101 protein-coding genes, 3 tRNA genes and 9 pseudogenes (1 of these 113 running past the window's edge) are annotated in these 115,343 nt (G+C 65.0%); 45 read left to right on the top strand and 68 right to left on the bottom strand.

Annotation, left to right across the window (positions count from 1 at the left end; translation table 11 throughout):
- A protein-coding gene (locus tag ASE95_RS15300) for a TspO/MBR family protein (RefSeq protein WP_056638725.1) crosses the window boundary here: on the bottom strand, positions 1–208 show its 5' portion. It extends 347 nt beyond the left edge of the window; 208 of the gene's 555 nt are visible here — the first part of the coding sequence; the start codon lies at positions 206–208; its stop codon lies off the left edge, out of view.
- Positions 209–272: 64 nt separating this feature from the next.
- Complete coding sequence (locus ASE95_RS15295) at positions 273–1,016, bottom strand: TlyA family RNA methyltransferase (RefSeq protein ID WP_056638722.1); 744 nt, start codon at positions 1,014–1,016, stop codon at positions 273–275.
- Positions 1,017–1,217: 201 nt separating this feature from the next.
- On the opposite strand from ASE95_RS15295, the gene ASE95_RS15290 reads away from it, so the two are divergent.
- Positions 1,218–1,880 carry an RBBP9/YdeN family alpha/beta hydrolase gene (locus tag ASE95_RS15290; protein WP_056638167.1) on the top strand — a complete coding sequence of 221 codons (663 nt, stop codon included), beginning with the start codon at positions 1,218–1,220 and terminating at the stop codon, positions 1,878–1,880.
- A gap of 5 nt (positions 1,881–1,885) precedes the next feature.
- Here the strand turns inward: ASE95_RS15290 and ASE95_RS15285 are convergent, their stop codons facing one another.
- The 3 genes from ASE95_RS15285 to gap all read right to left on the bottom strand — a co-directional run bounded on the left by ASE95_RS15285 (position 1,886) and on the right by gap (position 4,549).
- Entirely contained in the window at positions 1,886–3,076 is a 1,191-nt protein-coding gene (locus ASE95_RS15285; RefSeq protein ID WP_056638164.1) for a phosphoglycerate kinase, read from the bottom strand.
- Positions 3,073–3,480 (bottom strand): MOSC domain-containing protein, encoded by a 408-nt coding sequence (locus ASE95_RS15280; RefSeq protein ID WP_082450182.1) that lies wholly within the window; start codon positions 3,478–3,480, stop codon positions 3,073–3,075. The genes ASE95_RS15285 and ASE95_RS15280 overlap by 4 nt, the downstream gene beginning before the upstream one ends.
- 67 nt (positions 3,481–3,547) lie before the next feature.
- Complete coding sequence (gene gap / locus ASE95_RS15275) at positions 3,548–4,549, bottom strand: type I glyceraldehyde-3-phosphate dehydrogenase (RefSeq protein ID WP_056638158.1); 1,002 nt, start codon at positions 4,547–4,549, stop codon at positions 3,548–3,550.
- A gap of 138 nt (positions 4,550–4,687) precedes the next feature.
- On the opposite strand from gap, the gene ASE95_RS15270 reads away from it, so the two are divergent.
- The 4 genes from ASE95_RS15270 to ASE95_RS15255 all read left to right on the top strand — a co-directional run bounded on the left by ASE95_RS15270 (position 4,688) and on the right by ASE95_RS15255 (position 6,116).
- Entirely contained in the window at positions 4,688–4,876 is a 189-nt protein-coding gene (locus ASE95_RS15270; protein ID WP_056638155.1) for a hypothetical protein, read from the top strand.
- Positions 4,876–5,181 carry a cell division protein ZapA gene (locus tag ASE95_RS15265; RefSeq protein ID WP_056638152.1) on the top strand — a complete coding sequence of 102 codons (306 nt, stop codon included), beginning with the start codon at positions 4,876–4,878 and terminating at the stop codon, positions 5,179–5,181. The genes ASE95_RS15270 and ASE95_RS15265 overlap by 1 nt, the downstream gene beginning before the upstream one ends.
- 189 nt (positions 5,182–5,370) lie before the next feature.
- On the top strand, positions 5,371–5,913 hold the full coding sequence (locus ASE95_RS15260) for a 5-formyltetrahydrofolate cyclo-ligase (protein WP_056638150.1): 543 nt from the start codon (positions 5,371–5,373) through the stop codon (positions 5,911–5,913).
- The gene (locus ASE95_RS15255) at positions 5,910–6,116 is read left to right on the top strand and encodes a DUF2842 domain-containing protein (protein WP_056638147.1); all 207 of its coding nucleotides are present in this window, start codon (positions 5,910–5,912) and stop codon (positions 6,114–6,116) included. The genes ASE95_RS15260 and ASE95_RS15255 overlap by 4 nt, the downstream gene beginning before the upstream one ends.
- A gap of 18 nt (positions 6,117–6,134) precedes the next feature.
- On the opposite strand, the gene ASE95_RS15250 is transcribed toward ASE95_RS15255, so the two are convergent.
- The 4 genes from ASE95_RS15250 to ASE95_RS15235 form a co-directional block, all read right to left on the bottom strand.
- Positions 6,135–6,211 (bottom strand) — tRNA-Asp (locus ASE95_RS15250).
- A 96-nt stretch (positions 6,212–6,307) separates the two neighbouring features.
- Positions 6,308–6,384: transfer RNA gene (locus ASE95_RS15245), tRNA-Asp, on the bottom strand.
- Positions 6,385–6,430: 46 nt separating this feature from the next.
- Positions 6,431–7,621: an AI-2E family transporter gene (locus ASE95_RS15240; protein ID WP_082450181.1), complete on the bottom strand. Its 1,191-nt coding sequence runs from the start codon at positions 7,619–7,621 to the stop codon at positions 6,431–6,433.
- Positions 7,622–7,682: 61 nt separating this feature from the next.
- Positions 7,683–8,372 (bottom strand): Crp/Fnr family transcriptional regulator, encoded by a 690-nt coding sequence (locus ASE95_RS15235; protein WP_235528347.1) that lies wholly within the window; start codon positions 8,370–8,372, stop codon positions 7,683–7,685.
- Positions 8,373–8,728: 356 nt separating this feature from the next.
- Here ASE95_RS15235 and ASE95_RS15230 point away from each other — a divergent pair, with 356 nt between their 5' ends.
- The 4 genes from ASE95_RS15230 (at position 8,729) to ASE95_RS15215 (ending at position 14,058) form a co-directional block, all read left to right on the top strand.
- On the top strand, positions 8,729–10,765 hold the full coding sequence (locus tag ASE95_RS15230) for a 3-hydroxyacyl-CoA dehydrogenase NAD-binding domain-containing protein (protein WP_056638716.1): 2,037 nt from the start codon (positions 8,729–8,731) through the stop codon (positions 10,763–10,765).
- Complete coding sequence (locus tag ASE95_RS15225) at positions 10,762–11,952, top strand: acyl-CoA dehydrogenase family protein (RefSeq protein WP_082450180.1); 1,191 nt, start codon at positions 10,762–10,764, stop codon at positions 11,950–11,952. The genes ASE95_RS15230 and ASE95_RS15225 overlap by 4 nt, the downstream gene beginning before the upstream one ends.
- A gap of 100 nt (positions 11,953–12,052) precedes the next feature.
- Positions 12,053–13,180: an acyl-CoA dehydrogenase family protein gene (locus tag ASE95_RS15220; RefSeq protein WP_056638141.1), complete on the top strand. Its 1,128-nt coding sequence runs from the start codon at positions 12,053–12,055 to the stop codon at positions 13,178–13,180.
- Positions 13,177–14,058 carry an acyl-CoA thioesterase gene (locus ASE95_RS15215; protein WP_056638138.1) on the top strand — a complete coding sequence of 294 codons (882 nt, stop codon included), beginning with the start codon at positions 13,177–13,179 and terminating at the stop codon, positions 14,056–14,058. The genes ASE95_RS15220 and ASE95_RS15215 overlap by 4 nt, the downstream gene beginning before the upstream one ends.
- An 87-nt stretch (positions 14,059–14,145) precedes the next feature.
- On the opposite strand, the gene ASE95_RS15210 is transcribed toward ASE95_RS15215, so the two are convergent.
- From ASE95_RS15210 to ASE95_RS15190, 5 genes are all read right to left on the bottom strand, one after another.
- Complete coding sequence (locus ASE95_RS15210) at positions 14,146–14,796, bottom strand: PAS domain-containing protein (protein ID WP_056638135.1); 651 nt, start codon at positions 14,794–14,796, stop codon at positions 14,146–14,148.
- 67 nt (positions 14,797–14,863) lie between these two features.
- Entirely contained in the window at positions 14,864–15,931 is a 1,068-nt protein-coding gene (locus tag ASE95_RS15205) for a catalase family protein (RefSeq protein ID WP_056638132.1), read from the bottom strand.
- 72 nt (positions 15,932–16,003) lie between these two features.
- On the bottom strand, positions 16,004–16,801 hold the full coding sequence (locus ASE95_RS15200) for an SDR family NAD(P)-dependent oxidoreductase (RefSeq protein WP_056638129.1): 798 nt from the start codon (positions 16,799–16,801) through the stop codon (positions 16,004–16,006).
- Positions 16,798–17,817 carry a phosphotransferase family protein gene (locus tag ASE95_RS15195; RefSeq protein ID WP_056638126.1) on the bottom strand — a complete coding sequence of 340 codons (1,020 nt, stop codon included), beginning with the start codon at positions 17,815–17,817 and terminating at the stop codon, positions 16,798–16,800. The genes ASE95_RS15200 and ASE95_RS15195 overlap by 4 nt, the downstream gene beginning before the upstream one ends.
- Positions 17,814–19,049, bottom strand: a complete 1,236-nt coding sequence (locus tag ASE95_RS15190) for an acyl-CoA dehydrogenase family protein (protein WP_056638123.1) — start codon at positions 19,047–19,049, stop codon at positions 17,814–17,816. The genes ASE95_RS15195 and ASE95_RS15190 overlap by 4 nt, the downstream gene beginning before the upstream one ends.
- 135 nt (positions 19,050–19,184) lie before the next feature.
- On the opposite strand from ASE95_RS15190, the gene ASE95_RS15185 reads away from it, so the two are divergent.
- Positions 19,185–20,420, top strand: a complete 1,236-nt coding sequence (locus ASE95_RS15185) for a TetR/AcrR family transcriptional regulator (RefSeq protein ID WP_056638120.1) — start codon at positions 19,185–19,187, stop codon at positions 20,418–20,420.
- Positions 20,421–20,432: 12 nt separating this feature from the next.
- Here the strand turns inward: ASE95_RS15185 and ASE95_RS15180 are convergent, their stop codons facing one another.
- Positions 20,433–21,281 (bottom strand): helix-turn-helix domain-containing protein, encoded by an 849-nt coding sequence (locus tag ASE95_RS15180; protein ID WP_056638117.1) that lies wholly within the window; start codon positions 21,279–21,281, stop codon positions 20,433–20,435.
- A 164-nt stretch (positions 21,282–21,445) separates the two neighbouring features.
- On the opposite strand from ASE95_RS15180, the gene ASE95_RS15175 reads away from it, so the two are divergent.
- From ASE95_RS15175 to ASE95_RS15155, 5 genes are all read left to right on the top strand, one after another.
- Positions 21,446–22,084 carry a glutathione binding-like protein gene (locus tag ASE95_RS15175; protein WP_056638114.1) on the top strand — a complete coding sequence of 213 codons (639 nt, stop codon included), beginning with the start codon at positions 21,446–21,448 and terminating at the stop codon, positions 22,082–22,084.
- Positions 22,081–22,854: a thioesterase family protein gene (locus tag ASE95_RS15170; protein ID WP_056638111.1), complete on the top strand. Its 774-nt coding sequence runs from the start codon at positions 22,081–22,083 to the stop codon at positions 22,852–22,854. The genes ASE95_RS15175 and ASE95_RS15170 overlap by 4 nt, the downstream gene beginning before the upstream one ends.
- Before the next feature lie 110 nt (positions 22,855–22,964).
- The gene (locus ASE95_RS15165; protein ID WP_056638108.1) at positions 22,965–23,429 is read left to right on the top strand and encodes a hypothetical protein; all 465 of its coding nucleotides are present in this window, start codon (positions 22,965–22,967) and stop codon (positions 23,427–23,429) included.
- A 41-nt stretch (positions 23,430–23,470) separates the two neighbouring features.
- Positions 23,471–24,190, top strand: coding sequence for a response regulator (locus ASE95_RS15160; protein ID WP_056638105.1), 720 nt, complete (start codon positions 23,471–23,473; stop codon positions 24,188–24,190).
- Positions 24,191–24,198: 8 nt separating this feature from the next.
- Entirely contained in the window at positions 24,199–25,545 is a 1,347-nt protein-coding gene (locus tag ASE95_RS15155; RefSeq protein ID WP_443025465.1) for a sensor histidine kinase, read from the top strand.
- Between the two features lie 79 nt (positions 25,546–25,624).
- Here ASE95_RS15155 and ASE95_RS15150 read toward each other — a convergent pair whose 3' ends face one another.
- From ASE95_RS15150 to ASE95_RS15095, 12 genes are all read right to left on the bottom strand, one after another.
- The gene (locus ASE95_RS15150; protein WP_056638098.1) at positions 25,625–26,437 is read right to left on the bottom strand and encodes an inositol monophosphatase family protein; all 813 of its coding nucleotides are present in this window, start codon (positions 26,435–26,437) and stop codon (positions 25,625–25,627) included.
- Positions 26,438–26,594: 157 nt separating this feature from the next.
- On the bottom strand, positions 26,595–27,158 hold the full coding sequence (gene efp / locus ASE95_RS15145) for an elongation factor P (protein WP_056638095.1): 564 nt from the start codon (positions 27,156–27,158) through the stop codon (positions 26,595–26,597).
- A 66-nt stretch (positions 27,159–27,224) separates the two neighbouring features.
- Positions 27,225–27,815, bottom strand: coding sequence for a M23 family metallopeptidase (locus tag ASE95_RS15140; RefSeq protein ID WP_056638092.1), 591 nt, complete (start codon positions 27,813–27,815; stop codon positions 27,225–27,227).
- A gap of 1 nt (position 27,816) precedes the next feature.
- Entirely contained in the window at positions 27,817–28,815 is a 999-nt protein-coding gene (locus tag ASE95_RS15135) for a L,D-transpeptidase family protein (protein WP_056638089.1), read from the bottom strand.
- Between the two features lie 58 nt (positions 28,816–28,873).
- The gene (gene thiE / locus ASE95_RS15130; RefSeq protein WP_056638085.1) at positions 28,874–29,554 is read right to left on the bottom strand and encodes a thiamine phosphate synthase; all 681 of its coding nucleotides are present in this window, start codon (positions 29,552–29,554) and stop codon (positions 28,874–28,876) included.
- 100 nt (positions 29,555–29,654) lie between these two features.
- The gene (locus tag ASE95_RS15125) at positions 29,655–30,563 is read right to left on the bottom strand and encodes a class I fructose-bisphosphate aldolase (RefSeq protein WP_056638082.1); all 909 of its coding nucleotides are present in this window, start codon (positions 30,561–30,563) and stop codon (positions 29,655–29,657) included.
- A gap of 41 nt (positions 30,564–30,604) precedes the next feature.
- Positions 30,605–30,955 carry a type II toxin-antitoxin system PemK/MazF family toxin gene (locus ASE95_RS15120; RefSeq protein ID WP_056638079.1) on the bottom strand — a complete coding sequence of 117 codons (351 nt, stop codon included), beginning with the start codon at positions 30,953–30,955 and terminating at the stop codon, positions 30,605–30,607.
- Positions 30,946–31,182 (bottom strand): ribbon-helix-helix protein, CopG family, encoded by a 237-nt coding sequence (locus ASE95_RS15115; RefSeq protein ID WP_056638076.1) that lies wholly within the window; start codon positions 31,180–31,182, stop codon positions 30,946–30,948. The genes ASE95_RS15120 and ASE95_RS15115 overlap by 10 nt, the downstream gene beginning before the upstream one ends.
- A 346-nt stretch (positions 31,183–31,528) precedes the next feature.
- Positions 31,529–31,930: a hypothetical protein gene (locus ASE95_RS15110; protein WP_056638073.1), complete on the bottom strand. Its 402-nt coding sequence runs from the start codon at positions 31,928–31,930 to the stop codon at positions 31,529–31,531.
- Positions 31,927–33,858 carry a 1-deoxy-D-xylulose-5-phosphate synthase gene (gene dxs, locus ASE95_RS15105; protein WP_056638070.1) on the bottom strand — a complete coding sequence of 644 codons (1,932 nt, stop codon included), beginning with the start codon at positions 33,856–33,858 and terminating at the stop codon, positions 31,927–31,929. The genes ASE95_RS15110 and dxs overlap by 4 nt, the downstream gene beginning before the upstream one ends.
- A 23-nt stretch (positions 33,859–33,881) precedes the next feature.
- On the bottom strand, positions 33,882–34,388 hold the full coding sequence (locus tag ASE95_RS15100) for a Fur family transcriptional regulator (RefSeq protein ID WP_056638067.1): 507 nt from the start codon (positions 34,386–34,388) through the stop codon (positions 33,882–33,884).
- 38 nt (positions 34,389–34,426) lie between these two features.
- Positions 34,427–34,816, bottom strand: a complete 390-nt coding sequence (locus ASE95_RS15095; RefSeq protein ID WP_082450178.1) for a MerC domain-containing protein — start codon at positions 34,814–34,816, stop codon at positions 34,427–34,429.
- A gap of 96 nt (positions 34,817–34,912) precedes the next feature.
- Between ASE95_RS15095 and recJ the strand changes: the two genes are divergently transcribed.
- Positions 34,913–36,658: a single-stranded-DNA-specific exonuclease RecJ gene (gene recJ / locus ASE95_RS15090; RefSeq protein ID WP_056638064.1), complete on the top strand. Its 1,746-nt coding sequence runs from the start codon at positions 34,913–34,915 to the stop codon at positions 36,656–36,658.
- 58 nt (positions 36,659–36,716) lie between these two features.
- Positions 36,717–36,791: transfer RNA gene (locus tag ASE95_RS15085), tRNA-Glu, on the top strand.
- Positions 36,792–37,378: 587 nt separating this feature from the next.
- Here ASE95_RS15085 and flaF read toward each other — a convergent pair.
- Complete coding sequence (gene flaF, locus ASE95_RS15080; RefSeq protein ID WP_056638062.1) at positions 37,379–37,750, bottom strand: flagellar biosynthesis regulator FlaF; 372 nt, start codon at positions 37,748–37,750, stop codon at positions 37,379–37,381.
- 157 nt (positions 37,751–37,907) lie between these two features.
- Between flaF and motA the strand changes: the two genes are divergently transcribed.
- The 4 genes from motA to ASE95_RS15060 all read left to right on the top strand — a co-directional run bounded on the left by motA (position 37,908) and on the right by ASE95_RS15060 (position 40,579).
- On the top strand, positions 37,908–38,777 hold the full coding sequence (motA, locus tag ASE95_RS15075) for a flagellar motor stator protein MotA (RefSeq protein ID WP_056638059.1): 870 nt from the start codon (positions 37,908–37,910) through the stop codon (positions 38,775–38,777).
- Positions 38,778–38,855: 78 nt separating this feature from the next.
- On the top strand, positions 38,856–39,218 hold the full coding sequence (locus ASE95_RS15070) for a response regulator (protein WP_056638056.1): 363 nt from the start codon (positions 38,856–38,858) through the stop codon (positions 39,216–39,218).
- A 45-nt stretch (positions 39,219–39,263) separates the two neighbouring features.
- Positions 39,264–40,127: a flagellar motor protein MotB gene (locus ASE95_RS15065; RefSeq protein ID WP_056638053.1), complete on the top strand. Its 864-nt coding sequence runs from the start codon at positions 39,264–39,266 to the stop codon at positions 40,125–40,127.
- 20 nt (positions 40,128–40,147) lie between these two features.
- Positions 40,148–40,579 carry a hypothetical protein gene (locus ASE95_RS15060; protein ID WP_056638050.1) on the top strand — a complete coding sequence of 144 codons (432 nt, stop codon included), beginning with the start codon at positions 40,148–40,150 and terminating at the stop codon, positions 40,577–40,579.
- Positions 40,580–40,667: 88 nt separating this feature from the next.
- Here the strand turns inward: ASE95_RS15060 and ASE95_RS15055 are convergent, their stop codons facing one another.
- Positions 40,668–42,311, bottom strand: a complete 1,644-nt coding sequence (locus ASE95_RS15055) for a hypothetical protein (protein WP_056638047.1) — start codon at positions 42,309–42,311, stop codon at positions 40,668–40,670.
- 155 nt (positions 42,312–42,466) lie between these two features.
- Complete coding sequence (locus ASE95_RS15050) at positions 42,467–42,661, bottom strand: hypothetical protein (RefSeq protein ID WP_056638044.1); 195 nt, start codon at positions 42,659–42,661, stop codon at positions 42,467–42,469.
- Positions 42,662–42,781: 120 nt separating this feature from the next.
- On the opposite strand from ASE95_RS15050, the gene ASE95_RS15045 reads away from it, so the two are divergent.
- On the top strand, positions 42,782–43,183 hold the full coding sequence (locus ASE95_RS15045) for a hypothetical protein (RefSeq protein ID WP_156348077.1): 402 nt from the start codon (positions 42,782–42,784) through the stop codon (positions 43,181–43,183).
- Here the strand turns inward: ASE95_RS15045 and ASE95_RS15040 are convergent, their stop codons facing one another.
- From ASE95_RS15040 to ASE95_RS15025, 4 genes are read right to left on the bottom strand one after another with little or no spacing between them, the layout of a single operon-like run.
- Positions 43,184–43,738 carry a MotE family protein gene (locus ASE95_RS15040; protein WP_156348076.1) on the bottom strand — a complete coding sequence of 185 codons (555 nt, stop codon included), beginning with the start codon at positions 43,736–43,738 and terminating at the stop codon, positions 43,184–43,186.
- Between the two features lie 44 nt (positions 43,739–43,782).
- Positions 43,783–44,217, bottom strand: coding sequence for a hypothetical protein (locus ASE95_RS15035; RefSeq protein WP_056638035.1), 435 nt, complete (start codon positions 44,215–44,217; stop codon positions 43,783–43,785).
- Positions 44,214–45,212 (bottom strand): flagellar motor switch protein FliM, encoded by a 999-nt coding sequence (gene fliM / locus ASE95_RS15030; RefSeq protein WP_056638032.1) that lies wholly within the window; start codon positions 45,210–45,212, stop codon positions 44,214–44,216. The genes ASE95_RS15035 and fliM overlap by 4 nt, the downstream gene beginning before the upstream one ends.
- A complete protein-coding gene (locus ASE95_RS15025) occupies positions 45,209–45,622 on the bottom strand; it encodes a flagellar basal body-associated FliL family protein (RefSeq protein WP_056638029.1) in 414 nt (137 codons plus the stop codon). Before ASE95_RS15025 ends, fliM begins: the two co-directional genes overlap by 4 nt.
- Positions 45,623–45,878: 256 nt before the next feature.
- On the opposite strand from ASE95_RS15025, the gene ASE95_RS15020 reads away from it, so the two are divergent.
- Genes ASE95_RS15020 through flgH form a run of 4 tightly spaced genes read left to right on the top strand, consistent with a single transcriptional unit; the run spans position 45,879 to position 48,714 of the window.
- Positions 45,879–46,625: a flagellar hook basal-body protein gene (locus tag ASE95_RS15020; protein WP_056638704.1), complete on the top strand. Its 747-nt coding sequence runs from the start codon at positions 45,879–45,881 to the stop codon at positions 46,623–46,625.
- A gap of 43 nt (positions 46,626–46,668) precedes the next feature.
- Positions 46,669–47,454 (top strand): flagellar basal-body rod protein FlgG, encoded by a 786-nt coding sequence (flgG, locus tag ASE95_RS15015; RefSeq protein WP_056638026.1) that lies wholly within the window; start codon positions 46,669–46,671, stop codon positions 47,452–47,454.
- Positions 47,455–47,459: 5 nt separating this feature from the next.
- Complete coding sequence (gene flgA / locus ASE95_RS15010) at positions 47,460–47,930, top strand: flagellar basal body P-ring formation chaperone FlgA (RefSeq protein WP_056638022.1); 471 nt, start codon at positions 47,460–47,462, stop codon at positions 47,928–47,930.
- Positions 47,931–47,934: 4 nt separating this feature from the next.
- A complete protein-coding gene (gene flgH, locus ASE95_RS15005) occupies positions 47,935–48,714 on the top strand; it encodes a flagellar basal body L-ring protein FlgH (RefSeq protein ID WP_056638019.1) in 780 nt (259 codons plus the stop codon).
- Between the two features lie 83 nt (positions 48,715–48,797).
- On the opposite strand, the gene ASE95_RS15000 is transcribed toward flgH, so the two are convergent.
- Positions 48,798–50,357 (bottom strand): sulfatase family protein, encoded by a 1,560-nt coding sequence (locus ASE95_RS15000; protein WP_056638016.1) that lies wholly within the window; start codon positions 50,355–50,357, stop codon positions 48,798–48,800.
- Between the two features lie 58 nt (positions 50,358–50,415).
- Entirely contained in the window at positions 50,416–53,202 is a 2,787-nt protein-coding gene (locus ASE95_RS14995) for a TonB-dependent receptor (protein WP_162234701.1), read from the bottom strand.
- Positions 53,203–53,397: 195 nt separating this feature from the next.
- Here ASE95_RS14995 and ASE95_RS14990 point away from each other — a divergent pair, with 195 nt between their 5' ends.
- From ASE95_RS14990 to ASE95_RS14980, 3 genes are all read left to right on the top strand, one after another.
- Positions 53,398–54,273, top strand: a complete 876-nt coding sequence (locus ASE95_RS14990) for an SDR family oxidoreductase (RefSeq protein WP_056638010.1) — start codon at positions 53,398–53,400, stop codon at positions 54,271–54,273.
- A 321-nt stretch (positions 54,274–54,594) separates the two neighbouring features.
- Complete coding sequence (locus ASE95_RS14985; RefSeq protein WP_056638702.1) at positions 54,595–55,566, top strand: SDR family oxidoreductase; 972 nt, start codon at positions 54,595–54,597, stop codon at positions 55,564–55,566.
- A complete protein-coding gene (locus ASE95_RS14980; RefSeq protein WP_056638007.1) occupies positions 55,551–55,919 on the top strand; it encodes a hypothetical protein in 369 nt (122 codons plus the stop codon). Before ASE95_RS14985 ends, ASE95_RS14980 begins: the two co-directional genes overlap by 16 nt.
- Before the next feature lie 191 nt (positions 55,920–56,110).
- Here the strand turns inward: ASE95_RS14980 and phoA are convergent, their stop codons facing one another.
- On the bottom strand, positions 56,111–57,523 hold the full coding sequence (gene phoA, locus ASE95_RS14975; protein ID WP_056638004.1) for an alkaline phosphatase: 1,413 nt from the start codon (positions 57,521–57,523) through the stop codon (positions 56,111–56,113).
- Between the two features lie 577 nt (positions 57,524–58,100).
- On the opposite strand from phoA, the gene ASE95_RS14970 reads away from it, so the two are divergent.
- The gene (locus tag ASE95_RS14970) at positions 58,101–60,587 is read left to right on the top strand and encodes a TonB-dependent receptor domain-containing protein (RefSeq protein WP_235528345.1); all 2,487 of its coding nucleotides are present in this window, start codon (positions 58,101–58,103) and stop codon (positions 60,585–60,587) included.
- 635 nt (positions 60,588–61,222) lie between these two features.
- Here ASE95_RS14970 and ASE95_RS14965 read toward each other — a convergent pair.
- The 18 genes and pseudogenes from ASE95_RS14965 to ASE95_RS14890 form a co-directional block, all read right to left on the bottom strand.
- Positions 61,223–63,982: a glycoside hydrolase family 127 protein gene (locus ASE95_RS14965; RefSeq protein WP_200918854.1), complete on the bottom strand. Its 2,760-nt coding sequence runs from the start codon at positions 63,980–63,982 to the stop codon at positions 61,223–61,225.
- 170 nt (positions 63,983–64,152) lie between these two features.
- Positions 64,153–64,938 carry a FadR/GntR family transcriptional regulator gene (locus ASE95_RS14960; RefSeq protein ID WP_056637998.1) on the bottom strand — a complete coding sequence of 262 codons (786 nt, stop codon included), beginning with the start codon at positions 64,936–64,938 and terminating at the stop codon, positions 64,153–64,155.
- Positions 64,935–66,707: a hypothetical protein gene (locus ASE95_RS14955; RefSeq protein ID WP_056637995.1), complete on the bottom strand. Its 1,773-nt coding sequence runs from the start codon at positions 66,705–66,707 to the stop codon at positions 64,935–64,937. Before ASE95_RS14955 ends, ASE95_RS14960 begins: the two co-directional genes overlap by 4 nt.
- Before the next feature lie 63 nt (positions 66,708–66,770).
- The gene (locus tag ASE95_RS14950; protein ID WP_082450174.1) at positions 66,771–69,440 is read right to left on the bottom strand and encodes a TonB-dependent receptor; all 2,670 of its coding nucleotides are present in this window, start codon (positions 69,438–69,440) and stop codon (positions 66,771–66,773) included.
- Positions 69,441–69,547: 107 nt separating this feature from the next.
- On the bottom strand, positions 69,548–72,301 hold the full coding sequence (locus ASE95_RS14945) for a TonB-dependent receptor (protein WP_056637989.1): 2,754 nt from the start codon (positions 72,299–72,301) through the stop codon (positions 69,548–69,550).
- Between the two features lie 124 nt (positions 72,302–72,425).
- Positions 72,426–73,391, bottom strand: coding sequence for a FecR family protein (locus tag ASE95_RS14940; RefSeq protein WP_056637986.1), 966 nt, complete (start codon positions 73,389–73,391; stop codon positions 72,426–72,428).
- Positions 73,388–73,900, bottom strand: a complete 513-nt coding sequence (locus ASE95_RS14935; RefSeq protein WP_056637984.1) for an RNA polymerase sigma factor — start codon at positions 73,898–73,900, stop codon at positions 73,388–73,390. The genes ASE95_RS14940 and ASE95_RS14935 overlap by 4 nt, the downstream gene beginning before the upstream one ends.
- 187 nt (positions 73,901–74,087) lie before the next feature.
- Positions 74,088–74,879, bottom strand: coding sequence for a CPBP family intramembrane glutamic endopeptidase (locus tag ASE95_RS14930; RefSeq protein ID WP_235528344.1), 792 nt, complete (start codon positions 74,877–74,879; stop codon positions 74,088–74,090).
- A 143-nt stretch (positions 74,880–75,022) separates the two neighbouring features.
- Complete coding sequence (locus ASE95_RS14925; protein ID WP_235528343.1) at positions 75,023–75,730, bottom strand: FecR family protein; 708 nt, start codon at positions 75,728–75,730, stop codon at positions 75,023–75,025.
- 150 nt (positions 75,731–75,880) lie between these two features.
- Positions 75,881–75,997 (bottom strand): annotated as a pseudogene (locus tag ASE95_RS18595) (FecR/PupR family sigma factor regulator); the annotation flags it as partial.
- On the bottom strand, positions 75,994–76,506 hold the full coding sequence (locus ASE95_RS14920) for an RNA polymerase sigma factor (protein ID WP_162234700.1): 513 nt from the start codon (positions 76,504–76,506) through the stop codon (positions 75,994–75,996). The gene ASE95_RS14920 and the pseudogene ASE95_RS18595, both read right to left, overlap by 4 nt.
- A 214-nt stretch (positions 76,507–76,720) precedes the next feature.
- On the bottom strand, positions 76,721–79,792 hold the full coding sequence (locus tag ASE95_RS14915; protein ID WP_056637975.1) for a TonB-dependent receptor: 3,072 nt from the start codon (positions 79,790–79,792) through the stop codon (positions 76,721–76,723).
- Positions 79,793–79,998: 206 nt separating this feature from the next.
- The gene (locus ASE95_RS14910; RefSeq protein ID WP_056637972.1) at positions 79,999–82,860 is read right to left on the bottom strand and encodes a M16 family metallopeptidase; all 2,862 of its coding nucleotides are present in this window, start codon (positions 82,858–82,860) and stop codon (positions 79,999–80,001) included.
- A 146-nt stretch (positions 82,861–83,006) separates the two neighbouring features.
- Positions 83,007–85,829, bottom strand: coding sequence for a M16 family metallopeptidase (locus ASE95_RS14905; RefSeq protein WP_056637969.1), 2,823 nt, complete (start codon positions 85,827–85,829; stop codon positions 83,007–83,009).
- Complete coding sequence (locus tag ASE95_RS14900) at positions 85,826–86,245, bottom strand: STN domain-containing protein (RefSeq protein ID WP_156348074.1); 420 nt, start codon at positions 86,243–86,245, stop codon at positions 85,826–85,828. Before ASE95_RS14900 ends, ASE95_RS14905 begins: the two co-directional genes overlap by 4 nt.
- A gap of 123 nt (positions 86,246–86,368) precedes the next feature.
- Complete coding sequence (locus ASE95_RS14895) at positions 86,369–87,292, bottom strand: surface lipoprotein assembly modifier (protein WP_235528379.1); 924 nt, start codon at positions 87,290–87,292, stop codon at positions 86,369–86,371.
- On the bottom strand, positions 87,265–87,663 hold the full coding sequence (locus ASE95_RS18355; RefSeq protein ID WP_235528384.1) for a hypothetical protein: 399 nt from the start codon (positions 87,661–87,663) through the stop codon (positions 87,265–87,267). The genes ASE95_RS14895 and ASE95_RS18355 overlap by 28 nt, the downstream gene beginning before the upstream one ends.
- 58 nt (positions 87,664–87,721) lie before the next feature.
- Positions 87,722–88,573, bottom strand: a complete 852-nt coding sequence (locus ASE95_RS14890) for a TonB-dependent receptor domain-containing protein (RefSeq protein ID WP_082450170.1) — start codon at positions 88,571–88,573, stop codon at positions 87,722–87,724.
- On the opposite strand from ASE95_RS14890, the gene ASE95_RS18590 reads away from it, so the two are divergent.
- Together ASE95_RS18590 and ASE95_RS17780 are read left to right on the top strand one after the other, a co-directional pair.
- A complete protein-coding gene (locus ASE95_RS18590; protein WP_443025468.1) occupies positions 88,486–88,809 on the top strand; it encodes a transposase in 324 nt (107 codons plus the stop codon). The two genes, ASE95_RS14890 and ASE95_RS18590, sit on opposite strands and share 88 nt — an antisense overlap.
- Before the next feature lie 223 nt (positions 88,810–89,032).
- Positions 89,033–89,515, top strand: coding sequence for a hypothetical protein (locus ASE95_RS17780; RefSeq protein ID WP_156348073.1), 483 nt, complete (start codon positions 89,033–89,035; stop codon positions 89,513–89,515).
- A gap of 875 nt (positions 89,516–90,390) precedes the next feature.
- Here the strand turns inward: ASE95_RS17780 and ASE95_RS18350 are convergent.
- A pseudogene (locus tag ASE95_RS18350) lies at positions 90,391–90,802 on the bottom strand (helix-turn-helix domain-containing protein); the annotation flags it as partial.
- Between the two features lie 247 nt (positions 90,803–91,049).
- On the bottom strand, positions 91,050–91,457 hold the full coding sequence (locus tag ASE95_RS14880; RefSeq protein ID WP_056637958.1) for a hypothetical protein: 408 nt from the start codon (positions 91,455–91,457) through the stop codon (positions 91,050–91,052).
- A gap of 70 nt (positions 91,458–91,527) precedes the next feature.
- Here ASE95_RS14880 and ASE95_RS18070 point away from each other — a divergent pair, with 70 nt between their 5' ends.
- Together ASE95_RS18070 and ASE95_RS14875 are read left to right on the top strand one after the other, a co-directional pair.
- Complete coding sequence (locus ASE95_RS18070) at positions 91,528–92,064, top strand: B12-binding domain-containing radical SAM protein (protein ID WP_200918853.1); 537 nt, start codon at positions 91,528–91,530, stop codon at positions 92,062–92,064.
- A gap of 3 nt (positions 92,065–92,067) precedes the next feature.
- A complete protein-coding gene (locus ASE95_RS14875; protein WP_200918851.1) occupies positions 92,068–93,123 on the top strand; it encodes a radical SAM protein in 1,056 nt (351 codons plus the stop codon).
- A gap of 175 nt (positions 93,124–93,298) precedes the next feature.
- On the opposite strand, the gene ASE95_RS14870 is transcribed toward ASE95_RS14875, so the two are convergent.
- Entirely contained in the window at positions 93,299–95,092 is a 1,794-nt protein-coding gene (locus tag ASE95_RS14870) for an ABC transporter ATP-binding protein (protein WP_056638693.1), read from the bottom strand.
- Between the two features lie 238 nt (positions 95,093–95,330).
- On the opposite strand from ASE95_RS14870, the gene ASE95_RS14865 reads away from it, so the two are divergent.
- On the top strand, positions 95,331–96,041 hold the full coding sequence (locus ASE95_RS14865; RefSeq protein WP_056637955.1) for a GNAT family N-acetyltransferase: 711 nt from the start codon (positions 95,331–95,333) through the stop codon (positions 96,039–96,041).
- 348 nt (positions 96,042–96,389) lie between these two features.
- A complete protein-coding gene (locus tag ASE95_RS14860) occupies positions 96,390–97,571 on the top strand; it encodes a transposase (RefSeq protein ID WP_235528341.1) in 1,182 nt (393 codons plus the stop codon).
- A gap of 32 nt (positions 97,572–97,603) precedes the next feature.
- Here ASE95_RS14860 and ASE95_RS17950 read toward each other — a convergent pair whose 3' ends face one another.
- Positions 97,604–97,867 (bottom strand): hypothetical protein, encoded by a 264-nt coding sequence (locus tag ASE95_RS17950; RefSeq protein ID WP_056637952.1) that lies wholly within the window; start codon positions 97,865–97,867, stop codon positions 97,604–97,606.
- On the opposite strand from ASE95_RS17950, the gene ASE95_RS18585 reads away from it, so the two are divergent.
- Positions 97,764–98,339 carry a metallophosphoesterase gene (locus ASE95_RS18585; protein WP_156348071.1) on the top strand — a complete coding sequence of 192 codons (576 nt, stop codon included), beginning with the start codon at positions 97,764–97,766 and terminating at the stop codon, positions 98,337–98,339. The genes ASE95_RS17950 and ASE95_RS18585 overlap by 104 nt on opposite strands.
- 561 nt (positions 98,340–98,900) lie before the next feature.
- Here ASE95_RS18585 and ASE95_RS14850 read toward each other — a convergent pair.
- A complete protein-coding gene (locus ASE95_RS14850) occupies positions 98,901–99,254 on the bottom strand; it encodes a calcium-binding protein (protein WP_056637948.1) in 354 nt (117 codons plus the stop codon).
- A gap of 24 nt (positions 99,255–99,278) precedes the next feature.
- Positions 99,279–99,572 (bottom strand): calcium-binding protein, encoded by a 294-nt coding sequence (locus ASE95_RS14845; RefSeq protein WP_082450168.1) that lies wholly within the window; start codon positions 99,570–99,572, stop codon positions 99,279–99,281.
- Here ASE95_RS14845 and ASE95_RS17360 point away from each other — a divergent pair.
- Positions 99,564–99,740: pseudogene (locus ASE95_RS17360) on the top strand (Tn3 family transposase); the annotation flags it as partial. The gene ASE95_RS14845 and the pseudogene ASE95_RS17360 overlap by 9 nt on opposite strands.
- A 192-nt stretch (positions 99,741–99,932) precedes the next feature.
- Here ASE95_RS17360 and ASE95_RS17765 read toward each other — a convergent pair.
- The 3 genes and pseudogenes from ASE95_RS17765 to ASE95_RS14835 form a co-directional block, all read right to left on the bottom strand.
- Complete coding sequence (locus tag ASE95_RS17765; protein ID WP_156348070.1) at positions 99,933–100,691, bottom strand: hypothetical protein; 759 nt, start codon at positions 100,689–100,691, stop codon at positions 99,933–99,935.
- Complete coding sequence (locus ASE95_RS14840; RefSeq protein ID WP_056637943.1) at positions 100,688–104,944, bottom strand: hemagglutinin repeat-containing protein; 4,257 nt, start codon at positions 104,942–104,944, stop codon at positions 100,688–100,690. Before ASE95_RS14840 ends, ASE95_RS17765 begins: the two co-directional genes overlap by 4 nt.
- Positions 104,945–105,052: 108 nt before the next feature.
- Positions 105,053–105,322, bottom strand: a pseudogene (locus ASE95_RS14835) (transposase); the annotation flags it as partial.
- A 15-nt stretch (positions 105,323–105,337) separates the two neighbouring features.
- On the opposite strand from ASE95_RS14835, the gene ASE95_RS18460 reads away from it, so the two are divergent.
- From ASE95_RS18460 to ASE95_RS18450, 3 genes and pseudogenes are all read left to right on the top strand, one after another.
- A complete protein-coding gene (locus ASE95_RS18460; protein ID WP_327196726.1) occupies positions 105,338–105,658 on the top strand; it encodes a transposase in 321 nt (106 codons plus the stop codon).
- A gap of 172 nt (positions 105,659–105,830) precedes the next feature.
- Positions 105,831–105,938 (top strand): annotated as a pseudogene (locus ASE95_RS18455) (hypothetical protein); the annotation flags it as partial.
- 83 nt (positions 105,939–106,021) lie between these two features.
- A pseudogene (locus ASE95_RS18450) lies at positions 106,022–106,558 on the top strand (IS3 family transposase); the annotation flags it as partial.
- Here ASE95_RS18450 and ASE95_RS14820 read toward each other — a convergent pair.
- Positions 106,550–107,131, bottom strand: coding sequence for a hypothetical protein (locus tag ASE95_RS14820; RefSeq protein WP_235528340.1), 582 nt, complete (start codon positions 107,129–107,131; stop codon positions 106,550–106,552). The pseudogene ASE95_RS18450 and the gene ASE95_RS14820 sit on opposite strands and share 9 nt — an antisense overlap.
- Before the next feature lie 69 nt (positions 107,132–107,200).
- Between ASE95_RS14820 and ASE95_RS14815 the strand changes: the two are divergent.
- Positions 107,201–109,673 (top strand): annotated as a pseudogene (locus tag ASE95_RS14815) (conjugal transfer protein TraG N-terminal domain-containing protein); the annotation flags it as partial.
- A 167-nt stretch (positions 109,674–109,840) separates the two neighbouring features.
- Here ASE95_RS14815 and ASE95_RS17355 read toward each other — a convergent pair.
- Positions 109,841–110,154, bottom strand: a pseudogene (locus tag ASE95_RS17355) (integrase core domain-containing protein); the annotation flags it as partial.
- A gap of 140 nt (positions 110,155–110,294) precedes the next feature.
- On the opposite strand from ASE95_RS17355, the gene ASE95_RS14810 reads away from it, so the two are divergent.
- Entirely contained in the window at positions 110,295–110,882 is a 588-nt protein-coding gene (locus tag ASE95_RS14810; protein WP_056637938.1) for a hypothetical protein, read from the top strand.
- Between the two features lie 86 nt (positions 110,883–110,968).
- Here ASE95_RS14810 and ASE95_RS14805 read toward each other — a convergent pair.
- Positions 110,969–111,928 (bottom strand): annotated as a pseudogene (locus ASE95_RS14805) (IS481 family transposase).
- 230 nt (positions 111,929–112,158) lie between these two features.
- A complete protein-coding gene (locus tag ASE95_RS14800; RefSeq protein WP_055756306.1) occupies positions 112,159–113,715 on the bottom strand; it encodes an MFS transporter in 1,557 nt (518 codons plus the stop codon).
- Between the two features lie 427 nt (positions 113,716–114,142).
- Between ASE95_RS14800 and ASE95_RS17760 the strand changes: the two genes are divergently transcribed.
- Both ASE95_RS17760 and ASE95_RS14795 read left to right on the top strand, forming a co-directional pair.
- Positions 114,143–114,316: a hypothetical protein gene (locus ASE95_RS17760; protein ID WP_156348069.1), complete on the top strand. Its 174-nt coding sequence runs from the start codon at positions 114,143–114,145 to the stop codon at positions 114,314–114,316.
- 36 nt (positions 114,317–114,352) lie between these two features.
- A complete protein-coding gene (locus ASE95_RS14795; RefSeq protein WP_056638687.1) occupies positions 114,353–115,330 on the top strand; it encodes a TerC family protein in 978 nt (325 codons plus the stop codon).
- Positions 115,331–115,343 lie beyond the last annotated feature (13 nt).

The raw sequence follows: 115,343 nt of genomic DNA, 5'->3' as shown, positions 1-115,343 counted from the left end.
TGACGTACAGCAACGACCACACGACCGGGAACGCCCATCCCGGCGGCGTGAAAGCGGGCTTTGCAAGCGCCGCATACCAGCCGTTCTGCTCGCCGGAAGGTACGGTTCGCCCGGAAAGAAACCCGAGCAGCAGCACCGCCGGCACCGCCACCGCCGCGCAGCGGACGAACGACATCCGCAATTGCTCCTTCGATGCCAGTTCGCCCATGCTCATCCCTGTCTACTTCGCTCGTCAGCGCTCTTGCCGGAAAGCGCGACGCGCACCGACGGTTTCATGGTCGTCGGGCCGCCAGCAGAAACTCGATATTGCCTTCCGGCCCGGTGATCGGACTCTCGACGATGCCGTCGACCTGCCACCCGGCGGCGGTAAACCACGCCGCCACCTCGCCACAGACACGTCCATGCACGGCCGGATCACGTATCACCCCGCCCCTGCCCACTTCGGCGCGGCCCGCCTCGAACTGTGGCTTGACCAGCGCCATCGCACGTCCGCCGGGCCGCACGAAGCCGAGCGGAACTTCCAGCACTTTGGCCAGACCGATGAAGCTCGCATCGCACACCACCAGATCGACCGGCTCAGGAACATGCGCTGCGGTGAGGATGCGTGCGCTGGTCTGCTCGTGAACGACGACGCGCTCGTCCTGGCGCAGTTTCCACGCCAATTGATTGGTGCCGCTGTCGACCGCATAAACGCGGGTAGCGCCACGAGTCAGCAGCACGTCGGTAAAGCCTCCGGTGGACGAGCCGACATCCATCGCCACAGCGCCGGCAACGTCCCAGCTGAAATGTTCGAGGCCGTGCGCCAGCTTGATTCCGCCACGCGACACCCATGGGTGATCGCGCCCGCGAACATCCAGCACCATGTCGACGGGCAGCGACTGTCCCGGCTTCTCCACCTTGCGATCGCCCGCGAACACTAGCCCGGCCATTATCAGCGCCTGCGCGCGCGTTCGGGACTCGGCAAGGCCGCGATCGACCAGCAACTGGTCGACGCGCTGTTTGGGAGTGGCGGACATGCCTCCGCTATCGCGTGCGCGGCGAAGCTTCGCAAGGCACACCAACGCCTCGTCGTGCATCCGCCACTTTCCACGCTATTTGCTGCAGTGCACGATTGCCCATCAACAAAGTAGGGATTAGGTATCATGTGGAGTCCGCGGTGTACCACACCCCAAAGCGAGCCGCGGTCTCCTCCGTCACGGGGAAACAGGAGGTACGTCATGGGACATGCCAACTACGATCTGTCGGTTCAGCCAACCATATTGACCGTCCCCGGCCTTGGCGGTTCGGGACCAGCGCATTGGCAGACATTGTGGGAGCGTAGCCGCCCCGACACGTCGCGCATCGACCTGGGTATGTGGGATCGCCCGCACCGCAACAGCTGGGTGACCAAGATCGATCAGGCGGTTGCGTCCGCGCGTGCGCCGGTGATCCTGGTCGGGCATAGTCTGGGCTGTGTTGCGATCGCCTGGTGGGCATCAATGAGCCCGCAACCCTATGGGTGGCCGGTCGCAGGCGCCTTGCTGGTCGCGCCGGCCGACGTCGATCGCACGGGCGTAGCTGCCGAACTTGCGCCCTTCGCCCCCGCGCCGAAGCAGACCCTGCCGTTCCCGTCGATCGTGGTCGCGTCGACCGACGACCCATGGGTTTCTATCGACCGCGCGCACAGCATGGCGGTGGACTGGGGCAGCCACTTCGTCGATCACGGGGCACACGGGCATATCAACGCTGCCAGTGGTCTGGGTCGCTGGCCCGAAGGACTCGAGTTTCTCGATCGCGTGATGGCCGCAGCGGGCGGCCCACACGGTGAGGTGCGCTCACCCGGTGACGCACGTGCGATCTTGTCACGGCGTGCACACGACGATCGTCGCCCACACGCCTGATACGATCAGCGGTGTAGGGCGGCCACCCCCGGCAACTCGCGGCCCTCCATCCATTCGAGGAACGCTCCGCCAGCCGTGGACACGAAGGTGAACGCCTCCGCGGCACCGGCCTGGTTCAGCGCCGCGACGGTGTCCCCACCACCCGCCACCGAGACCAGTCCGCCTTCCTTGGTCAGGGCCGCGGCGGTTCGCGCCAGCGCGACCGTCGCGGTGTCGAACGGCGGCGTCTCGAACGCGCCGAGCGGGCCGTTCCACACCAGCGTCCGGCAGTTCTTGAGCACGTCACCCAGCGACTCGGTTGCAGCGGGCCCGACATCGAGGATCATCTCATCCGCTGCGACCTCGTGCACGTTGACGGTACGGGTGGCGGGGTTCGGCCTGAACTCCGTCGCGACGACCACATCGTAAGGTAGATGGATGATACAGCCGGCCTGCTCGGCGGCGTCGAAGATCTCGTCGGCAGTGCCGGTCAGATCATGCTCGCACAGGCTCTTGCCTACATCGACTCCCCGCGCCGCGAGGAAGGTGTTCGCCATGCCTCCGCCGATGATGAGGTGGTCGACTCGGGTGACGAGATGCTTGAGCACCGCCAGCTTGGTCGATACCTTCGCACCGCCCACTACCGCCGCGACGGGATGTTCGGGATTGCCGAGCGCTTTCTCCAGCGCGTCCAGTTCGGCCTCCATCGCGCGGCCGGCAAAGGATGGCAGACGGTGCGCCAGCCCTTCCGTGGAGGCATGCGCACGATGCGCTGCCGAGAACGCGTCGTTGACGTATAGGTCGCCCAGCGACGCAAACCGCTCCACGACCGCGGGATCGTTCTTTTCCTCGCCGCCGAAAAAGCGGGTGTTCTCAAGCACCGCAATGTCGCCGGGCTGGAGTGTCGCGACGGCGTCGGCAGCTCCTTCCCAGTCGACGTAGCGGACCGGGCGGCCAAGCACCGCCTCGTATGGCTTCACGATGTGCGCGAGCGACAGTTCGGCCGAGGGCACGCCCTTGGGGCGTCCGAAATGCGCCAGCACCAGCACGATTGCACCCTTGTCCGCCAGTTCGGCGACCGTAGCGACCGTCGCGCGCAGCCGCGTGTCGTCGCTAACCTGTCCGTCGTGGAGCGGGACGTTCAGATCTTCGCGCACCAACACGCGTTTGCCGGTGACGACACCAAGATCATCGAGCGTTCGGAAGGGCTTGGTCATGGTTTCTCAATCCTGATCTCATCACCGGCGGCGATCCAGCCGCCTTCCACTACCATCGCGCAGGCACCGCCGCGCCAATCCGCGGTCAGCGCAGCACGCAGCCCCGCGGCGATAGCCTCCATCCGCTCGCACGGATCGCACTCGCGGGTAATCGCCACCACTACATTCGTACCGATGCGCAGCCGGATTCCAGCAACTTGCGGCAGGTCGATCCCGTCGACAAGCAGATTGGCGCGGCGTTCCTGCCAAGCGATCGTCTGACCGACCTCGGTCATCGCCGCCGCCCAATCTCCACGCTCGATCAGAGTCACTTGCCGCCTATATGGCTTGCCGCGCATGGCACCGCGAAAATCGCCGCGGATGCCGCCATCCACGGTGACCTCCACACGGTCCACGAGCTCCATCGGCGCGCGCGACCGTGCGTGACGGGCGATCCCGAGCAGGGTGCCGGTCACGCGCGCGCTCCCGACCTCAGCCGAGCCGGGCCATCGCCGAAGCGGTATCGACCATGCGGTTCGAAAAGCCCCATTCGTTGTCGTACCAGCTGACGACGCGCACCAGCTTGCCGTCGATGACTGCGGTTTCCAGACTGTCGACCGTCGACGAATATGGGGTGTGGACGATGTCGATCGACACCAGCGGCTCGTCGGAGAAGTGCAGCACGCCCTTCATCGGCCCCTCCGCAGCGGCCTTCAAAAGCGCGTTGACCTCTTCCTTGGTCGTGTCGCGGGCCGGCGTGAAGGTCAGGTCGACCAGGCTGCCGTCCGGCACCGGCACGCGCACCGCAGAGCCGTCCAGCTTACCCTTCAACTCGGGCAACACCTCGCCCACGGCACGCGCAGCGCCCGTAGTGGTCGGGATGATGTTCATCGCGGCCGCGCGCGCACGGCGCAGGTCCGGGTGGATCTGATCGAGGATCTTCTGGTCGTTGGTATAGGCGTGGATGGTGGTCATCAGCCCGCGCTCGATACCGATCGCGTCGTTCAACACCTTGGCGACCGGGGCGAGGCAGTTGGTGGTGCACGACGCGTTCGACACGATCGTGTGGCCGGCCTCCAGCTTGTCGTCGTTCACGCCGTAGACGACGGTGATGTCGACGCCCTTGGCCGGCGCGGAGATCAGCACCTTCTTCGCGCCGGCATCGAGGTGCTTCTGCGCGCTGGCGCGATCGGTGAAGAAACCGGTGCATTCCAGCACGATATCGACGCCGAGTTCCTTGTGCGGCAGGTTGGCGGGATCGCGCTCGGCCGTTACGCGGATACGCTTGCCATCGATCACCATGTCCTGCCCGTCCGCTTCGACGGTGCCGGCATAGCGGCCGTGGACGCTGTCGCGGCTGAACAGCCAGGCGTTCGACTTGGTATCGGCCAGATCATTGATCGCCACCAGCTCCAGCTCGCTGCCCCGTTCGAGCAGCGCGCGTGCCACCAGCCGGCCGATACGCCCGAAGCCGTTGATCGCCACCTTCGTCATCGTCAGTCCTCCGCCAATTCCGCTTTGATGCGGCGGCTTTTGCGCAGGTGCATGCGCAACCGTCAACCGCCCCGCTGCTTCGCCCCACCGCGCTTGCTACTTGTCGCCGGACGCGCACGATCCTATCGCCTGCCATCTATGGACAATCCCGCGATCGCCCGGCTGGACGCCGCCATTGGACGCGTCGAACGGGCGATCGCCGCCCGGCGCGCCGCCGACGCCCTGCTAGAGCGCCGCCACGCCACGCTGAAGGCGACGATGGCGCAGGCGGTGGCCGCGCTGGACGCGATCATCGCCAACGATGCGGCGACGGAAGGAAACGATTGATGGCGCTGGTCAATCTGCGCATCGGCGACGCGACATACGAACTGGCATGCCGCGACGGCGGCGAAGCGCGGCTCGAACAGGCCGCAGCGTTGATCGACGAGCGCTGGGACGTGGCCCGTCGCGCGGCAGGTGCCGGAGGCGCCCACCGCGCGATGCTGCTGGCCGCGCTGATGGTCGCCGATGCGCTTATCGACGCCCGGAACGCTCCGCCGCCGGAGACGCCGGAAGGCGTGGCGCTCGATCGATTGTCGGAACGACTCGAATCGATCGCGGCAGCCCTTGAGCAAACGCTGCCGAGCGCCTAAGTTGGTGTCGGCGGGTTCTGCCCGGTACGAGCCTGAAAATATCCCTGAGGCTATCTATCATCCAAGGGGGTTGTCCCTGCCCGGACCCTGGTCCGACGCACATGATCCCCACCTGACGTTCTGGGCGTCGGTGGATACTTGGGCACACGGCCACGGCGGTCCCGCCACCCGCTTACCGACGGCAATATTATGACTGACAAGCGGAAACTTCGCGCTGCGGCGCGTGCCGCGCGCGACATGTTCGTGGCACGCCCACATCCGCCGATCCGCGTCGACGCACGCTTCGTGGCGCTCCTGTCACCCGGGCTGACGGTCGCGAGCTACCAGCCGATCGGCAGCGAGGCGGATCCTGCACCGCTCGAGCAGGCAGCGGTCGCCGCAGGATGCGCGCTGGCGTTGCCGCATGTCGTCGATCGCGCCACCCCGCTGCGGTTTCTCCGCTGGACGCCTGGCAAACCGTTGACGACAGGCCCGTTTGGCCTGCGCCAGCCGGGCAGCGAAGAAACGGCGATCGTCCCGGACATCGTCCTGACGCCACTGGTCGCCTTCGATCGCTTCCTCAATCGCATCGGCCAGGGTGCGGGACATTACGATCGGGCGTTCAATGCCTTGCCCGTCGCGAGACGGATCGGGGTGGCGTGGAGCGTGCAGATGCTGGACGCGATTCCCGCCGACCCGTGGGACATGCCGCTAGAGGCGATCGCCACCGAAAAGGAATGGATCACCGTATGACACCTTCGTGGCGCAAGCCTGCAGGAATGCTCGCAATTCTATTGCTAATCCTGGTGTGGTGCGTGGCGATCGCCTCGCTGTCGGGGACGATCGGGCGCTGGCACGGGGCGGCGCAGCTGCTGTTCTATCTCGTCACCGGGATCGTATGGATCGCACCGCTCAAGCCGCTGCTCCGCTGGATGGAGACCGGACGCTGGCGATAACGATAAGCCATTGAAAAATGGCGCGAGTGACGGGGCTCGAACCCGCGACCTCCGGCGTGACAGGCCGGCGCTCTAACCAACTGAGCTACACCCGCATTCCATCGACGGACATGCGCATTACTCGGACATTACATCCGCGTACAAGCGCATTTTCCTGCCGGAAGCGCTGCTACAAAAACCATCCCGAAGGGTGGCGCGAGTGACGGGGCTCGAACCCGCGACCTCCGGCGTGACAGGCCGGCGCTCTAACCAACTGAGCTACACCCGCTTGGAGAAGCGTGAGGCGCGCCAACTAGGCGGCGTGCCCAAAGCTGTCAACGGCTGTCAGCGACTTTTTCGATAACAGGCCCATGCTCCTCCTGCCCCCGCATCAATGTTCCGTCCTCGAACAGGAAGCCTGCAATGTCGGGACGACCAGCCGCGGACAGGATGGTCTGGACGATGATGAGGATCGGCACCGCCAGCAAAGCGCCCACCGTGCCCCACACCCAGCCCCAGAAGCTGATCGAAATGAGGATCATCACCGGGTTGATCGTCAGCCGGTGACCGACGATCAACGGTGTCACCACGTTCGCCTCGATCAGATGCGCACCGTACATGATCGCCGGCGCGGACAGCGCTGTCCACACGTCGGAGAAGGTCATCAACCCGCCGATCGACAGCAGCAGCGCGGCGACCACCGGGCCGAAGTACGGGATGTAGTTGAGCAACGTGACGATGCCGCCCCACATCAGCGGGAACGGCATGCCCAGCAGGTGCAGCGCGCCCGCCACGATCGCCCCCAGCGCGATGTTGATCGCGGTGATGGTGCCGAGATAGGAGGAGACCGCGTCCACCATCTCCTGCAGCACGCGAGCCGTCGTCATCGCGCCGCCGAAACTAGCGCGGCCGGTGATCATCTTCTCTCGCATCCGCGTCCAGCCGGACAGGAAGAAGAAGCCGACGAGGATCGCGTAGAAGGTCTGGATGATAACCGCCGGTGCCGACGTAGCGGCCAGTTCGACGATCGAGCTGGGCGGCGCGACCGCGGCGGTCGGCGACGGGCGCACCGGCGTGGTGGCGATCTGCCGCAGCGTGCGGTTGGCATAGCGCTCCAGACTGGAATACAGGTCGAGGATCGGGGCGAGATTGGCCTGGATGCGGTGGATGCGTCGCGGCAGCAGGCGGAAGAACTCGGTCGCGGGCACGATGATCGCGGCAAGCGCGACGTTGGCGATGACCAGGAACAGGATCACGCAGAACAACGCGGCGATCGCCGATGGCAGCCGCCGGCGTTCCAGCCATTCCAGCAACGGGATCAGCGCCAGCGACACGACGAGCGCGATCGCGGTCGGCATGAAGAACTCCGCCCCGGCCTGAAGCGCGAACGGCAGGCCGAGCATCAACCCGACCCCGGCGGTCAGCGTCAGGCTGGCAAGCAAGCGGTCGCGGCGCAGGGGCGGATCAAGCCCCACCACAGTTGGCGCCGGGAGGAGCGGTTCGGCGGGCGGGGGCAGATCGGACATGCTCGCCACCTAAGGCTATTTACGATCCCCGGCCAAGCGACTTCATGCCGGTCGGGGTGCGTCACCCCGCGCCATGCCACTGACCTTCTTCGAGATAGAGGTAGTCGGGATCGAATTCGCCCAGCCGGGCCAGCCGGTCGTGATCGAGGATGCGGACCGTGCCGCGCGTGAAATCGAGCAGCCCGCCCTCCCGAAGCCGGCGGAGCATGCGGTTGACGTGGACGCTGGTCAGGCCCAGCGCCTCGCCGAGGTCCTGCTGGGTCAATTCGAACTCGAACGTCTCGCCCTGCGCCGCGCCGACCGCGCGCAGGCGGTGATAGGTTTCCAGCAGGAAGTGTGCGAGCCGTCCGGCGGCGTCGAGGCGGCCGATGCGGAAAATCCATTCACGATGGAGTGCGGCGTCGAGCAACGTCGACCGCCACATCAATCGTGCGAGATGCGGATGTTCGTTCAGGATCGTGTCGACCCGGGCATGCGGGATCAGCGCGATCGTCGCCTCGGTCAGCGTTCCGACGTCATGGTCGAGCCGCCGCAGCGGATAGCCATGAAGGTCGACGAAATCGCCGGTCACCTGCAACGCGACAAGTTGGCGAAAGCCGTCGCGCGCGTCCATGTAGCGACACATCACGCCACTCAGCAGCAGCGTACTGTAGGACACCGGATCGCCGCGGCGGGTTAGAATGGTACGGGCGGGCAATTTTTCGATCCGCTCGACCGACTGCTCCAGTACGTCCTTTTCCGCGTCCGTCATGCCGATGCGCCCGCGACCGCGCATGAAGTCCCTTGTCACCCGCATCGAATGTTATGCCCCCGACTTTCCGAACAGTGCAGACGCTTACGGTCTGTACGGGATCGCAACAAGGTGGCGATACGCGGCGGCGTTCCAGACACGAGACGGACCCCTGCGGCATGGCAGGCGCGCCTGCTCCCCCACATGGGCTCCACCCGCCGGCGCCAGGCGGCGAAAAACCCGGTGACGACAGGATGATCGTTGCTTCGGTTCGCACGACGGTGGTTGCGCTCCGCTCCCTGATCGCGATAAACATCTGCGTGTTCGAAACAACGGTATGCCGCAGCCCGATCCGGCATCAAGGAGAGTCGCCGCCCATGACGTCGCACAGCATCGAACCCAGCCCGCCAGTCCGCACCGAACGGCATGGCGCCGTCCTGGTCATCGTCACCGACTCGCCGCCGGTGAACGCCTTGAGCGCGGCCGTGCGCGACGGGCTGGAGGCAGCGATCAAGGAAGGCGCGGTGGATGAAAGCATCGCTGCGATGGTGCTGCGCTGCGACGGGCGCACGTTCTTCGCGGGTGCCGACATCAGCGAGTTCGGCAAACCGCTGCGCGGCATACCATTGCCAACGCTGGTCGACGCGATCGAGGCGAGTCCGAAGCCGGTCGTCGCGGCGATCCACGGCACCGCGCTGGGCGGCGGGTGCGAAGTCGCACTCGGCTGCCATTACCGGGTCGCGGTGCCTTCCGCCAAGCTGGGAATGCCGGAGGTCAAGCTGGGGCTGCTGCCCGGCGCAGGGGGCACGCAGAGGTTGCCGCGCGTCGTGGGGGTCGCCAAGGCGCTGGAGATGATCGTGCTGGGCAATCCGGTGTCGGCGCGTGCCGCCGCCGATGCGGGGCTGGTCGACAGGCTGGTCGGCGAAGACACGCTGGAGGCCGATGCGATCGCCTTTGCGCGCGACGTGGCGGGCACGCGTCCGATCCCGCGCGTCCGCGACCGCGCCATAGCGCCGGACCCGACAGCACCGGAGGCGTTCCGCAAGACGCATGGCCGCAAACTGCGCGGCTTCGATGCGCCGGAGGCTTGTATCGCCTGCGTCGTGGCGGCGGGAGAGAAACCGTTCGAGGATGGGCTGGCGTTCGAGCGCGAGCAGTTCACGGCGTTGATGAACGGTGCGCAATCCGCCGCGCAGCGCCACATCTTCTTCGCCGAGCGGCAGGCCGCCAAGATCGACGGCATCGATCCGGCGACGCCGTTGCGCGCGATCCGGTCGGTCGGCGTGATCGGTGCGGGCACGATGGGCGGGGGGATCGCGATGAACTTCCTGTCGGCGGGCATCCCGGTCACGATCGTGGAGATGCAACAGGACGCGCTGGACCGCGGTATCGGGGTAGTGCGACGCAATTACGAGGCGAGCGCGGCGAAAGGCCGTATTGCCGCCGATGCGCCGGACAAGGCGATGGCGCTGCTCACCCCCTCCCTGTCGCTCGATGCGCTGGGTGATTGCGACCTCATCATCGAGGCGGTGTATGAGGATATGGCGATCAAGAAGGAGCTGTTCGGCAAGCTGGACGCGGTCGCCCGGCCGGGCGCGATCCTGGCCAGCAACACCAGTTACCTGAACATCGACGAGATCGCGGCGGTGACGCAGCGGCCCGGTGACGTGCTGGGCATGCACTTCTTCTCCCCGGCCAACGTCATGAAATTGCTGGAAGTGGTCCGCGGCGCCCGCACCGCCCCGGACGTGCTGGCGACCGTGATGGCCCTGGCCAAGAAGATCCGCAAGGTAGCGGTGGTGGCAGGCGTGTGCGATGGCTTCATCGGCAATCGCATGCTGATGCCGCGGCAGGTGGAGGCGAACAAGCTGCTGCTGGAAGGCGCGACGCCGGAACAGATCGATCGCGTGCATGTCGCGTTCGGGATGCCGATGGGGCCGTTCCAGATGGCCGACCTGGCCGGCGTGGATATTGGCTGGCATCGCGATCCCGGCCGGATCGAGAACATCCGCGATGCACTGGCCGCCGAGGGGCGCTGGGGGCAGAAGAAGGGTGCCGGCTTCTATGATTACGACGACAAGCGTAACCCTGCCCCCTCCCCGCGCGTCGCCGAGATCATCGATGCGTTCCGGGCCAAGGCCGGCACGACGCCGCGCGTGATCGACGATGAGGAGATCGTCGCACGGACGCTTTATACGATGGTCAACGAGGGCGCGCTGATCCTTGAGGAAGGCATGGCGCAGCGCGCGTCGGACATCGATGTTGTCTGGATCTACGGTTACGGCTGGCCGGTGTATCGCGGCGGACCGATGTTCTGGGCGAAGACCGAGGGAGTCGAAAAGGTGGTCGCCGGGCTGGAACGCTACGGCTTCCCGGTCGCGAAAAGCCTGCGCAACGGGGAGGCCGTGAAGTGAGCGGTGAGGCGATCGATCTGGACACGTTCCGCACGCAGACCCGCGCATGGCTAGAGGAGAATTGCCCGGTCGAGATGCGCGCGCCGGTCACGTCCGATCGGGACGTGGTGTGGGGCGGGCGCGACCAGAGCAAGTTGACCGCGGCGCAGAAGACGTGGCTGGACCGGATGGCGGCGCGCGGCTGGACCGTGCCGGACTGGCCGGCCGCATATGGCGGCGGCGGACTAAGCGCGGCGGATACCAAGGTGCTGCGCGAGGAGATGGCACGGATCGGCGCGCGCAACCCGCTCAACAGCTTCGGCATATCGATGCTCGGGCCGGCGCTGCTCAAATACGGCAGCGAGGCGCAGAAGCAGGAGCATCTGCCGAAGATCGCGCGCGGCGAGATCCGGTGGTGTCAGGGCTATTCGGAGCCGAACGCCGGGTCCGATCTCGCCAGTCTCGCCACGAGCGCGGTGGATGCCGGCGACCATTTCGTCGTGAACGGGCAGAAGGTGTGGACCAGTTATGCCGATCAGGCGGACTGGATCTTCTGCCTGGTGCGCACCGACAAGGCGAGCAAGCAGGGCGGGATCAGCTTCGTGCTGTTCGACATGGCCTCGCCGGGCGTGTCGACCAAACCGATCCTGTTGATCAGCGGCTACTCGCCATTCTGCGAGACGTTCTTCGACGATGTGAAGGTACCCAAGGAGAACCTCGTCGGCGAACTGAACAAGGGCTGGGACGTCGCCAAATACCTGCTCGGGCATGAGCGCGAGATGATCTCCGGCATGGGGCTGGCGGGCGGCGGCGAGGCGTTGATCGAGCGGGCGAAGGCGTCGATCGGAGTCGATGCCGCCGGGCGGCTGGCCGATCCGCTATTGCGGGCTCAGATCGCTATGTACGACCTGCGTGCGCGGGCGTTCGCGGCGCAAAGCGAGCGGTTCATCGACGAGCTGAAGGCGGGACGTGCCCATCCCGCGCAACCCAGCATGATGAAATATTACGGCACCGAGCTGAACAAGGCGCGCCACGAACTGGCGATGGCGGCGGGCGGGTCGGACTCGGTGGAATGGGAGAGCGAACGATCCGGCGGCGGGCGCGCGGCGCGCGCTTGGCTGCGTACCAAGGCGAATTCGATCGAGGGCGGGACCAGCGAAATTCAGCTGAACATCGTGGCCAAGCGCATTCTGGAACTGCCGGGATGATCCGCGGCCCGTATGCCGGTGACCGCCGGCCCCATGCCGCGAAGGTGCGGATTGTGGAGGAATGACCCGGCTTCGCCCGGGGTGACGCAAGGTGTTGACGATGCCGCTATTCCTGAACGACGAACAGACGATGCTGCGTGATACGGCGCGCGACTTCGTGGGCGAGCATGCGCCGGTCGCGCATTTGCGGCGGCTGCGCGACGGCGCTGATGCGACCGGCTTCGATCGCGGCCTGTGGAAGAGCTTCGCGGAAATGGGGTTTACCGGCATCCTGATCGGCGAGGCGGACGGCGGGCTGGGCCTAGGCCATGTCGAGGCGGGCGTGGTGCTGGAGGAGATCGGTCGCAACCTGTCCCCGTCCCCGTTCCTGACTACTGCGGTGGCGGCGGTGGCGGCGCTGGACGGGACGGCGCACGCGGCGCGCTGGTTCCCCGGCATCGTGGCGGGCGACACCGTCGCGGCGCTGGCGATCGACGAGGGACCGAAACATCGCGACAGCATCGGGCTGTCGGCGGAGCGCGCCGGCAACGGATTTCGCCTGAACGGTGCGAAGCAGTTCGTTACCCACGGGCATGTCGCCGACCTGCTGATCGTCGCCGCCCGCACCGCGGGCAGCGCGGACGATGCCGCGGGCGTGACGCTGTTCGCGGTGCCCGCCGGTGCGGCCGGGCTGACCGCCACGCCCGAACGACTGGCCGACGCCAGCATCGCTGCGCGGCTGACGTTCGAGGGGGTTGAGGTTGATGCCGATGCGGTGATCGGCGAGGTGGATGCCGGGCGCACGCCGCTCGACCGGCTGCTACGGGCCGGGCGGACCGGCGCGGCGGCGGAATTGTTGGGCGTCGGTGGCGGCGCGATGGACCTGACGGTCGATTACCTGCGCCAACGCAAACAGTTCGGCGTGGCGATCGGAAGCTTCCAGGCGCTTCAGCACCGCGCCGCGCATCTCTATGCCGAGATGGAGATCGCACGCGCGGCGGTGCTGAAGGCGCAGCAACTGCTGGACGCGGGCGATGCCGGCGCCGACGATGCGGCGTCGGTGGCCAAGGCGATGACCGGGCTTGCCACGACGCTGTCGGTGCAGGAAGGCGTTCAAATGCATGGCGGGATCGGCATGAGCGACGAATATGACATCGGTTTCTTCATGAAGCGCGCGCGGGTGCTGGCCGAAATGTTCGGCGACGCGTACTTCCACGCCGACCGGCTGGCGGTGCGGAGCGGCTATTGAACGACGGGAACACAGCGCAGGGGCTGGTCGCGGACCTGCTGGACCTGCTCGACGTCGAGGAGATCGACACCGATTTGTATCGGGGGCGCCGCTCGACCGGCGGGGTCGGCCGTGTCTTCGGCGGGCAGGTGATTGCGCAGGCGCTGCAGGCGGCGCAGCGCTCGGCGGCGGACGCGGGCAAGGTCGCACACTCGCTTCACGCGTATTTCATGCGCGCCGGGTCCGAAGAACATCCGATCATCTACCGTGTGGTGCGCGATTTCGAGGGGCGCAGCTTCGCGACGCGGCGGGTGATCGCAATGCAGCGCGGGCAGCCGATCCTGAACATGGCGGCTTCTTTCCAGCGGGTCGAGCAAGGACTGACCCATCAGGATGCGATGCCCGACGTGCCGCCGCCGGACGCGCTGGAGAGCGAGCAGGCATTGCGCGTGGCGGTGGCTGACGAAATTCCCGAACGCTTCCGCGAACCGCTGCTGCGCGATCGTCCGATCGAATATCGCCCGGTGACGCCGCGGCACTGGACCGCCCCCTCCCCCGCCTCACCGATCCAGCATTGCTGGTTCCGCGCCGTCGCTCCGGTCGGCGACGATCCGGCAACGCACCGGTCGGTGCTGGCCTATGCCAGCGACATGCTGCTGCTGGGCACCTGCATGCTGCCGCACGGGGTAACGTGGATTACGCCCGGCGTGCAGACCGCCAGCCTCGACCATGCGCTGTGGCTGCATGAACCGGCGCGAACCGACGAGTGGCTGCTCTACACGATGGACAGTCCATGGGCCGGGCACGGGCGCGGTATGAACCGCGGCCGAATCTTCGCCGCAGACGGGCGCCTGATCGCCAGTGTGGCGCAGGAAGGACTGGTTCGCGTCCGCGAGTGATCGCACGCGGATCAAGCGCGGACGCGCGGGCGATAACGTATTACGGCGCGGCGGGCGCGTGCGTCGTCCCGCCTGTCGGGGTCTGGATTATCCCTCCATCATCTGCCGCGCGCGCACAGTGGCAGCGCGGGTGTCGCCAGCCAGCTTCTTCACCTCGCCGGCCACCACCGCGAAGCCGCGCCCGGCGGCACCTGCCCGGGCGGCCTCGATCGAGGCATTCAGCGCGAGCAGGTTGGTCTGGTCCGCAATGCCGGCGATTGCGTCGACCACGCCGCCGAGTTGGGCGACCAGTTCCTCCATACGCCGTTGGTAGCTGGCGGCGTCGGCGCGGGAGCGGACGCTTTCCTGCAATCTCCGCTCCGCTTCCTTCGCAAGCCGCACCTCATCGCTGATGTCGCTGGCGATCTTAACGATACTGGTGACTCGCCCGGAATCGTCGGCGATCGGCGTATAGGTGGCGCGCAACCATACCTCGCGCCCGTCGCGCGCCAAACGGCGAAAGCGTCCGCCCTCATGTTCGCCTCGCCCCAGACGCTGCCACAACGCGGCATAGTCGCTGGAGGCGACATAGGCCGGATCGCAGAACAGGCGATGATGCCGTCCCGCGACCTCCTGTGCGGTATACCCCGTTGCCGACAGGAAGGCGGCATTCGCCCCGATAACGATGCCGCGAGGATCAAACTCGATCACCAACTGCGATCTGTTGATCGCCTCCCACAATGGACCGTCCCGCTGCACGCATCGCCTCTACATCTACATACTTGCCTTGCAGTGCAGATAGTTACCACGGATTTAATCCATTGCATCAAGCCGGTTCACGGATTGGACATCCGTTGACGCGCTGACGATATTCGGCGGAGTGGCGGTACGTGTCGCGCCGGGCACGGTTGATGTTGCCGAGCGGCCGATGCGCCTCGATCCCCGTCCAGACGCTGAAGCGCAGATGCTCGTTCACCTCGTCGACCCGGGTGTCGTCCCAGCTATCCTGCGCGGCGGTGCGAATCGTGCCGACCCGGACGAACGGCACTTCCTGTTCGTCCCATTCGACGGTGGGGTCTTCGACCGGCTGACGAGAAAGGTCGTGCGCAAGCTGGACGCGGAACTCCCATTCGCCAGCGATCGAGCGGAGTTCGTCGCGGATCGTCGCGCGGATCGCGTCCCGGTTTTCGGCGGTGTCGATGACCGCGCCGGTCCGTTCCTTCAGGCCGGGTGCGACCGGTGCCAGGCTGAACTTCGCGATGTGCTCGCCATAGCGGAACGGGGTGACGCTGTAATAGGTCTCCCCGACCGGATCGACGTTCGGCGCGCCACCCAGCGAGTTGAGCGCCGCGCTTTCCACCCCGATCGCACCGAGTGCGCTGTTGATCCCGCGCAGTGCCGCCGACAGCAGCTTCTTCCCGCCCTCCGCTTTGTCGGTGGTGCGGGCGAGCAGCTTGAGGCTGCCCAGGAAGGCGTCGGCATCCTTCGCCTGGAACACCTTGCCGTTGACCATGATAAAGTCCTGCGTGCGGCCCTCCGCACCGGACAGCCGATCACCATCGACATCGAACACCTTGATCGCCAGCCCGCGCGGCACGGAGATCGCATCGTCGAGGATGTCGCCGGGATTGGTGGAAAGGCGCATCAGCACCTTGTGATCGCCGGGCGTGGCGAACAGCCCCTGCGCCAATTCGGGCGGCAAACCGGCATCGATGGTCAGCGTGCCCTCCAGAATCGCATGCGCCTTGGCATGAACCGCCCGCACCGCATGGCCGTAATCCTGCGCCGTGGTATCCAGCACCATGTCGAACGTATCGTTGAGCTGTCCGATCGTGGCGCTCTCGCCGGGCTGGACCTGTTCGATGTCGGGGGTGAAACGGACGGGGACGGGCATACGCGAACTCTCCTGATTACAGGAAGTTCAACCCAGGTTAGCGCGCGGCGTTCCGGCCGCGGGCGCAATCCTTCACACGGCCGTCCGGCCATAATCCTGCCGCGTCACCGGATGGCTGGACGACAGCCCGCCATCGGCGGCGAGCGCCTGCCCGTTGACATAGCTTGCGTCATCACTGGCGAGGAACAGTGCCACGCGCGCCAGTTCATCCGCCTTTGCGCCGCGGCGCAGCGGGTTCAGGCGACCGATCCGGTCGAGCTTGCCCGCGTCCCGGGCATAATCGAAGGTTGGTTGCGTCATGCCGGTTTCGGTCAGGCCGGGACATAAGGCGTTCACGCGCACGCCCGACCCCGACAATTGCTGTGCTGCGGTCATCGCGAGATTGATGACGCCGGCCTTCGACGCGGAATAGGCCGGCGATCCCGCGCCCGAACGAAGCCCCGCGACGCTGGCGGTCAGCACGATCGCGCCGCCACCGCGCGCTGCGATCAGCGGAGCGGCATGTTTCACCGCCAGCCACGGGCCGATCAGATTGACGCGCAACACCTCCGCGAACAGCGCGGTATCGGTGTCGAAGATGTTGGCCATCCCGCCGGAAATGCCGGCATTGGCGAACATCACGTCAAGGCCGCCGAAGCGCTCGACGGCGAACGCGACGGTGCGCGCGACATCTGCTTCGTCACCGGCATCCATACGGATCGCTTCGGCGGTGTTGCCCGCTTCGGCGATCGCCTGCGCGGTTTCCGCCGCAGCGGCGGTGCGGTCGGCGGCGATCACGCGCCCGCCCTCCGCAGCGAACAGCAACGCGGCGGCACGCCCGATCCCCGAGCCGGCACCGGTGACGACGATCGACTTGCCCGCGAACCTCATGCCCCGGCACGCCCGGCGAAATGCCATGCCGCATCGGCCAGCGCCGGCAAGCGCGCCGCGGTCTCCTGCGCGCGGGCGTTGGCGGCGGTGCCGGTGACGATGCGCTTCTTGATGCCCTGCACGATGCTGGCGAGGCGGAAAAGGTTGAAGGCGAAATACCAGTCGAGCGCGACCGGCGCGTCGCGCGCGGTGCGTACGCAATAACGCTCCAGCATCTCGGACATTTCCGGAATGCCGGTCGCCGCGCCGGTGCGCCCCATCACGCCCGCGCGGCCATCGGCCGGGGTTGCCCAGTTCATGAGATAATAGGTCAGATCGGCGACCGGATCGCCGAGTGTCGACAATTCCCAGTCGAGCACTGCGGCGATGCGCGGCTCGACGCCCGGCGCGAACCGCAGATTGTCGACGCGGTAGTCGCCATGGACGATGCTGGTGCGTCCTTGTGCGGGGACGCTGCGGGAAAGGAAGTCGATCAGCCGTTCCATGGTCGGCATGGATTCGGTCTCGGCATCGCGATATTGCCGCGTCCAGCGAGCGACCTGCCGCTCGAAGTAATTGCCCGGCCGGCCGTAATCCTCCAGGCCGATCGCGACGTGATCGGTGTTGTGAAGATCGGCAAGCGTGTCGATCATCGCGAGATAATGAGCGCGGCGTTGCTCGGGGGCGAGATCGGGCATCGTGCCGTCCCAGATCGTGCGGCCCTCCACCATCTCCATGATGTAGAAGGCCGAGCCGATCACCGTGTCATCCATGCACAGACCCCACGGCCGCGGCACCGGAAAGCCGGTCGGGTGGAGCGCGGCGATGACGCGGTATTCGCGGTCGACCTGATGCGCGGATGCCAGCAACGCACCGAACGGCTTGCGGCGCAGCACATAACTGCCGGTGGTGGTATCTAGGCGATAGGTAGGATTGGATTGACCGCCGTCGAAGCGCGTCTGGCGGATGATCGTGCCGACCGCCGGCACCTGCGCGGCGAGCCACGCGTCAAGCCGGACGGGGTCGAGTTCGCTCACGCGTGGCGACCGAGTTCGTGGCGGGCGATCGCGCGGGCGTGGACCTCGTCCGGCCCGTCGGCGAAGCGCAAGGTGCGCATGGCCGCCCAGGCGTGCGCCAGATCGAAATCGCCCGACACGCCCGCCCCGCCATGCGCCTGCACCGCATCGTCGAGGATGCGCAGCGCCATGTTCGGCGCCTGTACCTTGATCATCGCGATTTCCGCCTGCGCGGCCTTGTTACCGGCACGATCCATCATGTCGGCGGCCTTCAGGCACAACAGGCGCGTCATCTCGATATCGATCCGTGCACGGGCGAGGCGTTCCTCCCACACGCTGTGGTCGGCGATGCGTTTGCCGAACGCGACGCGCGCGACCAGCCGGCGCGCCATCGCCTCGATCGCGACCTCCGCGACGCCGATCGTGCGCATGCAATGGTGGATGCGCCCCGGCCCGAGCCGCCCCTGCGCGATCTCGAACCCCCGGCCCTCCCCGAGCAACATGTTGGCGGCGGGCACGCGCACGTCGGTAAAGCTGACCTCGCCATGCCCGTGCGGCGCGTGATCGTAGCCGTAGACGGACAGCATCCGCTCGACCCGTACGCCCGGCGTGTCGAGCGGAACCAGGATCATGCTTTGCTGCTGATGACGTGGACCGTCGATCGCGGTCTTGCCCATCAGGATCCCGATACGACAGCGCGGGTCGCCGACCCCGGATGACCACCATTTGCGACCGTTGACGACGTAATCGCCGCCATCGCGCACAATTCGCGTCTCGATGTTGGTGGCATCGGAAGACGCGACCGCAGGTTCGGTCATCAGGAAGACCGACCTGATCTCGCCATGCATCAGCGGTCCCAGCCACGCCTGCTTCTGCGCCAGGGTACCGTAACGATGCAGCACTTCCATGTTGCCGGTGTCGGGTGCCGAGCAGTTGAAGCACTCGCTCGCCCAATCGATGCGCCCCATCTCCTCGGCGCATAACGCATATTCGAGATTGGACAGCTGCGTGCCCTCGAACGCGAAGGTGTCGTCGACATGCGTCTGGCCCGAGTGCGGCGGCATGAACAGGTTCCACAGCCCCCCCGCCTTCGCAGCCTTCTTCACCTCCTCGATCACGGGCAGCACCTTCCACGGATTGCCGTCATGATGCTGGCGATCGTGCTCGGCGCGGCGCGGTACGATCTCGCGAGCGATGAAATCGCGTACCCGATCGCGGAAATGCGTTTCGCGCTCGCTCAACGTGAAATCCATCGCGCCTGCTCCCGGCTGTATCCCACCGCATGAGGTAGGCCATACCGTATCTTCGGTAAAGGCGTGGAATCGACCTTCGTCTCTCCGTTACAAAGGGACTGCATCTTCGAACGACATCATGCTAACGCTGCACCCATGGGGGACATCACGATCGACGACGCCGGCAGCACGCGTCGCTTCCGCGAAAAGCGCCAGGCGATCCTGGCCGCCGCCGCGGATGCGATCAACGAACAGAGCGCCAAGGGGATGACCTTCGCCGACGTCGCGCGGCGCGTCGGGCTGAACACGACCAGCGTCACCTATTACTTCAAGCGCAAGGAGGATCTGGCCGCCGCCGCCTTCGAGCAGACGCTGGATGGCTTGATGGCCATGCTGGACGATGCTTCGCGCGCACCGACGCCGCTGGCGCGGGTGGAACGCATGGTGACGCTGAACGTCGAGCGGCTTGTACGGATCGAACGTGGCGAAGAGCGCGCGCTGGCGGTCCTGTCCGACCTGCGCGCGATGGACGAACCAATGCGTGCGACGCTGATGAACCGTTGGCGCGAGGTGTTCCGGCGTACGCGCGCGCTGTGGGGTGAAAGCGGCTCGCGGGAGGCCAGCGACCTCGCCGGCGCACGCGCGCATGTCTTGCTGGAGAACATCTTCTGGCTGCCGTTATGGCTGCCACGTTACGAGGCCGACCAATATGCCCGGGTCGCCGACCGGTTGATGGCGCTGTTCCGGGACGGGCTGGCGGTAGCGGGCGCGCGATGGACGCCAAAGACAATGCCATTGCCACACGACGATGCGGTGCCGGGGCGCGAGGCTTTCCTGCTGGCGGCAACGCGGCTCATCAACGAACTGGGCTACCGCGGCGCATCGGTGCAGCGGATCGCGTCGGAGCTGAACGTCACCAAGGGCAGCTTCTACCACCATCTGGACGCCAAGGACGATCTGGTCGTCGCCTGTTATCGACGCAGCTTCGATACGATCGCGGCCTCGCAACAGCTTGCGGATGCCCGCGGCGGATCGCAGTGGCAACGGCTGTCCGACACCGTTGCGACGCTGGTGGCGGTGCAATTCTCCGGTCGCGAATCGTTGTTGCGTACGACGGCGCTCAGCGGGCTGCCCGCGGGCGAGCGTCAGCAGATGATCGACCGGTCGACCCGGATCGCACGCCGCTTCGCCGGCACGATGATGGACGGCATCGCCGAGGGGACCATCCGCCCGGTCGACAGCCTGATCGCGGCGCAGGCGATGATGGCGCTACTCAATGCCGCATTCGACATGCGCAAATGGGCGTGGAGCATGGATCGCGACCGGGCGGTCCGCCATTACGCCTCGACATTGATGTTCGGGATGTTCGATGATCGCGCGCTGACGAGGTAAGCCGTTCTCCAGTCAGACCGGGGTGCCGAACGCCTGTACGCGCGCCGCGATCGCGACCTGATTGTGCGGACCACGCCGGCGGGCGAAGTCGCGCACCGAACAGCCCAGGAAGAGGTGGCTGTCGCGCAGGAAATGCGAACGATCCCAGTAACCGGCCGCCTCCAGCGCCGCGGGCCCGCCCTCGGGGTCGGTGAGCACGATGGTGACCGCGCGCAGGAAGCGCGTGCGGCGCAGGAGCAGCTTGGGCGTGAAACCGAAGTTGAAACGCGTCATCGCCGCCAGTCCGCGTGGCGACATGTCCAGCACCTCGGCCACCGTCTCGATCCGGGTGGTGGCGGGATCGCGCAGTATCTCGCACAGCACCTCGATCCGTGGATCGGCCGGCGGGCGACGTTGCAGGCGCGCCTCAAGCCATTGATCGAACACGGCGTCGAAGGCATCGTCGCGTTCCAGCGCGTCGCACAGCATCTGCGCACCAGGATCGATGTCGTCCAGCGCGATGACTCGATTGGCGTAGCGCGACACGTCACCGCCGAAGAACTGCGCCCAGCCGAACGGCCGCAGGCCGACGCCGACCAACACGCCGCCGCCGCATGCGACATAGCCCGCGTAACTCGTCGGCCCGGTCAGCGCGACCGGCGGGACCGGATCGAAGCAGCGACTGCCGAGCTTGAGCGACCACGAAGGGCTGGGAGGCAGCGTGACGCGGATGGTCGCGACGCTGGGAAAGAATGCATCGTGAATATCGCGTACCGCGGAAACGGGTGCCGCAAACCGGTGATACCCGGTGACGTAGCGTGCCAGCCGCTGCCCCGCAGGGAGATAGCGGACACCCACATCGCCCGCTTCGACTTCCTTCATGTCTACGTCGCCCCCCAGCAACCCCCGAATTCGTCATAATCTTTTGTTGCGCAGCCGCAAGCATATGTGGGGTACAATGCGCTTTTTGCCCACGATCTGGAACGTATCCTGTCATCGAGGCGATAGGCGCATCAGCGTTACCGGCGTCCGAGGAGTTTTCATCGATGATCGACCTGCATTACTGGCCCACGCCGAACGGTCACAAGATCCTGATCTTCCTTGAAGAGGCCGGGATCGATCATGTCATTCATCCGGTCGACATCGGCGCCGGCGACCAGTTCAAGCCGGATTTCCTTAAGATCGCGCCCAATAATCGGATGCCGGCGATCGTCGACCACGACCCGCGCGACGGCGGCGCGCCGATCAGCATATTCGAGAGCGGGGCGATCCTGCTGTATCTGGCGCACAAGACCGGCGCGTTCGGCGGACGCGATCCGCGCGCGCACGTCTACGTGCTGCAATGGTTGATGTGGCAGATGGGCGGACTGGGTCCGATGCTTGGGCAAAATGCCCATTTCACGCGCTTCGCTCCGGAGAAGGTGCCTTACGCCATCGATCGCTACATCAAGGAGACGACGCGGCTGTACGGCGTGCTGGATCGACAGTTGGAAGGACGCCCGTTCGTGACCGGCGATGATTATACCGTCGCCGATATGGCGTGCTTCCCATGGATCCTGCCGGAGATGCAGGGGCAGGACATGGCACAGTTCCCGAACCTTGCGCGGTGGCATGCCGCCATCGCGGCACGCCCGGCGGTGGTCCGGGCGCTGGCGCGCGGCAAAGCCGTGACGGAACGCGCATGACGGCGTTGCAGTCGATCCTGTCGGCGGCGCGGGCGACGGGAGACGGAACGTGGGAGGCGACGATCCCTGACGACTGGTTGCAGGGTCGCACCGCCTATGGCGGCCTTTCCGCCGCGCTGGCGCTGGAATGCGCGATGCGCAGCCAGCCCGACCTGCCGCCCTTACGATCCGCGCAGGTGGCGTTCGTGGGCCCGCTTGCCGGCGGCGTCCGGGTGGTGACGCAATTGCTGCGCCGCGGTCGTAACGCCGCGTTCGTGCAGGCCGATGTGCGTGGAGATGCCGGGCTGGGGGTGCGCTGCACGTTCGTGTTCATGCGCCCGCTGGAAAGCACGGTCGATCACGATCGCAGCGCAACGGCGGCTTGCGCGCCGCCGAACGATGGTGACGCGATATTCCGCGGCGTGTCGGCCATGCCCTTCAGCGAACGGTTCGAGACGATCGACCGCCCGGTGGACGACGTCGCGACGTGGCGACGCTGGGTGAGGCTGGCCGAGCGCGGGGGATTGTCGCCCTGGGTCGAGTTGCTGGCGATCGGCGATGCGTTGCCGCCGGCCGCGATGCGGTTGATGTCGCGCGCCGCGCCGCTCAGTTCGCTGACCTGGATGGTGAACGTGCTCGACGCCGCGCCGGCCACGGATGGCGGCTGGTGGCTGGTTGAATCGCAGACCGACCATGCACGCGATGGTGCGACATCGCAGGCAATGGCGATCTGGAACGCCGCCGGCCGCAAGGTGGCCGAACAGATGCAGGCCGCGGCAATCTTCGGCTGATACAAGTCGCGACACATTCGCGTGATTTCCGACACCAACGCGTGACGTGGGGACGGCACAAGCGACGTTCCGGGGCCGTTCGCCCTCTCTGAACCGGAAGGGAGCTGACCATGAAGATGTGGATGACCGCTGCTGTGACGTGTGCGGCAATGCTGGGCGCGACGTGCGCGACCGCGCAAACGCCGTCACAGGCCGCATCGCCGGACCCGCGCGGCGATCGTATCGTCACCCGCAACGACGCCGCCGCGCAAGCCGATCGTCGTTTCGCGGTGATGGACGCCAACGGCGACGGCAAGCTGACGCGCGACGAACGACGGATCTCGCGGGGGCAGCGTCACCAGCCGGTATCGACCACAGCGGACGGCGATAACAAGGGGGCCGGCAGTCACCGTGGCCGCGACGCCGACCAGACGCAGGGGCAATTTCGCGAGCGGGCGCTGCACCGCTTCGACCGGATCGACACCAATCATGATGGCCGCATCGACCAGCGCGAACGTGAGGCGATGAGGTTGTTGATGCGCGCGCGCCGCGCTGGTGGTGACGCCGCGCCATCTGGTGCCGGCGCGCCGCGCTGACCCCTTCAACCCGCACGCCGATTGTGTCAGGTGCCATAAACATGGGCGACACCCCGCATCTCCTGCTGGTCGATGACGAGCGCTCGATCCGTGAGCCGTTGGCCACGTACCTGACCAAACAGGGTTTCCGCGTGACCCAGGCGGGCGACGCAGAGGCCGCGCGCACCCGGCTGGCGGCATATGCGATCGACCTGATCGTCCTTGATATCATGATGCCGGGCGAGGACGGATTGTCGCTGTGCCGCCACGTCCGTGCGACCGGTGAGACCCCGGTAATCCTCCTGACCGCCAGGAGCGAGGAAACCGACCGCATCGTCGGGCTGGAAATGGGCGCGGACGATTATGTCGTGAAACCGTTCTCCCCGCGTGAACTGGCGGCGCGGATCAAGACGGTGCTGCGGCGGACCGCTGGCGGCGCGGTGCGTCATCACGCGCCCGAGAGCGGCTCCTACGGCTTCGCCGGCTGGGTGCTGAAGACGGGCGAGCGTGCGCTGATCGACCGGGAAGGTGTATCGGTGCCGCTATCGACCGGCGAGTACAACCTGTTGCTGGCGCTGGTGCAGCGACCGCGGCAGGTGCTGACGCGCGACCAGTTGCTCGACCTGACGCAGGGGCGCGAGGCGGCGGCGTTCGACCGCGCGATCGACAATCAGGTCAGCCGCCTGCGCCGCAAGATCGAACCCGATCCCAAGGCACCGGAAATCATCAAGACGGTGTGGGGCGGTGGCTACGCATTGTCGACGGATGTGACGCGACTGTGAGGATGCGGATGCCATGGCCGCGCAGCCTCGCGGGGCAGATGGCGTTGCTGGTCGCGCTGGCGCTGTTCATGGCGCAGGCGGTGAACCTCGCGCTGCTGCTGCGCGAGCGTGGCGCGGTGCGGATGGCGCAGATCACGCGACCCGCCGCGTTCCGGATCGCCGACGCGCTGGATCAGGAAGCGGCGGGGCGACCGGTAGTGGCGGATCGCGGGCGGGTGCGGCTGGTGCCGGGCAACCCGGTAACGCCGGCGATGAAGCCGCAGGCAGCGGTGGCGCGTGAACTGTCCAGCCAGTTGAGCGACATGGGCGTCCGTGTGGCGGCGATCGACGTCGCGATCGCCGCACCCCGCCAATACCGGGTGCCGCTCAGCCGGTTCGAGCGACGGATGGCGGCGCGCGGCGATCGGCCCGACCGGCCGCGTGAAACGATCGTGATCGCGATAAAGCGCATTGATGGGCGGTGGATGGCACTGGCGGGTGGATTGCCGCACGACGACCTGCGCCTTTTCTGGCGGTTGCTGGCGCAGACGCTGATCCTCTATGGCGTCGTGCTGCTTCCGGTCCTGTGGGTAGCGCGGCGGATTTCGCGGCCGCTGCGCGCGCTGGCCGCGGCGGCGCGTGGCTATTCGCCGGCGGTGCCCCCCGTGCCGCTGGTCGAAAGCGGACCGCCGGATGTGCGTGCGGTGACCACCGCCTTCAACGCGCTGCGGCTGCGCGTCACGGCGATGCTCGACGAAAAAGACCGGATGCTCGGGGCGATCGGCCACGACCTCCGCACGCCGCTGGCCGCGTTGCGCGTACGGATCGAGTCGGTCGAGGACGAGCAGGATCGTGCACGGATGGCGGATACGATCGCGGAGATGAACCGCACGCTGGACGATATCCTGTCGCTGGCGCGGCTGGGCCGACCGAGCGAGCCGGAAACCGAAGTCGATCTGGCGGCGCTGGTCGATGCGGTGGTCGAGGATTTCCGCGACCTGGGCGAGGCGGTGACATTCGAGGAGCCCGAGCGACTGCGGATGCGGCTCCGCCCCTCGCTGATTCGCCGCGCGGTGCGAAATCTGATCGAAAATGCGGTGAAATATGCGGGTGAGGCGGAAGTGACCCTGGCATCGGACGCGCGGGTGGCGGCGATCGCGGTCGCGGATCGCGGACCGGGTATCCCATCCGACCGGCTGGATCAGGTGTTCGATCCGTTCTTTCGCCTGGAAAGCTCGCGCAACCGCCACACCGGCGGCATCGGCCTGGGGCTGGCGCTGGCGCGGGCGATCGTCGAGGAAGCGGGCGGCGCGATCGTGCTGGCGCCGCGTGAGGGCGGCGGCTTGCTGGCGACGATCACCTTGCCGCGCATGTAGCCGACATCGCGACGTAGCGAGGCGATCCGGGGCGCGACGCCCCGGCGGCCGCTCGCCACGATCGCAATGACGAACGGGGTCAGCGCAGCGCCTGCGCGACCATCTTGTGCAGCTTGGTATGCAGCCCGTCGTTCGACGCCAGGAACTCGTTGCGTTCGATCGCACGATCACCGCCACGGAAGTCGGTGACGAAGCCACCCGCTTCCTTGACCAGCAACATGCCCGCCGCGACGTCCCAGATCTTCAGGTCGCTTTCCCAATAGCCGTCGAACCGGCCCGCCGCGACCCAGGCGAGATCGAGCGCGGCGGCACCGAGCCGTCGAATACCCGCGACCTGCGGCGCGACCGCGCCGAAGATGCGGGTCCATTGCCCGAAATCGCCATGGCCCATGAACGGGATGCCGGTGGCGATCAGCGCCTCGGATGGTTCACGGCGCGACGACACGCGCAGCCGCTGGTCCTGCAACCACGCGCCGCGACCCTTTTCGGCCCAGAAGCTTTCGTCCGTCAGCGGTTGATAGACGAGCGCGGTCGTGATCTCGCGCTTGCCGTTGGGCATCGGTTCCTCGACCGCGATCGAAATGCAGAAATGCGGCATGCCGTGAAGGAAGTTCGACGTGCCGTCGAGCGGGTCGATGATGAAGCGCGGCTTGTTCGGATCGCCCTCGATCGTGCCGCCCTCCTCCATCACGAAGCCCCAGTCGGGCCGCGCCTTCGACAGTTCGTCGTACAGCGTCCGCTCGCACCGCTGATCGGCCTGGCTGACGAAATCGGCCGGCCCCTTTCGGCTGACCTGCAGGTGCTGGACCTCGTTGAAGTCGCGACGCAGCCGCGGCGCTGCCTTGCGCGCCGCACGCTCGATGACCGTAAACAGGCCGGAATGGGATGCCATGTCGTACCTTTGCGCCCTCCCCTCTCCGCGAAGAGGGTTTGATCGAGGGACAGTTGCGGGACGGTATCATCCGGGGCCGTCCCCCACCCCTGCGCCGTCCACCCCGCCGCGGTCGCCGCGCGGCGGCCGAACCGGCGAAAGTGGGGCGCGGTGCCGATCAGTCGGCGCGACGAACGTAGGTCTGCTCGTACACGTCGACGACGATCCGCACGCCGCTGGCGATATGCGGCGGCACCATCACGCGCACGCCGTTGTCGAGGATCGCGGGCTTGTAGCTGGACGAGGCGGTCTGCCCCTTCACCACCGCATCGGCCTCGACGATCATCGCCTCGATCGTGTCGGGCAATTGGACGCTGATCGGCTCCTCGTCGTGAAGCTCCATGACCACGTCCATGCCATCCTGCAGGAAGGCCGCGGCGTCACCCAGCAGGTCGCGCGGCAGCGTCACCTGATCGTAGGTTTCCTTGTCCATGAAGACCAGGCCGTCACCCTCGGCGAACAGGAACTGGAAGTCCTTGGTGTCCAGACGAACGCGCTCCACCGTCTCGGCGGAACGGAAGCGAACGTTGTTCTTGCGACCGTCGCGAAGGTTCTTCAGCTCGACCTGCATATACGCGCCGCCCTTGCCGGGCTGCGTGTGCTGGATCTTCACCGCGCGCCAGATGCCGCCTTCGTACTCGATGATGTTGCCGGGACGGATGTCCACGCCGCTGATCTTCATGGGGCTTCGCCTGTGTAAAAAGAGCCGCGGCGCCGTGCGGTTTCCGCGGGCGCCGATGGCGGCGGCTTAGCGGGTGGCGGGTGTTTCGGCAAGAAGCGGAAAGGGATCGATGGCCTGCCCGCCCGACCATCCTTCGCCCGGCGTCATGCGCAGCACCGAGAAATGCAGGTGCGGCGCGCCCGGATCGGCGTTGCCGGACGCGCCGACCGTCGCGATCGCCTCACCCCGGCGGACCACCATTCCCTCGGCCAACCCCGCACGATAGTCGTCGAGATGCGCGTAATAATAGATCGTGCCGCCGTCCGTCGATCGCAGGTAAATCGTCCGCCCGCCGTCGGCACTGTCGAACAGCTTCTCCACCCTGCTGTCGGCGACCGCGATGACGGGGGTGCCGCGCGCTGCCATGATGTCGATCGCGTCATGGTGGCGGGCACCACCCCCGCGCGGCTGCCCCCAGCTATCGACCAGCGCGCGGCGCGCGACACCGGCGACCGGCACCGGCAGGCGGGCGCCATCCGCCACCGGCGGTGACGGGCGCGCATCGACCGGTGCTGGGGCGACCGTCGGCGATGACGACGATCCGAACGATACCATCGAGGCGAACCCCGCCCCGAGCAGCAGGATCAAGGCGAGGATCGACCAGCCGAGCTTCGTCATGTCAGGCCTGGAACACCACCGGGGTACCGCCCTTCACCATCAATGCGACGCGTGCCGCATCCCAGTTGGTCAGCCGGACGCAACCATTGGATTGCGCGCGTCCGATCTGCTGCGGCTCGCTGGTGCCGTGGATCCCATAATGCTCCTTGCTGAGGTCGATCCACACCACGCCTACCGGGTTGTTCGGGCCGGGCGGGATGATCTGCGCCTCCTTGCTGTCGCTGACACCCTTCAGGATCTTCGGGTTCATCTTCCAATCGGGATTGGGCGACACGTGCAGCACCTTCCAATTGCCCAGCGGCAATGGATCGCGCGACGACCCGATCGTCGCGGTATATTGCGCGACGAGGCGGCCATTGCCGTCGATCACGCGCAGCACGCCATCGGACTTGTCGACCACGATCTTCGCCGCCTGCGGTACTGCCGCCTCGACGTTGAGCGACGACAGGGTCGCGCGCCACTGCGGCGTCGCATCGGCGGGGTAGTGGCGCGACGTCGGAAAGGTATTGGGGACGACGATTTTCGAGCCGACACCGATCGTCGTGACGCCGGGGTTCAGCTCCGCCAGCACTTGCGGCGTAGTGTGGAAACGCTCGGCCAGCTTCTCCAGCGGACGCGCATAGGCCATCGACGTCAGCTTGGCCTGCTCCGCATAGTCCTTCGACATGTTCGGCACGTACGGACCGCGCATCGCGGCCGCGTCTAGCGTGACCTCCCTGGTCGGGCGAACCTCGGCGAAGCGGCGCAGCGCCGCGACGGTCGCGTCATCGACAGTGCCGGTGACACGCAGCCCGCGGCTCTCCTGGAAGCCCTTGAGCGCGTTCGTCAGCGAATTGCCACCGCGCCCGTCCAGAATGCCCGGGCCGAAGCCCAGCTTGTCGAGTACGACCTGCACGCGCAGCACGGCGGGGTCGAGCGTCGGGCGGGCGGGTGCGGCGGGCTGGGCCAGCGCGGCGGATGCGGTGGCAGCGATCAGGATGGTGGCGGCGATGCGCTTCACGAACGGCCCTTTCGTACTTTCGGAACCGTAACAACGCCGTGACGTCCGCCGGGGTCCGTCAGCGCGCGAGCACCGCCTGGAAAGCCCGGATCGCCGCAGCTTCGTCGCCGCCCCACACCGCATGGCTGGCAGCGATGAAGTCGGCACCGGCGGCGATCAGCGGCGCGGCATTGTCGGGGGTGATCCCGCCGATAGCGACACCCGGCAGTTCGAACAGTGCCGCCCACCATGACAGGATCACCGGATCGGGCCGATGCTTCACCTGCTTGGTCGTGGTGGGATAGAAGCTGCCGAACGCGACGTAATCCGCGCCGGCATCGCCTGCCTCCATCGCAAGGTGGCGACTGTCATGGCAGGTAACGCCGATCTGCACCGTCGGCCCCAGGATGCTGCGCGCCTCGCGCGCGTCGCCGTCCTCCTGCCCCAGGTGCACGCCATCCGCGCCGAGGCGCTTGGCAAGGCTGACCGAGTCATTGACGATAAACGCGACCTCACGGTCGGCGCAGATGCGCTGCAACGGCTCGGCAAGGCGCGCGGCGGCGTGCTGGTCGATATCCTTCACGCGAAACTGGAACGCCGCGACCGGGCCAGCGTCGAGCGCGTTCTTCAACCGATCGGAAAAGGTGCCGGTGACGTCGCCGGGCGAGATCAGATAGAGCTGGCACGGAGGCCGGCGGTCGTCGCGCCGGAAGTTGGCGGCGAAATTCGGGTCGAGCGGGCCGAGCGGGTCTTCAGTCATCGATGCCGATTAGCGGGTTCCCGGACGAAGCGGAAGTTTTGTTCGCACGCATGCTTCGGGTGCTGGCGGGCGATCCCTTGGGACCGCCCGCGGCGATCGCTTATGCCTCGCCCTTGTAGATCGCCACCAGCTTGTCGAGCATCGCCAACGCTTCGCCACGCTCCCGCTGGAAGGTGTTACGCCCGATGATCGAGCCATTGCCGCCACCGGCGAGGATGTCGCGCGCATCCTGATAGACAGCGTCCACGCCCTTCGACGCGCCGCCCGAGAAGACGACGATACGCCGACCCGCGAAGCTCGACTGGACGACGTGGCGCACGCGGTCGGCCTGGTTCGACCAGTCAGTACCCTCGTAGCTCTTCTGCGCGTCCTTCTGCTCGATATGCGCGCTGGGCAGCTTCACCTTGATGATGTGTGCGCCGAGCAGCGCCGCCATGTGCGCGGCATAGGCGCCGACATCGAGCGCGAGCTCGCCGTCCTTGGTGAGCATGCCGCCGCGCGGATAGCTCCAGATGACCGTGGCCAGCCCCGCCGCCGCCGCTTCCTCGCGCAGCGCGCGGATCTGCTCCATCGACGCGAAGATGTCGTCGGCACCGGGGTAGATGGTGAAGCCGATCGCAGCGCAGCCGAGCCGCAGCGCGTCCTCCACGCTCCCGGTCTGCGCCTGCGCGATCGACGTCGCCCAGCTGTTCGAGCTGTTGACCTTCAGGATGGTCGGGATCTGCCCGGCGAAGGTGTCGGCACCGGCCTCCAGCATGCCGAGCGGGGCGGCGAACGCCGACAGGCCGGCGTCGACCGCCATCTGGTAATGGTAATGCGGGTCATAGGCCGGCGGGTTGATCGCAAAGCTGCGGGCCGGGCCATGTTCGAAGCCTTGATCGACCGGCAGGATGACCAGCTTGCCGGTGCCGCCCAGCTTACCGTGCATCAGGATGCGGGCCAGATTGGCCTTCACCGCCGGGCTGGTGGCTTCGTATTTGTCCAGAATGGATGTGACGATCGGCGTCATGATGGTTTCCTGTCCTGTTATTTCTGCAAGCCGGTAAGTTTCTACAGCGCGAGCCAGCGGCGCAGCGCCTGATCGACCTGCTCCATGCGGGTGGCGGAAGCATGCCCGACCAGCTTGACGATGCGATGACGGCGGATGCTGGTGATACGATCGACCTGCACCTCGCATTCGACGGTCAGGCCGGTATGTTCCTGGGGCGAAATGGCAACACGGAACAGCACCTCGCCACCGACCACGGTGGTCAGCGGACAGACCGTGACGGTAGCGTGGCTGTCGTTGAACAGGTCGGCCTGCACCACGACGCACGCACGCGGGGCACCGCCGGCCTGGTCGGGAGCGGCGACCATGACGATCGCGCCGTGGCGGATCTCGACCGGATCACTCACCGCCATGCGGCATCCTCCCGCTCGGCGCTTTCCCAGAACGCATAATCCTCATGCGTGTCGCGACGCGAGGCGCGCTGCGACTGACGCCGCGCCTCGCGACGGAACGCCTCATCATGCAACTCGACGTAGCGGCGCACCGCCTCACGCGCGATGTCGCTCTTGCTACGCCCCTGCGTGCGCGCAACGTTGGCGAGCCGCTCTTCCAATTCCGTATCGAGCCTGACGCCGAGCAACTGACCCTCCGTTTAACACGTTCAACGTAGAACTTGTCGGATGAATAGGCAAGCGGGTTTCGATCGGGTCGCGAGGCGGACGGAGCCATGTGACGGCCCGATCTGCTCGATGTCCCGACAAGCCTGTCGCCGGCCAGCGCGCCGAGGGTATGCGGGGGCAAGCCCGCCGTCGTCACCCCGACCTCGAGCCCGGTTGACGTTGCCAGACTTCATTACGTGGCGGGGCCGATCGACCTCCAGCGCGCCACGGGTGCCGGACTGCCAGCGTTCCGCGGGACGGTCTGGTTTGCTTGGCTACGCTCGCAGTGACGGCGCTTGCAGGGGTCTCGCGGGACGTCGATCCCGCCTAGGCCCTCGTGCCAGCGCGCAACGACGCGTCGAGATAGCGCACCACCGCTGCAGCGTCGGGCAGGTCGGGCAACGCCACGCCCGGCGGCGGCAGACCGGCGCGCGCCGCGGCGTCGGCAACCAGATCGTCGATCTCGCCACGATCCAGTTTCAGAAAGCGCTTGAGCGTGTCCTCCGGGCGCGGCACCACCCCCTCCCCGTACCAGGGAGCGAGCGCGGCGCGGACGGCGGGCGGAACGCGCGGGTCGACATCGGCGAACACCGCATCGAAATCGGCGGCGGTCCACGTCGCGCGCTCGGCCACCGCGCCGCGGACCCGGCGCACCATCGTCCAGTTCACCCACAACATGCCGACGACATACAATGCCGTCAGCGCGGCGACCTTCTGCCAGCCGGTCACGCGCGCGCGATGACGCCCGCTTCGTTGTAGCGCAGCGCCTTCAACACCGTCTCGACGATCGCATCGGCATCCAGCCGCGCCTGCGCATATTGCACGTCGGGCTTGTCCTGATCCTGGAACAGGTCGGGCAAACGCATCGTGCGGATACGAAGGCCATTGTCGGTCAGCCCCTCGTCCGACGCCATCGTCAGGACGTGCGCGCCCAGCCCGCCGACCGCATTCTCCTCGATCGTCACCGCCACTTCATGGGTAGTGAGCAGGCGGCGGATCAGCGCCTCGTCCAGCGGCTTGGCGAAGCGCAGGTCGGCGACGGTGGTGGTCAAGCCCTTGGCCTCCAGCGTGTCGGCAGCCTTCAGCGCCTCCGCCAGTCGCGTGCCGAGCGACAGGATCGCTACGGCCTTGCCCTCGCGAACGACCCGTCCCTTGCCGATCTCCAGCGCGGTCGGCACGTCGGGCAGCGCCACGCCGGTGCCGTTGCCACGCGGATAGCGGACCGCGATCGGACCGCTGTCATGCTCGACGCAGGTCTGCACCATATGCGCCAGCTCCGCCTCGTCCGCCGCCGCCATCACGACGAAGTTGGGCAAGGTCGCCAGATAGGTGACGTCGAAACTGCCCGCGTGAGTCGCGCCGTCCGCACCGACAAGCCCGGCGCGGTCGATCGCAAAGCGGACCGGCAGGTTCTGGATCGCGACGTCATGGACGACCTGATCGTAGGCACGTTGCAGGAACGTGGAATAAATCGCGCAGAACGGGCGCATCCCCTGCGCGGCCAGGCCGGCGGCGAAGGTCACCGCATGTTGTTCGGCGATACCCACGTCGAAGAAACGATCCGGATGCGCAGCGGCGAATCGGTCCAGCCCGGTGCCCGACGGCATGGCGGCGGTGATGGCGCAGATGCGGTCGTCGACATCGGCGGCCTTGGCCAGCATCTCGCCAAAGACGTTCTGATAGGCCGGCGGCCCCGGCGGCGCTTTCGCCTGCGTGCCGGTGACCACGTCGAATTTCTGCACGCCGTGATATTTGTCCGCCGCCTTCTCGGCCGGGGCGTAGCCCTTGCCCTTCTTGGTCACGACATGGACCAGGATCGGGCCTTCCTCGGCGTCGCGGACATTCTCCAGCACCGGGATCAGATGGTCGAGATTGTGGCCGTCGATCGGGCCGACGTAGTAGAAGCCCAGCTCCTCGAACAAGGTGCCGCCCATCGTCATGCCACGGGCATATTCGTCGGTCTTGCGTGCCGCGGACTGGAACGGACGCGGCAGGCGCTTGGCGATGCGCTTCATCACGTCGCGCACACCCAGGAACTCGCGGCTCGACACCATGCGCGATAGATAGGCGGACAGGCCGCCGACCGGCGGTGCGATCGACATGTCGTTGTCGTTCAGGATCACGACCAGCCGATTGCCCGCCGCCTCTGCGTTGTTCATCGCTTCGTAGGCCATGCCGGCCGACATCGCGCCGTCACCGATCACCGCGATACCCTTGCCGGGCACGCCGGCCAGCTTGCTGGCGGTGGCGAAACCCAGCGCGGCACTGATCGAAGTGGAGCTGTGCGCCGCGCCGAACGGATCGTACTCGCTTTCGCTACGCTTGGTGAAGCCCGAGAGCCCCCCGCCCTGGCGCAGCGTGCGGATACGGTCGCGCCGTCCGGTCAGGATCTTGTGCGGATAACATTGATGCCCGACGTCCCAGATCAGCCGGTCGGTAGGCGTATCGAAGACGTAGTGGATCGCAACGGTCAGTTCGACGACGCCCAGGCCTGAGCCGAGGTGGCCGCCGGTCACGCCGACGGCAGCGATCGTTTCCTGCCGCAGCTCGTCGGCGAGTTGTCGCAATTGCTCCGGCTTTAAGCGGCGGAGATCATGAGGCGTATCGACGGTGTCGAGCAACGGCGTGGTCGGGGGGGTGTTCGGGGCTTCGGCCATCCGCCCCGAATAGCTGAGCAGGATCAGTGTGTCGATTGCCCGATTCGCGTGCGATCCTGCACCTGCCGTTCGGCGGCGCACCGTGCGCAGCGGCCGCGCACCTCCACCACGGGACGCTCGGTGACGAATCCGGCGGCGCTGGCGGCGGCGCGCAAGCCCCCGGTCAGCAAATCATCATCGAAGTGAGTAGTGTTGCCGCAGCCGTCGCACACCAGGAAGATGCAGTCGTGCCGGCAGCCCGGATGCGCGTTGGCGACATAGGCGTTCGCACTTTCCACGCGGAGCGCAAGGTTGGCCGCGACGAACAGGTCGAGAATCCGGTAGATGCTGTTCGCCGCGATCCTGCGCCCTTCGCTGCGCGACAGCGACTCGGCAATATCATAGGCCGACGCCGGCTTCGCAAATTCGGCAAGCGCCAGATACACGCTGGCGCGCATCGTCGTCCACTGCTCGCCGGATTGCTCCAGTGTCGCCTGCGCCACGGCGAGCAGATCGTCGCCGCGCGGCTCATGATGTCGATGGCCCGCCATAAAGCGGATTTAGGCACGACCGGGGAGAACGGCAAGTTTCAGCAACGTTTATGCCGGTTGAGCGCATGGCCGGTGGCCAGTACCGCGACACCCAGGACCGTGAGCGCGGATTCGACGAGGTGCCCTTCATCATGCGCGACGAACAACGCTGCACCCATCAGCATCAGCCCGACCGCGCCCACCACGATCGGCAGCACGCGCCGGTGCGAAACGATGCCGCGCCCGAACGCGACGCAGCCCAGCACGATCGCGATCAGCAGTCCGCCCTCGTGGATCAGCGGATTGCCCAGCATGCCACCCGCGGTGGACAGAGCGGCAACCAGCACCGTCGTTGCAAGACAATGCACCACGCACGCCGCAGACAGCCACATCGCGACCCGATCCAGACGGCCGGTCTTGTTATCGTCGATCGCATCACGAGCCATCATCCACCGATATTAGGGCAATCGAACCAATGTTACAACGTCACATTCGCGCTTTTCTTCCCGCGTGACGTTCCCCGCTCCCTTCGCTAGAGGCATGCGATGCGCCACGTACTCGATGTCGAGCGCTCGATCCTCGGCCAGCCCTGGCGCTGGCGTGCACTGGCCGCCGACCAGCGCGACGGGTTCGTGCCGGATGATCTGCTCACCCAATTGCTGCTCTCGCGCGGCTGCCCACGTGACGCGCTGGCCGCGCACAAGGAGCCGTCGATCCGCGGCTTCATGCCCGATCCTTCGATCTTCCGCGACATGGACACCGCCGCGGCGCGGCTGGCCGATGCGGTGCAGGCCGGCGAATCGATTGCGATCTTCGGCGACTACGACGTCGATGGCGCCACGTCCTCGGCATTGCTGGTGCTGTTGCTGCGCGCGCTAGACCGCGAAGCCCGCGTCTACATTCCGGACCGGGTCGCGGAGGGCTATGGGCCGAATGCTGCCGCGATGGAGCGGCTGGCCGCAGAAGGCGCCACGTTGATCGTCACCGTCGATTGCGGCGCACAGGCGTTCGAGGCGCTCGCCGCCGCTCGCTGCGACGTGATCGTCGCGGATCACCACCAGTGCGCGACGGAACTGCCGCGCGCGATCGCGGTAGTGAACCCCAATCGCCGCGACGAAGGCGAGGGCGCGGCGCACGGCCATCTCGCGGCGGTCGGCGTCTGCTTCCTGCTCGCTGCGGCGCTGGTACGCGTGTTGCGCACCCGCGGCTATTTCGCGGACCGTGCGGAGCCGCGGTTGCTCGACCTGCTCGATCTGGTCGCGTTGGGTACCGTCGCGGATGTCGCACAGTTGCGCGGGCTGAACCGTGCGTTCGTGGCGCAGGGCCTCAAGGTGATGGCGCAGCGCCGGAACATCGGACTTACGGCGCTGGCCGAAGCGGCGCGGCTGACGCGTGCACCGACCGCCAGCGACCTGGGTTTCGCTTTGGGGCCGCGGATCAATGCCGGTGGCCGGGTCGGCCGCGCGGACCTTGGCGTGCGACTGTTGACCAGCGACGACCCCGGCGAGGCGCGTGCGATCGCCACCGAACTGGACCGGCTGAACGAGGAACGCCGCGCGATCGAGGCGATCGTGCAGGAAGGCGCCGAGGCCCTGCTCTGTCACGATCGCGCGGTGTGCGTGGTGGCGGGCGCGGGGTGGCACCCCGGCGTGATCGGCATCGTCGCAGGGCGGCTGAAAGAGAAACTGGGACGACCCGCGATCGTCATCGCGCTGGACGAGAATGGCATCGGCAAGGGTTCCGGCCGGTCGATCACCGGAGTCGATCTGGGCGCGGCGGTGCTGGCAGCGCGCGAGCAGGGCTTGCTGGTCGCCGGCGGTGGACACGCGATGGCCGCCGGACTGACGATCGCGGCCGATCAGGTGGCGGACTTTGCCGCATGGCTCGACGAGCGACTGGCGGTGCCCGTCGCGGAGGCGATGGCGGCGCGGGCGCTGTTGTTCGACTCGGTCGTGGCCCCCGGCGGCGTGACGCCGTCGCTGGTCGATGCGCTGGAGGCCGGCGGGCCATATGGCACCGGCTGGCCGGCGCCGCGCGTCGCGGTCGGCCCGGTACGTGCGGTGAAGGTCGACGTGGTCGGTAACGGGCACGTCCGCGCGATCGTGGCCGGTGACGACGGACGCAGTCTGAAGGCGATGGCGTTCCGCGCGGCGGACACAGCGCTCGGCCAGGCACTGCTCGCCGCAGGTCCGACGCGACGGCTTTGGCTGGCAGGACGCGCCAAACGCGACGACTGGAGCGGTCGCGACGTGGCGGAACTGCACCTGGATGACGCTGCCTGGGCAAATTGATCGCGCGAGAACGCTTGACCGGACGCGCCGACCCGCCTAGTCGGCTCGACACCGCAGCGGCCCCTTCGTCTAGCGGTTAGGACGCGGCCCTTTCACGGCTGAAGCACGGGTTCGATTCCCGTAGGGGTCACCAGTTTGGAAACGGCAGCTAAATCGCGCTGACCTGGCATTCTTTCATTCACCCGTCCCGCCGCGGCGTGCTCAAGCATCGCTCTGGATTGCTTCAGTCCGCCCGAATGCTTTGAGCCCGTTTTGAGCAAGTTCGTTACGGGCAGTTCCAGCGCGCCTCGCTTCTCCGCGCGCGATAGTCGAGCGAATCATCGTTGCTTCGATGTCGAGCTTGCCTTCATCTTGGAGGAACTCTCCATTTTACGGCGCAAGGGTAAACAGCATGGACCATCGCCGCACCGAACCAACCATCTCATCTGCCAAGGGCAGGTCGACCGAATGGACCGGACGACCGACGTAGCGACCGTCAGAGGCTTTCATCACGAAAGCCATGAACAGCCTCGGACGCACCCGGCCGACGTCATCGCCGCCTATAGCGCGGCCCGCCAGCCAGAGGCGCCCATCGGCCGTACGCCTTCCGAGTAGATCGGCCGGGTCGGGACCTCGGAGCCACACCGTTCATCCTCGATCCGATCCACCATCAGATGCAGACCAAAACTAGTCGGCGAGACCGCCGCCATCGCTCGCTGGCGGCAAGGCTTTTTCCAAGCCTTAGCTGACGACCAGCGAAGGCTCCACATGCTGTTCCAGCCCCGCCATGATCGTCCGGTTCACCGCGATCAGGTCTGCGGGTGACTCCTTCCCGCGGACCACGGCACTGGTGTGCCGATCGACCCAGATCGCCAACGATACGATGCTGGCGCGCAACTCCACCGGCAAGGCGTTGCGATCATCATCGCAAAGCATCGAGAAGACGCTCCACATCTCTCGATTGCGATGCAGGACGGGCATCAACGCGATGCCGGTCAGTCCGGCCTCCACAGCGCGCACCAGATCGCGCGTCGTGTCGCCGACCAGGCGATATTCCATGGCGCGTGGCGTTTCGGAATAGGTGCGTGCCTGCTGATACGCGTTGAGTGACATGGACGACTCCTCTGTAGCTTCCCGCCCTTTATAGGATGGGCCACACCCGGGAGGGCAAAGTCGCCGCACCGCGTAAAACGGCACCCTCGGCACCCTCCCGGCACAAACGTTCCTATAAAATGCTCAGCATACATCTGACTCGGCTGCGGGAATAAACATGATCAACGGAATAGCGGTCGTCCTGATCCTGGCGTGCGTCTTCGGGAGCTTTGTGATTTCAGGCGGCAACATCGCCGTTATCCTTCATGCGCTTCCACACGAACTGGTCGCGATCGTCGGTGCGGCGACGGGCGCGTTCATGCTCGGCAACGGCACCGGCATCATTCGGCGCGCGTGGCAGGGACTTCAGCTCGCTTTCCGTGGACCGCATTGGCGCGAGATGGAATATCGCGATTTGCTTGCGCTGCTTTATGCTTTGTTGACGCTGTTCCGGAAGGAAGGACCGGCTGCGATCGAGAACCACATCGACGCACCCGACCAGAGCAGCATCTTCATCAGCTTCCCACGCCTGCTCGAAGATCGCGAGCTGATGCACTTCATCTGCGATTACCTGCGGATGATGACCGTCAGTTTGGACGATCCGCATCAGCTCGCCGAGGCGATGGAAAGCGATATCGAACGCCATCATGCGGAACAGCACCAGCCTGTCCACGCCCTTCACACCATGGCCGACGGACTCCCGGCGCTCGGCATCGTCGCCGCGGTGCTGGGCGTCATCAAGACGATGAGTTCGATCGATCAGCCCACCCAGATCCTGGGCGAGATGATCGGCGGCGCCCTGGTGGGGACGTTCCTGGGCGTGCTGCTGTCCTATTGCTTCGTCGGTCCTATCGCATCGAAGCTCAGCCAGATCGTCGAAGCCGACACCAAGCCGTACACGATCGCGAAGGCGACGATCATCGCCTATGCCGAGGGAACACCCGTCCAGATCGCGATCGAACTCGCCCGCCGGATGACCCCTTCGCATTATGCCCCCTCGTTCAGCGAACTAGAGGAATCGCTCCAGCCGCTACGCGTCGCCGCGTAGCGGCGGCTGCGCGCCCCTTCTCCAGCCTATCCAGAACCATCGGAGCCAATCATGGTCCAAGCAGCAGTTATCAGAGTCATGGTCGTCGACGATCAGGCCAGCATGCGCGCGGTGATCCGGCACTCGCTGCAGGATCTCGGCATCAAGCAGGTCCGCGACAGCGGGTCTGCCGCCGCAGCGCTCGAAGCCATCCGCGACGATCGAGTCCACCTGATCGTCTCGGACTATAACATGCCGGACATGGACGGCTTGGAGCTTCTAAAGGCTGTTCGCGAGGATGATACTCTTCGACGTACCGCCTTCATCATGCTGACCGGATCCGCCAACCGCGACGTCGTCCAGCAAGCCGCCGCGCTTGGCGTCAACGATTACCTCGTCAAGCCGTTCGCAACCGCGGCGCTGAAAGAGAAGATCGAACGCGTCTTCGGCGAATTGTCGTGATCGCGTCCTGCTCCGATCCTGTGCCGCGCGGGAAGGCGTGACGCGATGGCTGGCGCTGAAATCCAGGTCGAGCCTCGCGTCATCCGGCGCAGACGCCGGGCGCAAAAGCCGGTCGTGCCGCACGGCGGCGCATGGAAGGTGGCCTATGCCGACTTCGTGACGGCGATGATGGCGTTCTTCATGTTGATGTGGTTGCTCGCCAATGCGGACAAAGGGCGACTGAAGGGCCTCGCCGACTATTTCTCCACCACGACCACCGGCGCTCCATCGGGGGTGAGCAATCTGATCGGAGACGATCCCGGTCAGGGCGGTCGGCGGGCTAAGGCGCAGGGCGACAATCCGGAGGCTTCGGGCAAGCCCACCGAACCGGCGGGTTCTTCGGGTGCGGCCAGTGGCGGCACAGCCAACATCCCCGAGGCGACGCAGCGCGTCATGGCGGATGAGATGCGGCTGGCGCTGGAACCGGCGACCGACACGCCCCGGACGACGGCGGTGCATGTCTCCTCAAGTCGCGAAGGCCTGCGCATCAATCTGATGGACTCCAGCCGTCACAGCCTGTTCGCTGGCGCCAGCGCGACGTTGAATGCGCATGGTCGCACCCTGCTGATGCGACTGGCGCGAAAGTTGACGGAGACCGAGGTTCGTATCTCGATCGAGGGCCATACCGACGCGAGCGGCGGCGAGCAGAGTCAGGCGAACTGGGCCTTGTCCAGCGCGCGTGCGCTGGCCGCGCGAGACGCCATGCTTGCCGCCGGATTGCCGCCCCACCGCTTCGCCGATCTCGTTGCGAAGGCCGGTACCGAACCGGTCTACCCCGATGCGCCCGCTCGCCCGGAAAACCGGCGGATTACCGTCGTGGTCCTCGGAGAAGCGTCGGTGCTGCCACGCGACGTCGGTTTTCGCTTCTAGACCAGCTTTGGAGAGTCTCCATGAAGAAGCCGACATTCATTGCGATCGTGACCATCATGTTGGGGGCAGCCGCGGGAACGGGCGGTGCCTGGGGAGCGGCGCGCATGTTCGGTGCGGGGGCGCTGACCCAACCGGATATGAGCAAGACGTTCGTACCGGTTCCTGGCATCGTGGCGCCGCTGGTTGCCGAGGATGGCCACCTGCTGGGTTATCTGAAGTTCGACGCCCAACTGGAGGTGCCGCGCGAACGCACCAGTTTCGTAAGCGCCAACATCCCGCTGTTGCTGGATGCCATCAATCGCCAAAGCTTCGCCGCCCCCATCGCCGGCGGCCCCGATGGCATGCTGCCGCGTTTGCCGGTGCTCCACAAGCTGATGTCGCAGGCATCGCGACAAACTTACGGCGCAGACCTGGTGTCCCGCGTCGCCATCACCCAGATCAGCCCGCTGTAAGGCTATCGTGCAGCGCCGGGCATGAAGAAAGGGCCGTTCCCCATCGGGAACGGCCCTTTTCATATGTAACCATCCGGTGTGCGGCCGGTCAGCGGGCGGCCGCCGCCGCGTCGAGAAGGTCCGCCAAACTTCCGGCGGGGCTGGCGCTTGGCAGGCTGGCGAGTGCGCGCACGAGGCGAGCCGGCTGCGCACCGGCCGGGCCGGCGATCAGGTCGAACGCCGCAGCGGTGGATAGGCCTGCAAAATCGCTGCCGTAGCGCGCGTGCAGGGCTGTCAGGTCATCCAGGCGCCCCAGCATGGCGAGCGCGATCCCCTGTCGCAACACGACAGTCTGGTCGACCTCGCTCAACATGCCCTTGCCCGCTCGCGGAAGAAGGCCGTTCATGGTCACGACCAGATCCTCCCAGCGTCGCTGCCGCCACAGAAGTTCGCCGCGCAGCGCAGCGCTGTCCGCTACATCTTGCAGCAAGGCGACGGCGTCTCTTCCGCGTCCCGACAGAAACAACGCGATCGCCTCCATCTGATCGCGTTCCATGTTCATTTCCGGCGTGAACGCCGCCGCTTCGGTACGCCGAAGCATCGACACCGCCGCACCCGGTCGGCCGGACAGGATGAACAGCGAAGCGACGCGCACCGATAGCGGCCCGCGTGCGAGGTCGCCGGCGCGATTGAGCAGCTGGTAGTTCAGCAAAGCAGCGGCGCGATCGTAGAGCCCGGCGGCCTGCAGCCGGTCGACCAATCCCGTAACCAGGCGATCACCGTCATTGCCGGCGGGAAGCATGTCGCGATAATTCCACAGCAGCCCTGCAGCGCGATCCAGCGGCAGCCGCGAGGCCGGGCCGACCATGGCGGCAAAGCCGCTGCGGACTTCTTCGGCGAAGCCCGGCGGCTGATGGGATGCGCCGAAGTACCGAAGCAGGGTCGCTCCCTCGCTCAACGCGCCGGGGAAATCTCCCATCCGGCGCCGCCAGCGATAGCCGAGTTGCAGCGCGCCTTCCTCGACGGCGTCGCCATGCCAGCCGTAGCGCAACGTGGTGAGCTGACGCAGGCCGGCGGTGGCGCTTAGCGACCCGCCATTAACGCCCGCCTCGATCCGTGAAAGTCGTGCGGCCATGCGAAGCGGCGTGGGGCCATCCACCTCAGCGCGCTCGAACCGCAGCCTCGCCTCCGCCCCCCTGCCCAGCGCGGCCAGCGCTTTGCCACGAACGAGGTTTGCTGCAGGGTCGCGATCGGACAATGGCGTGAGCAAGGCGATCGATCGCCGCGGGTGGGATGCCGTGAGGGCATCCGCGATCGCGAGCAGGAACGGTGCCCGTCCCGCCGCATCGCGCGCCGCCAGCGCCGGTCCCGCGCAGGAGAACGATCTGAGCAGGGTATCGGCGGAGAACGCTTGTTCGTAGCCGACCGACGCTATTCCGGCCAGCGCCCGCGCCTGCCACGCACATCGCTCGGGATGCTTGCTGCCCGGCGCCAACAGCATCACAGCTTCGCTGCGGCGTCCCGCAAGGGTCATGGCCGCACCGCGGGCCACGCGAAATGGCTCGACGAGATCCAGGTCGGGTTCGTCAAGCCGCATCACGGCGAGCACGCCCAACGCCTCCTGACCCAGGTTTCGGCCGATCAGATTGCGAGCATAGGCCCAGCGGCCGGCTTGGCGATCACCCGCTCTGCTCAGAGCGCCCCATGCCTCCTTGTTCTCCAGCAGCGGCCACGCCGTCGCGCCGGCTGCCATGGGCCTCTGCGCCAGTCGCGGGGCGAACGGCGTGACGTCTGGGAGCCGTCCTCGCGAGTATCCAAGCGGCTGCTCCGCACGATCGACAGCCGTTCCCATGCCGGGCGACGACGCGAGAAGCGCCAGGACACCCGCAGCGCTCAGCGGCGAACGCATCATGCCACGATGCTCACGTTGAAGCCGAAAAGGGATGCCAGCCCGCCACCGATCGCCGCCGCGCAGATGAACAATATGATCAGACGTACCACGTGAATGGGTTTGTCCGGGCGCGACGGTGGAGCCGGATGATCCAGGATCAACCGATCGCTGCGCCTGCGTTGCTGTCCACGATCGTTCGGATCATAGGTCACGGGACGTACACGAGGGGGTTGGCTGTCACGACTCATCACCAGAACTCCGCATTTTCCTATAATACCTTATAGGACGACCCACGCGTGGGGTCGGCCGCTGACTGCGACATGGAGTTTGCGATGACGAAGAAGTTTGCGACGCTGGCAATGACGACGATGCTTATCGGCGCATCGGCACCGTCGCCGGGCGCGGGGACCGCGACGGAGGCCGCGCCGCAATTGCTCGTGATCGATCCGTTCGATCTCCCGATCGTCAGCGCTGATCGCGTCGATGGTCGTTTGATCGCGAACTTCAGTGTGCAACTGCGGGATGCCGGCGCGATGGATCGCGCTCGTGACGACCTGCCGCAAATTCGTGCGCGGTTGCTGTCGGCCGCGATGGACTTCAATCACCTCCACGGTTCGGCACTGACCCCGCCCGACGCCGAGTTGTTGAGCAAGAGCCTTAACCGGACCGAGACGCTGGACATGCCCGAAGTAGTGCGGGTTCTGATCGTCGAGTTGCGATCCTCTCCGATTTGATCAATCGAGCGGCCGCTGGCGGACCGGCGGCCGAGGCGGGGCGCTCGTCGTGGGCGAAGCCTCGTCGAGGCTGTTCGTCGTGCGCCCGGCAAGCCGCATGCTGAGCCGTGCGGCGGCCTGTGGCTCCATATACGTCATGATCCCGCCCATCGTACGGTTGCGCATCTTCCGCGCGACGAGCGTCCGGGTCTCCAGGTCGAGAGCGCCCATGATCGCTGCCGCCTTGGCGGGCTTCATCGACTGGTAGATGCGAGCCAGTTCATCGATCGGCGGGGTCGACGCCGGAATGCTCGCATCGGCCGGCTCCCGGCCGGCCGTCGGCAGTTCGGCGACATCGGGCGTGGCTTGTGCCGCCGCCAACCTGCGCTCGGCAGCTTTGATGCTCTGCTCACGCAAATCCATGGCCCGACTGCGACGGGCGAGCACCCGGTCGCGATCGGCCACGCCTTGCGCGATCGCTGCGCCGGGTTGGCCCTGCTTCGGATCCGGTCGGGCAAGGTCTACCGCCTGCCCCACGGCGGCGGCGCCGGCCAGCACGGTGGTCGCCAGCAGCAAGGGTACGCCGAATGTGGCGCGAAGCGATCTGCGCAAGAGGTGCATCATGCCGCCACTCCTACTTTCCGCGGTTCGTCGCGATCGACCGTCGAGGGTTCATGCGGGTCGGCGGCAGCGTGCGCCTCCGCAGGCGTCGCCGCAGCCGCAGCTGCGTTGACCGCCCCGGTGATGCGATCTGCAAGCGAATCCCCGACACCGATGATGATCGTCATCTCTTCACAAAGCGCGTCGAGTTCGCGACGCATTTTCAACGACTTCTCGATCATCGCGGCCTGCTCTTCGGACTCCGCCGCCAAACTTCGAAGAAGATCGTCCAGCACCCGGCGCGACGCAGCCGTCGACTGATCGATCGGTGCGATGATCTTGGCGAACTCCGATGGGCGCATCTGTCGTAACAGCCAGGTAAGCCGCGCACTCTGGAACATCACCCCGATGCACAGGACGATAAGTACCATGCTCGTGATCTGCGCAGTCGTCATGCCGGCTTCCCCTTGTTGATGGTATTTAACATTTGTACGGCGAGCAGCCCGGACCGACGCCCGATCTGCACCTTCCCCAAGGGAACGTTGTTACATGCCAGCATCAGCGGATCGTTGGGATCGCGATCCAGGCTGATGGTCTGACCGACCGTGAACGCCATATAATCCTGCACCCGCATCAATCGCTCGCCCAACACGGCCTCGACCTGAACTTCGCTTGCCAGAAGCTCGTTGGTCATATGACGCTCCCACCGCGGGTCGCGGCCCAGCTTGTCGCCGGCAAAGCGCTGCACGAGCTTGTCGCGAACCGGATCGATGGTGGCGAACGGCAACACGATGTCGAACCCGCCGCCGCGCCCTTCCATGTCGATGCGAAAGCTGGCGACCACCGCCATGTTGCTGGGTGCGGCGATCGCGGCAAAGCGCGGCATCGTCTCCACCCGCTCCAGCGTCATTTCGGCCGGCTCGATCACCGCGAACGACGCGGCGAAATCCGCAAGCGTCTGCTCGATCATCTTGCCGACCAGCATCGTCTCGATCGCGGTGAAGGAACGTCCCTCGATCGGTGCCGCGGTCACGCCGGGGCGGCCGCCGAGCAGCGAGTCCACCATGGCGTAGATCAGCCCGGAATCAACGGTCAGCGCACCGTAATTCTCCCATTCCGCGACGTGGAAGATACCGATCATCGTCGGCAGCGGCAGCCGGTCCATGAAGTCCCCGAACCGTCGCGTCCCGACGCTGACCAGATGCACGTCCAGCGCATCCGACGTCAGGTTGCGCAGGCTGGTCGCCAACGTCCGGACCATCCGCTCGCACACGACCTCCAGCATCGGCAGGCGCTCGTGATTGACGATGTGCGTTTCCAGAAGCGCCTTCAGCCCCGTGACGGGCGCTCGCGCCGGCTTCGTATCGAAGCCGAACATCGCATCGATACCGGCCTGATCGAAGGTCTCCGTCAGTTCGTCGGGCAACGACGCGGCATCGTTGGCACTCATTGCTCGATCAAGTCCTGTATCAGAATGTCGTCGACACCATCCGCTCCCAGCACGGCGTGAGCCCTGATCATCATTTCCTCCTTGATGCGGAATATCGCCGCCGATCCGTCGAGATCCTCGGGGCGCAATTCGCGTACGAACGACTGGAAACCGTCGATCAGCATCGGCATGCTTGCCTTTGCTTCCGCCGCAGCGGCATCATCGCTGGCGACCAGGACGAACCGCAGTTTCAGCAGGTGCGGGCGACCGTCCGCCCCGCGAACGTTGACCACCATCGCCGGCGCTTCGACGAAAACGCCTTTGCCACGGACAGACGCCGAGGATGTCGAGGCCGGCATCTGCCACCAGCGATACGTGCCGATCACCACCGCGACGAGCAGCAGCATCACCGTCGCGGCGATCAACCACACGCGACGTCCATCGGATGGTGACGCCTCCCTCTGTTGCGGCTCCGTCAGTATATCATCATCATCCAGCGGACTTAGCCGCCCCGTCATCACATCAGCGGAGTCGTAAACCACGTCGTCATCCTTCGCCGTTCAAGCGCTAGCTGATTTATAGCGGGTTGATCCTGCCCCATGCTCTTTTCGGCCTATTATAGATGACAGCAGGTGCTTGGCCGCCGGCGCAGCGCAATGGAGCATCCAGCATCATGAACGTCCGGTCATGAGTAACGACGTCGTCAGCTTTGTGCTGCTGAGTCACGAACAGGCCCTGCGACGTCGGATGGACATCGCCGCCAACAACATGGCCAACGTCAACACGATCGGCTTCAAGCGCGAACAGGCAGCGTTTCGCGAGGAAGTAGAACGCGTCCGCGATGCACCGGTGCCCGATGCACGCAACACGTCGTTCGTGCTCGATTACGGCGTCGTGCATGACAGTAGCCCCGGCGGTTTTCAGCCGACCGGCAATCCGTTGGACGTCATGATCGAAGGGCCGGGATATCTAAGCGTCGACGATGGCAGTGGCGGCACGGCCTATACACGGGCCGGCGCGCTGCATGTCCTCCCCGACGGCAAGCTCGGCACGACTGGCGGTCGGCCGGTCTTCGACGGGGCGGGGCGCGCGATCGACATCCCAGCCGATCAGGCGGCCGGGCTCGCCATCGCTTCCGACGGCACGGTCTCCACCAACACCGGCCCGCTCGGCCGGCTGGCTGTCACGGTGTTCGACGAGCTTCGCGTGTCCAGCCGCGGCGACGGCCTGTCGGACGGTGCCGGCGGTCGAATTCTGACGCCGCCGGAAACCCGGCTGAAAAGCCGCGGACTGGAAACGTCGAATGTCCGGCCGATCGTCGAAACCGCCGCGATGATCGAGATCCAGCGCGCCTACCAGTCGAGCATGGACATGTCCGCAAGCCTGGATGCCATGCGCAAGCAGGCGATCGGGCGACTGTCGCGGATCGACTGACTTCTTCGACATCCGATTTCATCATTTCAGAAAGGCAGCACCGATGCGCTCACTCTCCATCGCCGCGACCGGCATGTTGGCTCAGCAGACCAACGTCGACGTCATCGCCAACAACATCGCGAACATGAACACCACCGCGTTCAAGCGTCAGCGTGCCGAGTTCCAGGACCTGCTCTACCAGAAGGACTCACGTCCCGGCGCGACGACCAGCGCCGACGGCACCCGCGTACCCTCCGGTATCCAGATCGGCTCGGGCGTGCGAACGGCGGATATCTCGCGCATCGGCGAACAGGGACCGATCAGCACCACGGGCAACGATTATGACATGGCGATCGATGGTAAGGGCTTCTTCCGCATCGCGCTGCCCGGCGGCGATCTCGCCTACACCCGCGCCGGGTCGTTCCGGCTCTCGCCCGAGGGCATGTTGGTGACGACCGACGGCTACCCGGTCCAGCCGGAGATCACGATCCCGCGTGACGTGACCGACGTGCAGGTGTCGAAGACCGGGATGGTCCAGGTGAAAATGGCCGGCCAGACCGAAATGCAGGATGTCGGCCAACTCGATCTCGCCTTGTTCGTCAACGAGGGTGGTCTTGAGGCTATCGGCTCGAACCTGTTCATGGAGACCGACGCATCGGGCCAGCCCAATATCGCGAACCCCGGCCAGCCCGGCTATGGCATGCTTCAGCAACGATCCCTCGAGGCATCGAACGTCAATCCGGTGCAGGAAATCACCGCATTGATCAGCGCGCAGCGTGCCTATGAGATGAACAGCCGGACGGTGAAGACCGCCGACGAGATGCTCGCCACCACGTCGCAGCTTCGGTGATCGTCATGATGCTGGCCGCCAATGCCGCCGCGGCACTGCTTGCGGGTGTCATACCCGCAGGCAACGCCGCGCGCCCTGTCGCCGCAACGCCGGCCGTTTTCGTGCTGGCCCATCCGGTCGCCGCCGGAACGACGCTGAGCGTCGGCGATTTTCGTCTGCGCGAGGCAACCGATCCACCATCGGTCGCCGGCTCGGTGCTGCCGGCGGACGCCGCCGGTCAGCAGGCCACGCATCACCTGCCGACCGGGCGCGTGGTGCGCACCAGCGATATTCGCTCGCCACAGTTGATCCGCCGCGGGGATGCGGTTTCCATCACCTATCGGGCCGGCGGACTGTCGATCACCACGCCCGGGCAGGCGACGTCGGGCGCCGCGCACGGCCAGCCGATCCGGGTGCTCGCGCTCGCGACGCGGCGCACCGTCGACGCCGTCGTCGATGGTCCCCGGCGCGTCCGCATCATCAACGAACAGGAATAGCCGCATGTCGCACAGGTCGCAGTCCCCCGCCCTCGCCCTCGCCCTCGCACTGTCGGCACTCGCGCTCTCCGGCTGCGGAACCGCCGGTCGCCTGTCGGCGATCGGGAAGGCTCCCCGGATAAGCGACGCCGTGTCCCGCCCATCGCCTGATACGCAACCTTCGCTGGGCGGGCAGGCGATCGCAGGGCGTTACACCGGCGGGGTTGCGGCACAGCAGACACCGGGCGGCGCTTCGCTCTTCCGCACCGGCGCGGGCGCCTTCTTTCACGATCAGCGGGCCTCCAGCGTCGGCGACATCCTGACCGTCCGGATAAACATCGCCGACAATGCGGTGCTGGACAACAGTTCGACACGGTCGCGGCGCGGCAAGGAAAACCTCGGCCTGCCGGGCTTGCTCGGCCTGGAATCCAAGATCGGCAAGGTGTTACCCGGCAATCCGAACCCGGCCGGCCTGATCGCCACCGACAGCAATTCCGCCTCGGGCGGGGCGGGCAACACGTCGCGCAGCGAGCAGATCAACACCGCAATCGCCGCAGTTGTCGTCAACGTCCTGCCAAACGGCAACCTCTTCATCGAGGGACATCAGGAGGTCCGCGTCAATTTCGAGCTACGCGAGGTGGTCGTCCGCGGTATCGTACGTCCGCAGGACATCGCCCGCGACAACAGCATCCGCAGCAACCAGATCGCCGAAGCCCGCATCGGTTATGGCGGACGCGGGCAATTGACCGACATGCAGCAGCCCCGTCTGGGCCAACAGCTGCTCGACGTGATCCTGCCCTTCTAGACGACGTCAACGGAGCCTTACGCGCCCGGTTATGAGCGCGTTCGACGAAACGGCTTTGACGGTGTCGCCTGCAACCGTCGGCGCTAGGGTCGTTTCGGCGGTTGGAAAAACGATGGCGGGAATGCGGCTTGCCTTGCCCCGCCCGGACTACGAAGCTTGCCCTGGAAGCCACCGTCCGCGGTCAGGGGTATCTGCATCCCGTTGGTTTCCTCCAGCAGCTTGAAAAGCTTGGCGCTCAGTCGCCCGGCAAGCTCCTCGTGACCGGGTCTTGCCAGCAGATTGTCGTTCTCGTGCGGGTCGGCGGCGATGTCGTAAAGCTCGTCCAGATCCCAGATGCCGTGAAAGTGAATGTACTTGTAGCGGTCCTCGCGAAGGGCGTGGACGGTCGGCGTCTGGGGGAAGTTGCGCTCCCAATAATATTCGTAGACCAGCTCGTCGCGCCAGGGTGCCTTGGCATTGTGGGCCAAAGGCAGCATGTCGGCTCCGGCCATGTAGTCAGGTGCCTCCAGTCCGGCGGCCGCCAGCATCGTCGGTGCGATGTCGATGTTGGCGACAACCGCCTCGACAACACCGCCGGCAGGGAACAGCGAGGGACAGCGCGCGATCATCGGGATGCGCATCGATTCCTCGTACGCGGCACGCTTGTCGATCAGGCCATGTTCGCCGAACATAAAGCCATTGTCACCGAGATACAGGATGAGCGTGTCGTCGAGTTCGCCGCGCTTCTCCAGCAGATCCATGATCCGCGCCAGCCCCTCGTCCACGGCGAGAAGCGTTTCCATGTAGCGCTTGTAGTAATCGGCGATGTCGAGGCTGCCGTGGTAGGCGTAATCGACGCCGTGCCAGCTGTTGCGCTGGTTCTCCACCCACATCGGCCGGCCCGGCACTCCCGGCTTCATGTTGGCCGGATAGCGAAATGTCTCCTTGTCGTAGCGCCCCTTGTGACGATCCGCCGGGATGAACTCCGAATGCACCGCCTTGTGCGCCAGGTGCATCATCCAAGGCCGCCTGCCATCGCGCTGACCGATCCAGTCGAGCGCATAATCGGTCAGCTCGTCCGTGATGTAGCCCTTCTGCGGGACGTGGCGGCCGTCGACGTTCAGGCCGTCCTGGCTCGGCAGATACGTGCCCTGCCCCTTGAAGCTGACCCAATGGTCGAACCCGGGCTGCGGCCCGTCGCCTTCGTCCCCCATGTGCCATTTGCCGATGAAGGCGGTGTCGTAACCTGCCTGCTGCAGATATTGCGGATAGAAGATCAGTCCGGGCGGTATCGGATGGTTGTTGTCGACGACCTTGTGCTGATGGGCATAGAGGCCCGTAAAGATCGATGCACGGCTGGGCGAACACAGGGCCGTGGTCACGAACGCGTTGCAGAAATGCGTCCCCTCCCGCGCGAGCCGATCCAATGTCGGCGTGTCGCCAAAATCCTGCGCCTTCATGAACCCCATTGCGTCGTAGCGGTGATCGTCGGTCAGCACGACGAGGATGTTCTTCGGCTTGACGGCGGGCCGCCGCGCCAGCCGCAGGTTCTGCCTCGCCTTCGGCGTCGCCGGGGCGGCCTGCGCGGCGGCCCAGGAATACAGGCCGAACGCGCCGCCGCTTCCGGCCAGAAGTATGCCACGGCGATCGACGGTATCAGACATGAATCCTCCTTGTTCCGGCTGTCGTCCGCCACTGGCGGCACCGCCCTGTGATGTCGGTCTAGAAACTGAGGCGGACCCCACCGAAAACGCGGCGTCCGGCATCGAGGTAATTGGCGGGTAACCCGGTTGTATATCCGACGATTTCATCACGATCGAGCAGGTTAACCCCTTCGATCACGACCGAAACCTGCGAGGTTACCTTCAGGCTGACGCTGCCGTCCAGCGTGCCGAACGCCCGGTTCCGACGCCCCATCGCCGGCGACACGGCGGCCGCGGAGAGATAGTCGCTACGCCAGGAATACGACAATCGCGCGCCGACCAGCCCTTTTTCGTAATAGCCAATGACGTTGTAATTGTGCTTGGACGCGGCGGTGAGCTGGTTCGGATCGCTATTGTCGATATACGTATAGTTCAGTATCGTGCCAAACCCGTCGAGCGGTGCCGGTAACCAGGTGAACGCCTGCTGAAAGTATAGCTCGACCCCTTTCAGGTTGACGCCCGAACCGTTGACCAGCTGGCTGACCGTGAAGTCTGTCTGGATCGTGTTGGTGCCGGTGGTGCGAATATAGGACACTGGCAGGGACTGAATGCTGGTTTCCCGGCGGATCAGGCTTTCGAGATTCTTGTAGAACAACGATGCCCCGACAAGCGCGTCGCGATCGAAGTAATATTCAACCGTCGCGTCGATATTGTTCGCTCGGAAGGGATCCAGATAAGGATTGTTGCGGGTCACCGTCAGCGCGTTGCCGTTCGCCGTCGTCGTCGGCGATATGTCGCCGAGATTGGGGCGCGTGATCGTCCGCGATGCCGCCAGGCGGAATTGCAGCGCCTCGGTCGCTTCGTACTTGAGATTGACGCTGGGCAGATAGTCCCAATAGCTCCGTTTGACCGCCAGTGGCGCGGACGCCGGCACGCGGGTGATCATGCCCGTCTCCACCTCTACGGTGATACCGTTCAGGTCCGGGCTCACGCCAACGGTATTCTGGTCGGTGCGCACGGCGCGAAAGCCGATGTTGCCGGTCAGCTTGCCGAATGCGATGTCGCCGCGAGCGTAGAGGGCCAGCGTCTTCTCATCAACCTTCAGGATGCCGGTAGCGTCGTTGGTGTAGGTGCCCGCCGCGATCAGTTGCGCATCATCGAAGCCTGCGACGAACGACCGCGCATCGGACCCGAGCCACCGGGTCGGAAAGGCGGCATCCCCGGCATAGCTGCCGAGGAAGGAGCCGGCTCCCGGCGCGATCGGGATCATGAAGGGCGCGGCGCTGAACGATCCCGCGACTGGCCCCGCCGGAAGGCCGCCAAATAGTTGCGACACGCCGGCGGCCGAGATCGTGAGCGTCTTGTTGTCCTGGTACAACGAGCGATCGACGTATTTGCCGCCGACCCGGATGATGGTGAGACCGCGATCGCCAAAGTCGCGACGGATATCCACCTTGGCATCCCACATGCGATCGTTGGTGATACGGTTGAGTTCGCCGTTCAGGCTCAGCAGCCGGAAGTTTGCGGGATCGAGCTTGCGTGTGTCGAAGCCGTCCAGATAGGTGATGCCGGGGACCGCATCGCCGGGTCTCGCGACGATGCGCGCGGTGCCGTTGATACTGTCGGCGATGTTCAGCGTGTCGCGCCGCTGACGGGAGCGTTGCGCCGCTCCCTCCACCACGATCGTCCAGTCGTCCGCCTTGAATTTGCCGCCACCCACCAACGAGCGGATGTAGCCGTTGCGATCCTGATACCGGCCCCCGTTGCGCAGATCGAGATTGGCGACGGTGAAGTCCGTCGCGGTTTCGACCCCGTTGAGCATTTCGGTGGTGGAGGCCAGCACACCGGAGGCGTTGGCGAAATTCTGGTAATTTTCCTGACGGACTGCGCCTACATCGACCTTGGTGTAAAAGCCGTCGACATAGAGTTCGACTGCGTCGCTGGGACGGAACTGAACCGATGCCAGACCACTGACGCGGCGATTATCCTCGGTGAACATGTCGTGGATGATGAGCCCTGGTATGCGGACGAGTCGGCCAGGCGTTATGACACCGTCGCCGTTCAGGTCGTCGCTGCCGCCGCCCAGCGGCACGCCCTGGGCCTCGGTAACCGTGTTCCAGCCGGTTTCGATCTGGTGCGTCTGCGGTCGACGCTGCGTGTAGGACCCGCCTAGCGCTAGCCCGAGCCGATCGTCGAGGAAGCTGTCGGCGAACAACCCGGAGATGCGGGGCGACGTCTTGCCTGAATTGCTTTCATGCTCGCCCTGCGCAGAGACTGCCAGCACGCGCCGGCCGATATCCAGCGCGCGCGGCGTGCGGATGTTGACCGTTCCGGCCAGCCCGCCATCGTCCAGATCCGCGGTCGGGGACTTGTAGACCTCCAGCGTACGGACGAACTCCGATGGCAACGCCGAGAAGTCGAACGATCGTGAAAAGGTCGTGAACAGATCGTTGATGGCGTTCGGAACGCTTCGACCGTTCAAGGTCACCAGCGTGAACGTGTCGGGCAGGCCGCGAATGTTGACGCTGCGTCCCTCGCCGCGCGTGCGGTTGATCTGGACGCCTGAGATACGCTGCACGGATTCGGCGACATTGACGTCGGGGAAGCGCCCGATATCCTCGGCGCTGATGACATCCACGATGCTGTCGGCCTCGCGTTTCAGCTTCACCGCCCGCTCTATCCCGCTGCGGATGCCGGTAACGACGATATCACCACCGCCCTGATCCGTGTCGGGAACCGCCGCCTGCTCCGCTGATTCCAGCGCTCCGTTCGGCCCCGCGCCTCGACCAGCCGCGTGTACAGGCGACGGCAGACAGCCCACCAGCACAGCGATCGCATTGGCCCCGAAAAACCACCCGGCATTCACGTTCATTCCTAGCCCCCGATGTTCGATGCTTATTCCCATCGACGTACTCGGGATTGCGACAAAGCATTACTATAGCCGGGAAAAAGATCCGCTATGGCCGTTGGGCAGGCACCTGCGGCTCGCTCGTGATTGCGACGAGCACGCACGTTATCGCGTATCGGCCGTTTGCGTCCGACCCCACGAGGAGGAAACGATATGGCCGACGATCCGCGCACCAGTCACCCGACAAGCTTTCCCGATGAGCCGCAGCAGCCCCGCCCCGGCCTGACGACCGCGATGCGAACCAAGCCCGACCATGGCGAGGAAAGCTACGTCGGCAAGGGCCTGCTCAAGCGCAAGGTGGCGCTTATAACCGGCGGCGACTCCGGTATCGGCCGGGCAGTGGCGATCGCCTACGCCCGTGAAGGCGCAAGTGTCGCCATCTCCTATCTCCCCGACGAGCAGGCCGACGCCGAAGAGACACGGACCTGGGTCGAAAAGGCAGGACAAAGCTGCCTCTTGCTGCCGGGCGACCTCCGCGATCGGGAACATTGTGCAGCCCTCGTCGCGCGTACGATCACCGAACTTGGCCGCCTCGACATCCTTGTCAACAATGCCGCCGCCCAGACTATGAACGAGGGGCTGGACACCATCGACGACGACGAAATGCAGGAAGCGTTCGCCGCGAACGTCTTCGCCATGATCCGTCTTGCCAAGGCCGCCGCGCCCCACATGCAGCCCGGATCGGCGATCATCAACACGACCAGCGAGCAGGCCAAGGTCGCGGGCAGGAACATGATCGTCTATGCGGCCACCAAGGGAGCGATATCCAGCCTGACGGTAGGATTGTCCAACCTTCTGGCGAGCGATGGCCTTCGCGTGAACGCGGTGGCGCCCGGCCCGATCTGGACCCCGATCCAGCCGATCGCCAAGTCGCCGCACGAACTGGAGACACTCGGTCATAATACGCCGCTCGGGCGCGCCGGACAGCCAGGCGAGCTTGCCCCGGCCTATGTGCTGCTCGCGTCGGCGGAGGGCAGCTACATGTCCGGCAACGTCGTCGCGGTCACCGGCGGCGTTCCGATTTCCTGAGCCGGGATACCCTTCCTCGGCCGAATGCAGATCCGCCATCGGCCGAGGTCGGCGACCGATCGGTGCGACCGGCCTACGGCGATGCGACGGTCTGCCGAATCGGTCCTGGATCCCGCGTCCGTGCGCACCCCTCTTCCGTGTGCGTGCCGGGCGTCAAACCACGACGGCGTCGTTGCCGCAGCGACGATCCGATCCTTCCGACTGCCAGCGTGCGACGCCGCATTGTCGAGCACCGCCATGTCAGCGGCGACCGTTTCGCAGATCGGAACGACACCGCGCTGCGTTCGTCATGCTTCCATCGTCCCCATCGAGGCAGCAAACGTGGCGAGTAACAGGACAGCGAAGCGCGTCGTCATCACCGGAGCGTCGAGCGGCATCGGCGCCGCCACTGCCGTCAGGTTCGCGAAGGACGGCGCTCACCTCGTGCTCGCCGCACGCGGGCGGGCGTCACTCGACGACATCGCCGGGCGATGCCGTGCGGTCGGAGGCGAAGTACATGTGCGGACCATCGACGTGACCGACGCCGCCGCGGTGGCGCAACTAGCGGCGGAGGCGCGCGCTCTTCTTGGCGGGATCGACGTCTGGTTCAGCAACGTCGGGGTCGGGGTCGTCGGCCGGTACGAGGACGTGCCGATCGCCGACCATGCGCAGGTCGTCGCCGCCAACCTGCTGGGCCACATGAACGATGCGCACGCGGTTCTGCCGATCTTCCTCGCGCAGAACCACGGTACCTTCATCAACATGATCTCGGTCGGTGGTTTCGTCGCGACGCCCTATGCGGCGGCCTATGCCGCCAGCAAGTTCGGGCTGCGCGGCTTCAGCGAGGCGCTGCGCGGCGAGCTGTCGAAGCATCCGCGCATTCACGTCTGCGACGTTTACCCAACCTTCGTTGATACGCCCGGCATCGACCATGCCGCCAACTACACGGGCGCGAAGCTGTCGTTGCCCCCCGGCTCGCTTGCTCCGGAAACGGTGGCGAAGGCAGTCGTCCGGCTGGCGGATCATCCCCGCAACACCACCGCAGTCGGCGCTCCCGCCATCGCGCTGAAGCTCACCCAATTCCTCGCGCCCAACCTTTCCGCCGCCATGATGAACGGATTCATGGACAGCTGGAGCGACAGAGCCGAGCCCGGCTACGACGGCAGCGGCGCGCTGTTCGATCCGCCAGCCACTTCAAGCAGCATTGAGGGCGGCCGACGCAACCCCGAGCGGCGACGCAAGGCTGCGGCCTTGAGCGCTGCCGCCGCCGTCGCGCTGGTCACCCTGGGTGCGCTTCGGTGGCGGCGCAAGTAACCGAGCCGCTGACGACGCCTGATGGGCGCTACATCGTCGTGCGCGGGAGATTATGGCGCAAGAGCAACCCGTCGCTGACACCGCAGGCGCGGCAAATGCTGGTTGACGATCTGATGGCGGCGCGACGTGCGGTGCAGATGGCGCTGCGGAGTGGCGAGCAAACGCCCCTTCGGCAGGCGCGCGCGCGGGTGAACGCAGCCAAGGTCGGCCTGGGCGAGCGTGGCCCGGTATGGTGGACCGACGACGTGCCGGATCTGAACCGCCGGATGGCGCGGAACACCTGCTACGCAAGCTGGTACGCGAAGGTGATGCAGCACACGCCTGGCGAAGCGAACGAGGAAGGCGAGCTCTGACGGAACCTGCGCGAAGTTGCCCTGCCCGATCCCGTTTCCCGGCATACGCCAACGCTGTATGGAAGATCCCGCGTGGGTCTGAGAGGCATGAAGCGCTTCTTCGCGGAGCGACGGGCGCAGCTTGGCCGCGGACGTGGTCACTTCGCCCTTGCCGGCAAGACCAGACCGCCCTCCCCCTCAAGCGATCCCCATCATTTTTCATTAAGCTTCAGGGCATCGCGGATGATGTAGTGGAGGTCGGTCTGATCGAGCAGACCGCTGACGGCGACGGCACCCGGACCGAACGCGGCGATCCGCAATTGCGTACCTGTATGCCCTTGCGACCCCTGCTCGGCCGTGCCGTAGTTGATCGTCATGATCCCGCCTTCGCGCGTGTTCAGCGCCGCCGTGAGACCGGGAGCACGGGTGCCGTTGCCGACGATCTGGCTAGTATGGGCGTGGTCCGCAGTAACGATCACGAGAGTGTGTCGGTCGGCCTTGGCGAAGGCGAGCGCCTCCTGAACCGCCTCGTCAAGGTCCACGGTTTCACCGATCTGACCGCAAGGGTTGGCGGCATGGTCCTCCTTGTCGATCGACGCGCCTTCCACCTGCAGGAAGAAGCCCTTCGATCGGCCCTTTAGCAATGCGATCGCCTTTCGCGTCATCACCGCCAGCGTCGGCACGTCGGGGCCACGCGCGCCGTTCGGCTGACAAGTGATCGCCGGTTTGTCGATGTTGCCGTGCAGGCTCGCGCGTGGCCCGATCCAGCGAACGGGCATGTTCCCGTCGGCGAACAGGCCGATCAGCGGCTGCCGGGCATCGGCGACGGCCACGGCCTCCAGATCCGCAGCGTTGCGCACGATATGGAAGCCGCGCGCTTCGGCCTGCTTCAACAACGTCTGCCCCTTGTACGTGCCGGCGGTTGCGCGTTCGGCGAAGCTCGCCGCGCCGCCGCCCAACACCACGTCGGCGCGGACGTCGAGCAACTGCTCGGTAATCGACCCGGCTCCGCCATTCTCCCGCGCATTCTGCGGACAGGTTTTACTCGTTTCCGCAGGCGCGAAGCATTGCCGCTGCACGACATGCGCAAGCTGCGCGCCCGGCGTCGCGTCCTGCATCGCGGCGGTGGTGATGTCGCCGGTCGCGAGCCCGTTGGCCTTCGCGCGCTCGATCAACGTGCGATGCGGCTTCGCGAATATATCGACCCCAATCGCGCCGTTGTAGCTTTTCACGCCGGACGCCCAGGCGGTGGCAGACGCTGCGCTATCGGTGACGTAGTTCGGCTTGCCCGTCACGCGATCGAGCGAGTAATGCGTGTACTGACCGGTAAAGGGCAACGCATCGATGCCTTTGAAATACCCCCCGGCGCCTTCGGCATAGTTGCGCGCTATGGTGATTTCGGAGTCGCCCATGCCATCGCCGATCAGCAGGATGACGTTGCGTATCTCTCCCGTCGCTTGAAGCGCACGATACGTCGCGCGCATGTCGCCGGCTAGCCGTCTTGCGCCGCCGGGCTGGCGCACATCGCCGCGCGCGGCCCGCGCGAGATCGGGTATCGCCCGTTGGGCCAGCACGGGCTGCGAAACTCCGGCGAGCAGCAGGGCAAGAGCGAGACGCGAGATCATGAGGACGCTCCACAGGTTTGATAGGCAGCGCAAATTGGTCAGGCAGCCCTTGCCACGGCCGGACACGCGCATGCCGCACATCGAGATATTCGGGCCGAGGACACTCCGCCTGACTTCCCTCGCGCCTGCCGCGGCACATCGTTCAACAGGCGCGAGGCCTCATATTCACGTTAGAACCCGGTGCCGAACATCTATCTTATAGCCCGTCCAGACCCGACCATCCTTGCAGCCTCCATGACCGGTTGTTGTTACGGGCATGTTACCCGCGGAAGTCTGCGCGGCAAAGGCGTGGCGGCCGAGACGCTACCTACCGACGACGGTGAGCCACCATGGCTGGCTGCGCGCAAGCGCGGGGCGAATGCCATCGGGCCTCCCGTCGGCTTCTCTTCGCTCCGCTGACGCCCGACGACGAGCGGAGATGACCAACGGCCAGTCAACCGTCGCGGGACAGCGGCGTTCGACGAATTGTCACCCTGATCGGCCTGATAAACCCAAGCTATCAGACTAATCCATGATTGTGACATAATTAACTACTGGTTCGCTAGGCGTCACCAACCAATAGAATGTAGGTGAGATAGTGCCCAAGTCGCTGATTATACACGCCGGACGCGCCGGACTGCTCGCTGGCGTTGCGTTACCATCGGCTGCCATTGCGCAGCAGGTCGACAAGCCCACCGCTTGGCAGGCCAGTCGGACGGTGAACGATAGCGATAGTGTTACCACCGGTGTGGCCAAAGGCCGCGACAGACTGGACAGCGCCACATCGACCAGCATCACCAAGGAAAACGAGATCAGCAAGCTGGCGCCAAGATCGCTGGCCGACCTTTTCCGCAACATCCCCGGCATCCGCGTCGAAGCTGCTGCCGGGGAAGGTGGCAACGGCTACACCGTTCGGGGTTTGCCGCTTGTGGCGGACGGCGCGAAGTTCGTCCAGATCCAGGAAGACGGCCTGCCGGTCATGGAATTCGGCGACCTCTTCGAAGCACAGGCCGACCATTTCATCCGCGCCGACTTCAACGTGGGTCAGGTCGAGTCGATCCGTGGCGGCTCGGCATCGACCTTCGCGTCGAACGGACCAGGCGGGGTCATCAACCTGATCTCGAAAACCGGTGAGGTCGAGGGCGGATCGATGCAGGCCTCGACGGGGATCGGCTATGACAGCGCGCGTGTCGATTTCGATTATGGCGGCCATCTGAGCGATCGCTGGCGCTTCCACATCGGCGGCTTCTACCGTTCAGGCGAAGGCCCGCGGAGCACCGGCTTCACCACATTCCGTGGCGGCCAGATCAAATTCAATGTCACGCGCGAGTTCGACGGAGGGCACATTCGTCTGTACGGCAAGCTGCTCGACGATCATTCGCCGCTGCTGGCGCAATATCCGGTGAGCGTGACAGGCACAAACCAGGACCCGAAGTTTTCGAATGTCGCCGGCTTTCCGCTGGTGAACAATACATTGCTGTCATCTTACATCACCACCAACGTCGGCCTTCAGCCGGATGGCCAGGCCAAGACCCAGCGTTATCGCGACGGCATCCACGCCAAAGCGAAGAGCGGCGGCGGAGAGGTGCAGTTTCATTTGGCCGACTGGACGATTACGGAGCGGTTCCGCTATTCGCAAATGAGCATTGTCGGCTCGTCGCTGTTTCCCGTATTCGCCGGCAAGCCAGACCAGCTGGGGACTGCGATCGGCGTTCCCGACGCCACCTTCAGCTATGCCGGCGGACCGTTGAGCGGTCAGGCATTCAACCCTGCGCGCGGATCGGGGCTGCTGGCGCTGAGCCTCGGCGACAACACCAACACGCCGGACGTCGACAACCTGACGAACGATCTGCGCGCCAGCCGCGTCTGGAAGACAGGCGCCGGCGATCTGACGACTACGTTGGGCATCTACAAAGCCCGGCAGGATTACCAGCAAAGCTTTATCCTCAGCGCCTTCGTTCAGGACGTGCAGCCAGACGGGCGATCGTCGATCCTCGATATCACAAGGGATGGTGGCCGCGTACCGGTCACGCAGGGTGGCTACCTTCTTTTCACGGCACCGGGCAGCACGGCTTCGATCCGTTCGGTGGACGTGGCTTATGATGTCACTGCGCCTTACGGTTCTTTCAACCTGCAGCATGGTCGCGTGGCGATCGGTGGATCGCTGCGGTACGACTTCAACCGCGTCTCCGGCGATCTCACCCCCAGCCAGTTCGGTTGCTTCGACTTCAACCGCGATGGGGTCACGTCGGCGGGCAGCGCGGAATGCCAGACTGCGGTGTTCTCATCCGGAGCGCCGAGGCCGATCGACTACGATCACGGCTACCTGTCTTATTCGACCGGCATCAACGTCCGCCTGTCTGATCCACTCGCGATCTTCGGCCGATATAGCCGCGGCGGCCGCGCGGCAGGCGACGCGCTGCTCGCATCGCCGGCAATCAGTCCTCAGGACGGCAGCCTCGTCGACAAATCCGTCGGCAATGACTCGGTCCGTCAGGCCGAAATCGGTGTGAAGTTCCGCCGGGACGGCCTGACGCTGAACGTGACGGCATTCCATGCGAAGACGCGTGAAACCACGGGCCAGGTCAATCTCGACGAGAATGGCAACAGCCGCGTCGCCGTCCTTTCACGCGGCTCGCGCGCATACGGGGCTGAGCTTGAAGGCAGTCTGCGCCGCGGCCCGTTCAGAGTAACCGCGAGCGGCACCATGGTCGATGCCGAGATTACGGCAGCGGAAGATCCCGCGCTGGTCGGTAACACGCCGCGCCACCAGCCTGCCCTGATCTATCAGTTGACGCCGCAGTACGACGCAGACGCCTTCACGATCGGTGCCAATGTCGTAGGTGTGACAGGGAGCTATGCGCAGGACTTGAACCAGCTGCGCTTACCCGCTTACACCACCGTCGGCGTGTTCGTGCAAGTCCGCCCCATCGAGCGCCTGGAGCTGAGCGTCAACGCCACCAACGTCCTCAACACGATGGCTATCACTGAGACCTTGGAAGCGTCGATCCCCGCGAACAACATAGCATTGGCCCGCACTCTCTACGGTCGGATGGTTTCCGCATCTGCTCGCTTCTTCTTCTAAGCGGCAATGAACCTGCGTCACCTCTTTTGCTTCCGATAAACTCGTTTAGAGTTTTGTTGTCGAGTGTGAATATTGGATTAATGAATTGCCTTCCCACACGGGACGCAGTTGACGCTTAATTCGGGCGAGCGGAAGTTCTCCTGATCGACCAACTCCGCATACTCAAGAAATCTCCGCCCGGCAGCGCGTTCACAAACGTTCTGCCGGGCACAAATCTATTATGCGGCGAAACCCTCGAGAAACCTGCCGGCCATGAGCGACGCAGACTTTTTTACTTTACCGGGCGCAGAACGACTTCCGCAAAGCAATTCTGAACGATCCGAGCGACTTACTTTCGAACGGAGCGTCATAAGAGTCGCCTTGGCCCGCGGTTCATGCAGACTGCAAGAAACGATCCCGGACGGTTGGTCTCGGCCGGGACCGCCGGACGCGCGCAACGCTGGCAGGCGGACGTCATCCGCGCGCGCCGGCATCTGTGGTCATAATCGACGCTGCTACGAAGATCATGACGACCGGAGCGATACGGGGCATGGCGGCGGCGCCCGGCCATGTCGCGTATCGCTCCGCTCGCGACGACGCCGCCCGATCCGGGCGACGCCATCATAGCGGAATCGGCCAGCGGCCGACCGGGGCGTTCAGCCCCGTTGTTCGTCGGTCACCCAGACGCGCAGCGTTTGCGGCGGCGCTTCGGCGACAACGGCGGTCGCGACCAGTTGCGCGCCGCCGGGCGCGTAGCTGACCGATCCGTCGGCGATCGGGAACTCGCGAACCGGATCGCTGCTGCGATTGCCGCGCTGGTAATAGGGGATCGCGCGCATCGGACTGCCATCCTGCCAGGTGCCTTCCAGCGCCACCGTGCCGCCGAGCAGGTCGGGCTGCCACATCGGCTTCGGCATCGCCGTGGTCACGCGTTCGAGGTTCGCCTGATCGACGGCCTCGAACGCATAGACGAGCGGCCCGTACCGGAACGCCTGCTGCCCGCGGGTGGCGGCTACCTTGTCGCTTGCACGGATGCGCTGCACCTTCATCGGCACCGCGAAGGCAATTCGGTCACCAGCCTTCCACGTCCGACGGATCACCGCATAGCCATTCTCGATCGAGGCGGCGACCGGCTGACCGTTGACCGTCAACTGCTCCAGCCCGCTGACCGCCGGGGTGGCGGCATAAAGCGCGCTGGTCGCGCGATCCGGCACGCGCACGTGCACCGCGAAGGCGCGCGTTTCCGCCGGATTGACCGTGATCGCGACCCCGCCCTTCCACGGGTAATCCGTTTCCTGCACCATTTCGACCGGGGTGCCCGCGACATCGCCGACCTGGATACGGCTGCCGATAAACAGATTCACGAACAAGGCGCCGGGTGCCTTGGCGTAGGTCCAGGTCGGCGCCATCAGCAGCGTGCGCGGGATGTTGCCAACGCAGCACGGGCACGAATGCCACTTCGCACGTTCGGTGCCGTCCAGCGGGTTGGTGTAGCAGAAGCTCTTGCCGTCATCGCCCACCGATCCCAGCAGGGCGTTGTACATCGTCTCCTCGTACAGATCCGCGAACTTGGCGTCGTGATAGGCCAGGTTCATCTTGTACTGGAAGAAGATCAGCCCGCAGCTTGAGCAGGACTCGCAATAGGCGTCATGCTTCAGCGCATAGTCCACGCCGAAACCCTCTGCGGTATCGCCGCTACCGACACCGCCAGTGACGTAGTATTTGCGATTGACCATATTGTCCCACAGCGAAACCACAGCGCTCTGGTAGTCGACGTCGCCCGTTTCCGCGGCGATGTCCGCCATGCCGGAGTAGAAATACACGGCGCGGACGGCATGGCCGACGGCTTCGTACTGGCGGATCGGCGGTACGTGGCTCTGGTCGTATTCGGAGCCGCCCTCACGCGAATCGAGGAGGAAGCGGGCGAGGCCGATATAGCCGTCACCTCGACCGCCGCCTTCGACGTCGTTGACGAACCGGCCGAAGCGGACGAGCGCCTGTTCCATTTCCTGGTGGCCGTCGAACCACGCCTGCTTGCCCGGCCCGATGTGCGACACCCAGCAATCCGCGAGCTTCTTTGCCGCATTGTACAGGCGCAAATCCTTGCCGCCGGTCAGCGTGTGGTGATTGATGGCGGATTCGATGAAGTAGCCGGCGACATAACCTTCATGGTCGCCGCGATGTTCGGGCGACCAGCGCGCCGGCCATTTCGCGCGATCGGCCAGAGTGTAGGCGGTGTGCAGATAGCCGTCCGGTTCCTGCGCGGCGAGGATGATCGGGATCCAGCGCTCCAGCGTGGCGCGCATCGCGGTTTGCGCCGCGATCATCTCCGCATCGCCCGCCGCATCCACCATCAGCGCAAGGCACATCGATTCCACCGTCTGGTGGACCCAGGCGTTGGAGAAGACGAAGCCCTTGTGCGCGGCGTGCGGCTCACCCCGCAACGCCTTGGCCGCTTCCAAGAAATTGTCGATCCCGCCTTGCCCCGTCGCCAGATCGGTCCGCTCGCAATAGTTCACGCAATGCGGAATCCAGCCGACGATCAGCGACTTGATACGGGCGCTCCACATCGGATTGTCGACCGACCACGGCGTCGTATAGACCACATCCAGCCGCTTGGCCGGCGGTGGGGCCACCGCGCGGACATGCAGGGTGGAAGCGGACGTCAGGTCGCCGGCGTTGCCCGCCAGCTTCAGCACGTAATCGCCCGCCTGCGAGAAGCGCGCCGCCGTCTGCGCCGCGGCCGGGTTGGCAAAGCTCACCTCGCCCGGCCCACTCACCTTGCTCCAGCGCAGCGCGTCGCCATTGCCGCGGCGCACCCAGCGCGCATCGGCGGCGAGATAGGTACGCCCGCCGACGATCACGCTACGGTCGACTCCCGCGGCGATGGCGGGCGCGAGGGTCGGCAATGCGCCCGCGCTCAGCACCCGCCACCGCAGCACACCGACGGACTTGCCGGCAACCGGCTCCACTTCCAGCCGCAGCCGCTCCGTGCTGACCGGTGCGAATTCGAAGACATCGTACACGTCCTTGCCCAGCGTCGGCGGGCGACGCAGCGCGACGGGAACGAAGCGGCTGCCATCCCAGCGCGACAATTGCGCGCGCTTCGGCAGCGCCACCTCGCTGCCATCGACCGCCCAATAGACCTCGATGCGCGTGGTCGTGACCGGCGCGGTCCAGCCAAGGTCGATCCATTGCGTGTCGCGATGCGGCCAGCCGCTCCACATGCCGCGCGCCGTATCGGTCGACGCTGCCGGGGCGGCGGTATCGAACAGCTTGAGCAGACGCAGATCCTCACCGGTGGTCGACGCCGTCGGAACCGCAGCCGGTGCCAGATCGACGGCGGCCACCGCCGCGGTCAAGCGACCGGCCGGCAGCAGGATTCCCGCGCCCAGCGTCGCGCTGCCCAGCAGCATGCGACGGCGATCCACACTGAAGGTCGCGGATCGCTCATGAACCGCGGGGTGGTTACAGCAAGGTTCGTATCGCGCGTCGGTCATGTCGTTCTCTCCCGCCGGATGTCCGGCCTGTTCTTGTTTTCGTGATCGTTGGTTGCGATCGGCTGCCCCGTGCAGGGCTGCGACCGTCACTCCATTGCCTGCCTCGTGTCTTCGAGCGCCTGATCGACCAGCGCGCGCATCGCCGCGGCCGCCGCCACGGCATCCTGCGCGACGATCGCATCGAAGACGCGGCGATGGCCCGGGATGGGATCGCGCGGCAGCGCGCGCGAACGTTGCTTGAACTGCGTCGTCATCGTCACCGCGGTGCCGATGCTGCTCGACAGGACCGTCAGATAATCGTTGCCGGTGGCGCGAAGGATCGCGTCGTGGAAGGCGCAATCGGCCGCCTGCCCGGCGGCATGGTCCAGCCCGTGCCGCGCCATCGCGGCCAGCGCATCGCGGATCGCCTTGATATCGGTGCGGCTGCGACGTTCAGCGGCAATCGCAGCCGCTTGCGGCTCCACCATCGCGCGCAGTTCGAACAGGCTGCGCACGACCGTCATGTCCGGTTGCCCCGAGAAGGTCCACACCAGCACATCGGGATCGAGCATGTTCCAGCGATGCCGCGGCAGCACCGTCGTGCCCGCGCGTGGCCGGCTTTCGATCAGACCCTTGGCCGCAAGCGTGCGGATCGCCTCGCGATAGGCGGTGCGGGAGACCTGCAACGCATCCGCCCCCTCCGTCTCGCTGGGCAGGACGTCACCGGGCCCGTGTTCGCCGGATAGGATCGCGGTGCCCAGACGATAGGCGATCGCGCCCCGCAGCCGCCGCCCCGAACCGCGCGCCTCCGGCTCAGCCGAATGGTCCGCCTCGCTCCCGCTCGCCCGCGCGCGCGCAGACGCGCCGGTCGGCTCGCCATCCGGTTGGATCATGTCCGCCCGTTCCGTTTGGCGTGACGCGCCCGCGCGGTCGCGAGATCGCGCATTATGGCGGCACGCTGATCGGTGAAGCTATCGTCGACGAACGTGATGGTCGGGATCTGCCGCTGATCGATCGTGACCGGCCGATAGGTGTTGAACCCGTATTCGTGGACGCCGGTCGATCCGTGTCCCGGGGCTGGCCAGCTCAGATGATTGAAGGACGCGACCTTGTCGTCGCTCGCCTGCGGGTAGAGGGAATAACGTGGCACATGGTTCATCGGGATGAACCCCATCTGCGCATCATATTGCATCTCTGCAACCACGCCCACGCCAGGATGGCGCTGCGCCAGTTCCGAAACCATCGTGCGGGTGCCGACCATCATGTCGCCCTGCGTGTTGTTTTCCCAGAGGCCGCAGATATCGAGGAAATACGCGTCGGCGCCGGTGCGGTCGAGCATGTCGGCGATCCGACCGGTCAGGTGGCGCCGCCAGCTGTCGACCCCCAGGTTCATGAAGACCATCGACCCGTCGCCCTTCCGGTCGCCGTCCCAGTCGACATAATTCGCCGGGAATTGCGAGCCGTACACGTCGAGCAGCCGCGCGTCGGCGACAGGTGCGAAGGCCGGCGACGCAGGGTTGGCGACGTTAGAGCCGAACATCAGCGCGACGCGGAAGCCGAGCTTGCGTGCCTCGCGGATCAGCCGGGTCAGGCCAGCGTCGCCGCCCGGGCGCGATCCGGGCGTGAACGCCGGATAGTCCCAGTAATAGCGCGCATCCCAACCCGGCAGGAACACCATGACGGACGCCGGATCGATCTGACGCGCGATCCAGCGCAGGATCTCGAGCTGTCGCGCGAAATCGTTGAAAACGTAACCGGTCCAATGCTCGCCATGCAGCGCGACAACACAGGCGAGTTGCTTCATCCACGCCGGTGCATCCTGGCGCGTGGCGAAGTCCGGGATGCTCCAGTTCTTTTCGACCGTGGCGAAATGCCGTCGTGCCGCCGCGGTGATGTCGGCATCCGCCGCGATCCGCCAGCGGCACGTCTCCACGGCGTTTCGGCGATCCCACCCCGCCTGTTCGGAAAGCAATTCGGTCTTGAACCCATCCGGACCGGGCAGGAAGGCAAAGCGCGCCGGGCGAACTTCCGTCTGGAGCGCGGAAATGCCCCAGACCTTGCCCGCCTTGCCCTCGACCGCCATGAACGGAGTCGCCATGCCGCCCGTCAGCATGGGATATTCGTAGACGCGCTCGTTCTCGCCGATGTCGTCCCAATGTTCGGCGGCCATCGACAACCGTCCGCGCGGCAACCCGCGCACCACGGTCTTCACCGCCTTGATCGGGACATCCATCTGCGCGGTGACCGCCCATTCGATCGCGCCGTCGCCGCCGCGGGTCATCGTCGCGACAAGGCGACCCGGTCGGCGCTGCTGTCCACCGGCCCAGGTCAGGCCACTGGCCGTCAGCCGCAGCGTGCCTTCCCCGCGCTCCACGCTCACCAGCGCGGGATCGATGCCGTAATTGTTTTCGAAGGTGATGATCTCGAACCCGAATATCAGCCCGGCGAAGTCGATCGACGGTTCGGGATTGGCGAAGCTGAACTTCATCACGCCCCCGCCGCGCGGCGGAGTGTTGATGCCGTCGATCGAAGTGAGGAGCCGTAGGCCGGCGGGATTGGCCGTGGCGGTGCGTTGCGTGGCGGCTGCCGGCACCGTGGCGAGCGATGTCGCCGCGGCGCCGATCAGGAGCGTTCGGCGGGAAAAGGCCGTGTCGTCGATCATCCTCAACTCCGATGTTCGTATAGTAGTGCCGCCCCGGCCGGGTGGCCGGGGCGGCTACGGTCGTCAGATGCCGCCGCCCAGCTTGATCTGGAAGCCGGCCAGGATGCGGCGATTTTCCAGCGCGTTCTGCGCGAAGAAGCGGTCATCCTGGAAAGCGCGCCGGATCAGCGACTGGGTGAGGTTCACCCCGCTGACGATCAGGTTCACGCGCGGCGACACTTCGTAGATCAGGTTCGCGTCGAGCTGCCCGAACGGGGTGCGGTAATCAGGCCGGCCCCGCGGATCGTTGCTGGTCGCCTCCAGCAGGCGGCTGCGCCACACCCAATTGACGTTCGCGCTGATCCCGAACTTCCGGTAGAAGCCCGACAGCTGGTAGTTGTGGCGCGTGATCTGCTCGTACGGCACGACATAGCCGGCGGCGTTGGGCGTACGGCTACCCTCGACATAGGTGTAGCTGCCCTGCACACCCAGACCCGACAGCGCGCCCGGAAGGAAGGCGAAGTTCTGTCGGTAACCGACCTCGGCACCCGCGACGTAACCGTTGCTGGCATTGGTCGGCCGGGTGATCTGGAACCCGGACACCGCCGCCGCGGTCGTTTCGTTGCGGATGAAGCCGGCGACGTCCTTGTAGAAGGACGCGACGTAGACGCTGTTATCCTTGCCGAAGTAATATTCCAGCGAGGCGTCGAGCTGATCGGCGCGCAGCGGCTTGAGCGCCGGGTTGCCCGACGACCCGATCCGGTCCTGGAAGTTGAGCACCGTGACCGGCGCCAGCTGACCGAAGCCCGGACGGGTGAGCTGCTTGGAATAGCTCAGCCGCAGGAACAGGTCGTCCGCCAGCGTCAGGCGCATATTGGCGCTTGGCAGGACGTCGACGTACTTGCTGCCGTTCGTATCCGGCGTCAGCACGGTGGTGGTCACCCCGCCGACGGTGGTCCGGTTCGCGGTCGTGCCCGTCAGCGCGTAATCGGTCTGCGTTACGCGGACGCCGACATTGCCATCGACGGGAATGCCCAGGATCGGCACCGCGAAGCTGGCCATGCCGTAGGCCGAGATGACCTTTTCCGCGCCGTCATAGGCCGATGCGGGATCCTCGGGAACCGCACCCGAGGTGCCGAACAGCTGACGGGTCGAACCGATGTAGGTCGACAGCGTGCGCTTGTCGAAGCTCGCCCACTGGCGCTGGGTGACCGGCGTGCCCTCGTACAGGTTGTTGTCGGTCTGCACGATAATGCCGCTCGCCGGCACGCTGCTGACGACCGCATTCGCGGCCAGAGCACCGCCACGCGCGCCACCGCTGTGTTCGATCTTGCGGTGATCGTACCGGACGCCGAACTGGACCGAGCGCAACGTACCCCCGAAATCATAGGTCGCGTCGAGCCGCAGCGCGAGGTCGTCGCTCTTGTCGCGGTTGAAATACTCGCTGAAGTTGCTGAACGCATAGGCGGCCGGGTTGGTCTGATCGACGCCGCCGACGTTGAACGACGGATACAGCACGTCGGCATTGTAGGCGACCGTGGGCGCGGTGGTGCGCATGCCGATGCCGCCGCCCGGCGCATTGTTGGTCGAACGCGTATAGGCCGCGTCGAAGCTGATGGTCGCCTGGTCCTTCTTGTAGGTGGCGTTGTACGCCGCCTGCAACGCGTCCAGCTTGCCACCGAACACGTCCAGCCCGGATTCGAGCGGCACGTCGCGGTAGTTGCCGGAACGGAAGGCGTTGCTGTTCGGATGAACCGCAAACGCGCCGGTCGGCGTGCCCTTCTGCAGATCGACGCTCAGGTTCTTCAACCCGCCCAGGTTGCTCGTGCTGTTGTAAAGCACGTCGACGACCATCTCGAGCTCCGGGCTCGGCCGGTACTGCAAGGAGCCGTAGCCGGTCGACAGTTCCTTGTCGTTGAAGAAGTAACGCTTGTAGACCGCGGTCGGCGCATCGACGTTCGTGCCGCCGGCGTTGGTCTGCAACGCATTGCCGTTGGTGGTGAGCAGGTCGAGCGCGTTGCGCTGACGCTGGAAGCTGCCGCCGATCAGGATGCCGACGTCGCCGATGCCGGTTTCCCAGCGATTGGAGAGATACCCCGAGGCGATCGGATCGATCTTGTCATCAAGGTTCGTGTGGACGCCCTTCAGCGTGAACGCGCCCGCAAAACCGTCGAAATCGAACGGGCGACGGGTGCGGAAATCGATGATGCCGCCGATGCCGCCCTCGATCTGGTCGGCGGTCGGCGTCTTGTAGACGGCCAGGCCCGACACAAGGTCGCCAGGCAACGTGGCGACGTCGAAGTTGCGCCCGATGCCGCTCGGGAAGTTGCGACCGTTCAGACGGTTCTCGGTCTGGCTGAGGCCGCGAATCGACACGATGCCGCCGCCACCGCCCTGCGACACCTGAAGCCCCGGCACGCGCCGGACGATATCGATCAGGATGGTGTCCGGGATGTTGCGCAGATCGCTGGTCGTCAGCACGCTGACCGACTGCGGCGCATCACGCTTGATCTGGCTGGTCGTGCTGAAGCCGAGACGCTGCCCGGTGACGACGACGTCAGCGATGGATGGATCCTGCGTGACAGCGGACTGAGCGGTGGCGGTCGTGCTGGTCGCTTCGGCGGCGGTGGCCGGGTTCGCTGCAGCGTCGATCGTCGTCGACGTCTGCGCCGCCGCGCCGGTGCTGGCGCAGGCCGCGATGATCGGCAGCAACAAGCCGCTGTAGAGCCAGTCGTTGCGGTTCATTTTCGACATAATACTTCCCCCCTCCCGGACACGCGATTGTGCCGGGTCGTTTCTTGATGTGTGGTGATCGGTTTCCGGAACGTCGGCGGCTCAGCCGGCGGGATCGTGCCCGCTGTTCATGGCCCCCCCGTCCGATAGGTCACCCCGACCAGAAATCGCCGGCTTTCGACGAAAACCTGATGCAGACGGCGGACGTCCCCGAAATATTCCGCGCTGCGCCGTCGCAGCGCGTTGACGACGCCCGCCACCGCATCGAACCGCGGCGTCAGTGCGACCGAAAGGTTCGCATCGAGCTGTCCGTAGGGATCGCGGTACAATGGCCGCCCCGCCACGTCGCCGCGCGACAGCTCCACAATGCGGCTGCGCCACACCCAGGTCAGATCGGCGGTCACGCCATCGCGGTCGTAAGTGGCCGACAGCGCGTGGTTGTCGCGCGACAGCTGCTCCAGCGGCACACGATATCCGGCACCATTGTCCACCCGGAAGCTGGCGACCCGCGTGTAGCTTGCCTGTACGCCCAGTCCGGCCCATGCACCCGGCAGGAACGTCAGGCGGTAGACGTAGCCAGCCTCGATCCCGCCGATCCAGCCGTCGTCGGCATTGATCGGCCGGTTGATCAGCAGCGTTCGGCCCTGGATCTCCTCGGGCAACGCCTGCATCCGGATGAAGCCGGAGACACTCTTGTAGAAGCCGGCGAGGTAAGCATTGCCCCGGCGACCGAAATAACGATCCAGCACCACGTCATATTGCGTCGCTGCCAGCGGGCGCAGCACCGGGTTGCCCGCCTCCCCGACCGCATTGACGAAATCGATCGTGGTCGTGGGGGCGAGTTGCGCGAAGGATGGACGCGTGATCTGGCGCGACCAGCCGAGGCGGAGGTAGGTGGCCGAGGCCAGTTCCGCGCGCAGGTTCAGGCTGGGCAGCCAGTGACCGTAACGGACCGGCGTCGCGCCGGAGCCGTCCTGCCGCTGCATCGCAACGCGGGTTTCGGCATAACGGATGCCGACGTCTCCCTGCACGGGGATCGCACCGAGCATCAGGTCGAAGCCCGCCTCCGCATAGGCATTGGCGATCGTCTCGGCACCGTCATAGTCCAGTCTTGTGACGATTGGAGCGAGGTCGAACGACGCTCGCGTACGTTCGACGCGGCCCGGAATCAGCGAACCCGGTGCCGGCGCGTTCCATATCGGCTGCGGATAGCGGTCGGAAAACAATCGCGACCCACTGGGACCGACCGGAACCGAAAACGATGCGCCGTCCGCTGCATAGGCGCTCGCGACCGCCAGCCTTTGTGTCACGCGTCGCTGCGTCAGCCGCAGCCCGACCTTCACCGTCCGGATTGGGCCTGTGCCGGTGTAGATCGCGTCGACCCTGCCCGCTGCCTCTTCATTGTCGTTGGCGACGCGCACGTCGTCATAGCTGGCCGGTCGCCACGACGCCGGCCGTTCCGGATCGACGCCCGCCACCGTGAAGTACGGGATCCCGCCCGTCTTATCGTATGACAAAAGCGACGCCTTCGCGCGCAGAGACAGTTCTGCCGTGCCGTAATGGAAGCCGGTGCGGGTCAGGGCGCCGTCGACAATGACTGTCAGTGCACCCTGGTTGACCCGCGCGTTAAGCCCGTATTGGCGTGCGTCGAAATGCCCGATCCCGTGGTTCGTGGCCGACGTGAGCGGAACGTCGGCCCACGTCCCCCGACGCACCGGATCGCCCTCGCGATCACCGGCAATCGTCCTACCTATCACGCCGCTCGCCAGCCCGGCGGTCAGCGAGACGTTGGCGAAGTCCAGATCGCTGCGGTTGACCAGCAGATCGGCGGTAAGTTCGACCGCGTCGGACGGCCGCCATTGCGCGGCGGCGTAACCGGTGGTCAACGTCTTGGTGCCGCGCAGATAGCGTTTCGTAGCCTCAGCGGGTGCGTCGACCATATCACCCTGTGGCGTCGCCTGCCCAGCGTTGGTCTCGATGCGGAAAATGTCGCCGCCGATATCATGACCCTGATGGCTGCCGCCGACCAGCAGCCCGATTTTTCCCGCCCCCACATCTGCGTGCGCACCGACATGGCCCGAGACATAGGGGCGAATGCGATCATCGAGATTGCCGTGCGCAGACTTGACGGTAAGCATGCCCGTACGGGCGGGGCCGTCGAACGGGCGGCGCGTGTGGAAATCGATGACGCCGCCGATGCCGCCTTCGATCTGGCTGGCCGACGGCGTTTTGTAGATGTCCATCCCGCTGACGATATCGGCGGGGAGCGCTGCGATGTCGAAGCCCCGAAATGTCGTGCTGGACAGGTTTCGCCCGTTCAGCCGCTCCTCGACCTGGCTGAGACCACGAACGGTGACGATCCCGCCGCCGGACCGCACCGACAACTGCACGCCGGGGATGCGACGCGCTACATCGGCCAGCGATGTATCGGGGAAGCGCCGGATGTCGTCGTCAGTCAGGATGTTGATGGATTGCAGCGCGCGCCGCCGGATATCGACGGCCTCGCCACTGTCCAATCGGGTGCCGACGACGACAACGTCGGACATCGGCGCGGGAGCGACATCCCGGTCAGGCGTGTCCGCGCGCGACGCGATCACCGGAACCGGCGCGGTAATGACGAAACCGCCATCGACGGTGCGAAAGGAGAGGCCTGTACCCTCCAGCAGCCGCGACAGCGCCGCTTCGGGCGTGGCCCGGCCAACGACAGCCGTCGCCTTGCGAGCGCGCAGCAGATGGGCCGGCGCGGCCACCTGACGGCCGGTCTGCCTGGAAAATAGCCTTAGCGCACGGGCGAGATCGACGCGCTCAATGCTGATCGCGGCACGCTGCGGCGCTTGTGGCCGGGCGGCTGCGGGCATCGCCAGGGTCACGAGACCCGTCATGCCGATCACCCTCCCCATTCGGCGTATCACCCTCTCCGCTCCATGCCAGGCTCTGGTTCGTGATCGAGCCGGCTGTATGCATAGAGACGCACGCCAGCCGAAAACCCGTAATACTCCGACTAATTTATTTTTGGCGACCGCGTGCGATCGCGATGGTGGTCCCGTCAGGACCGACGTTGACTGTTGCAGGAAGCGTTTGTCCCACCGCACGCAGAAACGCCCCGGTATCGTCGATCCGGAACGATCCGCTGATCCGCAACGCGCCTGAGCCACGCAGCAGTCGGATCGGGGTGCCCCGGTAGCGATTGATCTCCGCCGCGGCCTCGCGCAGCGGTGTGTCGTCGAAGAAAAGCCAACCGCTACGCCAGCCGGTGATCGCGGCCGGGTCAGCGGCACGCGCGATGCTGGTGCGTCCAGCTTTGATCGTCAGGACGTGATCGGGGGCCAGCATGATCGTCGAGGCGGCGCTGCGCACCGTCGCCGGTGCGCCCTCCGCCAGCACGGTCGCCCCTTTGTCGTCGATCCGGATGTTGACGGCCCCCTGGGTGGAGAGGGTCATTCCGTCGGGCAGGCGTACTTGCGCCGGTCGCGTACCCGCCGTGGCATATGCCTGACCGGCGATCGTGACCGCGCCACCGGAGATGATCACGCGACTTTTGGTGTCCAGCACGATGCGGACGTTCCCGTCCAGGGCCACCTCACGTCGTTCGCCCACGCCGGTTTCCACGACCCGCACGGGCACGGGCGGGGTCGTGCTCGTTGCGGGGGCCTGCCAGTGGCGAAGGGTCAGGGCCGCCACCGGCACCATCACAAGCGCTCCGACAATGCCGGTGACGGCCAATCGCGCGCGGCGACGTCGCGCGCGCGCACGAGCCAGCGCGGATTGCGCGATCCCGACCAGGAGGGGTTCGTCCGCCAGATCCGCGATCACGACGCCGGTGGCGGCCACCGCGGCAAAAGCGCGGCGATGTTCCGCACTGTACCGATACCATGAGCGGAAGTCGCCGCGATCCTTCCCGCCGACGTCAGAAACCGGCGTATCCAGGCGCGTGAACCAGATGCCCGCTTCGGTCAGGTCATCGCTGTTCATCGGCGGTAATCAATAAGCCGCGCGGCCAAATGCGCCAGTGCGCGCGCATGATGCTTCTCGGCCGTGCTCAGCGACACGTTCAGCGCGTCCGCGACGTCGGCCATTCTCATTCCCTGCAAGGTTTTCAACGCGAACACGTCGCGGGTCCGCTCCGGCAGGTCGAGCAGCGCGGCGCGCACTCGCTGCGCCATCGCCCGATTATCCAGCACATGGTCGATCGGAGGGCCCATGTCGACGATATCGTCGACCATCTCGCCATGTTCTCCGGCATACCGGACCCGCCGCCTTCGATGATGGTCGGTCAGCACCGACCGTGCGACGCTTATAACGTAGCTTGCCTCGTTTTCAAAGGCTTCCGGCATTTCGGTTCTGGTAAGCTTCAGGAAGACGTCCTGCACAAGGTCCGGCACTTCCGACTTGTCGGGCGCATGCTGGCCGAAGAATCGCGCCAGCCGTGCACGTTGCCGTTGCACCAAAGCGGCCAGTCTGCCTTCTGCGTCGTCGATCATGTTGGAAGCTGACACTTCGCTGTAACTGAATTTTCAACCGAACTATCACATGTTAGAAGCGCGCGACAATGCTTGTGGCGCTTCGTCGCACGAGGGGTGGGAAGCAGGTGCCCGACGGAAGCGTGCGTCGTTCGAGCGTGTACCAGCCCTCGCAAGTTGTTTGATCCCCACGGTCTGGTAATGCGATTCATTCGTTGAAATGGAAAGAACTCGTACCCGCCTTCCGATGGCGCTGCAGCGCCGCGCGTAGGACCAGCGCGAAGAGCGCGATGCCGGCGATGACCGCCGGCAACGACGCTTCCGGGCCGAAAGCACCGCCGCTCAACCAATCCGGGCTGCCCGCGACCGGACCGCTGACGAAAGCGCTGCCCGCTTCGGTCCCGCCGGAAACGCGCGCGCCGAAAAGCGGGCCTTCGCTGAAGTTCCACGAGACGTGAACGCCGACTGCCATCCAGATGCGCCCGGTCAACAGATAGAAAGCGGCGAGCATCAGCCCGGCCTCCACCGCGATCGCGATTGCGGCGACGAAGGTCGAATGAGGATTAGCGAGATGCATCGCCCCGAACAGCGTGGCCGAGACCGCCAGGGCCGGCCACAATCCCGCCACGCGCATCAGCAACCTGAACACCACGAGCCGCAGCAGCAGTTCCTCGGCCAGGCCCGTGCGCAGTGCGCTGAGCATATCGGTTGGCCAGTCGTTCCAAGTCCCCGGCGCCAGCGTATAAGCGCCGGTCAGACGCAAGGTCGCGAAAACCAATGTGAACATCCCGGCCCCGATCGCCAGGCCGATCAGCAACTCGGCCGGCACCGGCCGGAGCGCGATCTCGGTTGGAGTCCTGCGCTCCCCGTAGCGCACCGAAACCGCGTAGACGCCGTATCCGGCGACCGTCAGCACCACCCAGGCGATGGGTTCATAGGAAGCAGGCAGCGGCAGCTTTTGAAACAGCAGGATCGCCTCCACGGCGAACAACGCCATCATCCAGACGATCGCACGTAGCCATCGCCAACGCCCGGGCGTGAGTACGCCTGCGTCGCCCAGATCTATCATCCCAGCGGCGCTCGACATCACAAATCCCACTCCTCGAATCGATTGCTGCTACGGCTTCACAACGTCGGCAGGCGTCAGCGTCGCTCGGCGATCACGATCGTGCCATCCTGCGTCCAGGCCCTGACACCTAGCGTCACCGCCGCGGTACGGGCGAAACCGGCCGGATCGTCGAGCCGGAACACGCCGTACAGACGTTTTTCGGCTATCTGCGGTTCGCGCACGACGATCGGAACGGCGCTGTAGCGGTTGAACTCGGCCACCGCCTCCGCCAGCGTTTCGCCCTCCAGATCTATCTTGCCCGACCGCCATGCAAGCCTGCGCTCGATCGTCGGGGCGACGACCGCTTCCCGGCGCATGGGGGCGGCGTCCGATACGAAGAGCGCGCCTCCGGCGGTAAGCTGTACGGCGTCAGCGGCATTTCCCTCGACCCAGACGCGAACCGTGCCCTCCGTCACCATGACGTCCGCCCCCTCATCCCGGCGCCGGACCGAGAAGGCAGTGCCCACGGCTTCGACGCGGACACGACCAGCGGCCACGACGAACGGCTTGGCCGGATCCTTCGTGACCCGGAACCACGCCTCGCCGCGGTCGATGGTGACGCTCCGGCGGGTGGCGGTGTACGCCACGGCGATCCGGCTAGCGGTATTGATGGCCATGGTGGAGCGATCGGCCAGCGGCACGCGCCGAACCTCGCCGACGGTCGTTTCATATTCGTCGTCGCGCTGGCCGATCACGAACAGCCCCGCTGCCGAGGCGGCCATTGCCCCGGCGATCGCGATCAATACACCGCGCCGGCTACCGCGAAGCCGGGCGGGGGCTTCGTCGTGCTGTCCCGCCCGGTCCTGTCCGGCGTGTTCGACCCCGGCCAAGCCGTCCAGTGCCAGCCACGCCGCATCCGCTTGCAGCAAGGCGCCGCGACACCGGCTGTCGCTGGCCAGCCATCGCTCGAAGTCGTTACGATCCATTTCGGTGCATTCGCCGGAGTCGAGACGCACCACCCATGTGGCGGCCGCTTGCTCTATCTCGGCGGCGCTGGGCCGATCGGTCATCTCGGGCTCCTCGAAGATGGCTCGATATCTCGCCGCATTGCCCGCATCAGCAACGTCAGGCCCTTGGCGGCATCATTCTCCACAATGCTCTCGCTCACGCCCATGCGCGCGGCGATTTCCTTTTGCGACAGGCCGTCGATCTTGCGCAACGTAAAGATGGCGCGGCAGCGTTCCGGCAAGGTTTCCAGCGCGCGCATCACCCAGGAAAGTTCATTGCGGACGGCGGCGATGCGCTCCGGCGTGACGTCGTCGTTGAGGCTGCCGTGGTCGGCGAGATGCTCCACGGTGTCGATCCGGACCACGCGTGCGCGCCGGATCGAGTCTATCATCAGGTTGCGCACGATCTGGAAGAAATAGCCGCCGGGTTGAGCGATTTGCGCAAAGGCCGTCACGCCCGCGAGCTTCGCATATCCTTCCTGGATCAGATCGTCGATATCGTCGGCCGACTGCCCACGCTGCCGCAGCCAAGCGCGGATGCCCGGTTCGTGCGGCATCACCTCGCGCAGCACCCACGCGGCCAGTTGGCGGCGATCCGCCGCGCCCGGTGACGTATTGATCGTCACCGAACCCGCTTCACCTCTGGCATCGCCGAAACAACGACGTACCATGATCAGGATGCACCCGTCCGTTCCTCCGATAGATATCCGTTTGTCGTCTGGCCCACACTGCAGAAGAAAGCTCCCGCTTCCAAGCCGCTGGCGATAGTTTCAATTACGTAACGCATCAGAATGATTTGGACAGCGTCAACTGGAAATTCGCCAGTCTGGGATCGCCAAAGGTACTGTAGAGGAAAGAGGCGTTCGTCGTATCGAGTGGCGGGCGCCTGTTGAAAACGTTGTTGACCGTCGCCCGCAGCTTGAAACCGCTCGCAAAGGCGTAGCTGCCGGAGATGTCGTGATACATCTGGCTGGGCACTTCCGCCGCGCCCAGCCCGACCGAAACCTGCCGGTCGAGTGATACGAAGTAGGAATCGAAGAAGCGCGTTTGCCACATCAGGCTCAGCTTGTCGCCGGTCCACTGCAACGATCCGGCACCCTTCCACCGCATCGCACCGAAGCCGCCGCGCAGGAAGATGAAGTCGCCGGTGATGACGCCCGCGTAATCGGCGACCGGACCGCCGGATACTTCCTGAAGCGACAGTTCGTTTACATAGGTCGCCCGTGCATCGAGAGTGATGCCGCCGCCGAACAGCGGCCGGGTATAACTGCCTGCAAAATCTATGGTTTCGGTGTTTGACCCGACCAGATTGGCGACCGATGCATCAATGCTGGTGATCGGTCCGACCGAAAAGCCGCCCGACGGCTGTCCGCGCGTCACCCGATCGGGATAACGGGCCAGAAACGCATCGAAGGCAGCCTGTTGTTCTATCGTAGAAGGGGAAAGCAACTGATCGGGATTGGCATAATTGTTCCGCTTGCGGATATGCGTCCAATCCGCGGAAAGCCGAAACCCTGGGATGAAGGCCGGCTCCAGGATGATACCGGCGGTCAAGGTCGTCGATGTCTCCGGTTTGACATCGGTATTGCCGCCACGTGACCCCGGCAGATAGTAGCTTCCCGCGAAATCGGCATCTTCCGTGCCGATCCGTTCGTTGCCACGTTGTACGTCGGTCGCGGTGGTATAGATGCGGGCTTCGGCGACCTTGACCAGATCGCTGAGTTGGGGCGTCAAATAGCCGGTTGCATACGATCCGCGCAAGGTGACGCCATCGATCGGCCGCCACCGAAGGCTGACGGTGGGATCGAACCGCGAACGTTGCGTCGTGGCGAATGGCGGCGTGACGGGACATAGCTTGGCGAGATCCAGCGACGGGAGCAAGCCCGCTTCCTGGTAACAGGCAGCATAAGGCGCCCCGGTCTCACGATATTTCTCGTATCGCCCCGACACGGTCACCATCAGTTCGCGGACCAGCGGCAGATGATGGGTGTCGCCAAGGATGGGGAGGTTGATTTCTCCATAAGCGGCATCGATCCGCTGGCGCCCTGGTTGCGAAATGCGCACCGTCGATTGCTCTTCGTCGTTCTGGATGAAGCTATCGGCAGCCTGCCGCTGGGTAGATCGCTCGACGCTTAGCGTGACGGTCGGCTTGCCGCCCGGCAATCGCACCGGCAACGGACCAGCCAACCGAACTGACAGGTTGGCAATGTCGTTGCGCGTCTGCGATGACGACGTGGCATAAGGTATGTCGAGGTAGGTGTAGGAGAACCCGGGTGCGAGACGGACGTCGCGCAAGATGTCCTGCGTTCCGTTCTGGAACGCGGCAAGACCGGCGAAGCTGACCTTGGCAGGGGTGTCGTCGCTGTCGGTCGTGTTGCGGCTGCGTGAATAATCCAGCACCGCCTGCCAGTTGCCCGGCAGCTTGACGATGGCGCCCATCACTCCCCGATAGGTCTGCAATGTCCGGTCGAGGACCCGATTGTCCACGCCCTCGAAGGGCACCGTCACGGTGACATCCTGCTTGAACGGGTTGTTCGGCGCATCTGCGGCCAGCTTGATGGTGGCCGCAACGGGGTCGGCGCGCCGCTGGTTTCCCGCGCGGGTGTAGCTTAACTCCGCGTAGACCTTCAGCCAGTCGTTGAAGTCCCGTCGGGCCGCGACCGATCCCGCAAACTGCTCGACGGGAGACAGCAGTTCGCGCCTGCCCCCGTTCACTCCGCGGTTGTTCGACAGATCGAGATTGTAGTTTCCGACGTTGGCCAACAGCCCCGCGATACCATCCTGTGCGATGCCTCTGAACCCGACCGGTATTGTCGCGCGCGAGGAAGACAGGGTCGCGCCGCCGAAACGTTCATCGAGTTGAAGCGGATCGTCGTTGCCGGTGCTCAGGTTCGGCGTAGCGCCAAGTGGCGGGCTAAACCGGAAAAAGGCGGGATTGTTCGCGAACGCCTGTCGCCGGCTGTCCTCGATCAGGCCTGCGCGATCCCGGAAGAGCAACGGAGCTGTCCGGTTGTAGCTTGCCGTGAAGGTGACGTTCGTCCTGCCACCTTCCAGCGACAGGCCACCGGTTAGATCCGCACGGATACCGCGGCCGCCGCCCGCGAACGTGTCGCTATACGTCACCGACGCCTCCGCGCCCCGATACTCTCGACGCATGATGATGTTGATGACGCCGCCGGTCGCGCCGTTTCCGTAGATGCCCGACGCGGACGAGGCGAGCACCTCGATCCGTTCGATAGCCGCCAGAGGAATGCCGACGATGGTCGGTTGCCCGATATTGCCGTTGGAGTTGCTGGTTCCCGCCAGCCGGCGTCCGTCGATCAGGATCAACGTTTCCCGCTCGCCCAGGCCGCGCAGGTTGATCGCGCTGCGGTTCGGCGAGTCCGAGATATTCGCCTGCTCTGCCGTCGATGCCCCCGAATTGACGCTCAGCGAATTGCGAAGGTACGATTCAAGGTCGGGCGCACCCGATTTGCGGATCTGCTCCCCGTCGATCACGATGAACGGCTGGCTGTCGTTCTCGCTCCGCTTGATCCCGGTGTTCAGCGTCCACTCCCGCCGCCCCTGCACCAGAATGTCCGGCGTCGCACCGCTATCGACCTCCTGGCGCGAGATGATGGAAAAGCTGGTCGGTCCGGTCCGGATCCAGTCCAGCGGCGTGTCGCGGAGCAGCCGTATCAGCGCGCCCTCGATCGTATAGGAGCCGGTTATCGCATTGGTTTGGATGCCGCGGGCGAGCCCTTCCTCGATCAGGATCTGGGCATCGGCTTGTCGGGCAAGGGCTGCGATGCTGTTGGTCGCGGGCTGCGATGGCACGTCGAACGCGCGCGTGGCCTGCGCGAACGCAGGAACGATCAACGCAGGTGATCCTAGCGCCGTCGCAACCAAACACGACGGAATCAAATATCTTGCCCGCATCAATATTCCCCCGTGGACCCGGTTTTCGCGCCCTTATCGCCCTCCAGACGAAGTACCCGGCAAGTTCCTTACATTTTTATGATGGACGCGATTTCGTAGCGACCGCCCTTCCCCTCCCCGCCTGGCCGCGGGGAGGGCGTGCGCCATCAGGGGTTCGGGGTCGAAGCGGCACCGGATGACCGCACCGACACGGGCAGACCCAACGGCGAGAGTTGGGCGCGAATCTTCGCCGCGTCCCCGACGACGACCCAGGTCATCTTCGCTGGGGTGATCGCCGAGCGGATGGCGCCCCGGGCCTGATCGAGGGTCAGCGTGCGATAGCGCGCGACCTGCCGGATGCTGTAATCGTCGGGACGGCGGTACAGATCGTTGCTGCGGATCGCGTCGAGGATCGATTTGGACGTCGCAAGCTCGCCCGGCAACGATCGCACCCGGCTGTTGATCGCCAGATCAAGTTCCGCCTGCGTCATCGGCGACCTGCCGATGTAATCGGCGAAGATCGTGCGCAACGTTCCGATTGCTTCCCCGGTCTTGTCGGATTGCACCGGCGCGACCGCGACGTAGCTGGCCGCATTGGCGTAGGGGCGGAAACCGCCACTGACCCCGTAGGCCCAACCCTTGCGCTCCCGCAACTCGGTGTTCAGGCGGCTGACGAAACCACCGCCCAGCGCATCGTTGGCGACATCCGCGGCAGTGATGTCGTCATAATTGCTGAGGCCGGTGTACTGCCCGGCGAAAATCATCGACTGCGATGAATCGGGCCGGTCGATCAAAACGATCTGTGCCGGCGCGGTCTGCGACGCTTGCTTGAAATCCTTCACCCCCGGCGTGCCTGTCGCTTGCCAGGATCCGAAACTGCGCTCGATCAATGGCTGCACCTCGACCAATGGACGCTCGCTGACGACGAAGACCTTCGCCTTGTCGGGCCGGAACCACGCATTTCCGAACGCGACGAGGTTTGCGCGGGTCAGCGCCTTGACCGCCGTAGCGTCGCCCGCGCCGACGGCACGGACGTAGGGGGAGGCCGCATCGATCAGCATCATCGACGCCTTGCCACCTATCGTTCGCGGGTCGGTTTCCTCCTGCGCGATCTGCGACAACAGGTTGGTCCGCTGCACCTCGATCCGGGCGGGCTCCAGCGCCGGATTACGGGTCATATCGGCCATGAGATCGACCGCCGCCCCGACATTCCCCGTGGGAACGGACAGGGTGATGCTGGTCCGATCCTTGGAAGCGCCGGTGGTCACCGCGGCACCGAGCCGCTCCAGCGCATCCGCGAACGCCGGCTGGCTGCGGGTCGTCGTTCCCTGATCCAGCATCGACAGCAGCAGGTTCTGCGTGCCGACGGCATGCGCCGGATCGGCGGCCCCTCCGGCGTCGAACTCGACCGAGACGAAGGTCATCGGGCTGCCGCGCCGCTGGGCGTAGATCAGTTCGACACCATTGGAGAGGCGGGCGTGGGTGACCGCGGGAAAGGTGAGATCGGGAAATCCCGTCACCGCAGGAAGGGGTCTACGGCTGCCGTTCACACCGGCGACCGGAATGGTGGCGGCGGATGCGGGCTCGGCACGTGCCGTAGCGGCTGGGGCAGCATCGGCCACACCCTCGTCGTAGCCGATGCGCGGCCCCGGTGCGAGCGTCAGCGCGTAGACAGGACGGCTCAGCCATTTGTTCGCAGCCGACCGCACCTGCTCCGGCGTCAGGGCGGCCAGTCGTTGCAACCGATCCTTGAAGAAGCCCGGTCCCTGATCGAGCAGCGCTCCGTCAGCCAAAGCGTAGTTGCGCCCGGAGATCGAGTCGAGATTGCTTAGGCCCGCGGTGACGTCGAGGGTGATGTAGCGCTGCAACGCGTCTGCCGCGGGTCCGTCGCGCAGGAACTGCGCCACCAGTGCATCAAGACGCCGGCCCGCGACCGCAGGGTCGACGCCGGGCGCCACTTCCCCCGCGACCGTGAACAGGCCGCCTTGATCCGACAGGTTGGCGTTGGCTCCGACGCCGGTAAACAGCTTCTCGCGGCGGACGAGAATTTCCGGCAGCACGGACGAGCCGAGGCTGCTCATGACGCCGCCGGCGGCCTCCAGCGCGACGCCGTCCGGATCGTTGCGGCCCGGGATTGCCCAGGCGCGGATCAACGAAGGCGCAGACACCCGGTCCGTCATCACCTCGTCCAGGCGGCGGGGAAGCGTGGGGATCGACATCACCGGACGGATGACTTTGGGGCCAGCAGCGATGTCGCCGAAATACTTCTGCATCAGCCGCTTGGCAGTCGCGAGATCGATGTCGCCAGCCAAGGTTACGACGGCATTGTTCGGACCATAATGGTTGCGGAACCACGCTTTCACGTCGTCCAGCGTCGCGGCGTTGAGATCGGCCATCGATCCGATCGTGTCGTGACCATAAGGGTGTGTGGGCGGGTAAAGCCGCTCGGTCAGCCGGTAGCTGACCAGACCGGACGGCTCGTTGTCGCCCTGCCGCTTCTCGTTCTTCACGACGCCACGCTGCTCGTCCAGCCGCGCCTGCTGCAGCGCGCCGAGCAGATGGCCCATCCGGTCACTTTCGAGGAACAGCACCCGCTCCAGCGCCGGGGTGGGCACCGTCTCGTAATAGGTGGTCTTATCGGCCTGCGTCATGCCGTTGTTGTCGGTGACCCCCACCGACTTCAACGGCGTGAAGAACTCTCCGGGCGCATTCTCGCTGCCGCCGAACATCAAATGCTCGTACAGGTGCGCAAAGCCGCTTCGCCCGATCGGCTCATGCTTCGCGCCAACATCATACGTCACGTTCACCGCGACCAGGTTCACGCTGCGATCGGTGTGAACGATCACTCTCAGGCCATTCTGCAACGTGAACGTCTCGAACGGCACGTCGACCGCGGCGACCAGAGCGGAGACCGGAAGCGCCGGTTCGGCAGCGACGACAGCGGAAGAGGACGGGAGGGGCTGCGCGAACGCCGCGCTCGACAGGCAGAGGGCAAGCGCCGTACCGCAGGCGACATATTTCAGCGTCATCGTGGTCCACTCCCGGCCAGGTCGAACCGCCGCGCTTCCCCGCGAAGCGCGGCGGCTTGTCCATGACTGACGCACCGCGGGCCGGCTTCCTTTCGGCAGGCGGTAACTTTCCGCGACGCCGCCCCCGAACGACGACGGGTGTGACGTTACTGCGCCTTGGGCGCCGCCCCCACGACGGTGATTGGCAGGCCCAGCGGCGCCAGCTGCGGCTTCAGCTTGGCCGCGTCGCCGCCGACCACCCAAACGAACGTCGCCGGATCGACCGCCGTCCGGAACGCCACGCGTGCCTGTTCCAGCGTCATCGTCCGATATCGTGCCGCCAGTCCGGCGTCGGTATCGTCAGGCAGGCCCAGCTGGCGATTGTTCCGGATCGCATCCATGAAGGAGCGCGCACCGGAAAACGTGACGAACATCGACCGTATGCGAGTGCGGATTGTCCCGTCGAACTCAGCCTTTGTGAGCGGCGATCCACCGACGAACGCGGCGAGATGATCGCGGACCAGCACGATCGATGCGCCGGCCTTGTCCTGCTGCACCGGTGCCATCATCAGATAATCGCCCCCCAGTGCGCGCGTCGTAAACTGGCTGACGACGTTGTAACTCCAGCCCTTGGTTTCGCGCAGGTCGTTGGACACGCGCCCCATTCCGTCGCCGGCGAGCGCGCCATTGGCGACCTTCGCCGCCAGCAGCACGTCCGGCGACAGCTTGGCCACCGCCTGCCCCCCGACGATGACCGCCTGATCCGACCCCGGGCGATCGACCAGCACGATGCCGGGCCCGGCGGCCTTGGTCGGCAGTGCATGATCCTTCGAGCCGGCGGCACCTGTCCCACGCCAGTCGCCAAGACTGCGTTCCAGCGCCGCCCGTACCTGATTCAACGGCGCGTCGCTGACAATGAAGATCGTCGCCTTTTCCGGTCGCAGCCAGGCGTTGCTGAAGGCCCTAAGGTCCGTTGCGGACACCGCCGCTATCGCACGCGCGCTGCGCGGGCCGGTACGGCGGGTATAGGGCGAACCGGCATCGATCCGTTCGCGCAACAGCTTGTCGAGAAGGCTGCCACCGTCGACCATATCCGCCGCCGCCTCAGCCATCGCGCTCGCGCGCGCCGCATCGACCTCGGCCGGTGCGAAGGCCGGGTGGCGCAACATATCTGCCAGCAGGTCGGCCGCAGGCTGCAGGTTGGCAGTCGGCACCGTCAGGCCCGCCGTGGTGCGATCCGCATCCGATTCCAACGTCGTCTCGGCTCCCATCCGCTCGCGCAACTCGTCGATGGCCGCGGCATCATGCGACGTCGTCCCCTTGTCGAGCAGGGCGAGCACCATCGCCTGCGTGCCCCGCGCGGTGACGGGATCGGCCACCGATCCGGCGTCGAAATCGACCTGAATCTCGGTCAATGGTGACCCACCATTGCGCAGGTAAACCAGTTCGATGCCGTTGCTCAGTCGGGTCCGTTCGGCGGTGGGGAACACCAGCTCCGTGAACGAGCCTTCCGGCGGCAATGGGCCGCGATCACCCTTGATCGCCGACACCGCCGCTGCCGCCACCGGGGCTTTGCCACGTGGCGCTGCAATCTCGGCGGAAGGCGCTTCGCCCGGCATAACGGTCAAGGCGTAAGTCGGCCGACCCAGCCAACGCGTTGCGGCGGCCGACACGCTGTCCGGCGTCTGCGCCACCAGCGCGCCCAGCTGCTCGCGATACCATTCGGCTCCCCGGCCGAGGCGCAGGCCGTTCACGACCTGCCCTACCCCGCCGCTCGCCGCCGCCTCCCTGATCGCCAATGTCAGCTCGCCGGTCAAATAGCGTTCGATGGTAGCGGTGGCGGGCCGCGCCCGCGCTGCCTCGGCGATGGCGGCATCCAGCGCGTGGCCGGCTGCCTTCGCATCGACGCCGGGTGCGACCGATCCGTGGATGTTGAAGATGCCGCCGGCGTCGAACTGCTCCAGCGCGACGAACAGGCTGCTGAACATCTTGTCGCGTTTGACCAGGCGATCGCTCAACGCCGTCCCCCCGCGAGCCGTCATGACCCCGGCTGCCACCCGCAAGGCGACCGCGTCGGGCGCGGTGATCCCCGGCACCGCCCAGGCACGATACAGATAAGGTTCGGAAATACGGTCGGTCACCGTCTCGTCCAGTCGCTGCGGCAAGGTCGGCACCGGTGCCGTAGGCCGCTCGCTGTTTGGCCCGGCAGGGATCGCGCCGAAATATTTGGTGACCAGTCGTCGCGCCGTCGCCCCGTCGATATCGCCGGTCAGCGTCAGCACCGCATTGTTCGGTCCATAATGCGTGCGGAACCAGGCGCGCACATCGTCGAGATCGGCCTTGTTGAGGTCGGCCATCGAGCCGTTCAGATCGTGACCATAAGGATGACCGGCCGAGAACAGGCGGGCCTGGATGCGCGACCGCATGGTCGATAACGGCGCGGCCTCTGCCAGGCGCTTTTCGTTCTGGACGACGCCGCGCTGTTCGTCGAGTTCCGACTGGTTGATCGCACCCAGCAGGTAGCCCATCCGGTCGCTTTCCAGGAACAGCGTCTGTTCCAGGCCGGGTGTCGGCACGACATTGTAATAAGCGGTGCGATCGAACTGCGTCACGCCATTGATCGTCGCGCCGAGTTTTTGCATCGGGACGGAATGGTCTTCCGGCGAATTTTCACTGCCGTTGAACATCAAATGTTCAAAAAGGTGCGCGAACCCCGTTTTGCCCGCCGGTTCCGACGCCGATCCGACAGCATAGTCGACCATAACGCTGACCGTCTTGACGCTGCGATCCGGATGGACGACCACGCGCAGTCCGTTCGGCAACGTGAACATTTCATATCTTACGACGATGGACTTCGCGAGCGTCGCAAGCGGCACCGGCTCGGCTGGCACCGCGGCGCGATCGACTTGCGCCGTGGCGGTTTGTGCCCACCCGGTACCTGCCGGTGATATCAGCACGATCATGAACGCGCCGCACTTAGTGATGTTCATTGCCGGTGATCCTTGTCGACAGAAACGACCGAATACGTGGTGGGCCCGGTGCGCAGCCACCGCAGGCCGCTTCCGCGCAGAAGTTTCGTCAGCCCGGCTTCCACGGAATAGCCGCCGTGCAGCCGATTCGTCCGTCGACCCTGCACGGCGTCCCGGGCAGCGAGGAGCTGCACGGTCATCGCCTGGCGCGAAAAAGCGGCGATACCGCCCGCCGCGCCCTGCTGCGGAATATCGAACTGCCAGATTTGCGCCGCAGCATCACGGGATGACAGCGGAGCCGCCCCCATCAGCCACGTCGCGGCGATGATCGGCCAGATGGCAGAATGAAGCATCGTCCCATTTCCCAGGAGCCACGAGGCGTTTGCGGCCTTCTCACAGACAGGGACGTATGGTGCCGCGATTTCCTTTTTCCTCACGCATGCCAGACGGGAGAGGATCGCTCCAAAGAGCGCCGCTCGCTCAACGCGAGCCGTTGCGGCAGGCCAATCTCGGTTGGACCAGATCCGCGACCACGTGCAGCAAAGGGGCGCCGGCGGCAGCTATCCGCATCGCCGAACTCCATGGCTGTGCGGCAAGATGCCCTCGAGATCGGTCGCAGCTTTTGCGGTACGTACTACCTGCGTGATACCTGACCCGCACCTGGTGCCGGAACCCGGACGCAACGAAGCTCGCAAAGTCGTTCCGGTTGCGGTGCGGCGAAAGGAATGAAGCCAGTCGACATTGCTTTTCACCCGGTTGTGCTGGAGGAGGATATTCGGCGTCAGCCCGGCGAAGCGAAGCCGGGGCACGCGCACGACGGCGGTCAGGTTCGTTTCGCAATCCCGGCGCACGGCATCCAGCAACTCGCTGTACGCCCGGTGATCGCGCTGGCGGGCCGACGCGATCAGCGTCAGGTCCGCCCAATCCGAGAAGCCATGTGCCACACCCAGTCGCGCCCCGAAGTGCCGATAAGCGTCGGCACCATCGTCGGCGCGCTTGTCGCCGGCATCCACCCCGCCGAACAGTGTCCAGCCACGCGGGAGCGACAGCCAGCCGGTGACGCTCGCTTCGGTCAGCGCGCCGTCGAGATCATCGAAGCCGGTGCCGCGATAATCGAATTGCCGCCGTGCCAGGTCCAGCCGTAGCGCCGTAGTCCGCGAAGGCGTGAACACCGCCTCGCCGCGCAGTCCCGGCGCGGTGTAGAGCAGGTTGCGGCCTAAGCTGGCGACATCGGTCGTCGGCGACAGCGTCAGGCTGCGCCGTGCGGTCTGGTGATCGTAGCCGATCTGCGCGGTGAGCGTCGCCTGGTTGAACAAGCCGCGCCCCGGCCAGGTGTCGCCATAGACGAGGGCGCGGGCGAGCACGCCACCATGCCCTTGCAAGGGCAAACGGCGGCTGGCGCTGCCCTCGACGTTGATCCCGACCGCCGCGATCGCGGGCGGCAGGGTCCGGTCGATCAGGCAGATGCCGTCCTCGGCCGCCAGCAGGCAGGTCCGGCTGGCGGAGGTCTGGTTGAGGTTGCTGCTGTAGCCGGGGCCGATTGCGATCGCCCCCCCTGCCCGCCGCGCCGGCGATCGAGGGCGGCGATGAACGTGTCCACCGTGGCGCGCACGCCCGCCGCTGTCTCCACGGCTGCCGCCAGATCGGTGCGGATGGCGCGGAACAGGGCCGACGCCTCCCGATCCTTGCGGTCCTCGAACAATACGCGGCCGAGTTCGAGCCGGCCGGGCAGGAAATCGGGCTGGATCGCCAGCACCGCGCGATACCGCCGCTCCGCTTCGACGAGACGCCCCTCGCTGCGCGCCAGACCGCCGCGCCCAGGCGACCATGCTACTTCTCCTGCTAGTGTATGCACCCGACGTTTCGGGTGCGGTCACCCGGTCCTGCCGCCGCTGTCCCTTGCAGCGGGATCGTCAGCGGCGGCGGGGCCGAAACTCGGGCGATCGTCGGAAGCGTCCCGTCAGGATCACCCGCACCGTGCGGCCGGGAACCGGCATCAGCGAGCGGGTGAGCGGGTCGGCGAAGTAACGATTGTTCAGATTGGTCCCGACCAGTTCGGCCGACAAGCGGTCGCCTACCCGAAAGCGGGCATAGGCATCGGCGGTGACGATCGTCGCCCAAGTATAGGGGACGTTGAACGCGTAGCTTTGGATTTGCTGCTGCCAAGGCAGATCGACCTGATGCTCGAAAAACGGGTTATCGTAGGCACCGTGATAGATCAGCCGTCCGCCGACATCGAGCCGACGATCGAGGAAGCGGCCGCCGACCGTCCAGTTGGCCGATGTCTTCGGCGTCGCCTGCGTCGGCAGATATCCCGACGGAAAACCGTATTTGACGCAGTTCGGAACGCATCCCTCCTGCGAATCGGCCATAACGGCGGCGCTTTCGTCACACACCTTGTTGGTGGTCATGAACGTGGCACCGACCTGTATATAGAACCCGCCGGTATCGACCCGTGCCTCCGCCTCGATGCCGGCGATGGTCTGTTCCGCTACTTTGGAGAACCGAAGGTCGTTCGACCGCCTGATGACGTCGGTGATCCGGCTGCGGTAGAAGGTCAGCTTCACGTCGGCGCGTTGGTTTTCGCGACGCAGGCCAAACGGGCCGCGCACATCGCGCACCAATCCGACCTCCGACAGCCGGGCATGTTCCGGCTTCAGTTCGCGCAGCCAGCGACATAGCCTCCGCGCCTGATCTGCTCGAAAGCCAGCGAGCCAAAGCCGTTCTTGCCGACAAGGCGTATGACAGAAACGATCTACGCGCACCGATCGCGGCCATGGATGCCAGGGCGGTCATCCCATCCAGGCGCAATCGCAAGATTGTCATCCCGCACGATGCGGCCATCTACAAGCATCGCAACCAGATCGAACGGTGCCTCAGTCGCCTCAAGCATTTCCGTTGCTTTCGCCACTCGCTACGACTGCCGCACCGTCCACTTCACCGGCTTCGTCCATCTCGCCGCTGCCATGATCTGGCTTCGCTGAATGTCGGTTCCGCCTAGCAGGTCGATACCGAAGCCGAAGCAGGACCGCGACACCTGACACTCCTGCATCGGTTATATGTCTCACAGAAGCGCCTAAATTCTGCCGTTCCCGGCTTAATGCAGAACGTCTGAAAATGCATAGCCCACTAAATACAATGAATTAGATCTGCTAAATTTGATTTGCATTCTTACGTTTCTTTGATACTTTAAAAATATCTTAATAGTTCCTCGGGAGGATTAAGTGTCTTCATATAGATTCTGTGCCATTTCTCTTATTTCAATGGTTTTGGTATCGTCAGCGGGCTTTGCGGCACAAACTGGCGCTGAAAGCATATTCAGTGAAGTCTGGAACACTTATCCACTTCAAAAGGACGATGGCCCAGATATTCCCGCCCTACATAAGCGAGCGATGTCCGATACTTATCAAAAGAATTCGGAAAATAGAATACTAGTAAAAGTAACAGAGTCTTTTAAAAAGTTTGGATTTATTCAAAGTAGGTCCTCCTACTTTAAAAATAAGTGCTCGGACTCTGTGTGTGAAGTGGTACTAATATTTAATCGTGAACTTAAAAGCTCAGAAGTCCAGAATAAAATGGATGTGTTTAATAGTGCCGCTCAAGAAGCAGCTGAAAATGTAAAAGGAGAAAGTATAGTTTTAGTAACTGGGGGAGAAAATGATTTATCTCCCTTGGCTTTGCTCGCTTACATTGGAAATGTACAATGATTGGCAAAGTGAGTTTGGCGGTTTTTGCTTTTGTTTTAAGCATTGCCGGATTTACTGCTAGCGCGGAATCTTGCAAGAAGTGTGTTCGTACCACACCTCCGCCTGGTTATGACAGCTCCGGAATTCCTAGTCAAAGATGCCAGAACGTATATTCCGAAGTAAGCTTCAATGCTTTTAAAAAATGTCTTGACCGCGCCTATCCGGGCAGGAGGCTATGCGCTCTATCGGGTGGCCGATGCAATCAACCTGCAATGTTATTTACATTAAATAAAAGGTTATTTAAGCTTTATAGAAGCTCCTGCTAATTTTAGCTTTATCATATTAGCTATTTCGCCAATTATCAGCGTCCCTCTCAGCTTGATATTCGATCGCTTATATCGAATTTCTAGCTGATCATGGAACTACGGAGCTGGACGACACCAATCGTCATGCCGACCAGCCATTTCCTGCAGAAATCCAGTTTTGAAATTTATGCAGAACAAGGCAAAGATGATTGTTAGCGTCGTAGATTCATGATAATAACATACGTCGAAGCAGGCAAGTCACGGCAATCGAGTTGTTGACCGCGGTAACTATCTAGACAATCAAAGCGCTTTTATCGCGCTCGTTAACCACAATACCCTTGCCGACCCCGTGAGCCGCTGAGTATCAATATACCAGAACATAGAAAAAACACCTACCAGCCGCAAATTCTGATTTTGCTTTGAAATAGTCATAAAGTTCTATTCCGACGAGGATCAGCGACGCTACTCTGGTGTCAACGCCGCCCGCCGGCAATGTGGCCGAACGTACTTTTCCGATAGGAGCGTCGACGCCCGCATGGGCTGGATAGCTGACCATAGAGCGCAAATCCTCCGAAATACCCCAAGCCGACCCTGGTATTTCTTCCACTGCGCCCGACGCCGGGCGATCGCGGGACGGAGTTGTTCGGCGGGCAGCACGCTTTTTTTTGAAGCTCAGCCCCTCGACATGGGCGAACCGCCAGACCTGAACATAGTCGACCTTCACGTCGCGGCCCGCCAACTCCGCTACCAGTCCACGCAAGGTGAAGTCGCGGGTCATCCGCTCCAGCAGCCAGTCACGTGTCGCGCCGGACAGGATGTTGGATCGGCGACCACCCATCCGGCTCGGCGCGGCGCTGCCCGTATCGCGAAAGCGCCGCACCCATTTGATCGCCGAACTCGGCGCCACCCCGACGCGTGAAGCGGCCGCGTGACACGACATGCCATCGGCGGTCACTGCCCTGACCACCCGTTCCCGCAGGTCCATCGAATACGGCTTTGACATGCTGGCTGGCCTCCTTCGCCAGCCGGCACATCGAATCAGATCGCCAGCCCAATGGGAATCCTCAGCGATTCAGATCCACGTCATCACGCTCTAGCTTTACGGCCTCGAGCTTCAACTCGCGGCTGAACTTCGGTCGTTGCATTCACACCCTCCGGTCTCAAAAACACCCTATCTCGGTGTCCACGAAACCGGCAGCGGCTCATAGTAGACCCCCTCGCCGAGGGCGCTATCTAAAAAGCTCGCGCCTTTATGCCCTGCCATCGAAGAGCTGGACCATCTCTTGGATGCCCTTGATACCTATCAAAAGGCCAGCTGCAACAAGGGCAATCACGACAAGATGACGAGCGCCAAATCGCCGCGTGTCGGCAAGTCGAACCATGCCGCTCTCTTCTTTTTCGATAGCGAGCATTGCCGAGGCAAAGCGCTCCTCCTGATGATGGAGGCGATGAGCCACGAAACCAGTACCCATCAATACCAATCCCGCCAGCACTTGCGTTGCCGTCCACCACTCGGGGCGACCAATCCCAATCGCAATGGCCGCACCGGTTACCAGCGTAAGGTTCGTCCCGATTACCTGGAAATAAAGCCTGCCGAAGTGCAGGCGGGGGTCCACCAGAGCCCGGTACTGCACCAGCCTTTCTTCCAGCCTCTCCATCGTTTCTCCTCTCGATGTTCATCCTCCCTTGACCACGTTGTGCTAGTCGATGGTCACTCGGAGCGGGTTGATGGCATTGTATATTCTTTTAGTGAACGTTTCCCATTCGGCGATCGGAAGCCGTATCCCGAAGGAGCAGCTACCTCCATTCGGCCTCCTTTGCGTGGGCGGTCCCCTCATCGACGATGGTCATCGGGTCGAGTTAATCGATGCGGAGTTCGGACCCATGCCCATGGCCGATCTCACGGCGGAGATCGTGCGCCGGGCCCCGGATGCTGTGCTGTTCGGTCACTCGGGTTCGTCATCAGGACATCCGATCATCGCGCAGGTTTCCGCTGCAGTGGCAAAAGCGCTACCCTCAACAAGCATCGTATATGGCGGCGTTCATCCGACATATTTCTGGCGCGAGATCCTGGCGCAGGAGCCGCACGTCCTGGCTATTGTGCGGGGCGAAGGCGAGGAGACCGCACGTCGTCTCATGCGCGCAATTGCCGATCACGGCTCGTTAAACGACGTGCCCGGCATCGCTTATCGTAACCTTGAACAAGTCATCGACACACCGGCCGCGCCGGTCATCACCAATCTTGATGCGTACCGCGTGGGCTAGGAGTTGATTGACCATGCGCGGTACAGCTACTGGGGCGGAAAGCGCGCGGTCGTCATCCAGTTCTCACGCGACTGCCCCCACCTTTGCAACTACTGCGGGCAGCGCGGATTCTGGACACGCTGGCGCCACCGAGCCCCCGTACTGCTTGCTCGTGACATTGCCCGCCTTCACCGCGACCACGGCGTGGAAGTCTTCAATTTTGCCGATGAGAATCCGAGTGCCGGTCGAAAGCCGTGGCGCGCCTTCTTGGAAGCACTGATCGCTGAGAACATCTCCGTTACGTTGGTCGGATCGACCCGAGCCGACGATATCGTTCGCGATGCGGATATTCTTCACCTCTACAAAAAGGCTGGCTTCGAACGCTTCCTGATGGGAATGGAGAATACAGATGAAGCAACGCTGAAGCTGATCCGAAAAGGCGGTGCGATAGCCAGTGACCGGGAGGCGATCCGCTTGCTACGCCGGCACGGCATCCTGTCGATGGTCACTTGGGTAGCCGGCTTCGATGACCAGACCGACGCCGACCTGTTCCGCGGGTTGCGGCAGCTCGTATCTTATGACGCGGACCAGATTCAGGCACTTTACGTCACGCCGCATCGGTGGACTCCCTTCTTCCGTATCGCCAAGGATCGTCCGGTTGTGCAGTCCGACCCGACAAAGTGGGACTACAAGCATCAGGTCTTGGGCATGGCGCGCATGACGCCGGGACGCTTGTTTCTTTGGGTCAAGCTGATCGAGGCGGTCGCACAGCTGCGCCCCCGCGCTTTGATGCGTTGGATATGGCATCCCGATCCAAAAATCCGCCATGCCATTCGCTGGTATTGCCATGCCATTCGCTGGTATTATCGCATGGGCCGACGTGTGTGGTTGCACGAAGTGTCGAGCTTTCTCTTTCGTGATCGTGTGCGTGAGGATGGTCGGACCGTCGCGGATCACCTCGGTGCGCCGCAAGATCATGAGGAGGAAGCGTCGCGGGTCGCTCGCCAGCCACGTCGAGGACAGCTCGAATCGGCAAGCCACTCCCAGCCGGCCGTTCGCGTCGACGGACATCGCCTTTGACCAACCGCTGACACTGTCTTTGAAAAATGACAGGTGGAGATTTCGTCCGCGCCTATGGTGTTGCACAAGCCGTGAGTTTCGCGACAGCGCCCCCGACGCTCGTATTCTCTCGTGTGCTGATGTCGCAAAAGTCTGTTGCGTAATATAGCATTTCCGCGACAAGCAGCGCCAGGCGTCACACCGTGATCGCCGGCGCTGCCGTTCCCGCCTGCCGCTCGAACAGGTGACGGTAATGCCCGTCGTCGGCTTGAAGGAGAGTGTCATGCGTGCCGTCCTCGACGATCCGTCCATTCGCGAAGACGAGGATCCGATCGAGCGCCCGGACCGTCGATAGCCGGTGCGCGATGACGATCGCCGTGCGGTTCACCATAAGGCGCTCCATCGCCTGCTGGATCGCCCCTTCGGATTCGGAATCGAGGCTGGAGGTCGCCTCGTCGAGGATCAGGATCGGTGCATCGGCGAGGAAGGCGCGGGCAATGGCAACGCGCTGACGTTCGCCACCTGAGAGCTTCACCCCCCGCTCGCCGACCGGAGTGCGATATCCCTTGGGCAGCGCCATGATGAAGTCGTGCGCATTGGCGAGCCGTGCCGCCTCCTCGATCTCCGCCTGGGTCGCGTCGGGGCGGCCATAGCCGATGTTCTCGGCCAGCGTTCGGTGGAACAGCACCGGCTCCTGCGGCACGATGGCGACCTGCCGGCGCAGCGAGGCCTGTGTCGCGTGCGCCACGTCCTGCCCGTCGATCGTCACTTGGCCGGCATCCACGTCGTACAGCCGCTGGATCAGCTTCACGAAGCTGGTCTTGCCCGATCCCGATGGTCCCACCAGCCCGACACGCTGTCCGGCGGGAATGGCAACCGACAGATGCTCGTAGAGCGGTCGATCCTGTCCGGCGTAGCGGAAGGTCACGTCCTCGAAACGGATCGCACCGGCTTCGATCGCGATCGGACGCGCATCGGCACGATCGGCGACGCCGAGCGGCTCGTTGTGAAGTGCGACCAGTTCCTCCATCTCGTTCACCGACCGCTGGAGCTGGTGGACGTACTGGCCGATGTCGCGGAGGTAGCCGTTCAGCACCAGATAGCTGGTCAGGACATAGGCCATGTCCCCCGCGCTGGCGTCGCCGCGTGACCACAGCCACAGCGCCGCGCCTGTGGCGGCGATGCGGATCAGCCAGAGCAGCGCGAGTTGCCCCGACCCCGCCCAGGTGAACGCCATCCAGGTCCGCCGCGTGCGCCGGTGCCATTTGGCGACGGTCCGCGCCAGCAGAGCCTCCTCGCTCGCCTCGCCGCCGAACGCCTTCACGACGGCGTTGGTGCCGATCGCATCGGCCAGCACCCCGCCCATCTTCGTATCCCACTGGTTCGACAGCCGCGCGATCGGTGCCAGCACGCGCGTCGCCAGCCCGATCGTCAGCACGATATAGGCGAGCGCGCCGACGCCCATCACCAGCCCGAGCAGCGGCCAGTGCGCCGCCAGCAGGATGACCGTCCCGACCAGCACCGTCAGCGACGGCAGCAGCGATAGCAACAGCACGTCGTTGAGCGTATCGAGCGCCCACATGCCGCGCGTGATCCGCCGCACCGTTGAACCGGAAAAGGCGTTGGCATGCCAGTCGGTCGACAGCCGCTGGACGCGCGCGAACGCCTCCTGCGTCACGTCGCGCATCATGTTCAGCGTCAGCGGCGTGATCGCCCACCAGCCCAGATGACGCAGCACGACCATCGCGCCGCCCAGCGCTGCAATGGCGGCGAACGCGCGCCAGGCCGGTCCTGCCTCGCCGCTGCCCACGGCATCGATCATCCGGCCGGCATAGAGCGGGACGAACACCTCGGTCAGGGTGGCGAGCAGCATCGCCGTGGCACAGGCGGCTGCCAGCAGCGGCGCGCGTGCCCAGAGCCGGAAGGTGAACGCCAGCACCTTGCGCAGCACGGAGGCGCGCGGAAACGTATCTTCGTCGTCGTCGGTCATCGAAACATCACCGCGCGAATGCACGCGGTCCTCGTATCAGCGATAATGGATGTCGGTCGTGTTCTGGACCGCGGACGTCAGTGGCGGAGGAGGCCGCCGACGCAATTTGCTTCACGGGTGGGCGCGGTATGATCGGTCATCGTCGCCTTCCTTTCGTGAATCGCTGGACAGCGCAGCCCATAGCCGATTGCCCCGGCGAAAACTACCGGCAACGCGCGCACGATGCTATCGCGCGCCCATGACCGGCTCCCCGCGCGCGATCCTGGATTACTGGCACGAGGCATTCGACGGCCGCCGCGTCGATGCGGAAGGCGATTTCACGCTGACGGTGGTGCCGACGCTGAATCGCAAGCGTCCGGCGATGATCCTGGAGGGACAGGATGGCTCGACGCGCGCGGCCCTCACGCCCGAACTGGCCCAAGCGATCGGCATCGATGCGGCAGGAATGATGATGGTGGCGGGTTTGCGCGAACGATTGACCGGGGCGGGCGTCGTTCTCCACGACCCCGATTTCCTGTTCTACCTTGCAGGCGACACGGCGCCGGCAGCCGATCGGTCGAAGGCACCACGCCAGCTCACCGAAGGTGACCGCGCGGCATTCGGCACCTTTCAGGCGGAAGCTTCGGAGCAGGATCTGGAGGACGCCTATGTCGAACTCGATCACTGGGCCGTTTTCGGTTGTTTCGATGGCGACCGCCTGGTCAGCGCCGCCAGCGCGTACCCGTGGGAGAACAGCCGGATCGCGGACCTCGGGGTGCTGACGCTGCCCGATGTCAGGGGCAAGGGCTATGCGCGCGCCGTCGTGCAGGCGATCAATCGGTATTCGCGGCAACAGGGTTATGAGCCTCAGTATCGCTGCCAGCTCGACAAGCACGCTTCCGTCGCTTTGGCGAAGGCATGCGGCCTTACCCTGTTCGGTAAGTGGGTAGTGGCTTCGGACGCTTCCTGACGAACAATTGCCCGGCATGAAATGCGGCAGTTTCCTGATGCCGGCTTTCCCGTTTTGCCGTTACCACCCGACCATTTCGGGAAACGCCAATCGGGAACGAGACCGTCCGAAAACGTGGATCAGGATTCCCGAGCGCGTCGTGGCGGTGTAAACTTCGGGCATGGCGTACATCGAGGGACATGCCCGGGACCAGGCGCTTCTGCTGCCCGCGTCGGTCGAGGACTATGTGGCGGCGGACAACCCGGTGCGGTTCATCGACGCCGTCGTCGATGACCTCGATCTGGGCGCTGCCGGTTTCATCGGTCGCGACCGAAGACGACGGGGCGGCCCGGTTACGATCCGGCCGATATGCTCAAGCTGTACCCGTACGGCTATCTCAACCGGGTGCGGTCGAGCCGGCGTCTGGCGGCAGAGACGACGCGCAATCTCGAACTGATCTGGCTGCTGCGCGGGGTGCGGCCGGACTTCCGGACCATCGCGGACTTCCGGCGTGACAACCGGGCCGCGTTCAAGGCGGTGTTCCGCGCCTTCGTCCTGCTGTGCCGCAAGCTCGACCTGTTCGGGCGCGAGTTGCTGGCGGTGGACGGCACGCGGCTGAAGGCGGTGAACAGCCGGGCGCGCAACTTCAGCCGCGAGCGACTAGCGACATATCTCGCCGCCGCCGATGCGCGACTGGAACGCTATCTGGCCGAGCTGGACCAGATCGACCGCGGCGAGGACGGTGCCGGCACCGGTCGCGCCGATACGTTGGCAACGAAGATCGCCCGGCTGCGCGAGCAGCGTCAGGCGAGCGCAGCGCTGCTCGGCCAGTTGGAGGAGAGCGGCGAAGGACAGATCTCGCTGACCGATCCCGACGCGCGCCTGATGGTAGTGCATTCGAAGGTCACGGTCGGCTACAATGCCCAGGTGGCGGTCGACGCCAGGCACAGCCTGATTGTCGAACAGCAGGTCACCAATGCCTGCAACGACATGGGCCTGCTGGCTCCCACCACCGGCGCAGCGATGGAAGCGCTCGGGGTCGAGCGGATCGATGCCGTGGCGGACATGGGATATCACTCGGGTGACGATATCGTGGCCTGCGAGGCGGTCGGCATCACGCCGTACATTCCCCGCCCGCATCGGGGCACCGCCGTTGGCAACGGCCTCTTCCCCAAGGAGCGGTTCCGCTACGATCCCGACGCCGACGCCGATCACTGCTCCGGCGGGCAGGTGCTGGATACCCGCTACGCTTCGGTGACGCGCGGGCTCGATCAAGCAGTAGGTGAACCAGGGCGCGTTCCTGATGCGCGGGCTGGAGAAGGTTCGCGCCGAGTTCAGCCTGACGGCACTCGCCTACAATCTCAGACGGGCCATCACGCTCATCGGTGTGCCGGGGCTGATCCGGGCGGTGCAGGGCTGATCCGAGGCCCCATATCCGCTGCCAAAACGCCCGACATCGCTTGGCCGGACGTACATCCCGATCTCACCAGCACCCAGTGGATGAAGATACCAAATCTCGCGCACTTTATCGCGAAGCGCTCACGTCGGTAGTACCGTCACCGAGCTTTCGGACGGTTTCCTTCCTAATTGGGAAGGCCATCCTGCCTGCTGGCGCGATGGCCCAATTGCCAGACAAGGAGTCTAATGAACGGTTCCGGATCGTCCAAACGGAACGCAACACGGACGAACGGACCTCGCTTCTTCAGAAATGAGCGACGGTGCTGCGGATGATCCAACCGCAGCATGATGTTGGGCCAGGCGAGCAGTGCCGCGTTGAGAGTTGCCGGGTCGCGTACCTCCTCGCCGGTAAAGCCACCTTCGACTGCAACGATCGCGTCGAGCGGCACGAGTTGGTCGATCAGGAAGCCGGTCGCACGCGGACGCCCTGATATCGTGCTTCTCGCAGGCGATTTTGTGATCGGTGAAAGGCCCGAGGGCACTGCTGCCCGGGCGCTCGACCTTGCGCCCCTGGTTAACCTGCGAGCGCGTAATGGCGTCTTTGCCGTTTGGGGTAACCATGACCATTGGACAGATCGAGAGGCGATACGGTCGAGTCTCCGAAAAGCCGGAGTGGTGGTGCTCGAAAACGAGGCTGTTCGTGTCGGCGCTATCGCGATTGTCGGAATTGATGATCGATTCTCTCATCATGATGATGTCGCGCATCAACGCGCCAAGCAAAAAAGATTGGCGGTGTGCCTATCGCCCTTACTCACTCTCCGGACGTGGCCTCCGATCTGCCGCCGACCGTTCCCCTATTGCTCGCTGGCCATACCCATTGTGGTCAGATGTTTTGGCGAAGGTATTACAACTCAGCCCTGATCTGTGGCTTAATAAAAGGGCCCTTGCGCACTATTGTCGTAACGGGCGGGATTGGTTCTGGAGCCGTACCGCTGAGATACGGTGCGCCGCCAGATTGGTGGTTGTTGGAAGTGCGTCCGAAAGAGACACTGTCGGGCACTATTCAGTCGGTCAGTTAGGGGCGTCACATAGAAGGGGCACAGATATACGGTAGTGGCGATCATGCCGGCAGCTTGAAGTGGTGGGCATCAGCGGTGGGCTGCCCGCAGACTACCCGTTAAGAAGAGGCGATGAAGACGATGGTTCCGGCCTCCCCATGGCGGGGTAGAAACCCGTATGCGATCGACTTGGGTGACAATGACGGCGCGATCGTGATCATCGCTTCCATCTGCGCGGCATCAGAAAAGCCGGAAGCGCAAGCCTGTCATTACGAAGCGTGGAGGAAGGCATCCCGCCTTCCTCCACGCCGTGTCGACGAATACCCTACATCATCAGGTAGTCGGAGGAGATCGCCGAAGTCGCGGCGTTCAGGCCGCTGAGATCGTAGGCCACGCCGTCCGCGGTCTGCAGGAATTCGATGGTTTAGTGACCCTTGTTGAAGAAGCCGGTGATCGTGACTGAGTTGTCGATGACCCCGTCCGTTTGGTCGGCGGCCGTGGTGAACAGAAGATCGTTGCCGACCCTGCTGTACGTGATCTGCTGGGACGTGTAGGCTGCGCCGGTCAGGATCAGTACGTCCGAGGTGTCGTACGTTGTCTCGGTGCGGGCACCACCAGCCTGATCGACGCCGTCATTGATGACGTGCTTGCCGATGCCGCCGTACTGATACTGGTCGTTTCCGCGATCGCCCCAGAGCCGATCGGCGCCGGCTCCGCCGTCGAGGAAGTCGTTCCCGGCTTCACCGAAGAGTGTGTCGTTCCCGTCATCGCAGTACATCGTGTCTGCGCCGGCGGCGCCGTATCACGTGTCGGTGCCGATGCCACCGCTGATGGTGTCGTTGCCGTTCTCGCCACGAAGTATGTCATCGCCGATGCCGCCATCGACGCCGTCGTTGCCTTCTCCGCCCCAGAGCTGGTCTGCGCCAGCACCTCCTAGCAGGGCGTCGTCGCCAACGAAGCCGCAGAGGCGATCGTTGCCGTTACCGCCCTCGACGTAATCGCGCCAACGCGTGCCGCAGACGAGATCGTTGCCGTCGTAGGAAAGATCCGGTGGTATTGTTGCCCGTCCGGCTAGGTGCCGGGAGGACCGTTCCATTCCAGGGTCATCTCCGCCGGAGCCGGTGAGGCGGCGCATATACTCGACGGCCTGCTCTACCATGGCGCCGACCTCGTTATCGAGCGCCATCACACCGACGGGGGCGGCGTTTCCGATCACGTCTTCGCACTCTGTCACCTGCTCGGCTTCCGCTTCGCACCCCGTATTTGTCCGAGGCATTGGCCAGGTACAGGCCGAGCATCGCCTTCTCGCCCAGCACCGACGACAGCACCGCGCTCGCGGCTCGTCCCGCAACGGTAGCGCCGCGCCCGATCGGCAGGTTGCCCATGCGCTACGGCAACCGGCTCTATGCCCGGCGAGGCGACCTGGCCTGCGATCGTCAGGGAAACCGGAGCGGCGTTACGAACCCCGGCCCTCTGCCGCGGCATCGGCGGTGGATGGGCCGTAATACAGACCCAGCATCGGCTTGATCCGCTCGTTCATCTCGACAAAGGCTTCGTAGGTCAGCTGCGGATCATCGTTGAGGACCAGATAAACCCCATCCATCACCGGCCGCGCCAGCACCGCAACGTCCTTCAGCCTGCGGATGACTTCGTCCCGATCGAAACCCAGCGCGCGCTGGCATAGTTCTCCATCCCAGAATTGGGCAGGATTAAGTGTGTAGATGTTGTTTCGGCCGTTAACGTCAATTCCCTCTTCCGAAAGCAATGCGTTGTACGCGGGATTCGTCCTGTTTAGTCCACCAGAGTAATACACGCTGTGGTAATCATATCCCACACCGCATCGGTAGGCTTCGAATGCATCTACTATAAGCGGCAATTGGTTTTTTAAAATGTCGGAGTAATGCAATTTTTTACTAGGCAAAAAAAATCTAAAATCCAAATGCTCGTCGTAGCTTGCCTTGTCTTCCCATTTGTAATCGACTCCCCGAAACTTGTAACGTCCGAAAGAAAGCAGTCCTCGAATGGGATATTTCATCGAAAAACCTGCCGAAAGGCCGTCTCCACAATCGGGCGCGGGAGGCGGTTCGAGTCCTGCATATCCCAATGGCGACCCGATGCGACACATGCGCTCCACGAAACGCGCATGACGCTCCTCGATTGTCATCGCCCGATCGGGACGGGCGTACAACAGGAGAGTTATCTCAGTATTACTCATTGCCCTCTTATCCTAACGTAAATCACGTCTTTGAAACCGCTTTCTTCAATAAATTTTATTGCTTTCAGGGCCGATGCATTATCGGGAAATTCGTACATCACCTTATACCCGGGATTTTGATCGAGCGCTGACTCAATTCGCTCGAATGTTTTCACCACGCCATTTCTGGTGCTTTCGCTCCAGATCGGAAGCTTGGTCTTGGCATCGATGAGCAAGATATTTGTGCCGTCCGCCGCTTTCTCGATCCCATCGAACTTCACGTGGTGCACGCCGTTCTTGTTGGTATTGTCATAGCGCAACGCCGGGACAACACCTTTCCTCGACTTGACATCCGAGAAGGCGCCAGACGTCCCCGCCTGGAAGTCCTGCGCCGCCTGATTGCCTTTTGGCCCCTCCAGCACATAGATCAACCCCTTGTTCTCACCGGTCAGGCGTCGTGCTTCCCGCTCGGTCAGCGGCGTCGTCGAGGAATTACGTAAAAGCGCGTCGCGTGGCTCGACGCGGTGCACCGTCTCAGTCACTCTGACGGGAACCAGCGCTCTTTCCACCACGATCTCGGTCGCGCTTGGTACGCCCCTGGGCAGCGTCGCCGTCAGCGCATCCGTTGCAGTCGAGGGTGCGATGCCACCCTTCCCGGCGACCGCCCCGACGATGCGGCCGCCGACCGCCGATGCGCCCTTGCTGACGGCGACCTCGACGACGGCGACGGCGATCTTGCCCGCCCCGTTGCCCAGCGTCATGGCCTGACGGCGCACATCGGCACCCGCGAAGTCGACGAGATCGTCCCGCAGCGCCTTCACATGCGCGAGCGCACCCCTGTCATCCAGCAGCGCCGCGTCGAGGCTCCTCGCGTGGCCGTCGATCACCTCCCCCGACTTCCGGGCCGGATCGCTCAGGTAATCCCCCAGGAACTGTGCCTGATCCAGCAGGCCGCTGCCGAGCTCACGCCGCGCGGCGGCGTTGAAATATTCCTTGAACAGATACGCGGAGACCGCCAGATTCGGCATGCCGCGTGCGCGCATGCGGGCCGCCTCGTCGTCCGCGGCCCTCTGGGCCCCCCGCTCCTGCGCGGCGACCGCATCGCGTGCGCCCTGCACCGCCCTGTCGAAGAACCCCTTGCGTTCGCCCGCCCGATCCGAGGCATTGGCCAGGTACAGGCCGAGCATCGCCTTCTCGCCCAGCGCCGACGACAGCACCGCACTCGCGGCTCGTCCCGTAACGGTAGCGCCGCGCCCGGTCGCGATGTCGTTGTACACCACGTCGCGCGTGGCCTGGCTCTGGTCGATCAGTGCGCTCGCCAGTCCGGGATCCGTGATGGCGATCCTGACCAGCCGGTCGCGCTCCGCCGAACCCGGACCCTCCAGCTCCGTGCGCCGACCGGGATCGGTGGCGATCGCCGCATGAATCCGATCGGCAACGGATTTCCTGGCGGCGACCTCCTGCCGGGTCTGCGCGATCGCTTGCGCCTCCGTCAGTTTCGGGCCGCCGGGATCGCGCAGGCTGGTGGCGGCGGCAGCATAATAGCGCCGCATCGCCGCTGCGATCTCCTCGTCGCTCGCATCAGGATATTGTGTTGCGAACGCCTTCCAATGCTCTCGCTCCGCACTCGTGCCGCTCTTCCACGCGGCGAAGGGGCGCGCGCCGGCGCAATCCTGCTCGCCGGCGGTGCAGATGGTAACCGGACCGCCACGTCCCCTGACGATGCCGACCGAGTTGTTCTGCGTCTCGACCTGCGCGGCCAGCGCCGCGGCCGGTGCGTTCAGGCCGGCGGCCTGCGCAATGGCCGCCACCATCGTTCCTGCCAGGTTGCTGCGCGACTGCTGCTCCTGCTGCGTATAGCGACGCACGCGCTCGCCTTGCGCATCGATCAGGATGCTGTCGCCAGCCTCGCCGGGCTCCAGCGCCGCGAGCAGGTTGTTGAGCACGACCCCCGCGGCTGCACCCATCGCACCGCTGGTGCAGCCGCCCGGACCGCGGGCAGCGCCGCCGGCGCACCCGACCAGCCCCTGAAGCGCAGCGCGCGCCTCCTCGCTCCGGAGCTTGTCGGCAAGTTCCTTGACCTTGCCCGTGGCCAGCCCCTGCAGCACGGTGACCGCGGCACCGCGCACGAGGCTGGTCAGCGAGCCGCCGGCATCCGAGCCGGCCGCGCCGTTCAGCGCCGTAAGCACCAGCCGTCCGCTGCCGCCGGCGCCCCAGGTGGCATACGGACTGGATCGCGGATCGTCCTTCGGGTGATCCTTGACCCACTGATCTGCCTTGGCCGACTGCGTGCCCAGGAACGCATTGGTCTCCGTCGACAGCGTGCGGGCGGCCTGGAAGCCGTCGGCGATCTCCCGCCGCTTCGCGTCGGTAAACTGCTGCGTCAGCGCGCCCGCATTCGCGCTGCCCGTGGCGCGGCTGATCGTATCCGCGACCCGCTGGCTCGCCGCGTCCCCGGAGGAGATCGTGATCGTGCCGCCCGCGATCGCCGAGCGGGTGGTGCCCGACCGGTCGCCGCTCGCCCCCATCGCCATCGGCGGGGTCGCGGTCACCGTGCCCAGCCCCTTGATCGACATCCCCGACAGCGGCGTACCGCCGTCGCTCGACGCCGATCCGTCGCCCCTCGCGCCGATGTTGCCGATGCCGCCGCCCAGCGAGCTCTGGCGCGCGCGCCACGTCTCGTAGTTGTTCAGGTCGCTCGCGTGCAGCGTGCCGGTCACCAGGCTGTTCTTCGCCCGGTCCGCGGTGCTGGCGATCACCCCGCCGCTCAGCGACGTGGCGCCGTCCACCCGGATCGCATGGCCTCCGTCACCGGCGTAGATGCCCGCCTGTCCGGCCACGCTGGCGAACTCGCCGCTCTGCCTGCCGCTCGACAGGTTGCCCGAAACCGACACCTGCCCGGTACCGAGCGCATAGCTCGCACCCGCCGAGGCGCTCTGCGTGTTCGACCGATAGCTGCCCCTGTCCTGACGGCTGGCAATCGACAGGCTGCCGACATCCCCCGCCACATGGCCGCCCCGGACGAGCGCCCCGTCCAGCACCAGCGCACCCGGCGTCGTCAGCGTCGCGGTGCCGCCGGCGGTCAGCACCGTCTCGCGGTTGGTGACGTGCGTGTCGGTGTAATGGCTCCTCGACGACGAGCCGCCCACCGAGACCGTCGGGCTCAGCTTGCCGAGGCTACCCTTGTCGAGTCCCAGCTGCGAGCTCACGCCCAATGTGAAGCCGCTGCTCCTCGCAGTCCCGCCGTACCGATCGGTCCCGGTCGCCGCTGCCAGCGTGATCGCGCCCTTGGCTGCCAGCGTCAGGTCGTGCGCGGCGGTGATGGTGGAGCCCCGCGCCTTGATCGTGCCGGCGGCCCCCGCATCAGTCGCGACGATCTGCACGTCGCGGCCGTTCACCGCGCTGGCGACCACCGTCTCGTCGTGCGTCGCGTTGCTCGCCCTCGACCGCGAGATCCCGAACGTCGCCGCAACCGAGACGCCCGGGTTGCCGCTGCCGCTGGTCAACGTACGCGCAAGACCCTTGCCTGCATCGTATGTGTTGGCTGCGGCCATGCCCGTGCCGAGTCCGGCCACTGCCGCGACCCGATCGTTGGCGGTGCTGCTCGCGACTCCCGCCATGCCGGCGAGGTTGCCCGCGCTCTGCAGCAGCTGGCTCTGCACGCCGAGGGAGACGCCGACGCTTGAGGTCCTGGTGGTCTGCGTGCTGTCACGCACGTCGAGCGCGTTGGCGATGGTCACCGAGCCGCCCTGCAGCAGCGCCTGACCACCGGCTGCCACCTGGCTGCCGGTGATCGACAGCCGTCCATCGGCGATGATGGACAGGTTTCCGCCTGCGGTCCCCACTACCGATCCGGCGTGCGTCGGGCTGGTCGCGCTGCCGGTGGTGCTGGTCCTGGCAACGCCGGCGAACAGTCCGCCGCCCCCGAGGGAGAAGCCGCTCTTCTTCACCGACGAGCTGCTCTGCCCGCTATCTGTAATGGCGAGCGACCCGATCGTCACCGGACCGCCGGTCACGAGGGACAATCCGTTCACGCCGACCAGGTTCGCGCCGGTGATCGTTACGCCGTCGCGCGTCGTCACCAGACCGGCGTTCCCCGACAGGGTCGAGGCCACTGCCGTCTCGTCGTGATTGGTCGTGCTGCTGCGTCTGGTCGTGGAGGAGAACAGCCCGGATTTCTTCGTGCTGGTATCTACGCGCGTGTCGATCGTGTCGACCACGCCGGCCAGACTCAGGCTGCAGGTCTCGATCCAGCCAACATTCTGATACTGCAAACTACATTGTCGCGAATGTCTCGGACAAAAACCGTCATCTGCGTTACCCATAGCGACACCATCGGTAGCGCTGGACCAGAGGGGGTTTTTAGGGTCAGGACTCGTTGATCACAGCCAGAAGATGACGGTGGCAGCGAGGGCGATGGCGGAGAAGAAGTCGGTGGGGCAGCGGTCGTAACGGGTGGCGACCCGGCGCCAGTCCCTGAGGCGGCCGTACATGATCTCGATGCCGCTGCGACGCCGGTAGCGGCGCTTGTCGTACCGGACCGGCTCGTTGCGCGACCTGCGGCCTGGGATGCAGGGCTGGATGCCTTTGGCCTGGAGGGCGTCCCTGAACCAGTCGGCGTCGTAGCCGCGATCACCAAGCAGCCACTGTGAACTTGCCCCGGAAAAGTGGAGAGTTCCCTTGAGGTGAAAGGCGAACTCGATGACGAAGCAGCGACGGTTCACGAGGAATTTGAGGAGGAAGCGGTACGACTGGTGGGGACCAGCGGTCGCACACAACGGGAGATAGCGGAGGATCTGGGTGTCGGGCTATCGACGCTGGTGCGCTGGATCAGCCGCAGCCGGGATCGTCTGGCGGAGATACCCGATAAAGCGCCGCAGGCGGATATGGCTGCCGAGTTGAAGCGCCTTCGGCGGGAGAACGAAATCCTCCGGCAGGAGCGTGACATATCGAAGCGGGCGACCGCTTTTTCGCCCGGGAGGGACTGAGGAAGCGCAGCCACGCCGGGGGCATGGCAAGCACCGAAGGGTGAGATTCCAGCTCATCGATCGGGCGAAACAGGATTTCCCGGTCCACCGTCTTTGCCGCGTGCTCGGCGTCAGCCAGAGCGGCTATTTCGCCTGGAAGGACCGACCCGCCAGCCGGCGCCAGCGTGACGACATGGAGATGCTGGCGCATGTCCGCCCGGCATTCGCGCTGTCGAACGGCACCTATGGCAGTCCGCGCATGACGCGCGAATTGCAGGATGACGGCTTCGCCATCAGGCGGCGTCGCACGGCGCGGCTGATGCGCGAGAACGGCCTGCGCGGCCGGCAAAAGCGGCGGTTCAAGCGAACCACCGACAGCGCGCACGCCTGGCCGGTCGCGCCGAACATCATCGACCAGGATTTCACCGCGACGGCATCCACCAGAAGTGGGGCGTGGACATCTCGTACGTCTGGACACGCGAAGGATGGCTCTATCTGGCCGTGGTCATCGATCTCTTCTCTCGCCGCGTCGTCGGCTGGGCCGTGGGTGACCGCCTGCACCGCGACCTGGCGCTCGCGGCCCTGCGCAAGGCCCTCTTCATGCGGCGTCCGCCCGAAGGGCTCATCCATCATTCGGACCGCGGCAGCCAATATCGTTCTGTGGAGTACCAAGCCGAGCTGCGCCGCCACGGCATCCGCATCTCCATGTCGGGAAACGGAAATTGCTACGACGATGCCATGGTCGAGACGTTCTTCAAGACCACCGAATCCGAGCTGGTCTGGCGGACGGTCTTCTACACCCGCGACCAGGCCGCAACGGCCATTGCCCGCTATATCGACGGATTCTACAACCCCGTCAGGCGCCACTCCGCGCTTGATTACACCAGCCCCGCGCAGTTCGAACGAACCGTGTCACGCTGACCAAATGCCTCTCCACTTAAGCGGGGCACGTCCAGGCAGGCCTTGCCCCGGATTGGGGTGGGTCGACCAGCTGTCGAACACCGCGCGCTCGAAGTCCGTGATCGTGGCGATACCGAGCGTCTTGGGCCGGGCGATGTCGCCCCAGCACAGCCGGCCATCGGCGAAGACGTTGGGGATGGGCGAATGATGTAGCGCCGCATCGGCGGTCGGCCGCTCATCCATCGGCAGGGCATAGACGCCCAGACTCGACCAGGTGGCGACGAACAGATGCGCCGGATACGGTACGGGCACGATCGTGCGTTCGGACAGGACGCGAAAGCCGACGGGCGGGGACGACAGCGCGAAATAGCCGGGCCGTACCTGCGCAGGCGTCCACCAGGCGAGCATGTCGGCATGCGCCACCAGTATGTTGCCGAGGAGCAGTTCGGGCGAGGCGGTCCGCCCGAGCGCCTCGGTCCATTGCCGCAGATGCGCGCGCGACAGCGGCACGCCCGCGGCGATCGTCGGACATCCGTCCTCGTCATGCTCGACGGCGTGGATGCTGGCGAAGGCGGCGGCATCCTGGCGGGGCACGCCATAGGGATCGGACGGGCGCGGCCTGCCGCCGCGGTAAAGCAGGGCGCCGATGCGCGGCGCTGAGGTCTTGCGGTGAACGCCAGTTTCCACACTTGGGACGGGTTCGCCGAGACCCTCGACGCCTTCCGCCTCGTTGCGATGATCTTCGCCGATCCGCGCTACACGACGCTCGTCCTTATAGTCGGCGTCGTCGGGATCGCATTGGGTGCCGTGATCGCCAGCGTGCGTGGGCAAGGCATGGGCCTCGTCGCCTATGGCTTCCAGATGCTGGTCGGGATCGGGCTGTTCGTCGGGCTCATCGCCACCACCGGCACCGTCCATGTCTACGACCGCGTCCGCAACGCCTATCAGCCGGTGGGCAATGTCCCCAACCTCATCGTGCTCGTCGCGGGTGCGACCAACCTGATGGAACGCGCGCTCGCCGAGGTCATCGACGACAATACGCTCGATCCGAACGCGAAGCTCGAGATGGGCGCGGGCGGCCACAGCTTCGACCTGTTCCTCAACGCTGTCTCGCCGACGGGACCGATAACCGACAGCTTCCTCGATACCACGATCCGCGACTATGCAGGTCGCTGCTATCCGGTCGCGCGCGTCTCTCCCGCCTACGGCATCGACGACGTCACGCTGTTCCGCACCACCACCGACCTGCCCGCCGCCTTCGCGGCCATGGCAGGGCCGGCGACCTTCTCGACCGTCTACACTGCCGCCGACAAGGGCGGCCGGACCGCCAGTTGCACCGAGGCGTGGGAGCATATATCGGGCCGGCTGTCGGATCCGGCACTGTTCGACGACTATACCCACCAGATCTGCCAGCGCACCGGCTATGCGATCGGGGATGCCGGCCAGCTCGCGCGTTGCCGCCAGCGGTTGGGACAGATGGGCGGGATGATGATGGGCACCCCGCTGTCGCTTCAAGGCTTCCTGACCGATATCCTGCTCGGGCGCACCGTCGGCGACGTGTTGTTCGAGGACAGTCCCGCCGCCGCCGCGCGGACAATGGCCAACTGCGCGATGATCTCGAATGGCCTCGCCACCATGTCGGTCGCCAACGAATGGATGCCGACGATCCGCGCGACCGTGTTCGCGATCATGCTGTTCAGGGTGCCGATCGCGATGCTGTTCGTCCTGACCCCGATCAACCTGCGCGTCGCGACCTTCGCGCTCGGCCTGTTCGTGTTCGTGGCATTGTGGGGCGTGATCGATGCCGGCATCTACCAGTTGACGCTCGGCCGCGCGATGGCGGCGCTCGCCGAAATGCGCTCCAACCATCTCGGCGCCAACGCCTGGATCATCGCACCGTCCGCGGCGATGAAGGCGCTGGCGGTATTCGGCAGCTTCCGCACCGCGGCGGCCGGCATGGCCGGGGCATTCGTGTTCACCGTCTTCCGCTTTTCGGGCAACGCCTTCACCGCGCTCACCAGCGGCTCGCTCCAGGCACAGGCGCAAGGGTCGACCGCGGCGGCCGGTGTCGGCACGAGAGAAGGCTATGCCTCCGCCCTCGAAGCACAGGCCTCGGCGGGCGGCACCTTCGCGCGCAAGACCGCGGTGTCGAGCTTCGGCGATTTCGGCGAGCGCTCGACCTTCGGTGCGACGCGCGCGTTCGGGTCCGCCGACACGGTGCTCGGAGAGCATGGCGGCGGCGCGCCCGGTGTGCCGGCGTTCGGGATGGGCGGGCTCGACGTCGCGCGCGAACTGGGACGGCTATCCCCTGCCCTGCGCGGGCGCGGTCCGAACGATCCGGCGGTCGCGCAGGCGGTGCGCGCGAACGCCACGACCACCGCGATCCACAACTTCGCGGAGAAGGATGCGCTGCGAGAACTGGGCGCGACCTATTTTGGCCAGGGTCAGGCCGGCGAGCGTACCTTCGTCGCCTTCGCGCAGGGGATGACGCAGTGGAAGGCGTTCGGCGACAACAGCCTATGACATGATGCGGCAGGGCGCCGAGCGGCATTTCCAGCGCGCCGGCTACTCGCCCGATGGCGCCGCGCTCAAGGCGTCGACCGTGATCGCGCAGGCCTCCGCCGATCCGACCTTCGGCAAGCTCATCGCCAACGCCTTCGATCAGGAGACGATGCTGCGGAACGACCTAACCGGTGCGGAGGTCGGTGTCGGCGCCATGGAGGGCCGGCGCGATCAGGCGGGCGTGCATATCGCCGGGACCGAGCGCGGCAATGTCGCGACCGAGCAGGCGTGGCGCACCGGCGGCAATGCCGGGCACCGCCGCGCTGCCGCCATGCTCGGGCTGCCGGTCGAGGAAACCTCGCGGCGGATCGGGTTCATCACCGCGCTGTCGGGCGAGGCGCGTGCGTCGGCGATCGGGCAGCTTGGCCGGGCCACCGGGCGCAGCGAGGCGCAGGTGCTGAAAGCGCTGGAGACCTATCAGGCAGCAACGCAGATCGGCACCGCCGACGGCGCGACCGCCGAAGTCGCGCGAGAAGGCACCAGCGTCTATGCCGGCACGGGCGAAACCGCGGGCTACGATGTCGCCGAGCGTGCCGGCAAGCTCGATGCGCAACGTGAAGTCGGCCGCGACGGCAGGTGAATGCGACGCTGAGCGGCGAATTCGGAGCGATCATCGAGTGGGTCGCGGCGCGGGAGGCGCAAAGGGCCAGATGTCCGTATTGTTGGTTGCGGGGACAGGCCGCCGCCTTAGCTTGTGAGCCCGCGCAGGCTGGCGAACATGACACGCGCGTGATTGTTAGGCTACTCGGATACGCGGCTGAGCAGCCCCCGCCGAGTGGCCTGCTTAAATAGTGAGTGCATCGTCGTCTGCGCCGCGATTGCCGGGCGTAGGTGGAGCGAAGGGGAACCAACGGGCGGCAACGGCGGTGTCGTCGCTTCCGGAGCCGGAGGACGGTAGCCCAGACTGCTATGTGGTCGGATGGTGTGTAGTGGCGCCGCCGCCTAGCCTCGATCAGCACTGTGGCCTCGGCAAGGCTGTAGAAGATCTCGCCGTGGAGCAGCTCGTCACGAAGCGAGCCGTTGACGCTGTCGTCGTAGCCATTTTTCCACGGCGAGCTGCGGGTCCGGCTACACCATCTCGGGCAAGGACTATTACCGCTGCGCCGGCCAAAAGGAGCGGGGCATCTGCTCGAACACGGTATCGGTCCGTAAAGGACCGCTCGAGACGGCGACCCTCTCGATCCTCCAGCACCGGTTGCTGACCGAGGACCACGCCCGGTTGTTCGCCGAGGAGTTCAAGCGCGAGATGGCGCGGCTGACGAGCACGTCGACGCGGCAGGACCAGTCCGTTATCGAACGCCTGGCTATCGTCACCCGCGAGATCGACAATCTGGCGGCCAACATGCTGGCGGCGGTGGCGAGCCCTGCGCTGCTGAAGCTCCTAGCCGACCGCGAGGCCGAGAAAGCGCGACTGGGGGGACAGCTGAGCGCACCGACGACGGTCATGCCCTCGGCCACCATCCTGTCGCATCCAGCGCTGCTGCAACTGTTCGAGGAGAAGGTAGGCCGCTTGCGCGAGACGCTGGACACGGAGACGGTGCGCGGCGAAGCGGCGGAAATCCTGTCGACGCTCATCGAGAGCGTGACGATCTATCCCGAAGAGACGCACGGCCCGGAAGCGGAGGTCGAAGCGAAGGTTGCTGACCTCATCGCGTTTGCGACAAACGATAACGCCGCCCTGGGGGGCGGCGTATGTAGTTCTATGGTGTTGGTTGCGGGGACAGGATTTTACCGCTGTAGAACTCGATTTAAGTTGCCAAGCGGCTTGATCGTAGGCCCGTGACGCTCGAAAGCGACCTGATGGACCTGCACATACAAATCCTGCACCGTTAGAAATAGACGCTAGTAGTGAGTAAGAGACGCAAGAACCTAGGTGTTCAGTCCCGGCATCTGGTGGATCGGGTCGACGATGAACCGATCTGGCTCTGACGTCCATATCTTGGCGATGTATTCGTAGGGTGTGAGCCCGCTGAGTGTCTTGAGCCAGCGGGCGAAATTGTAGGCAGCCATGAAGTCGGCGAGGTGCGTTCGCAGTTGGTCGTGGCTCTCGTAGTGGAAGCGTTTGACGGTCGCCTCCTTAATGGTCCGGTTCATCCGCTCGACCTGTCCGTTGGTCCATGGGTGGTTCGGTTTGGTGAGCCGGTGCTCGATGCCGTTTGCGTCGCAGATCATGTCGAAGCGCATCTGGCGCGACCAAGCGGTGTTCCGGTTGCGCGGCTGCTCGGCGAACTGGATGCCATTATCGGTGAGGATTGTGTGGATCCGGTAGGGTACGGCTTTCAGCAGGTGTTCGAGGAACTCCCAGGCTGTCCGCCTGTCAGCCTTGTCGACCAGCTGGGTGACGGCGAACTTGCTGGTGCGGTCGATACCGACGAAGAGGTACAGTTTGCCTTCGTTGGTCTGCACCTCGGCGATATCAATGTGAAAGAAGCCGATGGGATAACGCTTGAAGAGCTGACGCTTTGGCTTGTCACCTTCGATGTCCGGCAGGCGGGATATGCCATGTCGCTGGAGGCAGCGGTGCAGCGCTGACCGGGTCAGGTGCGGGATCGACGGCTGCAGGGCGTAGAGGCAGTCATCCAGCGGCAGCAGCGTGTGCCGCCGGAACGCCACGGCCACTACCTCTTCAGCCTCGGACAAGGTCGTTGAATGAGGGGCCTTCGGCCCGGTCCTCAGATCCTCGACGGTTGCCCTCTTGCGTCACTTCGCGACGGTCTTCGGGTTGATCCCCAACTCACGGCTCAGCGTCGAGAGCGAAGCTTGCGATCGCTGTATTGCTGCTCGGACGGCGTGCGTGGTCGTGGCGCTCCCGTGACGAACTTGTCCCATACGGCTTCCTTCCATTCCAACGAAAGGATCGCACCATCAAACCGTGGGATCAAACACCTAGGCGACGTAACGCACACGATAGTCGCCAATCGGGGTTGGCGACGGCCTTTTGCGACGATCGCCAGGCTGCCGACCGAAATTACCTGTTTGTCGTGTGGTCGTGATTGCTACTATGTTCTTCACATATCTGACCGCTGAGGACACTCCGCAGGCCTATGTCGAGCCGACAGCTAAGCCGTTGCTTCCAGCTCGCGTAAGCTGCGGCCCCGCGTCTCTCTCCCTGCGCGCCCGATCAGTACCGCTGACAGCGTCATTGGTACAATTAGCGAGATTGCCGCGCCCCCCATCGTCGGGATCAGCCCAGCGAAGGCGCCCAGCTGGACAGCAACGCCACCAAATTTGCTACTCCCCGCGATAAGCCCAGTAGCGCGTCCACGGACGCGTAATGCGTAGTTTTCGGCTGCATAGGGAAGTAGCACGGCGATCAATCCGTTTGTGCCAACCACCAGCAACGCGATCACAGCGATCAGCAGGGGTGGCCAAGCCAGCGTAGGTGCCGGCAGTAGGGCTCCGGCAAGCCCGGCGAGTGTGAGAAGCACAGTGCCGATCAGGGTGCGCTTGCTGCTCCACCGGCTGTAAAGGAAGGCCGCGATCATGATCGTGGGCAGGGCAACAAGTGCTGAGCTGGCGATGATGCCGCTCGCAATCTCGGCACTGAAGCCTCGATCCTGGAGATCGGAAGGCAACCATAGCAGCAAGCCAAAGTTGACGAAGCTCCAGGAAAGAGCCGTGATCACCAGGGCGATGGTCAACTCGCGGTGGTGAGCCGCGGCGCTGCCAGCGTCCGCTGGCGCGGCTTGTGGCGCACGCCTGACGATGCCGAACTTTCGAGCCATGTCAGCTAGCTCGGCGTCCATGCCCCGTTCCAACAGAAATCGTGGAGACTCAGGTATCCACCTTGCCATCGCAAGCAGCAGCAAACCGGTGGGAAACCCTTGCAGCCACAAGCTACGCCAGCCGAACAGGGGCTCGAACAGATGCGCTGCACCGCTAGCTGCGAGGTAGCCACCGACCAGTCCCGTGCCACCAACCAGCACAAGGACCCAGCTTCTGTGCCGCGGAGGCATGATCTCTGCCAACAGGGTGTAGACGACGGGCAGCATGCCGCCAGCCGAGCACCCCATCAGAAAACACATGACCAGGTTCCAGCTGTAGGAAGGCATAGCTCCGCAGATCGAAGTCGAGACGAACAGGATGGTCGACAACAGGATCGACACACGCCGACCATAGATGTCCGCAAGCCACCCCCACAGAAACGAGCCAACCGTCGTTCCCGTAAGGGCAACGAACGGCAACAAGGCAACGGTCGATTTGGCGAGCCCATACTCGCCACGCATGCCGGGCAGCACGAAGCCGAGCGTTGCTGGCTTCATAGTGTCAATTATGAGCCCGAGGGTAAGCACCAGCAGAACGGCAGCATGCGACCGCGTCAGAGGGGTATCATCGGGCGCTTCATATGCGACGCCAACGGCTGCCCTATGATCAGGCCGTTTCTTGGGTAAAGCGCCAAATATAGCTGCCGGCACGCCGATACCGATCAGCGCCATGCCCAGGTACATCCATCCGTCCATAGGCATACCCGACAGGTGATTGCCCATCGTATGGGCCATCGCGAGCATTGGTAAGTGAAGGGCCACGCCAACGCTGATCGCCGCACAGCCTGCCCAGAAGAGCGGCCAGCGCTCGCCGACCACCGAGTTTCCGCGGCTGCTACTGCCATTCGCCATTCATTTCCCCCCACCAGCGGTAGCGACATAAGCCGCACGGCTTGCCTGCCGCAAGCAGAGTACCTGCCGGCGGGTACGTTGCGGCTCATGGCTTGGCGAATGGCCTTCAGGCTTGCGGATCGCCAAACTGAGTGTCCAGAAGCAAGTGTTTTCGACCGATCCCTTTTTCCGGTCAGCGTAATATTTTGGGAAGGGAAGTGCGGCAGTTTGAGTGCCGACTACAGTAATTATCAAACAGTGAAACAGCTTGATCACCGGGAGCCATGTCCTATCTAGAAAGAGCGGGCCGGGCCCCTCTGACAATTTCCCTCGGGTGATTGTGATGTCGGACCGCATCGGGTTATCTCGATATAGGCCTGGCCGCTTTGCCTCCTGTCGTCGTTGATGATCCGATCTTTCGATCACCGATTGAAAAGAGGCTCTGAGCATGGAAACCAACAGACTCGCCGAACTGCATCAGCAGTTGGACGAGCGCGCGCGTATCGCGATGGCGCGCCGAACTCCAATTTCTCCAATTCTGCTGCAATTGAAGCGCTTTGAGTTGCACCTGGAAGGTCGCTTGTGCGCACCACCGCGAGATACCTGCCCTCCTGATCGCTGATCCCGCCCCACGTCATCACGTTTGTCAGAGGTCCCCATGCCTGAGCTGCTCTCCTTATTATTCCTTGGTACGCCTGTCTGGATGTGGCTGGCATTTCTCGGCATCGTCGCAACGTTGCTGATCCTCGATCTGGGTGTCTTGCACCGCGGACAACGGGAAATTGGGGTACGCGAGAGCCCTGCATTGTCAGCAGGTTACATCACGCTGGGACTGGCGTTCGGCGGATGGATTTGGTGGTATATCGGGCCGACTGCCGGCCTTAACTACGTGACGGGCTTCGTCATCGAGAAGAGCCTTGCGATGGATAACGTGTTCATCATCGCCATGATCTTCGGCTACTTCGCCATCCCCCGCATCCACCAGCACCGTGTATTGTTCTGGGGCATCCTGGGTGTCATTGTCCTGCGTGCAGTGATGATCGGTTTTGGTGCGGCATTGGTCGATCGGTTCGAATGGGTATTATACGTCTTTGCGGCCTTCCTGGTTTTCACCGGTATCAAGATGTGGCTGACTGCAGACACGGAATATGACGTAGCCAGTTCGCCCGTTTTACGCTGGGTTCGCCAGCGCATGCCGGTTACCGACCAACTTCACGGGGAACGTTTCTGGGTGAAAGAGCAGGAGCCAGCGACGGGGCGCATGCGCCGGATCGCTACGCCGTTACTACTGGCTCTGGTCATGATCGAATGCGCTGACGTCATCTTTGCGGTCGATTCCGTGCCGGCCATCTTCGCGATCACAACGGATCCATTCATCGTCTACACGTCGAACATCTTTGCTATCCTTGGGTTACGCGCGCTCTATTTTGCGCTCGCCGCGATGGTCGACCGGTTCCATTACCTTAAATACGCCTTGGCCGCGTTGCTGGTATTTATCGGCTCGAAAATCTTCGTTGCCGACATGTTCGGGCTCGCCAAATTCCCGCCCGCAGCGTCGTTGGCGGTAACCTTTGCGATACTGGGTTGCGGCGTCGGCTGGTCCCTGTGGAAAACGCGAGCGGCTGCTTCGGCCTGAGTTTGAACGCGTC

Origin of the sequence: Sphingomonas sp. Leaf231, from assembly GCF_001421995.1 — a bacterium.
In the GTDB taxonomy this organism is placed as follows: domain Bacteria; phylum Pseudomonadota; class Alphaproteobacteria; order Sphingomonadales; family Sphingomonadaceae; genus Sphingomonas.
Note: the sequence above shows the minus strand (reverse complement) of the source record. Positions and strands in the feature narration are given on the sequence as shown.

Bases quoted from the DNA above. Each gene is read 5' to 3' on its own strand.
- ASE95_RS15295 (WP_056638722.1), bottom strand. From the start codon at position 1,016: ATGTCCGCCACTCCCAAACAGCGCGTCGACCAGTTGCTGGTCGATCGC.
- ASE95_RS15290 (WP_056638167.1), top strand. From the start codon at position 1,218: ATGGGACATGCCAACTACGATCTGTCGGTTCAGCCAACCATATTGACC.
- ASE95_RS15285 (WP_056638164.1), bottom strand. From the start codon at position 3,076: ATGACCAAGCCCTTCCGAACGCTCGATGATCTTGGTGTCGTCACCGGC.
- ASE95_RS15280 (WP_082450182.1), bottom strand. From the start codon at position 3,480: ATGGAGCTCGTGGACCGTGTGGAGGTCACCGTGGATGGCGGCATCCGC.
- gap (WP_056638158.1), bottom strand. From the start codon at position 4,549: ATGACGAAGGTGGCGATCAACGGCTTCGGGCGTATCGGCCGGCTGGTG.
- ASE95_RS15270 (WP_056638155.1), top strand. From the start codon at position 4,688: ATGGACAATCCCGCGATCGCCCGGCTGGACGCCGCCATTGGACGCGTC.
- ASE95_RS15265 (WP_056638152.1), top strand. From the start codon at position 4,876: ATGGCGCTGGTCAATCTGCGCATCGGCGACGCGACATACGAACTGGCA.
- ASE95_RS15260 (WP_056638150.1), top strand. From the start codon at position 5,371: ATGACTGACAAGCGGAAACTTCGCGCTGCGGCGCGTGCCGCGCGCGAC.
- ASE95_RS15255 (WP_056638147.1), top strand. From the start codon at position 5,910: ATGACACCTTCGTGGCGCAAGCCTGCAGGAATGCTCGCAATTCTATTG.
- ASE95_RS15240 (WP_082450181.1), bottom strand. From the start codon at position 7,621: ATGTCCGATCTGCCCCCGCCCGCCGAACCGCTCCTCCCGGCGCCAACT.
- ASE95_RS15235 (WP_235528347.1), bottom strand. From the start codon at position 8,372: ATGACGGACGCGGAAAAGGACGTACTGGAGCAGTCGGTCGAGCGGATC.
- ASE95_RS15230 (WP_056638716.1), top strand. From the start codon at position 8,729: ATGACGTCGCACAGCATCGAACCCAGCCCGCCAGTCCGCACCGAACGG.
- ASE95_RS15220 (WP_056638141.1), top strand. From the start codon at position 12,053: ATGCCGCTATTCCTGAACGACGAACAGACGATGCTGCGTGATACGGCG.
- ASE95_RS15205 (WP_056638132.1), bottom strand. From the start codon at position 15,931: ATGCCCGTCCCCGTCCGTTTCACCCCCGACATCGAACAGGTCCAGCCC.
- ASE95_RS15200 (WP_056638129.1), bottom strand. From the start codon at position 16,801: ATGAGGTTCGCGGGCAAGTCGATCGTCGTCACCGGTGCCGGCTCGGGG.
- ASE95_RS15190 (WP_056638123.1), bottom strand. From the start codon at position 19,049: ATGGATTTCACGTTGAGCGAGCGCGAAACGCATTTCCGCGATCGGGTA.
- ASE95_RS15185 (WP_056638120.1), top strand. From the start codon at position 19,185: ATGGGGGACATCACGATCGACGACGCCGGCAGCACGCGTCGCTTCCGC.
- ASE95_RS15180 (WP_056638117.1), bottom strand. From the start codon at position 21,281: ATGAAGGAAGTCGAAGCGGGCGATGTGGGTGTCCGCTATCTCCCTGCG.
- ASE95_RS15175 (WP_056638114.1), top strand. From the start codon at position 21,446: ATGATCGACCTGCATTACTGGCCCACGCCGAACGGTCACAAGATCCTG.
- ASE95_RS15170 (WP_056638111.1), top strand. From the start codon at position 22,081: ATGACGGCGTTGCAGTCGATCCTGTCGGCGGCGCGGGCGACGGGAGAC.
- ASE95_RS15165 (WP_056638108.1), top strand. From the start codon at position 22,965: ATGAAGATGTGGATGACCGCTGCTGTGACGTGTGCGGCAATGCTGGGC.
- ASE95_RS15160 (WP_056638105.1), top strand. From the start codon at position 23,471: ATGGGCGACACCCCGCATCTCCTGCTGGTCGATGACGAGCGCTCGATC.
- ASE95_RS15155 (WP_443025465.1), top strand. From the start codon at position 24,199: ATGCCATGGCCGCGCAGCCTCGCGGGGCAGATGGCGTTGCTGGTCGCG.
- ASE95_RS15150 (WP_056638098.1), bottom strand. From the start codon at position 26,437: ATGGCATCCCATTCCGGCCTGTTTACGGTCATCGAGCGTGCGGCGCGC.
- efp (WP_056638095.1), bottom strand. From the start codon at position 27,158: ATGAAGATCAGCGGCGTGGACATCCGTCCCGGCAACATCATCGAGTAC.
- ASE95_RS15140 (WP_056638092.1), bottom strand. From the start codon at position 27,815: ATGACGAAGCTCGGCTGGTCGATCCTCGCCTTGATCCTGCTGCTCGGG.
- thiE (WP_056638085.1), bottom strand. From the start codon at position 29,554: ATGACTGAAGACCCGCTCGGCCCGCTCGACCCGAATTTCGCCGCCAAC.
- ASE95_RS15125 (WP_056638082.1), bottom strand. From the start codon at position 30,563: ATGACGCCGATCGTCACATCCATTCTGGACAAATACGAAGCCACCAGC.
- ASE95_RS15120 (WP_056638079.1), bottom strand. From the start codon at position 30,955: ATGGCGGTGAGTGATCCGGTCGAGATCCGCCACGGCGCGATCGTCATG.
- dxs (WP_056638070.1), bottom strand. From the start codon at position 33,858: ATGGCCGAAGCCCCGAACACCCCCCCGACCACGCCGTTGCTCGACACC.
- ASE95_RS15100 (WP_056638067.1), bottom strand. From the start codon at position 34,388: ATGGCGGGCCATCGACATCATGAGCCGCGCGGCGACGATCTGCTCGCC.
- ASE95_RS15095 (WP_082450178.1), bottom strand. From the start codon at position 34,816: ATGATGGCTCGTGATGCGATCGACGATAACAAGACCGGCCGTCTGGAT.
- recJ (WP_056638064.1), top strand. From the start codon at position 34,913: ATGCGCCACGTACTCGATGTCGAGCGCTCGATCCTCGGCCAGCCCTGG.
- flaF (WP_056638062.1), bottom strand. From the start codon at position 37,750: ATGTCACTCAACGCGTATCAGCAGGCACGCACCTATTCCGAAACGCCA.
- motA (WP_056638059.1), top strand. From the start codon at position 37,908: ATGATCAACGGAATAGCGGTCGTCCTGATCCTGGCGTGCGTCTTCGGG.
- ASE95_RS15070 (WP_056638056.1), top strand. From the start codon at position 38,856: ATGGTCGTCGACGATCAGGCCAGCATGCGCGCGGTGATCCGGCACTCG.
- ASE95_RS15065 (WP_056638053.1), top strand. From the start codon at position 39,264: ATGGCTGGCGCTGAAATCCAGGTCGAGCCTCGCGTCATCCGGCGCAGA.
- ASE95_RS15060 (WP_056638050.1), top strand. From the start codon at position 40,148: ATGAAGAAGCCGACATTCATTGCGATCGTGACCATCATGTTGGGGGCA.
- ASE95_RS15055 (WP_056638047.1), bottom strand. From the start codon at position 42,311: ATGGCAGCCGGCGCGACGGCGTGGCCGCTGCTGGAGAACAAGGAGGCA.
- ASE95_RS15045 (WP_156348077.1), top strand. From the start codon at position 42,782: ATGACGAAGAAGTTTGCGACGCTGGCAATGACGACGATGCTTATCGGC.
- ASE95_RS15035 (WP_056638035.1), bottom strand. From the start codon at position 44,217: ATGACGACTGCGCAGATCACGAGCATGGTACTTATCGTCCTGTGCATC.
- fliM (WP_056638032.1), bottom strand. From the start codon at position 45,212: ATGAGTGCCAACGATGCCGCGTCGTTGCCCGACGAACTGACGGAGACC.
- ASE95_RS15020 (WP_056638704.1), top strand. From the start codon at position 45,879: ATGAGTAACGACGTCGTCAGCTTTGTGCTGCTGAGTCACGAACAGGCC.
- flgG (WP_056638026.1), top strand. From the start codon at position 46,669: ATGCGCTCACTCTCCATCGCCGCGACCGGCATGTTGGCTCAGCAGACC.
- flgA (WP_056638022.1), top strand. From the start codon at position 47,460: ATGATGCTGGCCGCCAATGCCGCCGCGGCACTGCTTGCGGGTGTCATA.
- flgH (WP_056638019.1), top strand. From the start codon at position 47,935: ATGTCGCACAGGTCGCAGTCCCCCGCCCTCGCCCTCGCCCTCGCACTG.
- ASE95_RS15000 (WP_056638016.1), bottom strand. From the start codon at position 50,357: ATGTCTGATACCGTCGATCGCCGTGGCATACTTCTGGCCGGAAGCGGC.
- ASE95_RS14990 (WP_056638010.1), top strand. From the start codon at position 53,398: ATGGCCGACGATCCGCGCACCAGTCACCCGACAAGCTTTCCCGATGAG.
- phoA (WP_056638004.1), bottom strand. From the start codon at position 57,523: ATGATCTCGCGTCTCGCTCTTGCCCTGCTGCTCGCCGGAGTTTCGCAG.
- ASE95_RS14965 (WP_200918854.1), bottom strand. From the start codon at position 63,982: ATGCTGCTGGGCAGCGCGACGCTGGGCGCGGGAATCCTGCTGCCGGCC.
- ASE95_RS14960 (WP_056637998.1), bottom strand. From the start codon at position 64,938: ATGATCCAACCGGATGGCGAGCCGACCGGCGCGTCTGCGCGCGCGCGG.
- ASE95_RS14955 (WP_056637995.1), bottom strand. From the start codon at position 66,707: ATGATCGACGACACGGCCTTTTCCCGCCGAACGCTCCTGATCGGCGCC.
- ASE95_RS14950 (WP_082450174.1), bottom strand. From the start codon at position 69,440: ATGTCGAAAATGAACCGCAACGACTGGCTCTACAGCGGCTTGTTGCTG.
- ASE95_RS14945 (WP_056637989.1), bottom strand. From the start codon at position 72,301: ATGACGGGTCTCGTGACCCTGGCGATGCCCGCAGCCGCCCGGCCACAA.
- ASE95_RS14940 (WP_056637986.1), bottom strand. From the start codon at position 73,391: ATGAACAGCGATGACCTGACCGAAGCGGGCATCTGGTTCACGCGCCTG.
- ASE95_RS14935 (WP_056637984.1), bottom strand. From the start codon at position 73,900: ATGATCGACGACGCAGAAGGCAGACTGGCCGCTTTGGTGCAACGGCAA.
- ASE95_RS14930 (WP_235528344.1), bottom strand. From the start codon at position 74,879: ATGATGGCGTTGTTCGCCGTGGAGGCGATCCTGCTGTTTCAAAAGCTG.
- ASE95_RS14910 (WP_056637972.1), bottom strand. From the start codon at position 82,860: ATGACGCTGAAATATGTCGCCTGCGGTACGGCGCTTGCCCTCTGCCTG.
- ASE95_RS14905 (WP_056637969.1), bottom strand. From the start codon at position 85,829: ATGAACATCACTAAGTGCGGCGCGTTCATGATCGTGCTGATATCACCG.
- ASE95_RS14880 (WP_056637958.1), bottom strand. From the start codon at position 91,457: ATGGAGAGGCTGGAAGAAAGGCTGGTGCAGTACCGGGCTCTGGTGGAC.
- ASE95_RS18070 (WP_200918853.1), top strand. From the start codon at position 91,528: ATGGCATTGTATATTCTTTTAGTGAACGTTTCCCATTCGGCGATCGGA.
- ASE95_RS14870 (WP_056638693.1), bottom strand. From the start codon at position 95,092: ATGACCGACGACGACGAAGATACGTTTCCGCGCGCCTCCGTGCTGCGC.
- ASE95_RS14865 (WP_056637955.1), top strand. From the start codon at position 95,331: ATGACCGGCTCCCCGCGCGCGATCCTGGATTACTGGCACGAGGCATTC.
- ASE95_RS14860 (WP_235528341.1), top strand. From the start codon at position 96,390: ATGCTCAAGCTGTACCCGTACGGCTATCTCAACCGGGTGCGGTCGAGC.
- ASE95_RS18585 (WP_156348071.1), top strand. From the start codon at position 97,764: ATGATGTTGGGCCAGGCGAGCAGTGCCGCGTTGAGAGTTGCCGGGTCG.
- ASE95_RS14850 (WP_056637948.1), bottom strand. From the start codon at position 99,254: ATGTACTGCGATGACGGGAACGACACACTCTTCGGTGAAGCCGGGAAC.
- ASE95_RS14845 (WP_082450168.1), bottom strand. From the start codon at position 99,572: ATGGAACGGTCCTCCCGGCACCTAGCCGGACGGGCAACAATACCACCG.
- ASE95_RS17765 (WP_156348070.1), bottom strand. From the start codon at position 100,691: ATGAGTAATACTGAGATAACTCTCCTGTTGTACGCCCGTCCCGATCGG.
- ASE95_RS14800 (WP_055756306.1), bottom strand. From the start codon at position 113,715: ATGGCGAATGGCAGTAGCAGCCGCGGAAACTCGGTGGTCGGCGAGCGC.
- ASE95_RS17760 (WP_156348069.1), top strand. From the start codon at position 114,143: ATGGAAACCAACAGACTCGCCGAACTGCATCAGCAGTTGGACGAGCGC.
- ASE95_RS14795 (WP_056638687.1), top strand. From the start codon at position 114,353: ATGCCTGAGCTGCTCTCCTTATTATTCCTTGGTACGCCTGTCTGGATG.